This window comes from Azospirillum brasilense (assembly GCF_022023855.1).
Lineage (GTDB): Bacteria > Pseudomonadota > Alphaproteobacteria > Azospirillales > Azospirillaceae > Azospirillum > Azospirillum brasilense_F.
In genome coordinates this window covers 1-111,939 of the sequence record NZ_CP059449.1, presented here as the reverse complement: position 1 = coordinate 111,939, position 111,939 = coordinate 1, and the positions used below count along the sequence as shown (strand labels likewise).

Below are 111,939 nucleotides of genomic sequence, written 5' to 3'. Positions count from 1 at the left end.
TCTCGCCCAGGCACGCCACTGCATCGATGCGGCGCACGAGCTGGCCTGATGCCGGCCTGACGATGGGCGGGAGTGGCCGGTTCCCGTTGCGCGTCAGCCCTTCCTGAGGACCTTGCCGCCCGTGCCGGCCATCTTCGCCCAGTCCTTCGCGAAATAGGCGAAATCGCGGGACGGGCGGCTGTAGAGGTAGCCCTGGGCCAGCGACACCCCCAGCTCCGTCAGGAGTTGCGCGTGTTCCGGTCCCTCCACCTGCTCCCCGATCAGCCCGAGTCCCAACTGGCGGCACACGTCCACCATGGACCGCAGCATGGCCATGTCGCGGCCGCTGTGCACGGCGCCGCGGACGAAGTGACCGTCGATCTTGGCGAAGTCGGCCTGTATCCCGTAGAGCGACTGGAAGGAGGTCGATCCGGCCCCGACATCGTCCAGGCAGATGCGGAATCCGGCGGCGCGGAGCTTCTGCAGGACGTCGTTCAGTTTGGCGATGTCGGTGACGACCACGGTCTCGGTCACCTCGATCAGCAACTTGCGGGCCAGCTCGCCATAGGGCTCGGTCACCGCCAGGAACTGGCGCAGGAAGATCGGGCTCATCAACGTCTTGGCGGACAGGTTGATCGCCACGTCCGGCAGGGTCGGCTCCTTGCGGTGGGCGTGCATGGTGTCCAGCACCGACTGCGTCAGCAGCAGGTCGAAGTCGTAGATCAGCCCGACATCCTCGGCGAAGGTGATGAAGTCCGCCGGTGACAGCGTGCCCTCCACCCGCGTCAGCGCTTCGAGATGATGGACCGTCCGCGTCCCGATATCGACGATGGGCTGGTAGACGACGAAGAAGTCGCGCTTCTCGATGGTCGCGCGCAGCCGGCCAATGCGGTCCACCGCGTCGGACAGCATGCGCTTAGCGCCGTCCTCCAGACTGGAGATGGTGAACTCGCCGCCCTGGGCCGACGCGAAGGCTTGCACCGTGTAGACCAGCGCGCGCGCCGCATCGGCGGGATCCAGCCGCTCGTCCGACACGTCCAGCGACCAAGTGCGGATGCCGCCGGGCAACTCTCCGCCGGCGCTCTGGATGATCTGGGTGATGTGGGCCTGCACCTCCTGCCCGTCGATGTCGGAGGCGTGGACGACGCCGTAGCGGTCGGTGGCCAGTTGCCCGGCGCTGTCGCCGTTGGCGGAGATCGCTCGCAGATAGGCCTCGATCCCCTGCATCACCTCGCTCGCCGCCCCCTCGGGCAGGGCGTCCACCATCGACTGCAGGCCGTCGATCAGCAACAGGGTCAGGGCGTTGTCCAGCCCCTTCTCCCGCGCCTTGATGATGCGGTCCTCCAGGATGTGGCTGAAGGCGTTGCCGTCCAGAAGCTGCCCCGCCGCGGCCAGCGCCTCGTTCGTGTTGCGCGGGCCGGAGGCCAGCAGGACGGTCAGGAACAGCGACCCGGGGCAGGAGTCGAGCCGGCAGCCGCCGAGCAGCGCCGGGAAGCGGTTGCCGTCGCAGCCCTGGAAGACGACGCGGGCCGGCTTGATGCGGCCCTTGTCCTGGATGCGCTTGAACAGGACGTTGACGTACTTGCGGTCGTTCGGCGCCACGACGTCGAGCAGGCTGCTGCCGACCAGGCCGGCCACGTCCCCTTCGGTCAGGCGGCAGCGCGCGCCCGCGCAGAACAGGATATTTCCCCGCGCATCCGTCTCGATCAGCAAATCCGCAGCGGCGAAGGCGAAGCCGACGAAGCGGTCACGCTCGCGGTGCGACGGGCGACGGACCTGCGCGTTGGTCTGCGGCACCGGGCGTCTGATCGAGTCATGCACAAGCTGCATCGGCAATAGCCCGAAATTGAGAAAAAGTTTATCGAATTGCGTCATTCATTAAATGGAGACTAGCCGCGTTCCCGTTCTGAAAAAAGCGGCAAGATTTGCCCCGCCATTCCGAAGGAAAGTTCGAAACTTAGAATTTTCAATGATTTAAAGAGAAATATGGTTGTGAGCCGCGCCGGATTATCGCACCCGCCGCGAGAAAAAAACGACTGCGGGCCGTTTCCGAACAGGAAACGGCCCGCTGCGACGATCGAAAGCGGAGAATCGACCGGAAGGGTCAGGAGCGGTGATGGAGCCGGGTCACATGGCCCATCTTACGGCCCGGACGGGATTCCGCCTTGCCGTAGAGGTGCAGGCGGGCACCGGGCTCGGCCATCAGCGCCGGCCAGCGGCCCGCGTCGGCGCCGATCAGGTTCTCCATCTCGGCGTCGGCCACCCGCTCCACCGAACCGAGCGGCAGACCGCAGACGGCGCGGACGAGCTGCTCGAACTGGCAGGAATGGCAGGCGTCCATGGTCCAGTGGCCGGAATTGTGCGGGCGCGGCGCCATCTCGTTGACCAGCACGCCGCCGTCCGGCGTCACGAACATCTCCACCGCCAGCACGCCGACGAGGTCCAGCGCCTCGGCGATGCGGCGGGCGACCCGCTCAGCCTCGGCCGCCGTCTCCGCCGCAACACGGGCCGGGGCGATGGTCTTGTCGAGGATGCCGTCCTTGTGCCGGTTCTCCACGGCGGGGTAGGCGGCCATGCTGCCGTCCAGCCCGCGGGCGACGATCACCGAGACCTCGCAGGTGAAGGAGACGAAGCCCTCCACGATGCCGGCGTCGGAGCGGATGGCCGCCCAGGCCTCCGCCGGGTCGGTGCCCGGTTCGATGCGCGCCTGGCCCTTGCCGTCATAGCCGAGGCGGGTGGATTTCAGGATGCAGCGCGGGCCGATCTCCGCCACCGCCTTCGCCACCTCGTCGGCGCTGCGCGCGGCGCGCCAGGGGGCGGTGCCGATGCCCAGCGCGTTGACGAAGGACTTTTCCTCCACCCGGTCCTGGGCGACCGACAGAACCTTGCCGCCGGGATGGACGGGGGTGAAGCGGCCGAGATGCTCGACCACGGCGACCGGGACGTTCTCCCACTCCAGCGTCACCACGTCGACGGAGCGGGCGAAGGCCTCCAGCGCGTCGAGGTCGTCCCAGCCGGCGGAAGTGACGGCCGCCGCGACCTGGGCGCCGGGGCTGCCCTCCGATCCCGGCGCGTAGACGTGCGTCTTGTAGCCCAGCCGGGCGGCGGCGAGCGCGGTCATGCGGCCGAGCTGCCCGTCACCCAGCATGCCGATGGTCGAACCGGGCGGAAGGATGCGGTGGGCCATGGTTCAGGCGGGCTCGTCGACGGGGGCTTCGGCGACGGCGGCGGTCTGGCGGGCGCGCCAGGCGTCGAGCGCCTCGGCGACCGCCGGGTCCATCAGGGCGATGACCGAACCGGCGAGCAGGGCCGCGTTGATCGCCCCGGCCTTGCCGATGGCCAGCGTGCCCACCGGAACGCCACCGGGCATCTGGACGATCGACAGCAGGCTGTCCATGCCCTTCAGCGCGTGGCTTTCCACCGGGACGCCGAAGACGGGCAGGGGGGTCATCGAGGCGGCCATGCCCGGCAGGTGGGCGGCGCCGCCGGCCCCGGCGATGACCACCTTCAGGCCACGGTCGCGGGCGGTGGTGGCGTACTCGACCAGACGCTGCGGGGTGCGGTGGGCGGAGACGATCCGGACCTCGTGCGGGACGCCGAGCGCGGTCAGCGTCTCGGCGGCGTGCTTCATGGTGGTCCAGTCCGACTGGCTGCCCATGATGATGCCGACCAGCGGCTTGCGGTCGGTGGTGGCGGCGATGGATGCGGACACGGCGCGCGCTTTCCTCTAGGTCCGGAAAGCGGCGCATTATAGAAAGCGCGCACGCGGAGTCCAGCGCGACGCGATGCGCCGGGCCATGTTCCCCGCCGAAAAGCCGTCTCAGGCGATGATGTCGGGCAGCATGCGGCTTTCCAGGACCATGATCTGGTCCTTGAGCGCGAGTTTGCGCTTCTTCAGACGTTGCATCTGAAGCTGGTCGAACGGCGCACGTTCGTGCAGTCGGGCGATCACGTCGTCGAGGTCGCGATGCTCGCTGCGAAGCGTGGCCAGTTTTTCCTTCAGCATCTCTTGTTCGTTCATACGCGCGGGGCCCGCTGGCTGAGCGGCGGGGACTATACCAGATTTCCGCCGCAACGGCAGTGCGAAACCACGCATTCTTCGCAGGGTTATAATCCGGTCGCCGGAATGTAATATACTCGGAGGACCAGAACCATTGCGGTGGAGCAACGTTCTGGTATGACTACCTTTCGCAGCGGTTCCAGACGACACGGGACAGTCTCCATGACAGCAGGCAAGCGCATCGGCATTCTCACCAGCGGCGGCGACTGCGCCGGGCTGAACGCGGTCATCCGCGCGGTGGTCCACCGGGCCGTCCTGACCTACGGCTGGCAGGTCCTGGGCATCAAGGAAGGCACCCAGGGGTTGCTGCAGCGTCCGGTGCAGTATCAGGTGCTCGACCTGCCGCAGGTCGACGGCAACATGATGCGCATGGGCGGCACGATCCTCGGCACGACCAACCGCGGCGACCCCTTCGCCTACCCGATGGCCGACGGCACGCAGAAGGACCGGTCGGACGAGATCATCGGCGGCTACCGCGAGCTGGGGCTGGACGCGCTGATCGGCATCGGCGGCGACGGCAGCTTCGCCATCCTGAAGAAGCTGGCCGACAAGGGCGGCTTCCAGATGGTCGGCATCCCCAAGACCATCGACAACGATCTCGGCCTGACCGAAGTGTCGGTCGGCTACGACACCGCGGTCGGCGTGGCGGTCGAGGCGCTCGACCGGCTCCAGCCGACCGCGGCCAGCCACGCCCGCGTCATGGTGCTGGAGGTGATGGGCCGCGACGCCGGCCACATCGCTCTGGCCGCGGGCATCGCCGGCGGCGCCGATGTGGTGCTGATCCCCGAGATCGCCTATTCCATCGAGAAGATCGCCCAGAAGATCAAGCAGGTGCGCTCGACGGGCCGCAACTTCGCCCTGGTCGTGGTGTCGGAGGCGGTGAAGACCGTGGACGGCACCGGCGTGCAGAAGCTGTTCCAGGGCGGCCAGAAGCGCTATGGCGGCATCGGCGACTACATCGGCGAGAAGATCGCCGAGGCGACCGGGGCGGAGACCCGCGTCACCGTTCTGGGCCACGTTCAGCGCGGCAGCATGCCCAGCCCGCGCGACCGTCTGGTCGCCTCGGCCTTCGGCGTGCACGCCGTGGATCTGATCGCCGAGGGCAAGTTCGACCGCATGGTCGCCTGGTCGGACCGCGGCGTCATCGACGTGCCGATCACCGAGGCCATCGCCAAGTACGCCTGCGTGGAGTTGGACGGCGCCATGGTCAAGACCGCCCGCGGCCTGGGCATCAGCCTGGGCGACTGAGCGGAGGCTTGTGGGGAGGCAGGCGCGGCGATGTCGGAAAACCCGCTCTGGGACTTCTCGCTCGCCGTCTACGGACGGCCCGGCGTGCCCGCCGCCTGCCTCGACCTTCAGGACCGGCTCGGCCAGGACGTGAACCTTCTGCTGTTCGCCGCCTGGGCGGGCATGGCCTGCAGCGCCGACCTTCTGGCGGACGAGCTGGCGCGGATCGACTCCGCGGTCGCTCCCTGGCGGGACGAGGTGGTTCGCCCGCTGCGCGCCGTCCGCCGCCGGGCGAAGGGGGAGGACGACGCCCTCTACAAGCGCCTGAAGGCGGCGGAGCTGGAGGCGGAGCGCGTCCAGCAGGACCGCCTCTTCGCCCTGTCCGGACTCACCCCCGCGGCGGGGGGCGGCGTCGCTCTGGCCGCGACCAACCTTTACCGGCTGGTGCCGGAGGGGGACCCGGCGCTGCTGGCGCTGCTGGCGGCGCTCGACACGCCGCCCAAGCCCTGACGGAACCGGTGCGATGACGACTCCCGCCATCCTAACCTCGCCCCGGCTGATCCTGCGGCCCTGGCGGGACGGGGATGGTGACGCTTTTCACGCGCTGTCACAGAATCCCGTGGTGATGGAGCATTTGCTGCCGCTTCCCGACCGGGCGGCCAGCGACGCGGTGATCCAGCGCATCGGCGAGCATTTCGACCGGCACGGCTTTGGCTTCTGGGCGGTGGAGCGGCCCGGGCACAGCCCCTTCATCGGCTTCGTCGGCTTGGCCCGGGTGACGTGGGAAGCGCCTTTCGCCCCCGCCGTGGAGGTGGGATGGCGGCTCGACCCCGACCACTGGGGGCAGGGGCTGGCGACCGAGGCCGCCGGTCTGGCGCTGGCCTACGGCTTCGGCAGCCTCGGGCTCGACGGGATCGTGGCCTTCACCGTGCCGGAGAACCGGCGGTCGCGGCGGGTCATGGAGCGGCTGGGAATGGAGCGCGATGCGGCGGGCGACTTCAGCCACCCGCGGGTTCCCGACGGCCACCGCTTGAAGCGGCATGTCCTCTACCGGATCGGGCGCGACCGCTTCCAGGCGAGGATAAAGGCGGGAGTCAGCGGACCAGGATGAGGCTGTTGCGGTCGCCCGTCTCGTCGGACACCTGGAAGGGCTTGCCGACGTAGAAGGCTTGGCAGCGCTTGCCACCGGACAGGCGGGTCAGCCCAGCCTCCCACTCCTGACCGCGCGGGCCGAGGATGCGGAGTTTCAACTGGTCGAGCAGCGGGTAGATCTGATAGCCCTCAAGGTCCAGCGGCTCCCCCTTCGCGGAGAAGGCCTCCTGGTTCAGCGTGAGCGTCTTGCCGTTGAGGTCCAGCTTGACGTCCTGCGCCCACGGGCATCCACCGCCGGCGGGCTTCTCGTTGGCGGCGGCGGGCGCCGCGGTCAGGATCGCCGGGACGAGGGCGCAGGTGAGGGCGAGGGCACAGACGTTCAAGGTGCTTGTCATCGACGGAATGCTTTTCATAAGCGGGACCCGGGCCTCGCGCTGAATACCCCAGTATGCTGCGGGGCATGGGGTGCAGAATAAGTTTTGCAAAAGTGAAATGCAACGCGGGGCTTCTCGTGGGTGGGTTGCGGGAACGGCAGGACTTGTGACCAATCCGTCAGCGGGCCTGTCCATTCCTTCGGCTTCCGATAACCCTTCCACCATCAGGCACGTCCCATGGCGACGATCATCGAGGCCCTTCTGGCCGCCATCGACCATCACCAGTCGGGCCGTCTGGCCGAGGCGGCGACGCTCTACGGGCGGATTCTGGAGGCCGACCCCGAACAACCCGACGCTGCGCAGTTCCTGGGCGTGCTGCACGCGCAGACGGGCCGCCCGGCGGACGGGGCGCGGCTGCTGCGCCGGTCGCTGGCGCTGCGTCCCGACTCGGCGGGCGGTCACTCCAACCTTGCCGGCGCGCGTCAGACCATGGGCGATGCGGCGGCGGCGGAGGCCGGCTACGCCCGCGCCTTGCGGCTGGACCCGCAGCTTGCCGACGCCCACGCCAGCAGGGCCGCCGCCCTGCGCGATTTGAACCGCGTGCCGGAGGCCACCTGTTCGGCGCAAAGGGCCTTGGCCCTGCTCCCGGCCTCGGCGGACGCCCTGGTGAACCTCGCCGAAACGGCCTTGGCCGGAGGGCGGGCGGCGGCGGCGGAGCGCGCGGCTCGCCGCGCCGCCGCGCTGGCGCCGGAATCGCCGGCGGCCCGGATGATGCTCGGCTCCGCCTGTGCCGCGCAGAAGCGCTGGGACGAGGCGGAGGCTGCCTACCGCGCGGCGCTGGACCTCGCCCCCGGCTATGGCGCGGCGTGGGGAAATCTCGGGTCGCTGCTGGCCGGGCAGGGCCGCTTCGACGAGGCGCTGGCGGCCTTCGCCGCGGCGGAGGGATGCGGTTTCTCCGGCCCGTCTTTGTGCGCGGCGCGCGGTGGTGCGCTGCTCGCCATGGCCCGACCGGTGGAGGCTCTTGCCGACTTTGATCGGGTGCTGGAGGCGCGTCCCGGTGACGCCGGGATGCGCTGGAACCGCGGCTTCGCCCGGCTGCTGGCCGGGGACTGCGAGGGCGGCTGGCCGGAGTTCGACTGGCGCCGCCACGACGCGCGGGCGGAACCGCCGTGGCGCCGCTTCGTGCAGCCCACCTGGAGCGGCGGCGACATCGCCGGGCGCACCATTCTGCTCTATGCCGAGCAGGGGTTGGGCGACACCCTGCAGTTCGTCCGCTACGTCCCGCTGGTGGCGGAGCGCGGGGCGCGGGTGATCCTGGAGGTGCAGCCGCCCTTGATGAGCGTGCTGTCCGGCCTGCCGGGGGTGGAGCGGCTGATCGCCCGCGGCGACCCGTTGCCGGACTTCGATCTGGAATGCCCGCTGATGAGCCTGCCGCGCGCCTTCGGGACCAAGCTGGACGACCTGCCCGCCGCCGTGCCCTATCTGCGCCCCGACCCGCAACGCGCCGTTGCCTGGAGCAAGCGGCTGGCGGACGGGCCGGGGCTGCGGGTCGGGCTGGTCTGGGCGGGCAACCCACGCTTTCCCGGCGACGCGCTGCGCTCGCCCCGGCTGGCGGGGCTGCGGCCGGTGCTGGGCGTACCGGGCGTGCGTTTCTTCGGGTTGCAGAAGGGGCCGGGGCGGGAGGATCTGGAAGGGGTGGTGATGCCGCCTTCCTTCACCGACCTCGGGCCGGACATCGCCGATTTCTCCGACACCGCGGCGATCATGGCCAACCTCGACCTCGTGATCTCCTCCTGCACCGGGCCGGCCCATCTGGCCGGGGCGCTGGGGGTGCCGGTCTGGGTGGTGCTGCCCCTGTCGCCGGATTGGCGCTGGCTGCTGGGGCGGGAGGACAGCCCCTGGTATCCCACCGCCCGCCTGTTCCGCCAGACGCGCGTCGGCGACTGGACGGAGGTGGCCGGGCGCGTCGCCGACGCGCTGCGTGCCGCGGCTCTTACGACTTGAGAGTGATCGTCGCCTGGGTCATCTCGTCGGCGGTGGACACCAGCTTGGAGGCGGCGGAGTAGGTGCGCTGCGCCTGGATCAGCGTGGTGAACTGCTCCTCGATCTTGACGTTGGAGCCTTCGACGCTGGCCGTGCTCAGCGACGCCCCGACGGTCTTCGGCGCGCTGGTGCCGGTCTCGTTGGTCAGGTTGCCGAAGGAGTTCAGGCGGATGGCGCCCGAATTGGCGCTGGTCCGGAACATGGTGCCGGACACGCTTTCCAGATCGGTCGGGTTGATCACCGTCGCGTCGGGGATGCGGTAGATGTAGCGCTGCTTACCGCCCTGGAAGTTGGCGGCGACGAAGCCGTCCTCGGTCAGCTCCGCCCCTTGATAGGTGCTGGCGCGGATGCCGTTGTTGCCCTGGACGATCCCCAGATCCATGCCGGCGATGGTGGTGATGGAGTTGGTCATCTTCCCATAGGAACCGAGATCCAACGTCGTCTGGGCGAAATCGCCGCCGGGGTTCAGGGTCAGGGTCGCCGGGCTGCCGGTTGGGCCGCCGGTCAGCGTGCCGTTGCGGGCGAAGTTCAGCGTGCCGAGCGATTGCCAAGTGGTGGGGTCGTTCACGTTGCCGTTGCCCACCGGTTTGCCGTCGGCGCCGACGACTCCGGCGTTGAAGACCTGCCAGGTCGAGGTGCCGTCCTCCGCCTGCCCGGTCTTCACGAACCGCAGGGCCATCGCCCCGTCGGCGCCGTTCCTGTCGACCATGTTCAGAACAACGCCGGTGGTGTTCGCCGTGGTGATCGGACCGGTCACCGGTTGCTGGTCGTAGGGCAGGTTGAGGTTCAGCGATGCCTGGGTCGAGGCTTCACGGTAGTCCTGCAACCCGCTCAGCGAGACCGGAGTCATGCTGCTGAGGCTGCCAAAGGAGCCGGAGCCGCTGGCGGGGTCGAGCTTGAAGCCCATCAGCGCCTTGCCGGCGCCGTTCACCAGACGGCCCTCCTTGTCGGGGGAGAAGTCGCCGGACCGCGTCAGGAAGACCGAATCGTCGCTTGTCCGGGCGGTGGTCGCGGTCGTGCCGGTCTGAGCATCCAGGTCCTGGACGAGGAAGAAGCCGTTGCCGACGATGGCCGCGTTGGTGGTGACGCCGGTCTGTGTGACGGTGCCGCCGCTGTGGTCCAACCGCTCGAAAGCGCGCACACCGTTGCCGGGGTCCTTGTTGCCGGTGCGGTCGCTCAGCACGAAGTCGGAGAACTGCGTCTCCGATGCCTTGAAGCCGGACGTGGAGGCGTTCGCGATGTTGTTCGAAATGGTGCCCAGGGCGCGGTTCTGCGCCGTCAGCCCGAGAACGCCATTGTTGAAGATCGTGGTGATGCCCATGGTCCGGCCGCCTCATTCCCATCGACGCACGTCCGTTGGAACGCGCCGCGCAGAGAACTGCAACCGTCGTGCCAGAAAGCGGGGAGCCGCTGAAACAACCCTCTCCTGTGGCGGGGGAGGGATTTGTTCAGGCCGGGGAAACCCAGGGATGGGCAGAAATTTCCCGGCGGAAGCGGCTCCTCACCCTGCGCTGGGCAGCTTTCGCCCACCCGCCGGCCCCCTCGCCGGTCTCAATCGACCGGTTCGAACATCTTGGTCTGGGAGTTGATGGCCCACAGGTCGCCGCTGTCCAGGTCGAACCACCAGCCGTGCAGTTCCAGTGTCCCGGCCTCCACCCGCTCGCGGACGAAGGGGAAGGTCATCAGATTGTCCACCGACGTGCGGACGGCGGCGCGCTCGATCACGTCGGGCTTCTGCTGAAGGCGCTCGAACTCGGCCTTGCGCCGTTCCTCGTCGGTGTCCCCCTGGGCGGGCGGGATGTAGGGATCGAGCGCCGCGCTGGCGATGGACACCCAGGGCGACACGAAGTCGTTCTGGTCCGGCTCGCCCTTGCGCAGGCGGATCAGCCCCTGGATGCCGCCGCAAAGGGCGTGGCCCAACACGATGACGTGGCTGACCTGAAGCACCCGCACCGCGTATTCGATGGCCGCCGAGGTGCCGTGGTAGCTGCCGTCCGGCTGGTAGGGCGGGACGAGGTTGGCGACGTTGCGGACGACGAACATCTCGCCCGGCTCCGCCTGGGTGAGCAGCGCCGGATCGACGCGGCTGTCGGAGCAGCCGATCATCAGGATCTTGGGCTTCTGCCCCTCCTCGACGAGCTGGCGCATGCTGTCGGGCCGGCGCTCGTAGTAGCGGGCGCGGAAACCTTTCATCCCGGCGAGAAGCTGACGAATCGGAACGTCCTGGTCGCGGGTGTGTGGCATCGTTCTGATACCCCTCTTCGGTCGGGATTTAGCGGATGCGGTATAGCCCAGGCCGGGTCATGTTTCCAGAACCTCCGCAGGCGCCGGCTCGCCCCAGCGGCGGACGATGCCCGCGTCCAGCCCGAACAGGTCGAGCGCCCGCCCAACGGCGTGGTCCACCAGATCGTCGATGGTCTGCGGGCGGTTGTAGAAGGCGGGAACCGGTGGGGCGATCACCGCGCCCATCTCGGCCAGCTGGGTCATGGTGCGCAGGTGCCCCAGATGCAGCGGCGTCTCGCGCACCATCAGCACCAGCGGGCGGCGCTCCTTGAGCGTGACGTCTGCGGCGCGGGTCAGCAGGGTGGAGGTCACGCCCGTGGCGATCTCGCTCATCGTGCGGACGGAGCAGGGGGCGACGATCATGCCCATGGCGCGGAAGCTGCCGCTGGCGATGGCCGCGCCGATGTCGGCGGCGGCGTAGGACACGTCGGCGAGAGCGCGCAGCTCCGCCACCTTCATGTCCGTCTCATGGGCCAGGGTGACCTCGGCGGAGCGGCTGACGACGAGGTGCGATTCGACGCCGATCCGGCGCAGCACGGACAGCAGCCGGATGCCCAGGATCACGCCCGAGGCTCCGCTGATACCGACGACAAGACGGGAGGATGCAGTCATGCCGAAGAAGTAGCGCGCGGGCCGGGTGTCGTCCAGAGCGCGGTCTTATGGACTCCTTCACGGGTCCGGCGCCGGGGGCGGAGGGACGGGCCGCACCCGGCGCTTAAAAGCAAAAAGCCCCCCTCCCGCCGGGGGAGAGGGGCCGGTAAGGCGGCGTCAGCGCGCCTCTTCCCGCTCTGAATAGGGCGACTCGTCGCCGTAGCCGTCCTCGCCGTCCTGGGCCTCGCGCTCCTCCTGCGACAGAGGGACGCCGCCTCGGCGGACGGCCAGGGCCAGGGATTCCTCCAGCTCGCGCTGGGTGCACAGGCCGAGCAGCACCGGGTTGCGCGGCTTGATGTTCGGGGCGTTCCAGTGCGTGCGGTCGCGGACTGCCGCGATGGTCGGCTTGGTCGTGCCGATCAGGCGGCAGAGCTGGGCGTCCGACAGCTCCGGATGGTGCTTCAGCAGCCAGGCGATGGCGTCCGGCTTGTCGCCGCGCTTGGTGATCGGGGTGTAGCGCGGCCCCTTGGACCGTGCTGCCGGCAGCGGCAGGTCGGGGACCAGCAGCTTCAGGCGCAGATCCTGGTTGCGCTCGCAGCGTTCGATCTCGCCCTTGGTCAACTGACCGTTGGCCACCGGGTCCAGCCCGACCATGCCGACCGCCACCTCGCCATCGGCGATGGCCTGGACCTCCAGGGAATGCAGGCCGCAGAAGGCGGCGATCTGCTCGAAGGTCAAGGATGTGTTCTCGACCAGCCAGACGGCCGTCGCTTTCGGCATCAAGGGCAGTGCCATCGTCCCTCCTGACAACTCCAACCCGACCGCACCCGCTGGCGGGTGGCGCGATCGGCCATACTTTACCGGATGGTCCCGAGCTTCGCCCTCCATATAGGGCCGGAACCGGTCGATGTAAGCGTGCTCGGGCAGGCGGCCGGGAAAACCCGGACACCGATCCCTCTGCTAACCGTCTTGGCGCGCTTTAGCAAGCCCACCCGGCTGTCCGGGAACAAGAATGAAGCGAAAAAATTTCTTGAAAGGGAATTCCCGGCTGTGAAACCGGGGAATTCCCTTCGCAATCCAATGGTTCGCCGGTGCGGCAGCGGTCGCGGCTGCGGTCAGCCGCCAACCGTCATGACGATCTTGCCGATGTGCGCGCTGGATTCCATCAGGGCGTGCGCGTCGGCTGCCTGCTCCAGCGTGAAGACCTTGTGGATCACCGGCTTGACCGTGCCGCTCTCCAGGAGCGGCCAGACCTTCTCGCGCAGGGCGGCGGCGATGCGGCCCTTCTCCTCGACCGAGCGGGCGCGCAGGGTGGAGCCGGTGAGGGTCAGGCGCTTGGTCATCACCGGGAACATGTTGATGGAAACCTTCGGCCCCTGGAGGAAGGCGATGGAGACGTGCCGCCCGTCCGGGGCCATGATGCCGATGTCGCGGGCGATGTAGTCGCCGCCGACCATGTCCAGCACCACGTCGACGCCGCGCCCACCGGTCTCCTTCTGGATGACGGCGGCGAAGTCCTCGGTCTTGTAGTCGATGGCGCGATCGGCGCCCAGCTCCTCGCAGGCCCGGCACTTCTCGGCGCTGCCGGCGGTGGTGAAGACCTTGGCGCCGAAGGCCTTGGCGAGCTGGATCGCCGTGGTGCCGATGCCGCTGGAGCCACCATGGACCAGCAGCGTCTCGCCGGGCTTCAGCGCGCCGCGCTCGAACACGTTGGTCCAGACGGTGAAGAAGGTCTCCGGCACGGCGGCGGCCTCGACCATGCCATAGCCCTTCGGCACGGGCAGGAGCTGCGGCGCCGGGACCACGCAATACTGGGCATAGCCGCCGCCGGCGATCAGGGCGCAGACCGCATCGTCGGCGGCCCACTCCGTGACGCCCTCGCCGATGGCGACGACGCGCCCAGCGATCTCCAGGCCGGGCAGGTCGGAGGCGCCCGGTGGCGGGTCGTAGCGGCCCTGGCGCTGCAGCATGTCCGGACGGTTGACGCCCGCCGCCTCCACCGCCACCAGCACCTCGCCGGGGCCGGGCACCGGGGCGGGACGCTGCACGGTGCGCAGGACCTCCGGACCGCCGGGTTGCGAAATCTCGACGCAGGTCATGCTGTCCGGCAGGGCGATGCCCATGGTGTCTTCCCCCATTCCTCGTTGACGCGGTGTCCGCCAATCCGGCTGTCGCCACTCCGGGCGGCCGGGCCGTTTGTGTCCGCAGGCGACCAAAGTTAGAATTCCGCACCGGCGCTGACAAGCACGCCCCGCCGGCCTTTCCGACGGGCGGGAAGCGGACGGCGCGGGGCAGGGATGCGCGAACGCGGGAGGAGCAGCCCAATGGACATCGACGATCTGGAGCCGCGCAAGGCCAAGCCGGCGCTGAAGGACCTGACCGCGCTGGGCGTGGCGGAGCTGAAGGACTACATCGCCGGGCTGGAGGCCGAGATCGCCCGCGCCCGCGCCGCCATCGCCGCAAAGGAGACGCAGAAGAACGCCGCGGAGGCCTTCTTCAAGAAGCCGTCCTGACGAACGGGAAAAGCCCCTCGCCCGGGATGGGAGAGGGGCGTCGGTCCGTGAAATCTCAGTCCGCGCCGACCAGATCGCGGTAGCAATGCCAGGAGGCGTGGCCGATCAGCGGCAGGGCCAGCGCCAGCCCGAGGAAGCCGGTGACCATTCCGGCCGCGGTGAACAGCACGATCAGGAAGGCCCAGCCGGCCATGGTCCGCAGATTCTCGCGAAGCACCGCGACGCTGGTCGCCATGGCGGTGAAGCTGTCGGTCTCGCGGTCGAGCAGCATCGGGATCGACACCACGCTGATGGCGAAGACCGCCGTGGCGATCACACCGCCGACGATGGTGCCGGTCAGCAGGAACGGGATCGTCTGGGCCGAGAAGAAGATGCGGTCGACGAGCTGGTCGAAGGCCGGCGGCTCGGTCGCGAAGAACAGTGCGAACAGCAGGAAGGCGATGCGGATCCAGGCCAGCATGGCCAGCATCAGCGCCAGCCCGATCCCGGCGATCTGCACGCCATTGCGGCGGTAGGCCCCGACGACCTTCATCAGGGTCGGCGTCTCCCCCCGCTCCAGCAGGCGGCTGGTCTCGTAGAGGCCGACGGCGAAAACCGGCCCCAACAGCATGAAGCCCGCCGCCATCGGCAGGACCAGATACTGCATGCCCTGCATCGACAGCACGGCCACCAGCGCGAGGCTGGACAGGACCGCCAGCAGGCCATAGGCGGCGCTGATCATGGGGCTGGCGCACATGTCGCGCCAGCCGGCGCTCAGCCACACCCAGGGGCGGTCGACGTCGACGCTGCGGATTCGCGGAAGATAGGGTGCCGGTTTGTGGAATTCGGAGGGTTCTTTGCGCCGGACCGGCCGATGGAATTGGGACGGACCGCGGTGAGACGACATGTCGACCATGTTGATGGTCCTCCCCTTTGCCCATTGCGCCTCTCGTGAGAGGGGAGTGTAGCAAAGCGGTCCGCTGCGTTCCAGATTGTCTTACGGACGAACTGTTTGAATGCCTAATTGTCACAAAAGCGATACCAAAGCACGAGCTTGACCGTTACTCCTCAGCCTTGTTGCCATCGACCTTCTTGCCGTCGAGATCCGCCTTGCGGCGCTGGGCGTCCTGACAATCGCGCAGCTTCTCGGCCTTGGTGCGCCCGAAGCGGACACGGTTCTCCTCGGCGGTTTTTTCACGCTCTTCCTTCTGGCGCATCTTCCGGAAGCGGTTCAGGTTCACGACATCGGCCATGGGGCGCGTCTCCTGAGGGCGAGGCATATCGTCTTTTGGACAACTCGGCCGTTGGAATGCCCAAATTGCTTGTTTTCTTTCGGGACGATAGTTTAGCGGAACCCCGTGCCACCCGGAAGACCGGAGCGGGCGCCGACGGTTTCCGCGGCTTGTGGCGGACAACTTGTGGCAGGAATACGGCGACTTAACAGCCGAACGGTGGGGAAGGCGGGGCAACCGGTGAAGAAACTCCTGATCGCGGCGCTGATTCTATTTGGCCTGCTGGTGGCAGCGGTGCTGATCGTGCCGAGCGTGGTCGACTGGAATGCCTACAAGGCCCAGATCGCGGACAAGGTGTCCGCCGCCACGGGCCGCAAGGTGGAGCTGAGGGGCGACATCGGTCTGTCCCTGCTGCCAGCCCCGGCGCTGACGGTGCGCGACGCGCGGCTGGCCAACGCGCCCGGCGGGTCCGAGGAGGACATGGCCCGCCTGAAGGAGTTGGACGTCCGCGTGGCCCTCGGTCCGCTGCTCGGCGGTCACATCCAGGTGCAGAGCATCAAGCTGATCGACCCGACCTTCCTGTTCGAGACGCTGCCCGACGGGCGCTTCAACTGGGATCTGTCGGGTGCCGGCGCCGGCCGTGCGACGGGCGGCGGACCGGGCGGATCGGGCGACGGGCTGGCCTCGGCGGTCAGCTTCGATCAGGTGACGGTGCAGAACGGCACCATCCAGTATCGCGACGCCCGCACCGGTCAATCGGAGGTGATCGACCAGATCGACGCGCGGATCGTTGCGGGCAGCTTTACCGGGCCGTTCCAGGGGCAGGGCGGTTTCCGGGCGCGCGGCGTGCCGCTGCGCGGCGAGATGTTCGTCAGCCGCCTGATCGACGGCGCCGCCGTCCAGGTCCGGGCGGCGCTGTCGATGGCCGATACCGACGCCACGCTGCGCTTCGCCGGAATCGTGACCAACCCACCGGGCAGCGGCGGCTCGCGCGCCCAGGGCGATCTGCGCGTCGAAGGAAGCGACCTGTCCCGCGCGCTGGCCCTGGTCCGAAAAGGCTCGGCCACGGGCGAGGACAAGAAGGCGAACGCGTTGCTCGCCCAGTCCTTCGGCATCCGTACGGCGGTCGAGGCGTCCCCGACCGCGGCGAGCTTCACGAATCTGGAGGCGCAGCTCGGCGACACGCGCGCCACCGGCACGGCGACCCTGCGCAGCGGAACGCCGGCCAGGGCGGAACTGACGCTGGCCCTGAACCGGCTCGATCTCGACGCCTGGCTGGACCGCGCGGGCGCCGGCGGTGGTTCGGACGCCGGCGCCCAGCCTGCCGCCCGCAATGGGAACACAGCCAAAAGCGCGCCGCCCAGCGCTCCATCCGGCAGCGCCCCAGCCCCGACCGGCGGCACGACCCCGCCCGGCGGCTTCGCCCTGCCGGACACGTTGGACGCCAAGCTCGACCTCGCGGTGGACGGCATCACTTACAACGGCGGCGTCATCCGCCAGGGGCGGGTGGAGGCCAGCCTGACCGGCGGCACATTGAACATCGACCGTGTCAGCGCGCTGCTGCCCGGCGGCTCCGACATCGTGGCGGCGGGGGAACTGGCGGCGGCCAACGGCCAGCCGAACGTCAATCTGCGGATGGAGGCGAACGCCGACAACCTGCGCGCTGTGCTGGAATGGCTGCGTGTGGACGTCCGCGCCGTTCCGGCGGACCGGCTGCGCCGGGCCTCGGTCGCCGCGCAGTTGCAGGGACGACCCGGGCGGCTGGACGTGAACGGGTTGGACCTGCGGGTGGACGCCAGCCGCCTGACCGGCGCCGTCGCCTATGTGGACCGCGGGCGGCCCGCCTTCGGCGCGCGGCTCGACCTCGACCGGCTGAACCTCGACGCCTATCTGCCCCAACCGGGCGGCGATGCGGCGCCCCAGGCCATCCCTGCCGCCAATGGCGTGGGCAATGGCAACGCTGCGGCTCCCACTTCCGCCAATGGTGCCACCCAGGCCCCCGCGCGCAACGGGCGTTCCTCGATGACACCGGCCCGGCTGCTGGCCGGCGTGGACGCGAACCTGGAATTGTCGGTCGGGCAACTGACCGTGCGCAATACGCCGGTCCAGGGGCTTCGGCTCGACGCCACCGCCGCGGGCGGCGCCCTGTCCATCAAAGAGGCGACGGTGCAGGATGCCGCCGGGGTGAAGCTCCGCCTGGACGGACAGATCGCCGGGCTGGAGCCGCTGCGCGGCGCCCATCTGACGCTGAACGCCGAGGCTGCCAGCCTGGAAGGGGTGGCCCGCGCCGTGCCCTGGCCGGAGGGCGCCCCTGCGCCGGAGCGGCTGGGCGCGGTGAAGGCGCAGGCCCGCCTGTCGGGCGACGCCGAGCGTCTGGCGGTCGAGCTGGGGGCTGAGGCGGCCGAAGGCTCGCTGGAGGCGGGCGGCACGGTGCTGAACGTCGAGAAGAACCCGTCCGTCGATCTGAAGCTGCGCGCCAAGCATCCGGAACTGGCCCGGCTGGCCGGCCTGTTTACCGATAACCCGTCTTCCGGCGGCGCGGTGTCCGGTTCCTACGGCCCGATGGACCTTTACACGGAGCTGGCGGGGACGCGGAAAGCCTTCACGTTGGGCAACATCCAGGGCGTGCTGGCCGGCGTCACCGTCAAGGGCAAGGCCAGCGCCGACCTCAATGGCAGCAAGCCGCGGGTGGAGGCCGATCTGCAGACCGGTGACCTGGAGCTGGACCGGCTGGCGGTGCTTCCCGCCGCGGCGGCCCGCCCCGCCGGCGCGTCCTCTCCGGCGGTGGAGGCGTCGCCGGGCGCGCCCGCCGCCGCGACAGGGGATTTCAGTGGGCTGCGCCGCTTCGACGGGCGCTTCGCGCTGACCTCATCCGCTCTCGCCAAGGGCGGCACGCGGATCGAGAATCCGGCCCTGCGCGCCACCGTGACCAACGGCGTGCTGACGGTGGAGCGGTTCGACGGCACCCTGATGGGTGGCCAGCTCGGCGCCACCGGGCGGCTCGCCGCGCCGGGCAACCAGACGCCGACCGCCGAGGCCACCATCACCCTGTCCAAGGCCAAGCTGGCCGAGGCGGTGGGCGGCGGCCTGGGCGGCGGAGCGCTGGAGATCGCCGGGGGCGTGCTCGACGCCGAGGCCAACCTGACGACCAGCGGGGCCGGCGGCGACGCCATGCTCAAGGCGCTGGCCGGCCAGGGCCGGATCAGTGCCCGTGACGGTCTGCTGCGAGGCTTCGACCTCGGCGCCCTGCGCGACCGGCTGACCAAGCTGGAGCGTCCGCAGGAGCTGCTGGGCGCCGTGATGGGCGGGCTTCAGGGCGGGGAGACCCGCTTCGCCCGGCTGGACGGCAGCTTCGCCATCGACAAGGGCGTGGCGCGCACCGAGGACACGCGCCTGACCTCCGATCTGGGCGAGGCGGTGGCGGTGGGGCAGGTCAACCTTCCGGCGCAGACCATCGACATGCGCGTCCGCCTGACCGTGCAGTCCGACCAGTCGCTGCCCCCGCTGACCGTCCGCATGACCGGCGCGCTCGACAAGCCCACCCGCTCCTTCGAGATGCAGGAGGTGCAGGAGTATTTCGCCCGCCGCGCCGCCGAGGGGCTGCTGAACAAGGTGCTGCCGAAGGATCTGCCGATTCCCGGCGGCGGCAACGCTCCGAAGCCGGACGCGCTGTTGAAGGGGCTGATCGACGGGCTGAAGCGTTGAGAGTGTGGACGCGCGTGACGCTTTGCGTCCAAGCCCCGTGACGCTTTGCGTCCAAGCCCGTTGAAGTTCCGTGGGGCGGGTCCCATAATGCGGCAGACAAGAAGCGGATTTTGAGTCGATGCAGGTGGACAATAAGATTCTGGACGATCTGGCCCGCGTTGCGGGTGGCGCGCTTGGCGCGCTGTCGTCCCTGCGCGAGGAAGCTGAGGCGCAGATGCGCCAGCAGTTCGAGCGCGTTCTGTCGCGGATGGACGTGGTGAGCCGCGAGGAGTACGAGGCCGTCCGCGCCATGGCCGCCAAAGCCCGCGAGGAGCAGGAGGCCATGGCCGAGCGGCTCGCCGCGCTGGAGGCCACGGTCGCGACGCTCAAGGCCGAACACGATCCGAAACCGGCAACGGGCGCCTCCGCTCCCGCCGTCGGCCCCATCGCCGGAGGCGGCAGCGGGCCGGTCTGATCCGGCCTCCGCCACGTCTCCATCCCTTCACGGATGCACCGCTGAAAACCAGTTGCGCCGGCCAGACCCTTTTGGCACGGTGCATTGGGTGGTATTCATCCGCCTGCCAGCCACAACATCTCGGGGCTTCCCCTTCTTGCGCGAAGGCGGACCGGCCCCGGGGCGGTTCCGTCCACCGCGCCTTTACAGGAGGACGCCGACATGTCGGCTGTTGCCGTCGACACTCCCTCATCCGCGCACAATCCCCTGGACATCGTCGAGGAGATCGTCACCGCCAACGAATGGCCCTTCGAGAGGGCCGGCGAGGACGAGCTGATCGTCGAGATCGGCGGGCGCTGGTGCGACTACCGTCTCTATTTCGTCTGGCAGTCCGACGTCAGCGCGATGCAGTTCTCCTGCCAGTTCGACATGAAGGTTCCGGCGGCGCGCCGCTCCTCCGTCAACGACCTGCTGGCGGAGGTCAACGCGCGCATGTGGCTCGGCCATTTCGACGTCTGCGCCGAGGAGCACACCCCGATGTTCCGCCAGACCATGCTGCTGCGCGGTTCGCGCGGCGCGACGGTGGAGCAGCTCGAGGACCTCGTCGAAATCGCCCTCTCGGAGTGCGAGCGCTTCTATCCCGCCTTCCAGTTCGTGATCTGGGGCGGCAAGTCCGCGTCCGAGGCGGTGTCCGCCGCCATCCTCGACACCGCCGGGGAGGCGTGACCGCCATGGCGCAAGCTGGGACGCAGGGCTGCACGTTGCTTTTGGTCGGCTGCGGCAAGATGGGCGGGGCGATGCTCGACGGCTGGCTGAAGGCCGGCATCGCGTCCAGCGTCGCCGTGGTGGAGCCGTCCGGCCTGCCGGAGGCCCTGCGCGGCAACCCCGCGGTCGCCCTGGCGAGTGGTCCGGACGCCTTGCCCGCCGGCTTCGCGCCGGACGTGGTCGTTCTTGCGGTGAAGCCGCAGGTGATGGACTCGGTCCTTCCGGCCTACCGGGCGCTGGTCCGCCCCGGCACGGTGTTCCTGTCCGTCGCCGCCGGCAAGACGATCGCCTCTTTCGAAGCGGCGCTGGGGGAGGGGGCGGCCATCGTCCGCTCCATGCCCAACACGCCCGCCGCCATCGGCCGCGGCATGACCGTCGCCGTCGGCAACCCGGTGGTGACCGAGGCGCAGAAGTCGCTGTGCGATTCTCTGCTGCGCGCGGTCGGCGACGTGGCCTGGGTGGCGGACGAGTCGCTTCTCGATCCGGTGACCGCAGTCTCGGGCAGCGGCCCGGCCTACGTCTTCCTGATGGTCGAGGCCATGGCGAAGGCCGGGGAGGCCGCCGGGCTGCCCGCCGAGCTTGCCATGCGTCTGGCGCGGGCCACCGTTGCGGGGGCGGGCGAGCTGCTCCACCAGTCCCCGACCGCCGCTGCCGACCTGCGCAAGGCCGTGACCAGCCCGAACGGCACCACCCAGGCGGCGCTCGATGTCCTGATGGCCGGGGATGGAATGCAGCCGCTGTTCGACCGCGCCGTGGCTGCCGCCGCGAACCGCTCCCGCGAACTGGCGAAGTAAGGCGCCATGGCGGCCCTCAGCCCCTCCGCCCAACGGGTCCAGGCCTTGCTGGACGGTTTCGGCCACGGCCACAGCGTGGTCGAGCATGAGGGCAGCACCCGCACGTCGGAGGATGCCGCGAACGCCGTCGGCTGCGCCGTGGCACAGATCGCCAAGTCCTTGATCTTCCGCGCGAAGGACAGCGGCCGTCCGGTGCTGGTGGTGGCCAGCGGGGCCAATCGGGTGGACGAGAAGGCGGTCGGGCGGTTGATTGGAGAAAAGATCGAGCGGGCCGATCCGGACTTCGTGCGGGAGACGACCGGCTTCGCCATCGGTGGTATTCCGCCCATCGGCCACGCCGTGCCGCCGCTGGTTCTGATCGACGCCGACCTGATGGACCTCGACGCCATTTGGGCCGCCGCCGGTACCCCCAACGCGGTCTTCCGCCTGACCCCGGCGCAACTCGTCGCCATCACCGGCGGACGGGTCGAAGCCATCCGCAAGGGCTGACCGTCCGGCAACCGAGCCGGTCAACCGGGCAGGATGCCGCAGCGCGGCATGACCGCGCATCGCCGGGCCACCCCTCTTCCAAGCCTCTGGATTCTCTGGCAAGACTCTTCCCAACGAGTTCTTGAACAGAGACGCATCAGGGAGGCCCCCATGACTGACGCCCGGCACAACCCCTACGAGACCGACCTCGACCAGAACGCCGCCAACACGGTGCCGCTGTCGCCGCTCTCGTTCCTGCGCCGCACCGCCGCCGTCTATCCCGAGCGCATCGCCGTGATCCACGGCCCGGTCCGCCGGACCTGGGCGGAGACCTACGAACGCTGCGTGCGCCTCGCCTCGGCCTTGGCAAAGCGCGGCATCGGGCTGGGCGACACGGTCGCGGTGATGGCCCCCAACACCCCGGAATCCTTCGAGGCGCATTTCGGCGTGCCGATGACCGGCGCGGTCCTCAACGCCCTGAACATCCGCCTGGACGCCGAGGCGCTGGCCTTCATCCTGGAGCACGGCGAGGCCAAGGTCCTGCTGACCGACCGGGAATTCTCCGGCGTCATCTCCAAGGCCGTCCACATGCTGGAGCCGAAGCGTCGCCCCATCGTCATCGACATCGACGACCCGCAGGCCAAGGGCGGCGAGCTGATCGGCGAGCAGACCTACGAGCAGTTCCTGGAAACCGGCGACCCGGCCTATGAATGGCCGATGCCGGCCGACGAGTGGCAGGCCATCGCGCTGAACTACACCAGCGGCACCACCGGCAATCCCAAGGGCGTCGTCTACCACCACCGCGGCGCCTACCTGAACGCCATGGGCAACGTGCTGACCTGGGCGATGCCGCACCATCCCGTCTATCTGTGGACTCTGCCGATGTTCCACTGCAACGGCTGGTGCTTCCCCTGGACGGTCACCGCCATGGCCGGCACCAACGTCTGCGTCCGCACCATCACCGCCAAGGGCATCTACGACGCGCTGGCCGACCTCGGCGTCACCCATATGTGCGGCGCGCCCATCATCATGGGCCTGATCGTCAACGCGCCGGAGGACCAGAAGCGGGAGATCCCGACCGGCGTGAAGATGATGACCGCCGGTGCCGCCCCGCCCGCCGCGGTGATCGAGAAGATCGAGCGGCTGGGCTTCGACGTCACCCACGTCTACGGCCTGACCGAGGTCTACGGCCCGGTCACCATCTGCGCCTGGCACGAGCACTGGAACAACCTGCCGCTGGAGGAGCGCGCGGCGCTGAAGGCGCGGCAGGGCGTGAACTACGCCACGCTGGAAGGGCTGATGGTCGCCGACCCCAACACGCTCCAGCCGACCCGCAAGGACGGCGTGACGATGGGCGAGATCTTCATGCGCGGCAACACCGTCATGAAGGGCTATCTGAAGAACCCGCGGGCCACGCAGGAGGCCTTCTCCGGCGGCTGGTTCCACACCGGCGATCTCGGCGTCTGGCATCCGGACGGCTACATCGAGCTGAAGGACCGCTCCAAGGACATCATCATCTCCGGCGGCGAGAACATCTCGACCATCGAGGTCGAATCGGTCCTCTACAAGCATCCGGACATCGTCGAGGCCGCCGTGGTCGCCCGCCCGGACGAAAAGTGGGGCGAGACGCCCTGCGCCTTCGTCACCGTGAAGGAGGGCAAGCAACTGACCGAGGCCGAGGTGATCGCCTATTGCCGCGAGCATCTGGCCCACTTCAAGTGCCCGCGCACCGTCGTCTTCACCGCCCTGCCGAAGACCTCGACCGGCAAGATCCAGAAATACGTGCTGCGCGATCAGGCCCGCGCGCTGAACGGAGCGAAGGTGTGACCGCTGTGACCGGGGGCTTCGGCCCCCTTCTGCCCGAGGAGCGGGCGGACGCCACGGCCCTGGTTCGCCAGGGTTTCGGCATTCCCCGTGAGTATTTCGACCGGTCGGTGGAGCTGTTCGGGCCGGGCGTGATGCGGGGCCTGCGCGCCGGACCGGAGGCGGGTCGCGCCGGGCAGCTCGTTGCCTGCGCCGCCGTCTGGCCGATGGACCAGTGGTTCGGCGGGCGCCCGGTGCCGTCCTGCGGCGTGGCGGCGGTGGCGGTCGATCCGGCGGAGCGCGGGCGCGGCTACGGCACCGCGCTGATGCGCGGTTTGCTGGAGGAGGCGCGGGCCGGGGGCGCCGCGCTGTCGGTGCTCTACCCAGCGACCCTACCGGTCTACACCCGCCTGGGCTTCGGGCGGGGCGGGGCGTCCTTCGACTGGAGCGCGCCGCCGGGCGCCCTGTCCGCCGGGCCGCCGCCGGGGGACGGGTGGATCCGCCGGACCGACGCGAGCGACGCCAGCGAGCTTGCGGCGCTACGTCGCAGCCTGCTCACCACCACCAATGGACTGGTGGAGCGCAATGAAGGCCTGTGGAGCTTCGCCCTCTGCCCGGACGGTGCTCCGTCCGATGTTTACACTTTGGGTGGTCCGAGAGGGGCGGAGGGATACGTGGCAGTGGCGCCGCCGTCGGACCGGAAGCTGGTGGTTGCGGATCTGTGCCTGCTCAGCCCGCGTTCGGTGCGGCTGGCGCAAGGTTTCCTTGCCGGCTACCGGGCGCAGATCGACCGCGTCTCCTGGCGCGGCGGGCCCGACGACCCCTTGGTCCTGATGGCGCCGGATGCCGGTCCGCGTGCCGACGCGCGGGACGAGTGGCTGTTGCGTATTCTCGACCTTCGGCGCGCCTTGGAGGCCCGCGGCTATCCACCTGGGGTTGCCGGCGAGTTGGTGCTGGACGTTTCCGATGCGGTGATTCCGGAGAATTCCGGCACCTTCCGGTTGCGTCTGTCCGATGGAAAGGCCGCCGTGGACCGGGTTCCGGAAAAGACGGGCGGCGGCGGAAAAGCGGCCGGAGCCGGGCTTTCCCTGTCCATCGCGGCCTTGTCCGCCCTCTACAGTGGCCACAAAGGCCCGCAGATTCTCCGCCAGGTTGGCCTTCTGCGTGGCGGCGAAGACGCGATGGCGCTGGCGGCGCTGTTTTTCTCGGGGCCGGCGCCGTGGATGCCGGACCGGTTCTGAAGCGGTGATACCAGTTGCGTTTATCAAACCAGAAATTAACCCTTTCTGATGTATCCCTTAGCGACAAAGGCATGACGACGGCCAAAGCATAAGGCCGTACGATCCGGGGGAGCCCGATTTCATGACGATTGGAACGCGGATTGCGCTCGGTTTTGCGGCGGTCCTTCTGATGACGGTCGCGGTGGCGTTCGTTGGCTGGAACAGCTTGCGCACCTACGCCGGACGTGTCGATCTGGCGGCCCACACCGCCGAACTGGACGCCCGGCTGAAAACCGTGCGGATCGAGGAAGCCCGCTTCCTCACCGAGCGCGACTCCAAGGCCGCCGACAATGTGCCCGGCATGCTGGACCGGCTGCGCGACGAAGCGCAGGGCACGCGGTCCGCGCTTGAGGACGCCGGCAGCATCCGGCTGGTCGACGAGATCCTGGCGGGCATCGCCGGCTATCGCAGCGCCTTCGCCAACTTCGTCGCCCAGGACGCGGAGGCCCGCGCCCGCACCCAGAGCATGGAGACACGCGCCCAGGCCCTGCGGGAGATCGCGGAGAAGATCGGCAAGCAGCAGTCCGACCGCTACGACCAGAACATGGTCAGCCTGAAGGACGCGGAGCACGCCGTGCGGCAGAGCCGCGACACCTCCGACCGCGCCGACCGGCTGATCGAGATGGTGCTGGAGGCGCGCCGCCTGCAGTCCGATTTCGCGCACACCCGCAATCCGGCGACGATGGCCGCCGCCGGGGAGGCTATCGCGGCGCTGCTGGCCAACGCCGAAGCCATCGAGAAGGATCTTCTCGGCACCAACGACGAGGAATTGGCCCAGCGGATCGTCACCATCGCCGGCGCCTACCGCATGGTGTTCGACCAGACCCGCGCCGAAGGCGCCGGCGAACCGGCCAGCGGCCGCGTCCAGGCGCTGGATCGCCATGCCCACGAGATCCAGAACCTCGCCCACGAGATGCAGGAGAACCAGTCGATGGTCTCCAGCGCGCTCCAGGAGGCCGCGAACTTCGCCCAGAGCGAGGTGAACGAGGCCGTCCAACTGCGCGGCATCGCCATGCGCCTGATCCAGGGCGCGCAGTCCGCGATGCTGGGGCAGCGCGATTTCATCCTGATGAACGGGGAGGATGCCCGCGCCCGGGTGCACGGCGCGGTCAAGGAGACGCTGGGGCTCGCCACCCAGGCCGGGGCCGTGCTTGTCGATTCGGAAGGCCGAGCGCTGATCGCCGCCATCACCGAGGCCGCCCAGGCCTTCGATCGGGAGTTCGCCGCCCTCGTCACCACCAGCGAGAACCAGCGCACCGCCTCCAAGACCATGGCCAAGGCCGCGGGCGACGTCAGCGAGCAGGTGGCCCGTCTCGTCTCCATCCAGCGCGACGACCGCGAGAACGGGCGCAGCGGGGCGGAACTGATCATCATCATCGGCGCCGCCGTGGCGCTGGCGCTGGGCATGGTGATGGCCTGGATCATCGACCGCGCCATCACCCACCCGATGCACGCCATGACCAAGGCGATGGGCCGGCTGGCCGAAGGCGACCTGACGGTGGACATTCCCGCCGGCGACCGCAAGGACGAGCTGCGCGCCATGGCCGAGGCGCTCAGCGTCTTCAAGGAGAACGCCCTGGAGATGCAGCGCATGGAGGGTGAGCGGGAGGAGATGCGCCGGCAAATCGACGCCGACCGCCGCCGCACCATGAACGAGTTCGCCAACGGCTTCGAACAGGCGGTGTCGGGCGTCGTCCTGTCGCTGACCGAGTCCGCCGGCAACCTCGGCCGCGACGCGCAGGAGATGTCGTCGGACGCTGCCCTGACCACCGCCAAGTCGAGCGCGGTCGCTGCGGCGTCGGAGCAGGCGTCCAGCAACGTGCAGACCGTCGCTGCGGCGGCGGAGGAACTGTCCTCCTCCATCGCCGAGATTTCCCGCCAGCTCAACAGCAGCTCGCAGGTTGCGGTGGGGGCGGCGGCCAAGGCGACGGAGACCAACGGCATCGTTGAGGGGCTGGCCGAGGCGGCGCAGCGCATCGGGCAGGTGGTGGACCTGATCGGCGAGATCGCCGAGCAGACCAATCTGCTGGCCCTGAACGCGACCATCGAGGCGGCGCGGGCCGGGGAGGCCGGAAAGGGTTTCGCCGTGGTGGCGACGGAGGTCAAGAACCTCGCCGGCCAGACCGCCAAGGCGACCGAGGAGATCTCCAGTCAGGTGGCGCAGATGCAGGCGGCGACGGGCGGGGCGGTGGGCGCCATCCGCACCATCTCCGACGCGGTCGGCACGATTAGCAGCACGGTCACCGAGATCGCCCGCGCCATGGAGCAGCAGGGGCTCGCCACCCGCGAGATCGCCCAGAACGTCAATCAGGCCGCCGAAGGCACGCAGGAGGTGATGCATCACATCGCCGAGGTGACCAACGCCGCCACCAAGACCGGCGGCGCCGCCGATGCGGTGCTGAGCGCCAGCCGCACTCTGGCCCGCCAGGCCGATCATCTGCGCTCCGAGGTGCAGGGCTTCCTCAACAAGGTGCGGACCGCCTGAGCCGTCTGGCGGGGGTTGCCTTTCATCGTGGGACCGCGGGCCGGGGTCGAAAAATCCCCCGGCCCGTTCCCGTTGCTTTCGCACGGGGCATCTGTTAAGCCGCGCCGTGCCTCACGGACGCGAGATCTCATGGCTTTCCCCTTGTCACAGCGCGACTCCGCCCGGGGAATACCCGACGCGATTCTGGCGGGTCTGGCCGGCATCGCGGTGGCGGCGCTCGGCCCGTTGGCCGCCATGGCGCCGCGCGGTTTGCCGGTCTGGGCCATCCTGATCGCGCTGGTCGGGCTGTCCGGCCTGGCCCGCCGCGGCGCCCTGGGGCGGCTGCAGCGGGCAATGCCTGGCACGGCGGTGGTTCTCGCCTTCCTGGTCCTGGCCTCCCTTTCGATCCTGTGGAGCCCATCGCCGCGCGCCGGCCTGACGGTGGTGGAGATCGGCTACATCGGCCTCGGCGCGCTGGCCGGCGGGGCATGGCTGTCATCCCTGCCGGGGGTGGAGGCACGGCGGTTGACCGGCCTGTTCCTGTTGGGCGTGTTCGCCGGCGTCCTGCTGTTCGCCGTGGAGGCCGCGCTGGATTTCCCGTTGCACCGCTGGTGGAATCATGTGCCCGCAGGCGTCGAGATCGCCGAGACCAACGTGCCCAAGCGCACGGCGGTCCTGCTCTGCCTGCTGGTCTGGCCAGCGGCGATGGCGCTCGACCGGGCCGGACGGCGGGGGCTGGCCGTCGCGCTTCCCGCGGTCTTCGCGGCGGCCTGCCTGCTGCTGACCAGCCGATCGGCCATGCTGGGGATCGCCGTCGGCGGGGTGGCCTTCGCGCTGGCCGTCTGGTCGCCGAGCCTTGTCCGCGGAGCGCTGGCGGCGGTGCTGGGGGTGGCCTTTGCCTTCGTGCTGCCGCTGGTGCTGCTGTTCGACCGCGTGCTGAACCTGGACGGTGCCGACTGGCTGTTCCGGTCGGCCCAGCACCGGGTGGAGATCTGGGGAATGGCGGCCAGCCGGGCGCTGGAGACACCCTTCTTCGGGCAGGGCATCGACGCCTCGCGCGCGCTGGAGCCGGACGGAGCGGTGTCCCGCTTCGGTACGCTGACCGACAGCCTGCTGCCGCTGCACCCCCACAACGCCTTCCTTCAGGTCTGGCTGGAGCTTGGCGCTCTCGGCGCCTTGCTGGCTCTGGCGGCGGCATTGCTTCTGCTGCTCGGCACGGGGCAGATGGAGCGGCGGCTGCAACCCTTCGCGCTGGCCCTCTTCGCGTCGGCGCTGGCGATGGCGAGCACGGCCTACGGCATCTGGCAGGCGTGGTGGATGGGCGGCATGCTGGCCGCCGGCCTGATGCTCCGGCTGGCCGCGCGTACCCCGGCGGGGGGCGAATGACGGGCGCGCAAGGCAACGGTCGCCGCCGCGTCCTGGTCATCAAGCTGGGGGCCTTCGGCGACTTCTTCCTGGCCCAGACCGCCTTCTCGGCCATCCGGCGGCACCACGCCGCCGACCATCTGGCGCTGCTGACCCTGCCGTCCCTGGCTCCGCTCGCCCGCCTCAGCGGCCTGTTCGACGAGGTTCTGGAGGACCCGCGGGAGCGGTCGCTCGGGGCCTATCGACGCGTCCGCCGCCTGCTGCGCGCCGGGCGTTTCGACCGGGTCTACGACCTCCAGGCGCAGCGGCGCACTGACCGCTACTTCTGGCTGCTCGCCCCCGGTCCCTGGCCGGAATGGTCGGGCACGGCCTGGGGCGCCTCGCACCGCGATCACTATCCGGGCCGCCGCAAGGTGCCGGTGATCGAGCGCTACACCCGGCAGTTGGCGCCCTTCGGCATCGTGCCGGACGCGGTGCCGGACCTGTCCTGGCTCGACGCCGACACCGGCGGTTTCGGCATCGCCGCGCCCTATGCCCTGCTGATCCCCGGCTCCTCTCCCGGACGTCCCGACAAGCGCTGGCCGGTGGGGCGCTATGGCGAACTGGCGGCGGCGCTGGCGGCGCGCGGCATCACGCCGGTCGTGCTGGGCACGGCCATTGAGGCGGACCTCGCCCGCTCCATCACCGCCGCCTGTCCGCAGGCCGTCGACCTGACCGACCGCACCAGTGTGCCGGAGATCGCCGGGCTGGCCCGCCGGGCCTGGGCAACGGTCGGCAACGACACCGGTCCCACCCATCTGGTCGCCGCCGTCGGGTGCCCGACGCTGGGGCTGTACTGTGACGCCTCCGTTCCCATCCATGCGAACGGGCCGCGCATGGTCATCCACCACCGCCCGTCCTTCGCCGACATGGACGCGGCGGGTGTGCTGGCGGCAATGGACGCTCTTCCGCCGAGCCGGTAGAGTGCCGCCGATCGTTTTGCAGGAGCCATGAAGGATTTGAGCAGCCAGGACGCCAGTACCATGCCCGCCGAAGCGGTCACCATGCCCGCCGGAAGGCCGGGCGAGCGTCTGATGCTGCTCGCCAAGCTGGCGGTGACTCTGGTGGTTCTCGGCGTGCTGGGCGCCAAGGCCGACTGGCCGGCCCTGCTGGCGCGCGTCGCCGGGGCGGACCCCGTCTGGCTGGCGGCCGGCTTCACGACGAAGCTGCTCGCCGTGGGTTGCGCCGGCGAACGCTGGCGCGACGCCCTGCGCGCCGCGGGGCAACGGGTGTCGCACGGGCTGGCGATGCGGCTGATGTTCACCGGTCTGTTCTTCGGGCAGGTGCTGCCGGGGGCGCTGGGCGGCGACGTGGTGCGCGGCTGGCTGACCTGCCGGGGCGGGGCGTCCTCCACCGCCGTGGTGCTGGCCCTGGTGCTGGACCGGCTGCTGGCCCTGGCCGGCTGCATCCTGCTCCTGTTCCTCGGCCTGCCGCACCTCGTCGCGACGGCCCCGCCCTCGGTCGCCTGGGCTGGGCCGGTGGCGGTGGCGCTGCTCGCCATCGCCATGGTCGTGGGGCTCCAGGCGGATCGCATCCCGCTGCCGGGGGTCCTGTTGCGCCCACCGGTCCGGGCGGTGCAGGCTCAGGTCGCGCGTCTGCGCTCGGCGCTGGTCAGCCGGGCGGCGCTGGCCGGGCTGCTGCACAGCGCGGCGGTCCACGCCTGCACCGTCTTCGCGGTGATCGCCTACGCCCACGCGCTGGGCATTCCCTTGCGGGTTCTGGACGCGCTGGCCGTTGTGCCGATGACGATCTTCGCGGCGGCGCTGCCCATCTCGCTGAACGGCTGGGGCGTGCGGGAGGGAGCCTTCGTCGCCGGCTTCGCGCTCTACGGCCTCGACGCCACCGACGCGCTGGCCCTGTCGCTGATGATCGGGCTGTCGGTCACCCTGTCGTCGCTGCCCGGTGGCCTGCTCTGGCTCAGCCTGAAGGGCTCTGCGCGGCCCTGAGCCGGGCCAGCGCCCAGCCCGCGGCGTCCCGCACCACCTCGCTCGGGTCGTCCAGGAGGCGTTCAGCCACCGCAGCGTGGCGGGCGCTGCCGCTGTTTCCCAAAGCCACCAGCACGTTGCGCATGAAGCGGTCGCGGCCGATCCGCTTGATCGGCGAGCCGCTGAAGACCTGCCGGAAGCTTGCGTCGTCCAACTGCGCCAGATCGGCCAGCCGCGGCGCCGTCAGCTCCGCCCGCGGCAGGAAGGCCGCCTCGCGCGAGCGTTGAGCGAATTTATTCCACGGGCAGGCGGCCAGGCAGTCATCGCAGCCGTAGATGCGGTTGCCCATCAGCGGGCGCAGCTCCTCGGGGATCGGTCCCTTGTGCTCGATGGTCAGGTAGGAGATGCAGCGCCGTGCGTCCAACTGGTTGGGAGCGGGGAAGGCCGCGGTGGGGCAGGCGTCCAGGCAGCGCCGGCACTGGCCGCAGCGGTCCACCCCCGGCGGGTCCGGCGGCAGCTCCAGCGTCGTGTAGACCTCGCCCAGGAACAGCCAGGAGCCATGGAAGCGCGACACGAGGTTGGTGTGCTTGCCCTGCCAGCCCAGCCCCGCCTTCTCGGCCAGTGGCTTTTCCATCACCGGGGCGGTGTCGACGAAGACCTTCAGCTCGGCCTTGAAGCGGTGGGCGATCCATTGGCCCAGCGTCTTCAGCCGCCCCTTGGTGAGGTCGTGATAGTCGCGGTTCCTCGCATAGACCGACACGATGCCGCGGTCGGGATGCGCCAGCAGAGCGCGCGGGTCCTCCGCCGGGGCGTAGCTGGTGCCGAGCGCGATGACGGTGCGTGCCTCCGGCCATAGGGACTGGGGGTGAACGCGGCGGTCGGCCTTGTCCTCCATCCAGCCCATGTCGCCGTGCCGGCCCTGGCGCAGGAATTCGGCCAGCCGCGCCTTGGCCTCCTCGCCCAGCTCCGCCCGTGCGAAGCCGACCGCGTCGAAGCCCAGCGACAGGGCGCGGTCGCGGATGGCTTCACGGGTGGAGGTGTCTGGGTCGGGCATGGCGATGTTTTGAGCTGCTTACCCCTCTCCCCAGAGGGGAGAGGGGATTTGGGAGGGTTCTATCCCCAGATCAGCCGCGGCCGCGGTAGTTCTGGACGTCCTGCGACGGAATCCACACGCCCTTCGGCGGTTCGCCGGTGGCGTAGAACACGTCGATGGGAATACCGCCGCGCGGGTACCAGTAGCCGCCGATGCGCAGCCACACCGGCTTCAGCTCGTCCACCAGACGCTTGCCGATGCCGACGGTGCAGGCCTCGTGGAAGGCGCCGTGGTTGCGGAAGCTGGTCAGGAACAGCTTCAGCGACTTGGATTCGACCAGCCACTCGCCCGGTACATAGTCGATGACCAGATGGGCGAAGTCCGGCTGGCCGGTGATTGGGCAGAGCGAGGTGAACTCCGGCGCGGTGAAGCGCACGACGTAGTTTTCACCGGGGTTCGGGTTCGGCACGCGCTCCAGCACCGCCTCTTCCGGCGTCTTCGGCTGGACGGTGGCGCCGCCGAGCTGCGTCAGGCCGGCGTAGATGCTTTCAGACATCGGCGGATTCCTTCTTCGCGGGCTTCGCCGGCTTGGCCGGCTTGGCCTTCAGGGAGGCCAGAGGGTCTTCGGTGGCCGGGACGTCGCCCTCGTTCAGGCGGGCCTCCAGCGCGCTCGCGACCTCTTCGAACCGGCCATCCTCAATGGCCTGCCGAAGCTCGGCCATCAGGTCCTGGTAGTAATGCAGGTTATGCCAAGTCAGCAGCATCGGCCCCAGCATCTCGCCCGCCTTGAACAGGTGATGCAGATAGGCACGGCTGTGGTTGCGGCACGCGGGGCAGCCGCACTCTTCGTCGAGCGGGTGCTCGTCGTGGGCGTGGCGGGCGTTGCGGATGTTGATGGTGCCGCGCCGCACGAAGGCCTGGCCGGTGCGGCCCGAGCGGGTGGGCATCACGCAGTCGAACATGTCGACGCCGCGCCGTACCGCGCCGATCAGGTCGCTGGGGCGGCCGACGCCCATCAGGTAGCGCGGGCGCTCCTTGACCATCAGCGGCTCGGTGAAGTCGAGCACGGTGAACATCGTCTCCTGACCCTCGCCCACGGCCAGCCCGCCGATGGCGTAGCCGTCGAAGCCGATGTCGCTCAGCGCCGCCACGCTCTCCGCCCGCAGGTCTGCGTAGACGCCGCCCTGCACGATGCCGAACAGACCGTAGCCGGTGCGCTCGACGAAGGCGTCCTTGCTGCGCTTGGCCCAGCGCATCGACAGGCGCATGGACGAAGCCGCCTGGGCCTCCGTCGCCGGGAAGGGGGTGCACTCGTCCAGGCACATGGTGATGTTGCTGTCCAGCAGGTGCTGGATCTGGATCGAGCGTTCCGGCGTCAGATGATGCTTGCTGCCATCGAGGTGGGATTTGAAGGTCACCCCCTCCTCGGTCATGGTGCGCAGGTCGGACAGGGACATGACCTGGAAACCGCCGCTGTCCGTCAGGATCGGCTTGTCCCAGTTCATGAAGCGGTGCAGGCCGCCCAACTGCCCGACGCGCTCCGCCGTGGGACGCAGCATCAGGTGGTAGGTGTTGCCCAGCAGGATTTCCGCGCCGGTGGATTTCACCGCGTCGCTGGTCATCGCCTTGACGGTGGCGGCGGTGCCCACGGGCATGAAGGCCGGCGTGTTGATGACGCCGTGCGCGGTGGAAACCCGCCCGCGCCGGGCGCGCCCGTCGGTCTTCAGAAGCTCGAACCCGATCCCGGTCATCAGACCCTCCGGAGCAGCGACGCGTCGCCGTAGCTGAAGAAACGATAGTTCTGGCCGATGGCGTGCGCGTAGGCCGCCTTCATCGTGTCCATGCCCGCGAAGGCGCAGACCAGCATGAACAGGGTGGAGCGGGGCAGATGGAAGTTGGTCACCAGAAGGTCCACGATCTTGAAGCGGTAGCCGGGGGTGATGAAGATGTCGGTGTCGCCGCTGAAGGCCCGGATGCTGCGGTCGTCCAGCCCCGCCGTCTCCAAGATGCGCAGCGCCGTGGTGCCGACCGACACGATCCGCCCGCCCGCGGCGCGGGTGGCGTTGATGGCCTCTGCCGTCTCCGCGGAGATTTCGCCCCACTCGCTGTGCATGCGGTGCTCGGCGATGTCGTCCACCTTGACCGGAAGGAAGGTGCCGGCCCCGACATGCAGCGTCACCGGCACGCGGCGGACGCCGCGCGCGTCGAGCGCCGCCAGAAGCTCCGGTGTGAAGTGCAACCCGGCGGTGGGGGCAGCGACGGCGCCCTCTCGCGCGGCGAAGACGGTCTGGTAGTCCGCCGCATCCTGCTCGTCCGCTTCGCGCCGGATATAGGGGGGCAGGGGCATCCGGCCGTGGCGATGCAGCGCCTCCATCAGCGCCGGTCCGCCCTTGGAAAAGCGCAGGCGCACCTCCATCCCGTCCTTGGCGACGACCTCGGCCGCGAAGTCCTCGGCGATGGCGATCACGTCGCCGGGCTTCAGCCGCTTGCCGGGACGGGCGAAGGTCGCCCACTCCCGCTCGCCCTCGCGCTTGTGGAGGGTGATCTCCACCCTCACCTCGCCGCGCCGGCCGTCCAGCCGGGCGGGGATGACGCGGGTGTCATTGACGACCATCAGGTCGCCCGGCTCCAGCAGGGCGGGCAGGTCGCGCACGGTGCGGTCGTGCAGACGCTCCGCCACGTCGAGCAGACGGGCGGCGTCACGCGGCTTGGCCGGATGCTCGGCGATGCGGTCCGGCGGAAGGTCGAAGTCGAAATCGGCGGTCTTCATGGGAGCCGCTCGTATAGACCAAAGCGGTGGGACGGGGGAAGCATTACGAGTCGGCGCTTATTCGGGCAAAGGGAGGGCCTGTGCGGTCAGGGCGGCGGTCTGGCGGGCGTGCAGGACGTCCACGTCGAAGCCCTGGATCATCTCCTGGAACAGCCGGTACCAGTTCACCTCTGCCTGGAGATGCAGGAAGACGGAGCCGAGACCTATAGCCGCGCGGTCCATGAAGACGAATTCCCGCGGCACCTCCACCCCGCCGACGCGGCGCAGCTCCGCATGGACCTTGGCGGCGGTCTCGCGGCCATAGTGGCCGGAGTTGGTCTCCTCGATGCGGCGGCTGCGGTCGTCCATGATCGGGGCGTAGACGAAGCGCGCCCAGATGTTCAGCACGTCCACCAACTCCTTGGTCGGGTTGCCGAAGCCCCAGGTGCGGTAGGCCTCCACCGCCTTGTCCTGGTTGCCGGTCTGCAGCGCGTCGTAGAGGTCGATCACCCCCTTCACGAAGCGGGCCGGGAAGACACGGACGCAGCCGAAATCCAGCAGGTTGATGGAGCGGTCGGGGCGTACCGTGTAGTTCCCCAGATGCGGGTCGCCGTGGATGATGCCATAGCCATAGAAGGGCACGTACCAGGCCCGGAACATGTTCATCGCCAGCGCATCGCGGGCCTCCGGCTGGTCCTTGACGAACTCCAGAATCTTGCGCCCCTCCACCCATTCCAGGCTCAGCAGGCGCCGGGTGGACAGGTCGGGCACCACCGCCGGGACATGGACGCCGGGCGTGTCGGCCAGCATGGCGCGGTAGAGGCGGGCGTGCTTGGCCTCGCGCTCGTAATCCAGCTCCTCGCGCAGCCGGGCGCCGATCTCGGCCTGGATCTGCTTGGTGGAGATGGCGCTGTCGGTGCGCTCGAAGATGGCGAAGATCAGGCCGAGCTGGCGCAGGTCGGCCTCCACGGCGGACGCCATGTCGGGGTACTGGAGCTTGCAGGCGAGGGTCTGCCCGTCCAGCCCGACGGCGCGGTGCACCTGCCCCAGCGAGGCCGCCGCCGCGGCGGTCTGTTCGAAGTGGCGGAAGCGCTTGTGCCAGGCGGGGCCAAGCTCGCTGGCCATGCGGCGCTTGACGAAGGGCCAGCCCATCGACGGCGCATCGGCCTGAAGCTGCGACAGCTCCTGCACATACTCGCGGGGCAGGGCGTCGGGGATGGTGGACAGCAGTTGCGCCACCTTCATCAGCGGTCCCTTCAGCCCGCCCAGCGCGGCGCGCAGTTCAGCGGCGTGGCGATCCCGCTCCAGGGGGATGCCCAGCACCCGTTCTCCGGCGAAACGGGCCGCAAGGCCCCCCACGGCGGTCCCGACCCGCGCATACCGCGCGATCCGGCCGCCAAGCCTGTTCTCATCCGTGTTCGGCATGCCGAATAGGTGGGTGCGGCGGGGCCGAAAGGCGAGTCCCCTGGTGTTGCCTCAGGCAGCGGGACCGATCCGGACCAGTCCCGGCAATCCGCTTCGGGCGGCGGCTTCCGCCAATTTGCGGTCTGCGGTCACCAGTCCCGCGGTCGTCGACCAAGCGAGAGCCAGATAGAGGCAATCGACCAAGGGATGCCGAAGCGTACCGCTGAGGTCGAGTGCACGTTCCGCCACATCCACCGCCCGAGTCAGCGTCAGCGGGAGTTGGGCGACCAATCCACGCAAGCGGCCCAAGAGCGTGTCGGCATCCGACGTCTCCAAAGTGCCCGTGTGGACTCGCTTGGCCAGCGCCGCAGCCACTTCGATGAGCAGAATATCGGGTGCCAGCAGCGGCTTTTCCTGGGCAAGGAACGCAAGTGCGTCTGAGCTTGCGTCTTCCCTGATGATCCATTTCACGGCGACACTGGCGTCCACCACGACCGCTTGGCTTACCACGCTCACCGGTCGCGCCATTCACGGATCAGCGGCGTGCTGTCGGGAAGCACACCATATTTGCGGGCAAGCTCGTCCTGCTCCCGCTGGAGTTCCTCAATGAGCGCCGCACGGCCGGGGCGTGCGGCCTGCGACAGGATGGCACCCACTTCCTCCTCGACCGAGCGTCCGTTGATCGCGGCGCGTTCGGTCAGAGTCGCGTGCAGCGCTTCGTCGATTTCGAGCCTGACGATCTTGCCCATTTCGCTCTCCTGGGGATCGGTGACACTGTAACCCGCTTGCGCAGGATGGCGCCACCGTTCCGCAGGATCACCGGACTCACCCACCCGGCGCGATGTTCTGGTTCACGCAGAATAGATTGCCGGGGTCGTATTTCGCCTTCAGCGCCCGCAGGCGTTCGTAGTTCGGCCCATAGGCGGCCTGGACGCGCTGTTCGTCGTCGGTGACGAAGTTCACATAGACCCCGCCCGTGGCGTAGCGGGCGGTCCGGTCGGAAACGCCGCGCGCCCATTGGATGCAGGCGCTGTCCTCCGGCGGGGTGTTCCAGCGCGCGTGCACGTTCATGACGAACAGGGCGTCGCGGTGCGGGTAGGCGGTGGCGTCCGCCGGCACGCGGTTGGCCGCCGCGCCGAGCAGGCCGACGAAGATCTCGCATTGGTCGGAGGGCAGCCTCGCGGCCTCCTCGACCAGCAGGTCGATCAGCCCGTCCTCCAGCCCGGTGAAGTTCTGCGATTTCCAGTAGTTCCGCGCGCCCGGCACCAGAAGCGGGTCGAAGGCCGCCTGCCACGCCGCGTAAGGCATGAGGCCGACATGCTCCCCGACCGGCGTGCCCAGCGACAGCACCGGTTCCAGCGCCTTGCGGGCCGCCGCCTCGTCGTTGCCGGCATAGATGACGGGCATGACCAGCACCTCCTTGCCGTGCACGTCCGGCGGCAGGAAGGGCAGGGGCGGCGCCTTGCGCAGCACCATCCAGGCGGTTGCCTCGTCGGGCAGGGCCGCCGTGGCGTCGCGGTAGCGGCGCATCAGGTCGCCGGCCCCCGCGAAGGGGTGGACGACCAGCCCGGCAAAGACCATCGGCCCCACGGGATGCAGGCGGAAGGTGAAGGAGGTGACGATGCCGAAATTGCCGCCGCCGCCGCGGATGGCCCAGAAGAGGTCGGCGTTCTCGTCGGCGCTGGCGCGCAGGAACTTACCTTCGGCGGTGACCACGTCGGCGCCCAGCAGATTGTCCACCGTCAGCCCGTACTTTCGGGTCAGCCAGCCGAACCCGCCGCCCAAAGTCAGCCCGGCGATGCCGGTGGTGGAGTTGATGCCGACCGGCACGGCCAGCCCGAAGGCCTGCGTCTCCCGGTCGAGATCGCCCAGCGTGGCGCCGGGCGCCACCCGCGCCGTCCGGCTGATGGGGTCGACATGGACGAAACGCAACGCGCCGAGGTCGATCAGCAGGCCGCCGTCGCACAGGGAGTTGCCGGCGATGTTATGACCGCCGCCGCGCACGGAGACCAGCAGCCCGTTCTCCCGCGCGAAGCGCACCGCCTGCATGACGTCCGCGGCCCCGGCGCAGCGGGCGATCAGGCCGGGCCGGCGGTCGATCATGGCGTTCCAGATCGTCCGGGCCTCGTCATAGCCCGGCGACTGCGGGGTCAGCAGCGGGCCGCGCAGACGGGCCGCAAGATCGTTGACGGCGTCCTCGGAAAGGGTCGCGTCCCGCCGGTCGGCGGTGCGAAGCGTGAAATCGCCCATCAAGCACCTCCCACGTCAATGCAGCAATTTTCGCGAATATCCGGAGCGGATTGGCGCAACAAGGGTAAAGTTTCGCCCGTGTTCAGGCCATCCGGGAAAGGGCTCCCTCCGGTGTTCTTCCGGACGGAGCCACCCCTCAATTCGGTGTTCGCGCGGCTTTGACGGTGGGAGGCGGTGGATCAGCCGCCCTGGCTGCGGATCCAGGCGGCGGTGGCGCTGTCCATGGTGTTCTTGTGGTTGATGAACCACTCCGGCACGACCTCGGTCAGGTAGCCGCGGACCAGGGCCAGATTGCCGGCGGCCATGCGCTTGGCGATTCCTTCCAGCTCCAGGCGGACGCGGTTGTGCTCGTGCACATGGATGGGCGTCGGCGGGAAGCCGTACTGGTGCATCAACTCCTCCTCGCGGGCCAGATGGTCGCGGAGGTGCTGGGCGAAGGCGGTGAAATGGGCGGGCAGGTCGGCATCCGACGCCTTGGCGGCTTCGGCCAGAAGCTCGACGGTCTCCTTGTGGTCGGCGTCGATGATGGCGTTGCCGACTTCCAGGGACGGGCTCCAGGCGGGAATCGAAAGGGTGGGCATGGTGGTCTCCGAAGGGATCATTGGAGGCCACCATACCCATCCCACGATTAGGGATTCTTGACGTCCGTCAAGAAAACCCGGTCAGGGCTGATTTTCCAGCTCGTCAACAAAGCCGCGGATGACGTTCAGCCCCTTCTGCCAGAAGGCCGGATCGCTGGCGTCCAGCCCGAAGGGAGCCAGAAGCTCCTGATGGCGCAGCGTGCCGCCTGCCGACAGCATCGCCAAGTACTTTTCCGCGAAGCCCTTCTCCGACTCCTGATAGACCGCGTAGAGCGAGTTCACCAGGCAGTCCCCGAACGCGTAGGCGTAGACGTAGAAGGGCGAGTGGATGAAATGCGGGATGTAGGACCAGTAGTTCCGGTAGCCCTCGTCGAAGCGCAGCGCCGGGCCGAGGCTTTCGGTCTGCACCGCCATCCAGATCTCGCCCAGCCGCTCGGCGGTCAGTTCGCCCTCGCGGCGCTCGGTGTGGACGCGGCGCTCGAAGTCGAAGAAGGCGATCTGGCGGACCACCGTGTTCAGCATGTCCTCGACCTTGGAGGCCAGCATGATCTTGCGGCGCTTCGGGTCGGTCTCGCGGTCGAGCAGGGCGCGGAAGGTCAGCATCTCGCCGAACACCGACGCGGTCTCCGCCAGGGTCAGCGGCGTGTCGGACAGCAGGTGCCCCTGTCCGCCGGCCAGGATCTGGTGCACGCCGTGGCCCAGCTCATGCGCGAGCGTCATCACGTCGCGCGTCTTGCCCTGGTAGTTGACCAGCAGGTAGGGGTGGACGCTGGGCACCGTGGGGTGGGCGAAGGCGCCCGGCGCCTTGCCGGGGCGCACCGGCGCATCGATCCAGGCGTTGTCGAAGAAGCGCTTGCCCAGTGAGGCCAGATCCGGCGAGAAGCGGCCATAGGCGCCCAGAACCAGATCGCGCGCCTCGTCCCAGCGGATGCTGCGGTCGGTGTCGTCGGGCAGCGGCGCGTTGCGGTCCCAGTAATCCAGATGGTCCTGCCCGAACCACTTGGCCTTCATTGCGTAGTAGCGGTGGGACAGGGACGGGTAGGCGTCCTTCACCGCCGAGGCCAGCGCGTCCACCACCTCGTCCTCGACGCGGTTGGACAGGTTGCGGGCCGAGGTCGGCGCCTTGTAGTTGCGCCACTTGTCGTCGATCTCCTTGTCCTTGGCCAGCGTGTTGGTCACCAGGGCGAACAGGCGGATGTTGTCGCCCATCACCCGGCCGATCACCGCTCCGGCCTCCTTGCGGACCTCCTGACGGCGGTCGGACAGGCGGTTCAGCGCCTCTGCGCAGGTCAGTTCCTTCCCGCCGATGGGGAAGCGCAAGCTGGCGATGGTCTCGTCGAACAGGCGGTTCCAGGCGGCGCGCCCGACCACATGCTTCTCATGGAGCAGCCGTTCCACCTCGTCGGAGAGCTGGTGCTCGCGGAACAGGCGGACATCGCGCAGCCAGGGGGCGTAGCGGGCGAGGTCCTTCGACGCCGTCAGCTTGGCGTCCAGCACCTTGTCCTCCAGCCGGTTGATCTCCAGCGTGAAGAAGACGAGGTGGGTTGAGATGCCGTTCACCCGCTCCTGCGCCGACTGGTAGAACTTGGCGATGGCCGGGTCGGTCATGTTGCCGTTGTAGACCAGCCCGGCGTAGGACATCACCCGCGACAGCACCTCGTCGATGCGCTCGTACTCGCGGATGGCGGCGGCGAAGGCGTTGCCGTCCAGCCCGGCCAGCTTGGTCGCGTACTTCTCGTAGAAGTCCTTGGACGCGCGCTCCATCCGCTCCAGGTCGGCCTTCAGTTCCGCCGACTCCATGCCCGGATAGAGGTCCGTCAGGTCCCAGGAGGGAAGGGCGCCGAGGTCCGGCGCGTCGCCTGCGGCGGCCAGGGCGGTGTCGGGCATGGTGGTCTGGGGAGCGCCAAGGAAATCGCCAATCGGGTGCCGGGTGGCGCTGCGGGTCATCTGTCCCTCCGTTCTGGGCTTGGGCCATGCTGGGCTTTGGCCGTTCTGTGCTTGGAACGGGATATAAGCGCCGCGCGGGTTCGGGGGAAGGCTGCGTTGCGGCGCCCGCTCAGGGGGCTTGGCTTTCCTGCGCGCGGCGGATCGCCGCCTCCACGCATTGCAGGTGCAGCTTCTTGCGGGCGAGCTGGCGGGTCCGCCGCTCCTCCAGGTCGGTGGTGGGCATCGCTTCGATGGCGCAGCCGCGCCAGCCGTTGGCGTCCAGCGCGCGGGCGACCTCCGCATAACCGAAATAGCCTTTGTCCGGCTGCTCCCACGGCGCGCGGAAATCGGCGCGGCGCAGGACGAAGCGGTTGGACTGGCTGGACCCGCCGAGACTGGTCAGCCGGGCCACGATCAGCCGTTCGCCGTTCGGGTGGACAACGGTCAGGATCGGTCGGATGCCGAAGACGGGCGGGTCGCTGCTCATGGCGACATGCATAGCGTTCCAATCTCCAATAGGCCAGAGACAAGGCCGCCACCGAGGGAACCCGATGACGGACGGGACGTCGCGGCCTGTGTAAAATGAACGCAGCCATACGCAAGTATGCGATCGGGGCGGCCTTTTAAAAATTAGCAGTTCACAAGTGATTGTTGCGCGTCTTCTATGGGAATTGGTGAGGCAATTTGATGCCCTGCGAATCAATTCTCCCGATGCGGGAAGGGGAGGACGGCGATGACATTGTTGGTGCGCTTACGAAAGCCGGTTTTGGCGGCGTTCTTCCTCTTGTCGTGGCTTCTTCCCGTCGCCGCGGCCCAGCCGCAGCAGGCCATGCCCGTCGAACTGCCCGCCGGCAGCTACGACGCGCAGGGCACGGCCCTGTCGGCCCTGGTCTATGTGCCGGACAGCGCGCGGGCGCGCGGCAAGGCGCCGCTGCTGGTCCTGCTGCACGGTTGCGAGCAGGATGCCCGCACCTTCTTCGAGGATTCGGGTTGGAAGGATATGGCCGACGCCCATGGCTTCGTCGCCCTGTTGCCGGCGCAGAAGCACAATCTGCTGTCCATGGTGGGAACCGGGGGCTTCGGGCGTTACGGCAACCCGCTCGGCTGCTTCAACTTCGCCGACCGGCTGAACAGCCCGTTGAAAGGCTTTGTGCCGAGCGAGGCGGCGGCCATCGCCTCGATGGTCGGGGCGGTCGTCTCCGGCAAGGGGCTGGGCGCCAACGGCCCGGCGGTGGACGCGGAGCGGGTTTCCGTTACCGGTCTGTCGGCGGGGGCGGGCATGGCGGCGACCTTGCTGGCCGACTTCCCGCAGGTCTTCGCGGGCGGGGCGCTGTTCGCGGGCGTGCCGGCGCTGTGCGCCCAGAGCATGCAGTCGGCCGCGTCGCTCTGCGGCATCTCAGTGTCGCGCGGCTGCGCCGAGGTGAAGGCGCGCTCCGGCGGCTACGACAGCCGCGAATGGGCGAAGGCGGTCCAGCGCGCCCAGCACCCCGCCGGGCGTCCGCGCGTGCTGATCGTCCAGGGGACGGCCGACTGCACCGTGGACCCGCAGAACGCCCTCTACCTGACCAACCAGTGGACGGCCTTCCACGGCCTGAAGGCGGATGCCCCCGCGGTCATCGGTCAGGAGCCCTCCTGGCCGGAGCGCGCCGTGCGGCAGGGCTACGCCCCGGCGGGCGCCAACGCCCTGTGGGTGGAGACGGTGCTGTTGAAGGACGTCGGCCACGTCATGCCCATCGATACCCACAACCCGCAACGCCCCTGCGGGCGGGTGCGGGTGTCGGAGACGAAGACCTACATCGAGGATGTCGGCTTCTGCGGCGCGGCGCTGGCCGCCGGCTTCCTGCAACTGGAACAGTAACACCCGCCGGAAGGGCGGCGGGCGGGTTCGGCACTCACCAAAGTGGTGCGACAGCCCGCCGCACCTTCCGGAATGCCGTTTGCCAAACGATGCAGATCTGACGCAGATTGGGGCCGCTGCGTGAACGTTCATTGCGCGGCTGCGGAGAAACGCGAACCAAACAAAATATAAGGGACGCCCCCCATGAGCCAAAGCTCGGCCGATCGCTACAACCAGATCCACGCCCGTTCCCTGTCCGATCCCGATGGATTTTGGGGCGAGGCGGCGGAAGACATCACCTGGATCAAGCGCTGGGACAAGGTGCTGGACGACAGCAATGCGCCCTTCTACCGCTGGTTCACCGGCGGCGTCCTGAACACCTGCTACAACGCCGTCGACCGCCATGTGGAGGCCGGACGCGGCGCCCAGGCGGCAATCATCTACGACAGCCCGGTCACCAAGACCGTGCAGACCATCACCTACGCCGAACTCCAGGATCAGGTCGCCCGCTTCGCCGGCGCGTTGCGCGCCCAGGGCGTGGAGAAGGGCGACCGCGTCATCCTCTACATGCCGATGATTCCGCAGTCGCTGGTCGCCATGCTGGCCTGCGCGCGTCTCGGCGCGGTGCATTCGGTGGTGTTCGGCGGCTTCGCCCCGCACGAGCTGGCGACCCGCATCAACGACTCCCGGCCGAAGGCCATCGTCTCGGCCTCCTGCGGCATCGAGCCGAACCGCGTCGTCAAGTACAAGCCGATGCTCGACGCCGCCATCGAGCAGGCGGAGCACAAGCCGTCGAGCGTGATCGTCTTCCAGCGGCCGCAGGAAACCGCGACCCTGGTCGAAGGCCGTGACGTGGACTGGGCGGAGGCCGTCGCCAGGGCCGAACCGGCGGAGTGCGTGCCGGTCGCCGCGACCGACCCGCTCTACATCCTCTACACCTCGGGCACCACGGGCCAGCCGAAGGGCGTGATCCGAGACAACGGCGGCCACGCCGTGGCGCTGAAGTGGACGATGAAGAACATCTACAACGTCGAGCCGGGCGAGGTGTACTGGGCCGCGTCGGACGTGGGCTGGGTCGTCGGCCACTCCTACATCGTCTACGGCCCGCTGCTGCACGGCTGCACCACGGTGGTGTTCGAGGGCAAGCCGGTAGGCACGCCGGACGCCGGCACCTTCTGGCGGGTGATCGAGCAGCACAAGATCGGCACGCTGTTCACCGCCCCGACGGCCTTCCGCGCCATCAAGCGCGAGGACCCCAACGCCGAGCTGCTGAAGAAGTACGACCTGTCGCACTTCCGCGCCTTGTTCCTGGCCGGCGAGCGGTCGGACCCCGACACGCTGCATTGGGCCGAAGACAATCTGAACGTTCCGGTCATCGACCACTGGTGGCAGACCGAAACCGGCTGGGCGATCTCCGGCAACCCGCTGGGCGTGCAGCTCTTCCCGATCAAGTACGGCTCGGCCACCCGCCCGATGCCGGGCTGGGACGTGCAGATCCTGAACGCCGAGAACAAGGAGGTGCCGCGCGGCGACATCGGTGCCATCTGCGTGAAGCTGCCGCTTCCTCCGGGCACGCTGCCGACGCTGTGGAACGCCGACGACCGCTACAGGAAGTCGTACCTGTCCGATTACCCCGGCTATTACCAGACCGGTGACGCGGGCTTCATCGACGACGACGGCTACGTCTACATCATGGCCCGCACCGACGACATCATCAACGTCGCCGGCCACCGCCTGTCCACCGGCGGTATGGAAGAGGTTCTGGCCAGCCACAAGGACGTGGCGGAATGCGCGGTGATCGGCGTGGCCGACGACCTGAAGGGGCAGGTGCCGCTGGGCTTCCTCTGCCTGAAGGCCGGCGTGACCCGCCCGCATGAGGAAATCGTCAAGGAGGTGGTGCAGCTGGTGCGCGAGCAGATCGGCCCGGTCGCCGATTTCAAGCGCGCCGTGGTGGTGGAGCGCCTGCCGAAGACCCGTTCCGGCAAGATCCTGCGCGGCACCATGCAGAAGATCGCCGACAACCAGGACTACAAGACGCCGGCGACCATCGACGATCCGGGCATTCTGCCGGAGATCGCCGAGGCGCTGCAGTCGCTGGGCTACGCCAAGGCGCATCAGGCCGGCTGACCGGTCCTGCATTGGAAGCCCCTCCCCCGGCACGGTCCGGGGGAGGGGCATTCTTTTTCGGCTAAGCCTTGTCCAGAGCGGTCAGGGAATCGTCCAGCTCGTCCAGCCGGGCCTGCTCGGCTTCCAGTTCCGCCAGCGCGCGGCGGGCGTTGGCGATGTCGAGATCGAGTTGGTCGCGCCGCCGCCGGATCAACTCTTCCAGCGGGGTCAGCTCCTCCATGGCCAGTGCCTGGGCGATGGCCGCGTTGCTGCCGCCACCCAGCGCCAGCCGCACCATCCGGGTGCTCGGGCGGATGCCCTGGGCCTCCAGATGGCGGGCGGTGACCAAAATCTCGATGGTGTCGTGATGGCGTGCCATGGCCCCGCCCTTATGACGCAGTGCAATGGATTGTGCCAAGCCGCGCGCCCGAACCGGGGGCTTATCCGCGCGCAGCGGCGATTTGCCACAAGGCTGCGCCCCGAGGGGGCAGTTTTCGGTCCTGCCACCTTTCCGCCGAATTTTTGCTGCACGGGCATCAAAGTCTGGAATAAACGATGAGCGGGGGGCGTTCATCCTGGCGTACCGGGTCCTGAATGGGGCTCGGCCCTGGGAGGCCGCGCCACCCGTTCCTACCTGAAGGAGTGCCATGATCCGCCACCCGGCGGTCCGTGGAGCCTTCGAGGCAACAATCGGGTGCGCGGTTGAGCACGTTCGGGGTCGAGCTGGAAGTCCACATTGCGTCGCTGCGCCGCTACGCGCGCGCGTTGCTGCGCAACCGTTCGGATGCCGAGGATCTGGTGCAGGAGGCGTTGACGCGGGCGGTGGCGCGCGCCGACACCTTCAAGGCGGGGACGAACCTGCGGGCGTGGCTTTTCACCATCCTGCACAACGTCCATGTCAATCAGGTCCGCTCCAAAGCGTCGCGGCCCGACGAGGTCGATGTGGACAGCGTCGAGTCGAAGCTGGTGACGCCGGCCCGGCAGGAGGAACGTGTGGAGTTGCGCGAGATGATGCGCGCGCTCGACGACCTGCCGGAGGAACAGCGCAAGGTGCTGCTCCTCGTCGCGCTGGAGGGCCTGAAATACGAGGAGGTCGCCGAGACGCTCGGCGTGCCGATCGGGACCGTCATGTCGCGCCTCTCGCGGGCGCGCGAGGCGGTCAGGGCGAAGCTGGCGAACGAGGGCTCGGTGGCCCTCAGGCGGGTGAAGTGATGAACGCGCATTGCGTAACGGACGACGAACTGCACGCCTACGTGGATGGGCAACTGGCTCCGGAACGCCGGCTCTTCGTGGAGCGATGGCTGGCCGACGACCCGGATGCCGCCCGCCGGGCGGAGGATTACCGCGCCCAGGCCGCGCTGCTGCACGAACTCTTCGATCCCGTGCTGCGCGAGCCGGTCAGCGGCCCGGTCGAGGAACTGACAGGCAAGCTGCGCGGGCGCATGCCCGGCAACGACAACGCCGGCCCCTGGCACGCCCGCTCCTGGGTGCGCATGGCCGCGGCGGTGATGCTGATCATCGGCGGGGCCGGCGGCGGCTGGCTGGGCCGCGGCGCGGTGGACCAGTCGCCGGTCGTCCAGCAGCGCCAGACGCTCCAGACCTTCGCCGAGGAGGCCACCCAGGCCCACCGCTTCTACACCTCCGACGAGCGCTTCCAGGTCGAGCTCGGCGCCGACAACCAGGACGAGTTGAACAGCTGGCTGTCCAAGCGCGTCGGGCGCGACGTCTTCGGCCCGGACCTGGGCAAGGTCGGCCTGCGGCTGATCGGCGGGCGGTCGCTGCCCACTGAGCTGGGGGCCGGTGCGCAGTACATGTACGTGAACGAGGCGAACAAGCGCGTCACCCTGTTCGTCGGCGCCCCGCGCTCCGGCAACCCGGCCAAGTTCGGCTTCTCGCAGAACGGCGACGTGGCGACCATCTACTGGGTCGAAGGCCCGCTGGCCTACGCGCTGGCCGGGCGGATGTCCAAGGAGGACCTGCTGCGCGTCGCCGAGGCCGTCTACAACGACGTCAAGGCCGGTCCGCGCCGCCCCGAGCCGCAACAGCAGGACCAGCAGAACCCGCAGCCGCAGCAGGAGCAGCAGCCCCAGCCGCAGCAGGACCAGCCGCCCGCCGGCGTCCAGCCGATCAGCGACACGCACAAGCCGAAGGACAGCTGAGGCAGGAAGGGGCGCGCTTTGCGAGGGGCGACCGCCGCCTCTCGCGCTTCCCGCCAAAAGACGGTGTGGCTTCTGAAGTCAATGAGTTGAAATAGGCTTCCCACTCTTCGTTTCCCGGTTTACTCCCACCCCGCCGCCGCTCCACAATGCGCCGGTGGTGGCGTGGATCATGGGGCATGCGGGACTGGTACTTTCTCGGCGACAGCCACGTGCAATCCTTCGAGATCGCCGCGACGATTCGCCTGCTCAACCGGCCGGCGCGCTGTCTGCTGATTCCCGGAGCGACCTCGATCGGCCTGCGCAACCCGGAAAGCCAAACCCACGCGGTCACTCTCTTCAAGGACGCCTTGCTGCCCGCCGATCCGAACGCCATTCCGGTGATCCAGCTCGGCGAGGTCGATTGCGGCTTCGTCATCTGGTGGCGGGCGCAGAGGCATGGCGACTGCGTCGAGCGGCAGTTGGAGGAGTCGGTGGCCGCCTGCGCCACCTTCGTGGACGATCTGCTGGAGGGCGGCTATCCCACGCTGGTGCTGACCGGGGCGGTGCTGCCGACCATCCGGGACGGCGAGACCCAGGGCAAGGTCGCGCGCGCGCGGCACGAGGTCACCGCCACCCTGCGCCAGCGCACCGAACTGACCCACCGCTACAACGCGCGCCTCCGCGACGAGGCGGAGGCGCGCGGGCTGCCCTTCGTCGACATCACGCCGCGCATCACCGACCCGGACACCGGGCTGGTCGCCGAGGCATTCCGCAGCCCGAATCCCGGCGATCACCACCTCCACCCCATCCGCGCCGCCGGGGTCTGGGCGGAGGCTTTGAACGCGCTGGACCTGCCGCCATGATGACGCCCATCATGCTTCGATTATCATCCCAGGAGGCCGCGTGACCGACGCGATGGAGTTTCTCCGCTCGGGCGCCGCCGCGCTCCAGCGGGGAGACCGAGCGGGGGCGGAGCGCCGGGTCGTCCGTACGCTGGCGCTGGTCCCCGGCCACGGCGAAGCCTGGAACGTCCTGGGCGTGCTGGCCGTCTCCGCGGGCGATCCTGCGGGAGGCGAGGCGCGCTTCCGCCGGGCCACCGTCTGCGCGCCGGAGAACCCCGCCTACGCGCGCAGCCAAGCGGAATGCCTGAAGCGCCAGGGGCGGGCGGACCGGGCGGCGGCCCTGCTGGCCGGCGCCGTGCGCCGCGGTGTGCTGTCGCCCGATCTTGCCTGCGACCTTGGCGACCTGCGGCTGGGCACGCGCGATATCGCCGCGGCGGCGGTGCTGTACCGGCTCGCTCTGGTCCTGGCCCCCGGCCACGCCCGCAGCCAGAACAACATGGCGGAGGCGCTGGGCAAGGCGGAGCGGCCGGACGCGGCGGCCGACGCCTTTGTCCGGCTGGCGGTGCTGCGCGGCACGGCCGCCGCCTGGGGTGCGGCGGGTGCGGCGCTGCTGGCGGCGTGGCGGCAGGACGAGGCGCGCACTGCGCTGCGCCGGGCCGTCACGCTCGACCCGTCAACGGCCGAGCACTGGGCCAACCTGGGCTTCGCCGGGCTGGGACGGCACGCGGTTATCCTGGCCGAGGCCGCCTTCGACCGCGCTTTGCGGCTGTCGCCGGAGATGGACACGGCGCGGGCGGGGCGAGGGACGCTGCGGATGCTCGCCGGGCGCCTGCGCGACGGAGCGACGGATTACGAGGCGCGGCTGAGCCTGCCCACTTTCACGCCGCCGCGACCTTACAGCCGGCCTGTCTGGGACGGTCGGGTTCAGCCGGGCCGGACGCTGCTGATCCACGCCGACCGTGGTTATGGCGACGCCATCCAGTTCATCCGCTACGCCCCGCTGCTGCGAGCCCAGGGGATGCGCGTGGTCTTCCACGGGCCGGAGGGTTTGCTCGACCTGTTCCGCGCGTCGGAGCTGGTGGACGACCTGTCCGGCCTCGACGGACCGCCACCGGCCCACGACGTCCAAATCCCCATCATGAGCCTGATCCACCGGATGGGCACCGATCTGGACAGCGTGCCCGCCGCCGTTCCTTATCTGCGGGCGCCCGACGCGGCGTCGCGGCGTTGGGCGGACCGGCTGGCCGGGCTGCGCGGGGTGAAAGCGGGGCTGGTCTGGCACGGTTCGGTCGCCTTTCCCTATCACCGCCAACGCTCGCCGGGGCTGGGGGCGGTGCTGCCGCTGACCGGCGTTCCCGGCTTGACGACGGTGCTGCTCCAGGTCGCCAACGGGCGCGCGGACCTTGAGCGCCACACCCCGCTCGGCCCGTTCCTTGACCTGGGGACGGAGCTTCGCGATTTCGCGGACACCGCCGCGGCGATCCAGGCGCTGGACATCGTGATCAGCCCCTGCACCGCCGTGGCCCACCTTGCCGGGGCGCTGGGGAAGCCGGTGGCGGTGCTGCTCGACCAGGGGGCGGAGTGGCGTTGGATGTGCGGGCGGGTGGATTCGCCCTGGTACCCAACGGCGCGCCTCTATCGCCAATCCCTGTTCGGCGACTGGACGGAGCCGGTGGAACGGCTGCGCCGCGATCTGGCGGCGCTGAAGGACCCCTTGCAGGATCGACCATGAACACACTGTGCGTGACCGGCGCCAACGCGCGCTATTTCATCACCACGCTGGCCTTTCTGGAGGGGCTGACGGGGCGTTTTCCGCTGGAGCGGGTGCGCGTCTGCGATTTCGGCCTGACCGACGGTCAGCGCGATTACCTGCGCGCCGCCGGCCTGCTGCTCGACCGCCCGAAGATCCTGCCGGCGGACGCGCATCCCTATCTGTGCAAGGGGCACCTGTCGGAATATTGCGCGGGCGAGGCGTGGGACAGCCTGCTGTGGCTGGACGCCGACATGATGGCGGGAGCCATCGACCTCGCCGTGGCCGAGCGGCTGGCGGATGACCTCCGGCGCTCCGGCAAGGCGCTCGCCACCACCGACACGGTGGACCGCATGACCTTCGGCGGGATGATGGACGAACTGCACAGCGGCGGCCATTACGTCACGCCGGCGGAACGCCTGATGCGGGACCGTGGGATCGACCCGGACTCGCCGTATCTGATGTCGGCGCTGATGCTGTGGGTGTCGCGCGGGTTGCTGGCGCAATGGGCGGTGATCTGCCGCAGCGTGGCGCAGCACGCGCTGTGGGAACAGAATGTGCTGAACGCGCTGGTCCATCCCGATCCCGCCTGCGTGGAGGTGCTCGACGCGCGCCTGTGGCAGGTCTATGACGCTCCTCTGGCCGACGTGACGATGCCGGACCCGCGGAATCGTCATGGCTTCTTCCTCGGCGGGCATCCGGTGATGGTCGTCCACGCCACCTCCCGGAAGGGGCATCACCTGGACGCCGACCTCTCGTTGAACTTCGGGGAGCATGTGCTGAAGGGCTATCTGCGCACCTTCGCCAATCCGGCCCTTCAGCAGCAGCATTTGCGCCATCTGGCCGCCGCCGTCACCCGTAACCGCGCGGCATTGGCGGAGATCGGCGTCCTGCAGCCGCGCTGAGGGTGCGGGAGGCAGGCCGCCCCCCGCACCCGGTCGCTTCGGTCAAAAACCTTGCGGTCACTCCGCGGCCATCGGTTGCGGGGCGGCGGGCTGGCGGAAGCCGTCGAGCAGGGCGGCCTCCTTCGCCTTGGCCGCTTCGACGTTGCGGGCCTTCACCGGGCCATAGCCGCGCATCTCCTGCGGCAGGCGGGCGATCTCCACCGCGGTGGCGTGGTTGTCGCGGGTCAGGCCGTGCAGGATCTCGCCCATGATAGCCTCGTAGTCCGCGATCAGGCGGCGCTCCATGCGGCGCTCGGCCAGCCAGCCGAAGGGGTCGAGCGGGCTGCCGCGCAGGCGCTTGCCTTTGGCGAGCAGGCGCAGGGCCTTAAGCATCCACGGGCCGAAGCGCTTCTTCTTCGGCTCGCCGCCATCCTCGCCGCTCTCGCCCATCACCGGCGGGGCCATGTGGAAGACCAGCTTGTAGTCGCCTTCGAACATCCGCCCGACCTGCTCGACGAAGCCGGTGTCGGTGTAGAGCCGCGCCACCTCATACTCGTCCTTGTAGGCGAGCAGCTTGAAGTAGCCCTTGGCCACGGCCTCGGTCAGGGCGGTGGAGCCGGGGATCTTCTGCCCCTCGACGCGCCGCGTCCAGTCGACCAGCGCGTGGTATCGGCTGGCGTAGGCCGCATCCTGATAGTCGGTCAGGAAGGCGGTGCGGCGGGCGATGGCCTCGTCCAGGCTGGCGGACGGGCGGCGCTGGTCGAGGATGAACAGGTCGTGGGCTGCGGCCTGCTCCTGCGGCGGGTTGGCGGCTGCCTCCACCGCGGCCAGATCGACGGCGGCGCGGCGGCCCCAGTTGAAGGCGTCGGTGTTCATTTTCACGGCCACGCCGTTCAGCTCGATCGCTTTCAGGATGGCTTCGGCGGTGATCGGGATCAGCCCCTTCTGCCACGCGTAGCCCATCAGGAAGGGGTTGGTGGCGATGCTGTCGCCCATCAGCGCGGTCGCCAGCTTGGTCGCGTCGAAGGCGTTCACCGCCCCTTCGCCGCAGGCCTTGCGGATGTCGGCCACCAGATCGCGGACCGGAACCGTGAAGTCCGGCTTCTTCAGGAAGTCCACGGTGATGGTGTCGTGGGTGTTGATGACCGCGCGGGTGTGGCCGTGCGCCATCTTCGACAGGGCGTCGCCCGCCCCGGCGACGATCAGGTCGCAGCCCACCACCGCGTCGGCCCCGCCCGCCGCGATGCGGACGGAATGGATGTCCTCCGGCGTGGCGGCGATGCGGATGTGGCTGGTCACCGCACCGCCCTTCTGGGCGAGGCCGGTCATGTCGAGCACGCCGACGCCCTTGCCCTCGATGTGGGCGGCCATGCCGAGCAGGGCGCCGATGGTCACCACGCCGGTGCCGCCGACGCCGGTGACGTAGATGCCCCAGGGCCGGTCGAGCGTGGGCAGGGTGGGGGTGCGCAGGTCGGACGGGTCGGCACCGGCGGCGGCGCCCGCCTTCGCTTCGACCGGCTTGGGCTTGCGGAGCTGCCCACCCTCCACCGTCACGAAGCTCGGGCAGAAGCCCTTGGTGCAGGAATAGTCCTTGTTGCAGCTCGACTGGTCGATCTGGCGCTTGCGCCCGAACTCCGTCTCCAGCGGCACCACCGACACGCAGGAGGATTTCACGGAACAGTCGCCGCAGCCCTCGCAGACCAGCTCGTTGATGATCACGCGCTTGGCCGGGTCGACCATCTTGCCACGCTTGCGGCGGCGGCGCTTCTCGGTGGCGCAGGTCTGGTCGTAGATCAGGGCGGTGACGCCGGACACCTCGCGCATCTCCTTCTGCACGCGCTCCAGGTCATCGCGGTGCTCGACGCTGGTGTATTGCGGCAGGCCGTCGCCGATGCCGTACTTCTCCGGCTCGTCGGAGACGACGACGATGCGGCCCACACCCTCGGCGCGGAGCTGGTTGGCGAGCGACTGGACGGTCAGCGTGCCGTCCACCGGCTGGCCGCCGGTCATCGCCACGGCGTCGTTGAACAGGATCTTGTAGGTGATGTTGGCCTTCGCCGCGATGGCCTGCCGGATGGCCAGGATGCCGGAGTGGTAGTAGGTGCCGTCGCCGAGGTTGGCGAAGATGTGCTTCTCCTCGGTGAAGGGGGCCTGGCCGACCCAGGGCACGCCCTCGCCCCCCATCTGGGTGAAGGTGTTGGTCTTGCGGTCGAGCCAAGTCGCCATGTAGTGGCAGCCGATGCCGCCCAGCGCGCGGCTGCCCTCCGGCACATGGGTGGAGGTGTTGTGCGGGCAGCCGGAGCAGAAGGTCGGCTTGCGGATGACGCGGGCCTGATGGGCCTTCTGCTTCTCCTGGGCGTCGAGGAAGGCGACGCGGCGCTTCAGGTTCTCGTTGTCGACGAAGCGCTCCAGCCGGCGCCCGATGACCACGGCGATCTGCGCGGGCGACAGCTCGCCGGCGGAGGGGAGTATCCACTCGCCATGCTCGTCGAACTTGCCGACCACCTTCGGGCGGACGTCGGGGTGCCAGTTGTAGAGCTGCTCCTTGAGCTGGTTCTCGATGACAGCGCGCTTTTCCTCGACCACGACGATCTCGTCGAGCCCCTCGGCGAAGTGGCGCACGCCGTCGCGCTCCAGCGGCCAGGGCATGCCGACCTTGTAGACGGTAAGGCCCCAGTCGGCGGCCATCTCCTCGGTGATGCCCAGCTCGTCGAAGGCCTGCCGGACGTCCAGATAGCTCTTGCCGGTGGTGACGATGCCGAAGCGCGGGCGTGGCGAGGCCATCATCACCTTGTCCAGCCGGTTGGCACGCGCGAACGCCAGGGCGGCGTACAGCTTGTGCTTCATCAGCCGGTATTCCTGCTCCAGCGGCGGGTCGGGCCAGCGGATGTTCAGGCCGCCCGGCGGCATCGGGAAGTCGGCGGGGACGATCGGGCTGACGCGGTGCGGGTCGATGTACACGGACGCCGAGGTATCCACCGTCTCGGCGATCGTCTTCATGGCGATCCAGCAGCCGGACCAGCGGCTCATCGCCCAGCCGATCAGGCCGTAATCCAGGATCTCCTGCACGCCCGACGGGTTCAGCACGGGGATCATCGCGTGCATGAAGGCGTGTTCGGACTGGTGCGGGAAGGTGGAGGACTTGGCGTTGTGGTCGTCGCCGGTCAGAACCAGCACGCCGCCGTTGCGCGACGTGCCGGCGGCGTTGGCGTGCTTGAACACGTCGCCCGACCGGTCGACGCCCGGACCCTTGCCGTACCACATGGAATAGACGCCGTCGTACTTGGCGCCGGGGAACATGCCGACCTGCTGGCTGCCCCAGACAGCGGTGGCGCCCAGCTCCTCGTTCACGCCGGGCTGGAATTGGATGTGGTTCTTCTCCAGGAACTTGCGCGCGTTCCACAAATTCTGGTCGAAGCCGCCCAATGGAGATCCACGGTAACCCGAAATGAAACAGGCGGTGTTCAACCCTGCGGCAAGATCGCGCTGGCGCTGCATCATCGGAAGGCGCACCAGCGCCTGGGTTCCCGTCAGGTACACGCGCCCTTGTTCAAGCGCGTACTTGTCGTCAAGGGTCACGGTTGCGAGAGCCATTGTTCCATCCCCTTTGTGGCGCCCTGAAAAGCGCTGTTCGGGGCGCGTTCGCCGCGCCGCTTGTTGTGTTTGTTCGACAAGCAAAAAGGTAATGGAGGCTGTCTTATTCGGCAACCGGCGCGGGGCCTCCTTCCGCAAAAAGCAAGGAACGGTCCGGCGCTCGCAGCGCTGTGAAACGGACGGGCGGGAATCGCCCTTCGGCGGGACATTCCCGCTCGCCTTCCAATGCGTTTGACCACTCCCCCCTCCCTAACCCTCCCCCTCTTCGAGGTGGAGGGGACTGCCGCCGCTTCGCAGAAGGCACCCTCTCCCGCGAAACGGGGGAAGGTTGGGGTGGGGCTTCTTACCCGATATGGGAAGTCTTCAGGCGGGCGGCAGGGGAGAATGACTGGATGAATGACCCGCGTCGCCGCCGTGATCCGGCGCGCCGAAGGCGCCGTCCGGCCACAGGTTGGGGCCGTTGCCGTCGCGTAGGCTGAGGCTGCGCACCATGGCGCGCAGGGCGCCGATCATCACCCGCAGGGCGGCGGAGGAATCTGCCCCGCCACCGATGCTGATGGTCCAGCGCAGGGCGTCCATATGGGCCTGCACCGCCTCCTGGAAGCTCTCCCCGTCGTGGTCCACCCAGGTGACGCAGATGGACAGCGACGCGACGATGGCGGTGGCCGCGGCGTTTCCGGCGGCGGCCAGTTGCAGGTCGGACACCGCGCGGCGCAGCCGCGTGCCCAACGCGTCGGGGCAGGCCACCGCCCTTTCCAGCCGGTCGAGCGCCAGCACCAGACGGACCATCTTCGGGTCGGCCGAGCGCAGCGGACCCGTTCCCGTTGTGGACGGGCCGGGCAGGCGCGGCGGCGGGGGCGGCAGGCGCAGGGGAGCCGGAGCGGAGGAGATCGCCGGACAGGCCGGCGCCGGGCGGGAGGAGGGAGGCGTATTGTTGTTCGTCGGCTTCGCCTTGGCCGCCTCGGCCTGGGAACGTCCACCCCTGCGGGGATTGTTCAGCACGGTTTCGATCCGCCGGGCGATGGTGGCGGCCGAGGCCGGCTTGGCGAGCACGGTATCCGCCCCGGCGTCCCAGGCGGCGCGCACGGTGGCGACGTCGGCGTTGGCGGTCAGAACGATGATCGGCAGATCGGGGCTGAGGCAACTGACCGAGCTGCGCACCCACCGGACGAGTTGCCCGCCGCCCACCGGTTCCATCACCCAGTCGGTGACCATCAGGTCGTAGGGCTCCCGGCGCAGCAGCTCCATCGCCTCCTGCCCGTTGGCGGCGGGGGCGACCTGACCGACCCCCCAATGCTCCAGCATGTCCCGGAGAGCCCGCAGCAGCAGCGGGTTGTTCTCGACAACCAGGATTTTCAGATGGGTCGGGTAGCGGCGGGGCATGTCGGGTCCGAAGGTTCGGGAACGAAGCGTTACCGAATATCCGAACGCCGCCCTGGGATTTCAGGACACGGAGACGTGTTAGCGCCAATCGGCGCACGACCGGGGGAGCCTTTTCGCCTCATGGAGTGCGCTTGGTCTTCGGCTCCCCCGTCCGGGAACTTGATCAAGGTCCGGGGTGCCTCTAGCGGACCAATGCGAGATCCTTCAGGACGGCCACCTCGTGGGCCTGCTCGTCCAACCGGGCCTTCACGGCGTCGCCGATGGAGATCACGCCGGCGAGGTCGCCTGCCTCGTTGCAGACCGGCACATGGCGGTGGCGGCGCAGCGTCATCATCTGCATCAGGTCCTTGATCGTGTCCTCCGGCCGGCAGGTCTTGACCTGACGGGTCATCAGATCCTCCACCGGCATATCCAGCGCGTCGGCGCCATGCATCGCTACGGCGCGGACGACGTCGCGCTCCGACAGGATGCCGGCCAGCCGGCCCCGGCGGTCGCACACCACCAGGGCGCCGATGCGCCGGTCGGTCAGCGTGCGGGCGGCGGTCCGGATGGACTCGGACGGCAGGATCGATGCGACGTTATGGCCTTTGCGGTTCAAAACCTCGGAAACGACGGTCATGTCCACCCTCCCTCTTTGGGGTTGGCGAATCGGCGGGGTCCGATTCGGAATGAGCCTGGAGCGGCCGGCGGTTCCGGCAAGGGCTTGGCGGTCCGGATTGGAAAATCGGTTTTGCCGCCTCGATGGGGCCGCTATGCATGAATGCATGGCAACCGCTGAGTTGCGGGGGGAAAGGGAGAGCGCGCATGACCACCGAGCAGAAGGTTCTTCGCCTGTCCATCGCCGTCACGGTGCTGCTGGCGGGGGCCGGCATCCTGTTCGGCCTGCTGTCGGGTTCCTTCGCCATCGTCTTCGACGGCATCTACTCGCTGGTGGACGCCAGCATGACGATGGTGACGCTGTTGGTGTCGAACCTGATCGCCGCCTCGACCAGTGCCGGCCCGCGCCGGGGCAAGCTGGCCGAGCGCTTCACCATGGGCTTCTGGCATCTCGAACCCATGGTCCTCGGGCTGAATGCCACGCTGCTGATGGGGGCGGCGATCTATGCGCTCATCAACGCCGTGGGCAGCCTGATGACGGGGGGCCGCAATCTGGCCTTCGACCATGCGATCGTCTATGCGGCGGTGACCCTTCTCGTGGCCGCCGGCATGGCGGTCTTCGCGACGCGGGCGAACCGGACGGTCCATTCCGATTTTTTGGCGCTCGACGCGAAGTCCTGGGTCATGGCAGCGGCGCTCACCGCGGCGCTGCTCGTCGCCTTCGTCTTCGGATACCTGATCGAGGGCACCCAGCTTCAGTGGATGTCGCCCTACATCGACCCGGCGGTGCTGGCCCTGGTCTGTCTGGTGGTCATTCCGATCCCAGTCGGCACGATGCGGCAGGCGCTGGCCGATGTCCTGCTGGTCACACCCGCCGACCTCAAGCGGCACGTCGATGCCGTCGCGTCGGACACCGTGCGGCGCCATGGCTTCGCCTCCTACCGCGCCTATGTCGCGCGGGTGGGCCGGGGGCGGCAGATCGAGCTGTTCTTCATCGCTCCGATCGGCTGGCCGCCGCGCAGGTTGGAGGAGTGGGACAGGATCCGCGACGAGGTCGGTGCGGCCATCGGCGGCGAAGGTCCGGACCGCTGGCTCACCATCGTTTTCACCAGCGACCCGGAATGGGCGGAATGACGGCCTGCCCTATGGACGGGCCGGAGCGCGTACATTAGCTTTCCATGAGAAACGGAGCACGTGGAGCGGGCGGAGGGTGACGGGATGGCGGGCAATTGCTGTGGAGGCTCTTGTGGGAGCGGTGGTCGTTCAAACAGCGGACGGCAGGCCGACTACCGTCGCACCCTGCGCATGGCGCTGATCGTCAACGGGCTGATGGCCGCCGTCGCCCTGGCCGCGGGGCTGGAGACGCAGTCCATGGCCCTGCGGGCGAGCGCGCTGGATTTCCTGGCGGCCGCGCTGACCCATGGCGTCGGCCTGTGGATGATGGGGCGGGGGCTGGAGTCCCGCGGCTGGGCCACGCTGGCGAGAGGGCTGACGCTGACCGTCCTCGGGCTGGGGGTGGTGGCCGCCACGGCGTGGAGCGCCTACGCCGGAACCGTTCCCGACGCGCCGGTGATGAGCCTCGTCGCTCTTCTCGGGATGGGGGCGAGCCTGTCGGTGGCGGTCCTGCTGTTTGCCGGACGGCGCGGCGGATTGACGCTGCGCGCGGTCTGGCTGTGCGCCCGCAACGGCGTGCTGACCAACGCCGCGGTGATGATGGCGGCGGCGGGCGCCTGGACGATGGGGCAGGGCTGGCCGGATCATCTGGTCGCCGCGGTCATCGCCGCCACGGTGCTGTCCGCCGCGGTGACGGCGCTGCGGCAGGCGGTGGGGGAACGGCGCGCGTGGCACGCGCCCGCCGACCCGACCGGGCTGGGCAAGGGGGCTTGACAGGCCCGCATCCCTGTGGCGAACTCGGTGTCATGATTTTCGCTGCGCCCTCCCTGTCGTGTCGTTGGTGGTGGCCCGTCTAACCGGGCCGGCCAGCCGACGCGCGTGAGCGCACACACTATCGAAAGGCCGCCCGGAGCTTCCGGGCGGCCTTTTTCCTGACCAGGGAATCCAGGCGTCGAGCAAGGGAACTCCGGGTGTCCGTCCGCCAACGGATCGACCATCGGAGACCCCACCATGTATCCCGCCGATCTCCTCGCTTCGCCCAACCTCCTCGAACCGCAGCGTTTCCGGACGCGCGGCGGCGTGACCGTGACCCGGAGCGCCACGGCGCTCGACCCGCGGAACGCCCTCGATCCGGTGATCGACGCGCTGGACCGCCGCCGCGGCCTGCTGCTGTCCAGCGGGGTGGAAGCGCCGGGCCGCTACCGCCGCCACGCGCTGGGCTTCACCGATCCGCCGCTGGCCGTCACGGCGCGCGGGCGGACGCTGCGCCTCGACGCGCTGAACGCGCGGGGCCGGGTGCTGCTGCCGGCCATTGCCGAGGCTCTGCGTGGCCTGGAGGCGCTGGCCGGTCTTGAGGAGGCGCCGTCGCGCGTCTCCGCCCTGGTCCGCAAGCCCCACCATCCCTTCCCGGAGGAGGAGCGGAGCCGCCAGCCCTCCGTCTTTTCGGTCCTGCGCGCGGTGCTGGAGCTGTTCGCCGCCCCCGACGACCCGCTGCTCGGGCTGTACGGGGCCTTCGCCTACGACCTCGCCTTCCAGTTCGAGCCGATCCGCCTGCGGCTGGAGCGGCCCGACGACCAGCGCGATCTGGTGCTCTACCTGCCGGACCGCCTCGTCGCCCTGGACCCCGGGACGGGCGTCGCGCGGCTCGTCGCGTACGAGTTCGCCACGGCGGCGGGGAGTACGGAGGGGCTGGAGCGCGGCGGGCGTGACCACCCTTACCGCCCCGACACCAACGCCGAAGGCGGATGCGACCACGCGCCCAGCGAGTATCAGCGCGTCGTCGAGACCGCCAAGGCCGCCTTTCGCCGCGGCGACCTGTTCGAGGTGGTGCCCGGCCAGACCTTCGCCGAGCCCTGCGCTGACGCGCCTTCGGCGGTGTTCCGGCGGCTGCGCGCCGCCAACCCCGCGCCCTACGAGGCCTTCGTCAACCTCGGGCGGGGCGAGTTCCTGGTCGCCGCCAGCCCGGAAATGTATGTGCGGGTGTCCGACGGGCGGGTGGAGACCTGCCCGATCTCCGGCACCGTGGCGCGCGGGGCCGACGCGCTGGGCGACTCCTCGCAGATACTCCGCCTGCTGACCTCGGCCAAGGACGCGGCCGAGCTGACCATGTGCACCGACGTGGACCGCAACGACAAGGCGCGGGTGTGCGAGCCGGGGTCCGTCCGGGTGATCGGGCGGCGGATGATCGAGCTGTACTCCCGCCTGATCCACACGGTGGACCATGTGGAGGGACGGTTGCGGCCCGGCCTGGACGCGCTGGACGCCTTCCTCACCCACACCTGGGCGGTGACGGTGACCGGGGCGCCCAAGCGCTGGGCCATGCAGTTCCTGGAGGACACGGAGCAATCGCCGCGGCGGTGGTACGGCGGGGCCTTCGGCCGGCTGGGCTTCGACGGCGGGATGGATACCGGCCTGACCCTGCGGACCATCCGCATGGCCGAGGGCGTCGCTTACGTGCGGGCCGGGGCGACCCTGCTGTCCGACAGCGACCCGGACGCGGAGGACGCGGAGTGCCGCCTGAAGGCCGCCGCCTTCCGCGACGCCATCCGCGGGACGACGGCGGGTGCGGCGTCCGCTCTTCCGGCGGCTCCCAACGGCGGGCGGGGACGACGGGTGTTGCTGGTGGATCACGACGACAGCTTCGTCCACACGCTGGCCGACTATCTGCGCCAGACCGGCGCGTCGGTGACGACGCTGCGTCACAACCACGTGCGGGCGGTGCTGGCGGAGCGGAGGCCGGATCTGGTCGTGCTGTCCCCCGGTCCGGGGCGCCCGGCGGATTTCGACGTGGCGGGCACCATCGACGCGGCGCTGGCGCTCGGCCTGCCGGTCTTCGGCGTCTGCCTGGGCTTGCAGGGGATGGTTGAGCGGTTCGGCGGCGTGCTCGACGTGCTGCCGGAGCCGGTCCACGGCAAGGCGACCCAAGTCCGGGTGCTGGGAGGCGCGCTGTTCGCCGGCCTGCCGGAGCGGCTGACGGTCGGGCGCTACCACTCGCTGGTGGCGCGGCGCGACCGGCTGCCGGCGGACCTCACGGTGACCGCGGAGACCGCCGACGGTCTGGTGATGGCGGTCGAGCACCGGCGGCTTCCGCTCGCCGCCGTGCAGTTCCACCCCGAGTCGATCCTGTCGCTCGACGGTGGGGCCGGTCTCGCCCTGCTGGGCAACGTGATGGACCGGCTGGCCGCCGGCGCCCTCGCGGACGCTGCGGCTTGATCGGGGTGGCGTGACGGGGAAGGGGTTGGGGGTGGTTACTCCACCATCCCCAGCGCTTCCTTGTAGAGCTCCAGGATGGCTTCCTGCTCCTGGCGGTCGGCCTTGTCCATTTTGCGCAGCCGGATGATCTGGCGGATGATCTTGGTGTCGAAACCGGTGCCCTTGGCCTCGGAGTAGACCTCCTTGATGTCCTCCTGCAGGCCGCGCTTCTCTTCTTCCAGGCGCTCGATGCGCTCCACGAAGGATTTCAGGCGATCCGCCGCAATGCCGCCGACGTCGGACATGATAAGGGTAACCTCAAATTGGGTGCTTCCGGGGAATCCGGCGCGGACGATATCGGCGGGCGCCGTCGATGGCAAGCGACTCCCGGCGTCATCGGCGCGGATGCCACAGACCGCGGCAAACCGCGCCAATACCTCGACCGGGTGTGCCCGGATAGTGGGATGCGCCCGTGGCGACGACCGCCGCCTCGGATGGACGCCTGATGCGAAAGACCGATGGCGGGAGCGTGCGAAAGCGGCGACCTTGCACTTTCCGTTGCACGCGGGCGTGCCAAGCCTCTCCGGGCTGTTGCGCCGCACCCATCACCGCTGGTAATACCATCGACGCTCTTGAGCTTCACAAAGTCACATAAATCCGGCATTGATGCCGACGGTCTAGGCCGATTGCACGCAAATCGGCCACTTGCGGCAGGGGAGATAAAGAACCATGAAAATCGCCATACCCAGGGAACGGCGCGCGGGGGAGAATCGCGTCGCGGCTTCTCCGGAGACGGTCAAGAAACTCAAAGCCCTCAGCCTGGAAGTGGTCGTGGAGACCGGCGCCGGTCTGGGCTCGAACCTGCCGGACCGGGTCTATCAGGACGCCGGCGCGGAGATCGCGCCGGACGCCGCGTCGGCGCTGGCCGACGCCGACATCGTGCTGAAGGTGCAGCGCCCGCTGCTGGCCGGGGAGGGGGACCTCGACGAGCTGGCGCTGATCAAGCGCGGCGCGCTGCTGTTTGCCATCCTCAACCCCTACAACAGCCGCGACCACGTGGCGGCCTACGCCGCGGCCGGGGTGAACGCCTTCGCCATGGAGTTCATGCCGCGCATCACCCGCGCCCAGGTCATGGACGTGCTCTCCTCGCAGGCCAACCTCGCCGGCTACAAGGCGGTGGTGGATGCGGCCAGCGAGTACGGCCGCGCCTACCCGATGATGATGACCGCGGCGGGCACGGTGCCGCCGGCCCGCGCCTTCATCATGGGCGTCGGCGTCGCCGGGCTGCAGGCCATCGCCACGGCCAAGCGGCTGGGCGCCATCGTCTCGGCGACCGACGTGCGCCCGGCGGTCAAGGAGCAGGTGCAGTCGCTGGGCGGCAGCTTCGTCGCGGTGGAGAACGACGAGTTCAAACAGGCCGAGACCGCGGGCGGCTACGCCAAGGAGATGTCCGACGACTACAAGCGCCAGCAGGCGGCGCTGGTGGCCGAGCACATCAAGAAGCAGGACATCGTCATCACCACGGCGCTGATCCCCGGGCGCAAGGCGCCGATCCTGGTGACGCGCGAGCATGTCGCTTCGATGAAGCCGGGCTCGGTGCTGATCGATCTGGCGGTGGAGCAGGGCGGCAACGTCGAGGGCTCGGAGCTGGGTAAGGTCGTCACCACGGAGAACGGGGTGAAGATCGTTGGCCACGCCAACTACCCCAGCCGCATCGCCGAGAGCGCCTCGCTGCTCTACGCCAAGAACCTGCTCGCTCTGCTGCAGTCGCTGCACGACAAGGAGAAGGGCGTCACGCTCAACTGGGACGACGAGATCGTGAAGGCCATCGCGCTCACCCGCGATGGGCAGGTCGTCCATCCCGCCTTCGCCGGCCAGACGGTCTAAAGGCCGGACGGAATTAGGGAGAGACACATGGATCAGACTCAATTGTCCAACCGCGTCGCTGAGCTGAAGGCCCAGCTCGCCGCGGCCAGCCAGCAGATCGACGCGCTCGCCGCCCAGGCCGCAGCACTCGGCCACGCTGCCCCCGTCGCGGACGCGGCGAGCCACGGCAACTTCTTCATCACCGGCCTGACGGTGTTCGTGCTGGCCTGCTTCGTGGGCTACTACGTGGTGTGGCGGGTGACGCCGGCGCTGCACTCGCCGCTGATGGCGGTGACCAACGCGGTGTCCTCGGTGATCATCGTCGGCGCCCTGATCGCCGCCGGCCCGGCCGGCTTCGGCTTCTCCAAGATCATGGGCTTCCTCGCGGTCATCCTGGCCAGCGTCAACATCTTCGGCGGCTTCCTGGTCACCCAGCGCATGCTGTCGATGTTCAAGAAGAAGGGCAAGTAACCATGGAAACCCTGTCCGCCCTTCTCTATCTGGTCGCCTCGGTCTGCTTCATCATGGCGCTGCGCGGCCTGTCCAGCCCGGAGACCTCCCGCCAGGGCAACTTCTTCGGCATGGCCGGCATGACCATCGCCGTGCTGACCACGCTGGCCCTGCCCATCGTCCAGTCCTACTGGATGATCGTGCTCGGCATCGCGATCGGCGGCGGCATCGGCTACGTCATCGCCAAGAAGATCGAGATGACCGCCCTGCCGCAGCTCGTCGCCGCCTTCCACTCGCTTGTCGGTCTGGCCGCGGTGTTCGTGGCGCTGTCGGCCTTCTACTCGCCCGAGGCCTACGGCATCGGCGTCCCCGGCGCCATCGCCAAGGGCTCGCTGGTCGAGATGGCGCTCGGCACGGCCATCGGCGCCATCACCTTCACCGGCTCGATCGTCGCGTTTGCCAAGCTGCAGGGGCTGGTCACCGGCAAGCCGCTGGTCTTCCCCTTCCAGCACCATCTCAACGCCGCCCTCGGCGTGCTGACCATCCTCCTCATCGTCTGGCTGGTGCAGAGCAACTCCGGCGTGGCGATGTGGATCATCGTTCTGGTCGCGCTGGCGCTCGGCTTCCTGCTGATCCTGCCGATCGGCGGCGCCGACATGCCGGTGGTGATCTCGATGCTGAACAGCTACTCGGGCTGGGCGGCGGCGGGCATCGGCTTCACGCTGCAGAACAACCTGCTGATCGTCACGGGCGCGCTGGTCGGCTCGTCGGGCGCCATCCTGTCCTACATCATGTGCAAGGGCATGAACCGCTCGATCTTCAACGTCATCCTGGGCGGCTTCGGCGGCGACAGCGGGGCGGCATCGGCGGCGGCCGGCGGCGGTGAGCGCGGCACGGTCAAGGCCGGCTCGCCGGAGGACGCGGCCTACATCATGAAGAACGCCCAGTCGGTGATCATCGTCCCCGGCTACGGCATGGCGGTGGCCCAGGCGCAGCACGCGCTGCGCGAGATGGCCGACCTGCTGAAGAAGGAAGGCGTCGAGGTCAAGTACGCCATCCATCCGGTGGCGGGGCGCATGCCGGGGCACATGAACGTGCTGCTGGCCGAGGCCAACGTGCCCTACGACGAGGTGTTCGAGCTGGAGGACATCAACCGCGACTTCGGCACGGCGGACGTGGCCTTCGTGATCGGCGCCAACGACGTGACCAACCCGGCGGCCAAGACCGACCCGCAGTCGCCGATCTACGGCATGCCGATCCTCGACGTCGAGAAGGCCAAGACGGTGTTCTTCATCAAGCGCGGCATGGCCGCCGGCTACGCCGGTGTCGAGAACGAGCTGTTCTTCCGCCCCAACACCATGATGCTGTTCGGCGACGCCAAGAAGGTCACCGAAGAGGTCGTGAAGTCGATGGAGTAACCCGCACCCTTACCGGTGTGGCGTAAGATGAACCCCCGGGGCCGGCGCGCCCCGGGGGTTTCTTTTTGTCATCGCAAGAAACGGAGAGAGGACGCCATGCCCGCCTACATCATCGCCGACGTGAACGTGACGAATCCCGCGGCCTATGAAAACTACAAGAAGCTGACCCCGAACGCGGTCGCCAAGAATGGCGGGCGCTTCATCGCCCGCGGCGGGCAGGCGGAGGAGCTGGAAGGCGGCTGGCAGCCCAACCGCGTGGTCATCCTGGAGTTCCCGGATTACGACGCCGCCAAGGCCTTCTACGACAGCCCCGAATACCGTGAAGCGCGCGAGGCCCGGAAGGACGCCGCCGACTTCCGCATGATTGTGGTGGACGGCGCCTGACGTTCCCCGGAACAAGAAAAAAAGCCGTGCGGAGCCGCACGGCTTTTTCTCCTGGGAAGGGAAGGGGCCCTTACGCCTTCTTGACGCCGAAGCAATGCTCCGGACCGGGGAAGCTGCGGGCCTTCACCTCGGCGGCGTAGGTCGCGGCGGCTTCGCCGATGGCGGTGCCGAGCTGGGCGTAGCGCTTGACGAACTTGGGCTGGAACTCGCCGAACAGGCCGAACATGTCGTCGGACACCAGGACCTGCCCGTCGCAGGCGGGGGAGGCGCCGATGCCGATGGTCGGGATGGTCACATCCTCGGTGATCTGGCGCGCCAGCGACTCCATGGTGCCCTCGATGACCAGGGAGAAGGCGCCGGCCTCGGCGATGGCGCGGGCGTCGGCGCGGATGCGCTCCGCTGCTTCCGGATCGCGGCCCACCGCCTTGTAGCCGCCGAGCGCGTTGACCGACTGCGGCAGAAGCCCGACATGGCCCATCACCGGCACGCCGCGGGTGGTCAGGTAGGCCACCGTCTCGGCCATCTCCAGCCCGCCTTCCACCTTCACCGCCTGGGCGCCGCTCTCCGCCATGACGCGGGCGGCGTTGCGGAAGGCCACCTGCGGGCTCTCCTGGTAGCTGCCGAAGGGCAGGTCGACGACCACGCAGGCGTGGCGCGAGCCGCGCACCACAGCCGCGCCGTGGGCGATCATCATGTCGAGGGTGACGGGAAGCGTGCTGTCGAACCCGTAGACCACCATGCCCAGCGAGTCGCCGACCAGAAGCAGGTCGACATGCGGGTCCAGCAGGCGGGCGACCGGAGTCGTGTAGGCCGTCAGGCAGACGATCGGCTCTCCGCCCTTGCGCGCGCGCAGCGCCGGCACGGAGACGCGCGGAGTGTCCTTGGATGCGCTCATTGGCGACCCTCCCCATTCTTTTCTTGGCAAATATTCTTTTGGCAGGCGTTCTTGTGCGGCGAAGCGGACCGCAGATGCACCAAAACCGCCCACGCGCAGACGCGGGGCGGCAGGTGCAAGACACAAGAGGGGCAAGCGCGCGAACGCGCATGGATGCCCGGCGCGCCGAAGCGCGCCTGTCAATCCGGCGCGAAACGCGCCTGAGGATTAATAGCCCTCGCGCTCCATACGCTTGCGGAGCAGCTTGCGGGTGCGACGCACCGCCTCAGCCTTCTCACGCGCGCGCTTCTCCGAGGGCTTCTCGTAGTTCCGGCGCAGCTTCATTTCCCGGAAAATGCCCTCGCGCTGCATCTTCTTCTTCAGCGCGCGGAGGGCCTGATCGACGTTGTTGTCTCGGACCAGAACTTGCACGTTAACCGTCACCTTTATCAAGTGAGCCGAGTTGCCATGAAGCAACAAACAGGCATGCGACAGGCATGCGCTTTCGGGCGCACCCCTTGTGTGGACCTTTATGTAGCACGGACGGGGCCGCCTGTGAAGCGGAGTCTTCCAACCCTGCGTGTTCCGCTGCGATAATGCGTGGGCAAAACGGTTGCCCGGCGGCCCGCGGCGCCCAGATAATAGGGCATGGCCCTGTTGAAGATTGCCCGCATGGGGCACCCGGTGCTGCGCAAGGTCGCATCCCCGGTGCCCGACCCGACGGCCCCGGAGATCCGGCGGCTGGCTTCCGACATGATCGACACCATGCTGGACGCGCCCGGAGTCGGGCTGGCGGCCCCGCAGGTGCACGAATCGCTGCGCATGATCGTCTTCCGCGTTCCCGCCATGCGCTCCGGTGGCGAGTCGGTGGAGCCGACCGTCCTCATCAACCCGGTGATCGAGCCGCTGGACGATGGGATGGAGCACGGGATGGAGGGCTGCCTGTCGATTCCCGAGCTGCGCGGCGTCGTTCCGCGATTCGCGCGCATCCGCTACCGCGGAGTCGGGCTGGACGGCGAACCCATCGTGCGCGAAGCGGCGGGGTTCCACGCCCGTGTCATCCAGCACGAGTGCGATCACCTGGACGGCGTGCTTTACATCGACCGGATGACCGATCTGCGCTATCTGGCCTTCACCGACGAGGCGCATCACGTGACCGAGGCGCTGGAACAGCAGGAGGGGAGAGACTGATATGGACGCTGCGCTGGATATGGACGCGGTGCGGGACGACATCCTGCTGTCCACGCTTCCCAACATCGTGTTTGACGGCTGGAGCCTCCAGGCGCTGCGCGACGGCGCGCAGATGGCCGGCTACGACACGGCGACCATGCACCGCGCCTTCCCCGGCGGCGTGCCGGAACTGGTCGAGCATTTCGGGGCCTGGACCGACCGCCGCATGCTGGCCGAGCTGGACAAGCACCCGCTCGACGAGATGAGGGTGGGCGAGAAGATCGCGCTCGCCATCCGCACCCATTTCGAGGTGCTGGAACCGCACATGGAGGCCAAGCGCCGCCTGCTCGCCTATCTCGCCATGCCGCAGAATCTCGGCATGGGCCTGACCATGCTCTACCGCACGGTGGACGCCATGTGGTTCGCGGCGGGCGACACGGCCACCGACTTCAACCACTACACCAAGCGCGCCACGCTGGCTGCGGTGCTCAGCTCCGCGACCTTCTACTGGCTGGACGACCGGTCGGAGGGGCATGCCGAGACCTGGGCCTTCGTGGACCGCCGGCTCGGCGACGTCATGAGCATGGGCAAGGCGATGTCGGCCATGGGCCGCGCCGGGCGCCTCCTCAGCCATCTGCCGAGTCCCGCGCGCTTCGCCCGTCAGATCCGCCAGCGTGCCGGCACCGCTCCGGTGGACACCGCCTCCGCCCACATGGCGGAGAACATCTGACGGCTCAGGCCTGGGCCTTCTTAAGGACAGCTTTCTTGCGGGACGGCTTCTTGACGGCGGCGGTGCGGATCGCCGCTGCCAGGGCCGGGCGGGCCCAGAACAAAAGCTCGTCCGGATCGTCCAGCGCCGAGTCGGGCGGCGGGAAGTAGGGCAGGACCGTCGGCTTGTCGTCGAAGGGCTTGAACGGGCGCAGGCCCAGAGCCTCGTATTCCGGCCGGTTGCCGTCGTCGGTCTTGAAATACAGGATGTTGCGGGCGACCAGCGCGAAGACGACGCCGTCGCAATAGACCGCATAGCCGCCGAACATGCGGCGGGCGGTGATGGCCCCCAATGGCGTCAGCGACTCGCACAGGAAACGGACGAGTTCGCTGACCGTGGCCATGGTGGACAGCCTATTTTTTGCGGAAGGCGTCGAGCGCCACGACCTCGCCGCGCTTCGGCTCCTCGCCGGAACGGTCAGAGTCGGGCTTGCCGGCGTCGGCCTTGGCCGCGTCGGACTTGGCGAGCTTCGCGATGGACGGCTTAGCCCCGTCCGCAGCCTTCTTCTCCGGCGTCTCGCGCGCGGGGATGGTGGCGATTTCCGCCGATTCGGCGGGCTCCACGGGCTGGAACTGGAGGGCGAAATTCTCCGACGGATCGGCGAAGGTGGTGATGGCGGCGTAGGGAATGACCAGCCGCTCATGCACGTTGTTGAAGCTCAGCGTCACCTCGAAATGATCGTCCAACGCCTCCAGCCCATAGAATTGGTACTGGATGACGATGGTCATCTCGTTGGGATACTGGGACGACAGATATTCGGGGATGTCGACGCCCGGGTAACCCGTCCGGAAGGTCAGGTAGAAGTGATGATCGCCGGGGAGCCCGCGGTCCGTCACCTGGCGGAGCGCGTCACGGACGACACCACGCAAGGCGGCCTCGACCATGCGGTCATAACGCAACTGCTCTCTCGGCATTCTTGGGCGGGTCCTTAACGCCAGACGGGTAAGTGTGGGCCTTCTGTTGCTAGGCGGCCCACGGCCCCACCCTCAGGTGCTACCCATCGGGGATTGATTTCGGTCAGTCACCGCCGTTAGGCGGCAACGGCGACCGGAGCAACGTTGTCGTTGGCAACTATTGCAATGGCCCGATAACGGCGGAACCATGCCGGGCGAAGACCATGCCTTTACCACGCGTGTCGATCCTATTTCGCCCCCAACGAACCCGCTCCCTACGGCAACGCCCGAGAGACCGGTGGTTTGTTTGGTGGAGGCGCCGGGTACCGCCCCCGGGTCCACAACGCTTATTCCGCAAGGCGTTTATCGCCATAGTCGGCTGCTGCCGACGGACCCAATATAGGCCCTTCGCCCGAAGATGGAAAGGGGGTGCCGCGGATTCTGACCCGACGCCCTTGCGAAGGGGGTGACTGTCCGGGTTCGCGGACGTAGAGTGCCGCCCGAATTTCAGTCCCCGGAGTACCCATGCCGATCACGCCCGAGCAGCGCGCCGAGATCGACCGCCTGCGCGCCGTCACCGCCACCACCCGCCGCGCCACCGTTCCGGCCCTGGAGGAGATCCTCTATGAGCCGCTGGAGGTCCTGGACCACGGCTTCGTGCGCGTCGTCGACTACATGGGCGACGATTCGGCCGTCGTCCAGGCGGCGCGCGTGTCCTACGGCAAGGGCACCAAGAAGGTCACCGAGGACGCCGGTCTCATCAAGTATCTGATGCGCCATCGCCACTCGACGCCGTTCGAGATGTGCGAAATCAAGTTCCACGTCAAGCTGCCGATCTTCGTCGCCCGCCAGTGGATTCGCCACCGCACGGCGAACGTCAACGAATACTCCGCGCGCTACTCCATCCTCGACCGCGAGTTCTACATCCCGACACCTGAGAACCTGGGCGCCCAGGCCGTTGTCAACCGGCAGGGCCGCGGCGACGTTCTCCAGGGCGACGAGGCGGCGGCGGTGATGAAGCTGCTGCGCGACGATTCGGAGGCGGTCTACGCGCACTACGAGGAGATGCTGAACCAGCGCGAGGACGGCACCACCATCGAGGAGGGGCGCCAGGGACTGGCGCGCGAACTGGCGCGCATGAACCTGACGCTGAACTATTACACCCAGTGGTACTGGAAGGTCGATCTCCACAACCTCCTGCATTTCCTCAGCCTGCGCGCCGACCCGCACGCCCAGTACGAGATCCGCGTCTACGCGGAAGCCATGCTGGACGTGGTGAAGCGCTGGGTGCCCGCCGTGTTCGACGCCTTCAGCGAGTACCGGCTGGGCGGCACCCACATGTCGAAGACCGGCCTGGAAGTTGTGAAGCGCCTGCTCTCCGGCGAGGCTGTGACCCAGGAGGCCAGTGGCCTGTCCAAGCGCGAATGGCGCGAACTGATGGACCAACTCGGCCGCGCCGAGTAACGCCCGCTCCAACTGTGTAAGGACCAACCGTCATGACGCCGCCCCCGATGACGCCGCACGAGGCCGATGGATTGCACCGCCAGGGCCTCGTCGCGGCGCAGGCCGGGCGGTTCGACGAGGCCTTGGACATGATCGGGCGGGCCATCGCCGCCTATCCCTCGGTCCCCGTCTGGTGGGCCAATTACGGGCTGGTGATGGAAAGCCTGGGCGACGTCGCCGGGGCGGCCAACGCCTATGCCGGGGCGCTGAACCTCGATCCGTCGCTGGAGATGGCGATGGACGGGCTGCTCACCATGGGCGGAGGCGGTGCGCCGGGCCGGCGATTCGGCCCGCGCGGAGGCCTTCTTCCGCCGCGCCATCGCGCTAAACCCGAAGACGCTGGCGGCCGTCGCCAATCTGGGCGTGCTGTTGCGCGCCCAGGCGCGGCGGGCGGAGGCGGTGACGCTCTACGGGCGCGCCGGGCGGCTCGATCCGGCCAACTGGGCGCACCCCTACAACCTCGGCAACGCTTTGGCCGAAATGAACCGGCTGGGCGAGGCCGACGACGCCTATCGGGCGGCGCTCGCCCTGGCGCCGGGCCGGGCGGAGGTGCGGGCCAACCGCGCCACCCGCGTGCTCGCCATGCAGGGGCGGGCGGACGAGGCCCTGGCGGAAATCGACGCCGTGGTGGCGCAGCACGGCAACGTCGATTCGCTGCACGCCTCGCGCCTCTACCTGATGCAGTTCGTGCCGGGGCTGACCATGCCGGCCATCGCCCAGGCCCACGCGGACTGGGGCGCCCGCTACCCCGACCGCCCGGCGCCCGCGGTGGCCGCTCCGGCGCCGAAGATCCGCATCGGTTATGTCTCGCCAGACTTCCGCGCGCACCCCGTGGGCTTCTTCCTGGAGCCGGTGCTGGCGAATCACGACCGCACCGCCTTCGAGGTCGTCTGCTACGCCAACACCGCCAACCCGGACTGGAAGACGGAGCGGCTGATGGCCCACGCCGACCACTGGGTCTGGACCACGGGCATGGACGACGAGGCGCTGACCCAGCGCATCCAGGCGGACGGCATCCACATCCTGGTCGATCTGGCGGGCCAGACCTTCGGCAACCGCCTGCCGGTCTTCGCGCGGCGCGCGGCGCCGGTGCAGGCGACCTGGGCGGGCTATGTCGGCACCACCGGCCTGCCGGCCATGGACTATCTGATTTCCGATTCGCGGCAGAGCCCGCCAGGGTCGGACGGCTGGTGCATCGAGGGAGTCGTGCGCATGCCCGACGCCTACGTCCCCTGGGCGCCGCCCGAGGACGCGCCGGCCGTGGCTCCGCTGCCGCTGGCGACGCGCGGTCACGCGACCTTCGGCTCCTTCAACGCGCTGCCCAAGCTGAACGCGGAGGTCGCGGCGCTGTGGGCGCGTGTGCTGGGCGCCGTCCCCGGCTCCCGCCTGCTGCTGCGCACGCCGGGGCTGGACGACGCCGGCACCGCGGCGCGCACGCTGGCGTTGTTCGAGCGGTCCGGGCTCGACCCGGCGCGGGTGGATCTGTGGGGCGGAGCGCCGCACCGGGAGTTCCTGGCCGGCTACGGGGAGGTCGACGTGGCGCTCGACCCCTTCCCCTATTCCGGCGGTCTGACGACCCTGGAGGCGCTGTGGATGGGGGTGCCGGTGGTGACGCTGGGCGGCGACCGCTTCTGCGCCCGCCATTCGGTGACGCACCTCGCCTCGGCGGGGCTGTCCAATCTGGTGGCCGACGGGCCGGACGGCTACGTCGCCAAGGTGGCGGCTCTGGTCGCCGACCCGGCCGGGCTGGCGGCGCTGCGCGGCGGCCTGCGGGACCGGCTGGTGGCGTCCCCGGCATTGAATGGCGTGCGCTTCACCCGCGCGCTGGAGGCCGCCTTCGGCGTGATGTGGCAGCGCCTCCAGGCCGGGCAGGGGCGGGCGAGCTTCGCGCTCAGTTTCGACTGAAGTGGATCAGGCGCGTTCGGACCCCGGCGCCCCGGTGCTCCACAGCAGCCCCAACACCACGCCCTTGCAGCGCGGCAGCAGCAGACCGGTCAGCAGCAGCGTCAGCAGCGGCCAGATGGTGAGATGCACCCAGGTCGCCGGCTCGTAGCTCTGCTCGACCGACAGGACCGCCGGGATGATGATGTGGCCGACGATCAGGATGGTCATCCAGGGCGGGGCGTCGTCGGCGCGCAGATGGCCGAACGCCTCGCCGCAATGGGTGCAGTGGTCCACCGGTTTCAGGTAGTTCCGCAGCAGGCGCCCGCGTCCGCAGGCTGGGCATTGCCCCATCAGCCCGCGCAACGCCGCCGTCGTCTTCGACCGCGCGCCGTCCTGAGTGTCGTCTTCCACCGCCCTGTTTTCCGCCGTCATGGCCGTACCCCTGCGATCCGCTCCCCGAAGGGCCTCATATGGGGAGGGAGCGACCGATCGTCACGCCGTTCCGTCCTTCGCACTCCGGGGTTGCGCCGCGCGCAGGGCCTCGACGCGGCGGGCGATGTTCTCCAGCCGCATCTGAAGCTCATGGGCGCACAGCGCGTGCGCGGCGGCGCGGGCCTCCGCCTCGATGTCGGTGATGGCGGATTCGAGGGCTTGGAGTCGGGCGTCGCGCGGGTCTTCGCTCATCGGATTCCTGCTCCGGCAGTTGACGGACCGGCCCCTAGGCGTCTACGGGATGCACAAACCCCCTCCGGGAGCCTGGAGCCATGACGATCACCCGCCTGTTTCTCGCCGCAGCCACGGCCGCCGTCGCGCTGACCAGCGCCACCGCCTTCGCCCAGACCAAGACCGTCGCAATCACCGCCATCGTCGAGCATCCGGCGCTGGACGCCACGCGCGACGGCGTGATCGAGGCGTTGAAGGCCGCGGGCTACACGCCGGGTGACACCCTGAAGGTCGAGTATCAGAGCGCCCAGGGCAACCCCGCAACCGCCGCGCAGATCGCGCGCCAGTTCGCCGGCGCCCGTCCGGACGTGATCGTTCCGATCTCCACCCCCTCCGCCCAGGCGGTCGTGGCGTCGACCCGCGACATTCCGGTGGTCTTCACCGCGGTGACCGACCCGGTCGGCGCGCAGCTCGTCCGCAGCCTGGACAAGCCAGGCGCCAACGTGACCGGCGTGTCGGATATGGCCCCGGTGGCCGAGCATGTGGCGCTGATCCGCGAGATCGTGCCGTCGGTCAAGCGTTTGGGCGTCCTCTACAACGCCGGCGAGCCGAACTCCGTCTCGCTGGTCAAGGCGCTGAAGGACGAGGCGCAGAAGGCCGGGCTGACCGTGGTCGAGGCGACCGCCACCAAGTCCGCCGACGCCCAGCCCGCCGCCCGCAGCCTCGTCGGCAAGGCCGACGCGATCTACGTGCCGCTGGACAACACGGTCGTCTCGGCGCTGGAGAGCGTCGTCGCGGTGGGCCAGCAGGCCAAGCTGCCGGTCTTCTCCGCGGACACCGACAGCGTGGCGCGCGGCACGGTGGCCTCGATCGGCTTCGATTACCGGCAGGTCGGCCGCCAGACCGGTGAGGCCGTGGTCCGCATCCTGAAGGGCGAGAAGCCGGGCGACGTTCCGGTGACCTTCGCCAAGGGCACCGACCTGTTCGTGAACCCGAAATCCGCGGCGGCGATGGGCGTGACCATCCCCGAGGCGGTGACCCAGCGCGCGACCAAGGTGGTCGGGCAGTAAGTTGTTTCGCAGTAAGTTGTTTCATTGAGGGGGAGTGGTTGAGACGGGCCCCCACCCAACCCTCCCCCGCTTTGCAGGGGAGGGCTTTTCTCCTCCCCCTGCGCAGCGGGGGGAGGCCGGGAGGGGGGCTCGACGCGACACTCCCCAAGGACCAATCATGAGTGAAATCGCCTTCTTCGGGGCCGTCGAGATCGGGCTGGTGTACGCGCTGGTCGCCCTTGGCGTGTACCTGTCCTTCCGGGTGCTCGATTTCCCGGACCTGACGGTGGACGGCAGCTTCCCGCTGGGCGCGGCGGTCTGCGCCACGCTTCTGGTCGCCGGGGTCAACCCGTGGATCGCCAGCCTCGTCGCGGCGCTGGCCGGGTCGATGGCCGGGCTGGTCACGGCGACGCTGAACGTCCGCTTCAAGATCCTGCACCTGCTGGCCAGCATCCTGACCATGATCGCGCTGTTCTCGGTGAACCTGCGCGTGATGGGCCGCCCGAACGTGGCGCTGCTGATGCAGGACACGGTGCTGACGCCCTTTTACGGGCTGGGGCTCCCCGACCATGTGGTGCGGCCGCTCGTCGTTCTGGTCGTCGTCGTCGTGATCGTCCTGCTGCTGTCCCGCTTCCTGAACAGCGAGTTCGGCCTCGCCATGCGGGCGACCGGCGTCAACGCCCGGATGGCCCGCGCGCAGGGGGTGCAGACGGACTTCCACATCTACGCCGGCATGGCGCTGTCGAACGGTCTGTGCGCCCTGGCCGGCGCGCTGTTCGCCCAGACCAACGGCTTCGCCGACGTGACCACCGGCATCGGCACCATCGTGGTCGGTCTGGCCGCGGTGATTGTCGGCGAGACGGTGCTGCCGGCCCGCGCGATGCTGTGGGCGCTGGTCGGCTGCGTCGTCGGCTCCATCCTCTACCGTCTGGCGGTCCAACTGGCTCTGTCGGCGGACGCCATCGGGCTCCAGGCCTCCGACCTCAATCTTGTTACCGCCGTCCTGGTCGCGGTGGCGCTGATCCTGCCGCGGATGCGGCTGAAAGCCGCATCGAAGAAGAGGGAGGCCGCCCGATGATCACGGTCAACGGCATCCACGTCACCTTCGGGCGTGGCACCCCGCTGGAGAAGCACGCCCTGCGCGGCGTCGACCTGACGATCCCGGAAGGGCAGTTCGTCACCGTCATCGGCTCCAACGGCGCCGGCAAGTCCACCTTCCTGGGCGCGCTGGCCGGCGACGTGATCGCCGAGGAGGGCAGCATCGCCATCGACGGGGTTGACGTCACCCGCTGGGCGACGCCGAAGCGCGCCTCGCTGGTCGCCCGCGTCTTTCAGGACCCGATGGTCGGAAGCTGCACCGCCCTGACCATCGAGGAGAACATGGCGCTGGCCGCCGCCCGCGGGCGCCGCCGCGGCCTGGGCTTCGCCCTGCGCGGCGACCGCCGCCGGCATTTCCGCGAGCGCATCGCGGAGCTGGGACTGGGGCTGGAGAACCGGCTGCACGACCGCATGGGCCTGCTGTCCGGCGGGCAGCGGCAGGCGGTCAGCCTGCTGATGGCGACGCTCGCCGGGTCGAAGATCCTGCTGCTTGACGAACACACAGCGGCGCTCGACCCCGGAACGGCGGAGTTCGTTCTGGGCCTGACCCGCCGCATTGTCGAGGAGAACCGGTTGACCACGCTGATGGTCACCCACTCCATGCGGCAGGCGCTGGACTACGGCGACCGCACGGTGATGCTGCACGAAGGGCGGATCGTGCTCGACGTGTCGGGGGAGCAGCGCGCCGGGCTGGACGTGCCGCATCTGCTGGCGCTGTTCGCCAAGCAGCGCGGCGGCGAGGACATCACCGACGACAGCCTGCTGATCGGCTGAGGCGGGGGAGGGGCGTCAGACGGCCTTGCGGTCGCGCTCCTTCACCGGTTCCTCGCGGTCGGCCTCGAACAGGGCCTGAAGCTCGGCGGCGGCTTGGCGGGAGGTCTGGATCAGGCGGTTCTCGTCGTGATGGACCGCGTGCTGCCGGATCAGCGTGCGCTCGTCATGCTCGCGGAAGGTGTCCAGCGTGTGGCGGGTCTCCTCCGGCGGCAGGCCCAGCGATTCCAGCACGCCGCCGGTCAGGCGCAGACTGGAGTCGAAGGTCTCGCGCACGAAATGCGTGACCCCGCGGTCCATCAGGAAATGGGCGTGGCGGCGGTTGCGGGCGCGGGCGTGGATGACGAGGTGCGGGAAATGGCGCGTCGCCAGTTCCACCACGCGCAGCGACTGCTCCATGTCCTCCAGAGCCACCACCAGCACCTTCGCCTTGTCCGCTCCGGCGGCGCGCAGCAGGTCGAGCCGCGACGGGTCGCCATAATACACCTTGTTGCCGAATCGCCGCACGACGTCGACCTGCTCGGCGCTCTGCTCCAGCGCCGTGAAGGGGATGCCGCGCAGCCGCAGCACGCGGCCGACGATCTGCCCGACCCGGCCGAAGCCGCAGATCAGCACCGGCGGCTCCCCGTCCGGCGCGATGGTGTCGTAGGGGCGGACGGGCTTCACGATCAGCCGCGGCGCCAGCCAGCGCTCCTCCGCCGCGAAGACGAAGGGGGTGGCGATCATCGACAGCGTGACCACCAGCATGGCCGTCGCCGCCTGTCCTCCGCTCATCGCCCCGACGCCGACGGCCAGCCCGAACAGCACGAAGCCGAACTCGCCGCCCTGGCTCAGCACGGTGGACAGCCGCACCGATCCGCCCGGACGCAGGCCGGACAGGCGGGCCAGCCCGAACAGCGCCGCCGCCTTCAGAGCCATCAGCCCGAGCGCCAGCGACAGGTAGCGCACCGGCTCGGCCATCAGCGCCGCCACGTCGGCCCCCATGCCCACCGACACGAAGAACAGGCCGAGCAGCAGCCCCTCGAACGGCGCGATGTCGGCCTGCACCTCGTGCCGGTATTCCGAATCGGACAGCAGCACCCCGGCCATGAAGGCGCCGAGCGACATGGACAGCCCCGCCCAGGCGGCGAACAGCGCGGTGCCCAGCACGATCAGCAGGGCGGTGGCGGTGAAGATCTCCGGCGTCCGGGCGCCGTCCACGATGCGCAGCACCGGGCGCAGCAGGTAGCGCCCGCCGGTCAGGATGGCCGCAACCGCTCCGCCGGCCTTCAGCACGGCCAGCCACGCCGTTCCGGCATCGGGCACCTCTCCGGCGCCATGACCGAGCAGGGGCAGCAGCGCCACCGCGGGGATGATGGCGAGGTCCTGGAACAGCAGGATCGAGAAGGCGCTGCGCCCGGCGTTGGTGGTCAGCAGTTCCCGCTCCGCCAGCATGGGCAGCACCATGGCGGTGGAGGACAGGGAGAGACCGAATCCGGTCACCGCGGCGGCGGCGGGGGTGAATCCCAGCAGGAGAATGGTGGCGGCGGCGATCACGACGGCGGTCACCGCGACCTGCGCGCCGCCGAGCCCCAGGACCGATCGTCGCATCACCCACAGGCGGGCGGGGCGCAACTCCAGCCCGATCAGGAACAGCAGCATGATGACGCCGAGTTCGGAGACGTGCCGGATCGCCTCGACGTCCGTCACCAGCCCGAGCCCGCCCGGTCCGATGGCCAGCCCCGCCGCGAGATAGCCGAGCGGCCCGCCGAAGCCGATCCGCTTGGCCACCGGGACCGCCAGGACCACCGCGGCCAGCAGCACCACCAACGTCACGAAATCCGGCATCGGCCCCACCCTCTAAAGGCTTTGCCCCCACCCTAACCCTCCCCCGCTTCGCAGGGGAGGGAACTTAGGCCCTCCCCTGCGAAGCGGGGGAGGGAGGGGACCCACGAAGTGGGGAGGGTGGGGGCAAGCACGCCCCCTTACGACACCACGATCCGCGGCGCCGCGCGCGCCGGGCCCTGCTCGCCGGCGATCTTCTCCCACACGCGCTTGGCAATTCCGCGGTACACCTTCGCGTGCTCCGACTCGGGCTGCGACACCACGATGGGCTGGCCTTGGTCGGAAGTCTCGCGGATGTCGAGGTGCAGCGGGACCTCGCCGAGGAACTCCATGCCGAGGTCCGTGGCTTCCTTGCGGGCGCCGCCGTGGCTGAAGATGTCCGTGCGGTGGCCGCAGTTGGGGCAGCAGAAATAGCTCATGTTCTCGATGATGCCGAGGACGGGCACGTCCACGCGGCGGAACATGTTCAGCCCCTTGCGGGCGTCGAGCAGGGCGATGTCCTGCGGGGTCGAGACGATGATCGCCCCGGCCAGCGGCACCTGCTGCGCCATGGTGAGCTGGGCGTCGCCGGTGCCCGGCGGCATGTCCACCACCAGAACGTCGAGCGTGCCCCAGTTCACGTCGCGCAGCATCTGCTGGAGCGCGCTCATCACCATCGGGCCGCGCCAGATCATCGGCGTGTCCTCGGCGACCAGGAAGCCCATCGACATCACCTTGATGCCGTAGTTCTCCATCGGCTCCAGGATTTTGCCGTCGCGGCTGGTCGGCCGGCCGGAGATGCCCAGCATGCGCGGCATGGACGGGCCGTAGATGTCGGCGTCCAGAAGCCCGACCTTCAACCCGTTCGCCGCCATGGCGAGGGCGAGGTTGCTGGCCGTGGTGGACTTGCCGACGCCGCCCTTGCCCGATGCGACGGCGACGATGGCCTTCACGCCCGGCACCAGCGGCTTCTGCTCCGCGGGCTGCCCATGGGAATGGCCGCCATGGGAATGGCCATGCCCGCCATGGGAATGCCCGTGGCTCTGCTGCGGGGCGGCACCCTGCCCGGCGGGGCGGTGCGCCGTCAGGACCGCGGTGACCGACAGGACGCCCGGCAGGGCTTCCACCGCTTTCTCGGCGGCGTGGCGCACCGGCTCGGCCTGGGCGCCGCGCTTGGGGTCCACTTCGATCGAAAAGGCGACGTGCCCGTCACGCACGACAAGGCCGGAAAGCATGCCGAGGCTGACGACGTCCTTGCCCCGTTCCGGATCGACAACCGTCCTCAGAGCTTCAAGGACTTGAGCTTCGCTGACCTGCGCCATGGTTGAAAACTCCGCTTCCTTCCCGATATTGGCGGATATCCGTCGGTGAAATCCTTCCCCGAATGGGATGGGCACTATAGGGCCGGCGGACAATAATGGTAAAGGGATCGGACGGTCCGGAAACGATTTGTTTTCCGGAATTTCCGTCCCAAGAATTGAGAGAGCGCGAAGGGGAACGAACGGAATGCCGTGGAGCAATCAGGGAGGGGGCGGCGGTGGCGGCCCCTGGGGTCCTCCGCCGGGTGGTGGCGGTCAGAATCCGTGGGGCCGTCCGCCGGGTGGCGGTGGAGGCGGCGGTGGCGGCGGCGGCGGAGGGCCGCAGCCGCCGGACCTGGAGGATCTGCTGCGCCGCGGCCAGGACCGCCTGAAGCGGGTGATGCCGGGCGGCGTCGGCAGCGGCCGGGGCATCGCGCTCGTCGTCGGCCTGTTGGCCGTGGTCTGGCTGGCCAGCGGCATCTACCGCGTCGAGGCGGACGAGCAGGGCGTCGTGCTGCGCTTCGGCCAGTGGGTGCGCACCGAACAGCCCGGCCTGCGCTACCACCTGCCGTCGCCCATCGAAACGGTGCTGATGCCCAAGGTGACGCGCGTCAACCGCATCGAGGTCGGCTACCGCTCGGCCGGCGACGGGCGTCGCGGCGACCGTGACGTTCCCGACGAGTCGCTGATGCTGACCGGTGACGAGAACATCATCGACATCGACTTCACCGTCTTCTGGGTCATCAAGGACGCGGGCGAGTATCTGTTCAAGATCCGCGACCCCGAGGCCACCGTGAAGAAGGCGGCGGAAAGCGCGATGCGCGAGGTCATCGGCCGCACCGACCTGCAGCCGGCCTTGACCGAGGCCCGCCAGCAGATCGAAACCTCCACCCGCCAGCTCCTCCAGGCCATGCTGGACGACTATGAGGGCGGCATCGAGGTGACGCAGGTGCAGTTGCAGAAGGCCGACCCGCCGTCGCCCGTCATCGACGCCTTCAACGACGTGCAGCGCGCCCGGGCCGACCGCGAGCGCGCCCGCAACGAGGCCGAGGCCTACCGGAACGACGTGATCCCGCGCGCCCGAGGCGACGCGGAACGGCTGATCCAGGAGGCTTCCGCCTACCGCGAGCAGGTCGTGAACCTGGCCCAGGGTGACGCCGACCGCTTCCGCAAGGTGTTCGACGCCTACTCGACCGCCAAGGACGTGACCGCCAAGCGCATGTATCTGGAGACCATGGAAGAGATCCTGAGCGGCGCCAACAAGGTCATCATCGACGGCAACGCGCAGGGTGCCCAGGGCGTGGTTCCCTACCTGCCGCTCAACCAGCTTCAGCCTGCTCCGGCGCGGCCCGCCGGCCAGCAGCCGGCCCGTTGAGGAGGGATGCCATGAACCGCACATTGTTGGTCGCCGGCATCGGCATCCTCGCCGCGGGCGTGCTCGCCTCGGCCTCGCTGTTCACGGTGAACGAGGCGCAGCAGGCGCTCGTCCTCCAGTTCGGCGAGCCGATGCGCGTCATCCGCGAACCCGGCCTGAAGGCCAAGATCCCCTTCATCCAGGAAGTCCGCATCCTCGACCGTCGCGTGCTCGATCTCGACCCGCCGGTGGAGCAGGTCATCCTGGCCGACCAGAAGCGCCTGGACGTGGACGCCTTCGCGCGTTACCGCATTCTGGACCCGCTGCGCTTCTACCAGACCGCCGGCAACGAGGCGGTGGCCGAGACGCGGATGAACGCCATCGTGAACTCGGCGCTCCGCCGCGTTCTCGGCAGCGTGACGCTGCTCGCCATCCTGTCGGACGAACGTCCGCGCGTGATGAACGACATCCGCGGGCAGGTGAACGACGAGGCGAAGCGCTTCGGCATCGAGATCGTCGATGTCCGCATCCGCCGCGCCGACCTGCCGGAGGAGACCAGCCAGTCGATCTTCGCCCGCATGCGGTCGGAACGTGAGCGCGAAGCCGCGGAGGCCCGCGCCCAGGGTCAGGAGCAGTCGCAGCAGATCCGCTCCCGCGCGGATCGCGAGCGCACCGTCATCCTGGCCGAAGCGCAGCGCGATTCGCAGATCCTGCGCGGTGAAGGCGACAACCAGGCGCTGAAGATGATCGCCGAGGCGACGTCGCAGGACCCGCAGTTCTACAGCTTCTACCGGACGCTCGAAGCCTACCGGAAGTCGCTGAACAAGGACGACACCACCATGGTGCTGTCCCCGACCGGCGAGTTCTTCCGCTACTTCGGCGACATCACCGGCGGCGGCAACGGCCAGCCGGCTCCGGCTTCGGGCAGCGGCCCGGCGCAGCAGCGGGCCCCGGCCCCGGCGACCGCCCAGCAGCAGTAAGTCGTTGCGCTCGCTTCCCCTTCCCCCTTCTCCCGGGGGAGGGGCTGGGGTGGGGGCTCCCGTTCTCCCACCCCAATTTTGTCTTTCCGCCCTGAAATCCTCCTCTGAAATGCCGCCCGACCGATGACGGATTTCCTCACCGCGCTGGCCCTGGTCCTGGTGATCGAAGGCGTGCTCTACGCGCTGTTCCCGTCCGCGATGCGGCGGCTGGTCGTCGAAGCGCTGACGATGCCGGAGAACCGGCTGCGCACCGTCGGGCTGGTGACGGCGATGGCCGGCGTCGGATTCGTCTGGCTTCTGCGGGGCGCCTGACACCCTTTTGCCGCGCGCGCGTCGCTGGACCGCGCCGCCATTTTCCGGCCATACTCCGACTTCTATACTCGCGCGTCCTCCGTGGCGGATGGGACCCGTGCGCCTTTGCTTGAAGCAGTGACGCGCGGGGATTACATCCGGCACACGGATCGGTGAAGCGCCCCCTCGGACCGCAATTCGCATGAAGCCGCGGGCCGATTGGAACAGATGGCCGATTGGAACAAGAAGGTGCCGGATGTCCGGCAGGGAGAGCTGAGTTGAACCCGAACCACCCCATCCACCGCGCCGAATCCGGCCGCCGTCTGCGCGTCGTGCCGCTGATCGCCGCTCTCCTGTTGGGGCTGTCCGCCGCCGTCGGCACCCCCGCCATGGCCCAGTCGCGCCCGGCGCCGACCAGCTTCGCCGACCTGTCGGAAAAGCTGCTGCCCGCCGTGGTCAACATCTCCACCAGCCAGGCGGTGCCGCAGCGCCAGCAGGGCGCCCGTCCCGAGATGCCGCAGTTCCCGCCGGGCTCGCCGTTCGAGGAGTTCTTCCGCGACTTCTTCGACCGTCAGCAGCAGGACCAGCCGCAGCAGCCGCGCAAGTCGACTTCGCTCGGGTCCGGCTTCATCATCGACGCCAAGAACGGCTACGTGGTCACCAACAACCACGTCATCCAGGACGCCGACGAGATCACCGTCATCCTGCAGGACGACACCAACATCAAGGCGGAGCTGATCGGCAAGGACCCGAAGACCGACGTCGCCCTGCTGAAGATCAACACCAGCCACCCGCTGGTCGCCGTGCCCTTCGGTGATTCGGACGCCATGCGCGTGGGCGACTGGGTGCTGGCCATCGGCAACCCGTTCGGCCTGGGTGGTTCGGTCACCGCCGGCATCATCTCGGCCCGTCAGCGCGACATCAACGCCGGCCCCTACGACGACTTCCTGCAGACCGACGCCTCGATCAACCGCGGCAACTCCGGCGGCCCGATGTTCAACCTGAACGGCGAGGTCATCGGCATCAACACGGCGATCTTCTCGCCGTCGGGTGGTTCGGTCGGCATCGGCTTCGCCATCCCGTCCAACCTCGCCAAGCAGGTGGTCGCGCAGCTCCGCGAGTACGGCAAGACGCGGCGCGGCTGGCTGGGCGTGCGCATCCAGGGCGTGACCCCGGAGATCGCCGAGAGCCTGGGCCTGCAGGGCCACAAGGGCGCGCTGGTCGCCTCGATCACCCCAAACGGCCCGGCGGCCAAGGCCGGCATCCAGGCGGGCGACGTGGTGACCAAGTTCGATGGCAAGGAAATCAACGAGATGCGCCGCCTGCCGCGCGTCGTTGCCGAGACGCCGATCGACAAGGCCGTCCCGATCGAGGTGTGGCGCAAGGGCAAGTCGCAGCAGCTTCAGGTGAAGGTGGGCGAGCTTGAGGCCGCAGAAGAGTCGGGCCTTCTCGCCGCCAATCCGGAGGAGCAGCGCCGCCAGCCTCAGCAGGCCCCGGCCCAGAAGCCGACCGAGACGCTGGGCCTGAAGCTGACCAACATCACGCCCGAGCTGCGCCAGCAGTTCGAGATCAAGCCCGAGCTGAAAGGCGTCGTGGTGACCGAGGTGGCCGGCAACTCCACCGCGTCGGAGAAGGGTATCCGCGCCGGCGACGTCATCATCGAGGTCGGCCAGGAGGAGGTCCGCAAGCCGGAGGACGTGACGTCCAAGATCCAGAAGGCCAAGGAGCAGGGCAAAAAGTCCATCCTGCTGCTGGTGGACCGTCACGGCGACCTGCGCTTCGTCGCCATCCCGCTCAGCCAGGGCTGATCCGGGGGCTATCCCGAAAGGAAAAGGGCACCGGCGGGAGACCGCCGGTGCCCTTTCGCTTTGTGAGGTTGCGGAGGCGTGCCCGTAATGGGTGGGCGGTCAGCCCTCCACGAACTCCCCGATCCGGTAGCCCTGGGCGAACAGCAGGGCGGTCAGGTCGCCATGGTCCACGCGGGCGCGGGCCTGGGCGGCCACCGTCGGCTTGGCGTGGAAGGCGACGCCAAGCCCGGCGGCCAGCAGCATCGGCAGGTCGTTGGCGCCGTCGCCGACGGCCATGGTCTCGACGGTCGGGACGTGGCGCTCCCCGGCGTAGGCGAGCAGGGCCTCCAGCTTGCTGTCCTTATCGAGGATCGGCTCGACCACCGCGCCGGTCATGAGGCCGTCGACCACCTCCAGCACGTTGCCGCGGTCGTCGTCGAAGCCGACCCACTGGCGCACCCGCTCCGTGAAGCAGCGGAAGCCGCCGGAGACCAGCACGCAGGTCGCCCCGTTGGCGCGCATGGTGGAGATCAGTGTCCTGGCACCCGGCATCAGCGTGGCGCGCTGCCACACCTCGTCGACGACGCTCTCGTTCAGGCCCTTCAGCAGGGCGACCCGCTCGCGCACCGCGCCCTTGAAGTCGATCTCGCCGTTCATGGCGCGGGCGGTGATCGCGGCGATGTGGTCCTTCAGCCCGACGTAATCGCCCAACTCGTCCAGCATCTCCTGCTCGATGATCGTCGATTCCATGTCGGCGACCAGCAGGCGCTTTTTCCGGTTGCCCGGCTTCTGGGCGATGACGTCGATGGCGAGGCCGTCTTGAGCAAGATTGGCCAGAGCGCGGCGCACGGCGGCTTCGGCCTGCTCGGGGACCAGCCCTTCCTCGACGATGTCGCAGGCGCGGTCCGGCGCCAGCCAGTCCGGCTTGGCGGTGTCGGCCCCCAGCGCGGTCAGGGACGCGCGGGCGGCCTGCACGGCCTGCTCGTCGAGTACGGCGGAGGCGGCGGCGATCAGCGTAACGACAGCGCTCATGGCGGGGCGATCCTGGAAGAGCCGTGGGGAAAGGGCGCGCGCGCTCCCTAGCACAGCCGGGAGTTTGCGCCAACCCACTCCGCCAAGCGTCATAGACATTCCGCGCCGGGGACCCGGAAGCCTCCGGCCGCGTTTCCGCTCAAATCGCCGGAGGGCTCGTCCATGATCCAGCGGCCTGCCACCCTTCTTACCCCGTCCATTCTCGCACTCACCTTGTTCCTCCTGACCGGATGCGGCGCCGGGACCGATCTGGCGCAGCGCCCGCCGCCCGGCTATGTCGGCGACGTGGCGGCGCGCGTCTCGGCGGTGGATTGGGCGCAGGCCCGCCCCGTGACCGTGCAGTTGGACGAATTCCGGTTCCAGCCCGACCGTCTGACCTTCGAGCGGGGAACGCCCTACCGGCTGACGCTGGAGAACCGCGGGACCGTCGCGCACACCTTCACCTCCGAAGGCTTCTTCAAGGCCATCGCGGTGTGGCGGGTCACCACCGCGCAGGGTGCCGTCGAGACGCCGGCCCTGGTGAATCTGGAGATCCCCGCCGGCCAGACCGACGTGGTGGACTTCATCCCGGTCCAGGCCGGCACCTATGACCTGGCCTGCCACGAACCGCTGCACAGCAGCCTCGGCATGACCGGGACGATCACGGTTCGCTGAGGCCCCACACCGGTCGTCCTTGCCAAGCCGAGCCTTCCCCTGCCATACGCTGTAGCCGGAGGAACGTCAGGCAAGGCGACATGGCAGAGGACAGCCCGCGCAACCGGGATGTGCAGCACCGGCATGTGGTGGTGATCGGCGGCCCGACGGCGTCGGGCAAGTCGGGCATGGCGCTCGACATCGCCCTGGCGCGCAACGGCACGGTCATCAACGCCGACAGCATGCAGCTCTACGCCGAGTTGGACGTGCTGACCGCCCGTCCGGGGGCAGAGGATCTGGCGCTGGCCCCGCACCGGCTCTACGGCGTGCTGCCGGCGGCGGAGCGCGGCTCCGCAGCGCGCTGGCGCGACATGGCGCTGGCCGAGATCGCCGCGGCGCACGCCGCCGGGCGCCTGCCCATCATCGTCGGCGGCACCGGCCTCTACCTGCGCACGCTGATGGAAGGCTTGAGCGCCGTTCCCGCCGTCCCGGATGAGGTCCGCAAGGCCGCCCACGCCCGCTTGCGGGACCTGGGCGGCGAGGCGTTCCGCGAGGAACTGCTGCGTCGCGACCCGGCCTCGGCCAAGCTGAACCCCGGCGACACCACCCGCCTGACCCGCGCCTGGGAGGTGCTGGAGGCCACCGGCCATCCGCTGACCCACTGGCAGACCCAGCGCGCCGAGGGCGCGCCGGAGGGGCTGGCCTTTTCCGTGCTGGTGATCGACCCGCCGCGCGACGCGCTCTACGCCAACTGCGACCGCCGCTTCCGCGTGATGATGGGGCAGGGGGCGCTGGAGGAGGTGCGGCGGCTCGACGCGCTCGGCCTCGACCCCGACCTGCCGGCGATGAAGGCGCTGGGCGTGCCGGAACTGCGCGACCATCTGCGCGGCGCGCTGACGCTCGACGAAGCCATTGCGCTGGCTCAGCAATCGACGCGCCGCTACGCGAAGCGGCAGGTCACATGGTTCCGCCACCAGCTCGCGGCGCGGCCTCCGGCTTCCGCTCTGCATGGCTGCCATACGATCAATTCGCTCTACACAAGACCACTTAGTGAAGCAATACTGACCTATCTTGAAACGACGTTGCGTCGTTGACCCTCAGGAGGATTGAAAGTGACGGTCGATTGGGGAAACGTGTTTGCCGGTCGCGTCGCCGGTATGGGAGCCTCGGAAATCCGGGAGCTGCTGAAGCTGCTCGAACGGCCGGAAATCATCTCCTTCGCCGGGGGCATCCCGGACCCCGATTTCTTCCCGACCGCGGCCATCGCCCGCGCCTATGAGAAGATCTTCCAGTCCAACAGCGGGGCCGGCGGCGCGCTTCAATACACCATCAGCGAGGGCTTCACGCCGCTGCGCGAGTGGATCTGCGCCTATCTGGGCCGCCGCGGCATCCAGGCCGGGCTGGACGAGGTGCTGGTGACCAGCGGGTCGCAGCAGGCGCTGGAGTTCGTCGGCAAGCTGCTGATCGGGCCGGGCGAGAAGATCTTGGTGACCCGCCCGACCTATCTCGGCGCGCTCCAGGCCTTTTCGCCCTACGAGCCGCAGTATCTTTCCGTTCCCGGCGACGCCGAGGGGCCGGACCTCGCCGCCGTTGAGGCGGCGCTGGAGCAGAAGCCGAAGTTCTTCTACCTCGTCCCCGACTTCCAGAACCCCAACGGCACGACGATCTCGCTGGCCCGCCGCGAAGCGCTGCTCGACCTCTGCGCCAAGCACGGCGTGCCGATCGTCGAGGACGCCGCCTACACCGAGCTGCGCTACGAGGGTGAGCCGATCCCGTCCATCGTCGCGCTGGACGCCGCCCGCAACGGCGGCAAGATCACCAACGTGCTTTTCTGCGGCTCCTTCTCCAAGACGATGGTGCCGGCGCTGCGCGTGGGCTGGATCAACGGCCCGGCCGAGGTCATCAACCGGCTGGTTCTGATGAAGCAGGCCGGCGACCTGCACACCAGCACCATCAACCAGATCGTGCTGCACGACGTGGTGTCGCAGAACTTCGACAGCCACATCCGCCGCCTGCGCGCCGCCTACAAGGAGCGCCGCGACGCCATGCTGACCGCGCTGGACGAGTTCGCCCCGGCCGGGGTGACCTGGACCAAGCCGGAAGGCGGCATGTTCGTCTGGATCGAGCTGCCGGAGGGCACCGACGGGGTGGACCTGCTGGCCCGCGCCATCAAGGACGCCAACGTCGCCTTCGTCCCCGGCTCGGCCTTCCACGCCGACCGCTCGGGCAAGAACACGCTGCGCCTCAGCTTCTCCAACAACAACCCGGAGCGCATCCGCGAAGGCATCCGCCGCCTCTGCGGTCTGCTTCAGACCGTCGCGGCTTAACTTCGCCAGTCCTCGCGCAACGGCCTGCCTCCGCACCCGCGGGGCAGGCCGTTCGCGTTTGCGGGCGGCTTTGCGGGGAGGGCGGTCTTTCCAGCTTGCGAAATATTTGGAAAAACTGCGGCAAAAAATCTTTTCGATCATTCGCAAAATGGGTTGACCAAGGACTGGCGGATTGTCTAGTTTGCCGGTCCCGGCCTTCGCCTTTGGGGATAACCCCTTGTTTTCCCAGCAGGCCATCGCCGGGGTTTGAGAAGGAACAGGGCCGCCCGTGAAAAGAGGGGCCCCCATTGGAAGGTCGTGAGCTATGCCCGAACAGAAGCTGACCGGCGCGCAGATCGTCATCAAGGCCCTGAAGGATCAGGGCGTCGACATCATCTTCGGTTATCCGGGCGGCGCGGTACTTCCGATCTACGACGCCATCTTCCAGCAGAACGACATCAAGCACATTCTCGTCCGGCACGAGCAGGCCGCCGTGCACGCCGCGGAAGGCTACGCCCGCTCCACCGGCAAGGTGGGCTGCGTGCTGGTGACCTCCGGCCCCGGCGCCACCAACGCCGTGACGGGCCTGCTCGACGCACTGTGCGACAGCATTCCGCTGGTCTGCCTGTCCGGGCAGGTGCCGACCCACCTGATCGGCAACGACGCCTTCCAGGAGGCCGACACCACCGGCATCACGCGCCCCTGCACCAAGCACAATTATCTGGTGAAGGACGTCAACCAGCTGGCCCGCACCATGCACGAGGCCTTCTACGTGGCGCGCAGCGGCCGTCCCGGCCCGGTGCTGGTCGACATTCCGAAGGACGTGCAGTTCGCCGACGGCACCTACGTCCCGCCGACCGAGGTGAAGCACAAGACCTACCGCCCGCAGGTGAAGCCCGAGATCGCCCGCGTGGAGGAGGCCATCGAGCTGATCGCCACCGCCAAGCGCCCGATCTTCTACACCGGCGGCGGCGTGGTGAACGCCGGCCCGATCGCGGCGAAGCTGCTGACCCAGTTCGTGAAGATGACCGGTTTTCCGATCACCTCGACCCTGATGGGGCTGGGCGCCTTCCCGGCGTCGGACCCGCAGTGGCTGGGCATGCTGGGCATGCATGGGACGTACGAGGCGAACCTCGCCATGTACAACTGCGACGTCATGATCAACATCGGCGCCCGCTTCGACGACCGCGTGACCGGCAAGCTGTCGGAATTCGCGCCGGGCTCGAAGAAGATCCACGTCGACATCGACCCCAGCTCGATCAACAAGAACGTCGCGGTGGACATCCCCATCGTCGGTGACGCCGGCGCCGTTCTGGAGGACATGATCCGCATCTGGAAGGCCCGCCAGAAGCGCGCCGACCAGACCGCGCTGAAGGAGTGGTGGGGTCAGGTCGAGGGCTGGCGCGCCCGCAACTGCCTGAACTACAACCGCACCGAGGCGGTCATCAAGCCGCAGTACGCGCTGGAGCGGCTGCGCGAGGCGCTGCGCGGCAAGAACCATTACGTGACGACCGAGGTCGGCCAGCACCAGATGTGGGCCGCCCAGTTCCTGCCCTTCGACGAGCCGAACCGCTGGATGACCTCCGGCGGCCTGGGCACCATGGGCTACGGCCTGCCGGCGGCCATCGGCGCCCAGCTCGCCCACCCCGACGCCATCGTGGTGGACGTGTCGGGCGAGGCGTCCTTCCTGATGAACATGCAGGAGATCGGCACGGCGGTGCAGTACCGCGCCCCGGTCAAGATCTTCATCCTGAACAACAAGTACATGGGCATGGTGCGCCAGTGGCAGGAGCTGCTGCACGGCTCCCGCTACTCCAACAGCTACTCCGAGGCGCTGCCCGACTTCGTGAAGCTGGCGGAAAGCTGGGGCTGCGTCGGCCTGCGCGCGACCACGGTGGCCGAGGTGGACGAGGTCATCGAGAAGATGCTGGCCGTCACCGACCGCCCCTGCATCATCGACATCGCCGTGGACCCGAAGGAGAACTGCTTCCCGATGATTCCCGGCGGCAAGGCCCACAACGAAATCCTGTTCGGTCCGGAGGACAGCCCGTCCGACGCCACGCCGGAAGACGGCATGGTGCTGGTCTGATCGCGGCGACCAAGACGAACGGTTGAAGGCCCTCTGGCGGAGTACGGATCGTGGAAGAGAAGATCGAGAAGCACACCATCGCCGTGCTGGTGGACAACGAGCCGGGCGTGCTGGCCCGCGTCATCGGCCTGTTCTCGGGCCGCGGCTACAACATCGAAAGCCTGACGGTGGCGGAGGTGAACAACGCCGACCACCTGTCGCGCATCACCCTGGTCACCTCCGGCACCCGCATGGTGGTGGAGCAGATCAAGGCCCAGCTCGACCGGCTCGTGCCGGTGCACAAGGTGCACGACCTGACGGACGAGGGGCCGTCGGTGGAGCGCGAGCTGGCGCTGGTCAAGGTCGCTGGCACCGGGGAGCGCCGCATCGAGGCGCTGCGCCTGGCCGACATCTTCAAGGCGAAGGTCGTGGACGCCACCCTGACCTCCTTCGTGTTCGAACTGACCGGCACGACGGCGGAGGTCGACGATTTCGTCGGGCTGATGGCCCAGCTCGGCCTCGTCGAGGCCAGCCGCACCGGCGTCGTCGCCATGTCGAAGGGAGCTACCGGGTTCTGATCCCGGCCCTTAACGGCGGGCCATGAGGCTACCCATGACAGGGAGACGACCCAGCCCGCCGTCCTTTTGCAGGTCTGCCGAACAGTCTTGTGCTTGACGCGGCCCTTTCGCCGGTGGAGTAATTCCGCTGCGCAAAACTCGCACCACCAGATCGAAAAATCCAAGGAAGACCACCATGCGCGTCTATTATGATCGTGATGCCGACGTGAACCTGATCAAGGGGAAGAAGGTCGTCATCGTCGGCTACGGCAGCCAGGGCCACGCCCACGCCAACAACCTGCGTGACAGCGGCGTGAAGGACGTGCGCATCGCCCTCCGCCCGGGTTCGGCCACCATCAAGAAGGCTGAGGCCGCCGGCTTCACGGTCATGGCTCCGGGCGAGGCCGCCGCCTGGGCCGACGTGGTGATGATCCTCACCCCCGACGAGCTGCAGGCCGACCTGTACCGCGACGACCTCGCCAAGAACCTGAAGGAAGGCGCCGCCCTGGCCTTCGCGCACGGCCTGAACGTGCACTTCAACCTGATCGAGCCGCGCGCCGACCTCGACGTGTTCATGATCGCGCCGAAGGGCCCCGGCCACACCGTCCGCGGCGAATACCAGCGCGGCGGCGGCGTGCCCTGCCTCGTGGCCGTTCACCAGAACGCCTCGGGCAACGGGCTGGACATCGCCCTGTCCTACGCCTCGGCCATCGGCGGCGGCCGCGCCGGCATCATCGAGACCACCTTCAAGGAAGAGTGCGAGACCGACCTGTTCGGCGAGCAGGCCGTGCTCTGCGGCGGCCTGACCGAGCTGATCAAGGCTGGCTACGAGACGCTGACCGAGGCCGGCTACGCCCCGGAGATGGCCTATTTCGAGTGCCTGCACGAGGTGAAGCTGATCGTCGACCTCATGTATGAGGGCGGCATGGCCAACATGCGCTACTCGATCTCCAACACCGCCGAGTACGGCGACTACAAGACCGGCCCGCGCATCATCACCCCGGAGACCAAGGCCGAGATGAAGCGCGTTCTGGAGGACATCCAGACCGGCCGCTTCGTCCGCGACTGGATGCTGGAGTGCAAGGCCGGCCAGCCGTCCTTCAAGGCGACCCGCCGCCGCAACGCCGAGCATTCGATCGAGCAGGTCGGTGAGAAGCTGCGCGCCATGATGCCCTGGATCGCCGAGCGCCGTCTGGTGGACAAGTCCAAGAACTGATCGGTTCCTGGACTGGAAATGGAAAAGCGCGCCGTAAGGCGCGCTTTTTCGTTTTTTGGAGAGTTCTGCATTGGATTGCCCCCCTCCCGGCCTCCCCCCGCTTCGCAGGGGGAGGAGAAAATTCCCTCCCCTGCGAAGCGGAGGAGGGTCAGGGTGGGGGCAAGCGTCGCAGCAACCTCACACATCCCCCCGCGACCGGTCCGCCTTGGGCCGCTCGTCGAGCAGCGGCCGGCCGGTGTGCACGAAATGCACCACCTCCGCGATGTTGGTCGCGTGGTCGCCGATGCGCTCCAGGCTCTTGGCGATGAACAGCAGGTGCATGTGGGCGGTGAACATCTCCGGCAGGCGGGCCGCCGACTGGTTGATGCTCTCGCACAGGCTGGTGTAGAGCGCGTCCACCTCGTCGTCGGTGCGCCAGACGCGCAGCGCCAGCTCGACGTCGCCGTCCACATAGGCGTCCACCGCGGTGGTCAGGCGCTGGCGCACCAGGCGGCCCAGGTTGGGCAGGGTGCTCATCGCCGGGGACTCGGGGAACTCCGCCACGGCGACGGCGCGGCGGGCGGTGTTGGCGGCGTGGTCGCCCACGCGCTCCAGATTGCCGGCGATCTTCAGGGCGGCGATCACCTCGCGCAAGTCGTCGGCCACGGGCTGGCGCAGCACCAACATGCGCATGCAGTTCGCCTCGATTTCATGCTCGTAGCTGTCGAGGCGCGCGTCGGACTCCACGATGGCGCGGGCCTGCTCCGGGTTGCGCTGGGTCAGGCAGGTCAACGCGCCGTCGAGCTGGGTTTCCGCCGCCCCGGCCATCTGCACGATGCTGGCCTTCAGCCGCTTCATGGCGTCTTCGAACGCGGTGACGATGTGCGGGGCGGGGTTCTTCATGGGGGCGGGCCTTATCGGTGCGGCGGACGGCCGGGACGTTACCGTTTCGTGGCGTCGCGAACCAGCTTTCTTCCAACAATCCCGTGTGGCGGACGCGGCATGGGAACGGTTGATTTCGCATCTGCGAAATGGCAAGAGTCCGGCGCTGCTACCCCTTATGACCAATCACGGACGCCGACCGTCATGATCGAACGCCGTTTCGAACAGATCATTTTCGCCAGCCGCTGGCTGCTTGCCCCCTTCTATCTGGGGCTCGTCGTGTCGCTGGTGCTTCTGCTGGCGAAGTTCACGCAGGAGATTTTCCACATCGTTCCGCATGTGCTGGAAATGCAGGAAAAGGACGTGCTGCTGGCCGTGCTGACGCTGATCGACCTGTCGCTGGCCGGCAACCTGCTGCTGATGGTGATCTTTTCGGGATACGAGAACTTCGTGTCCAAAATCGACGTTGCCGACCACAAGGACCGCCCGGACTGGATGGGCAAGGTCGATTTCGGCGGACTGAAGCTGAAGCTGATCGCCTCCATCGTGGCGATCTCCGGCATCCATCTGCTGAAGGGCTTCATGAACATCGACAACACCGGCAAGGAGAACCTGATGTGGATGGTCATCGTCCACATGACCTTCGTGGTGTCGGGCGTCCTGCTCGCCCTGATGGACCGGCTGGAAGGCGATCATCACGGGGCCAAGATGAAGGCCGCGGAAGCGGCGAAATCCGACCATCATTGAGGCCGCCGGAGAGGGCCGGCACCAGGGCGCCGGAGCGGTTTCAAACCCGACACAAAGCCGTTGCGGCGGGTTGGGAATCAGCCTAAGGATACCCCCGCCGCGAGCGGGGCGGTTTGGCCGGACGCCGGAGGTTTCCGCCTCCTGTTGACGGAAAATTAACCCTGACGCGGCAGTGTGGCGGGCACCGGAGGACGGCGTTCCGCCAGCACTTCGGGGACTGGACATTCCGCCGGGACGGGCCTTGCCTCAAGGACCGCCTCCCATCGACCAGAGCGCCGGACCGGCGCCGGCGACCGCCCCACGGGCGCCGGCAACAGGGCTCGGCAAGGCGTGCCGGTTGCACTCTCCGCTTGAGCGCGAAGGGGCATTCGTCTATGGAACCGTTGGCGGGCGTGGCCCTCCGCACCGGAGCGGGCACATCGCCGGCAAGGCCGTCTCAACCGCATTGAAGAGTTAGTCGGGTCCATGCTTTCCAAACTCCTCGGCGTGCTTTCCGCCGACATGGCGATCGATTTGGGGACGGCCAACACCCTGGTCTATGTCAAGGGCCGCGGCATCGTTCTGAACGAACCCTCGGTCGTGGCCATCGCCAACGTCCGCGGCAAGAAGCAGGTGCTGGCCGTCGGCGACGAGGCGAAGATGATGCTGGGCCGCACGCCCGGCAACATCCAGGCCATCCGCCCCCTCCGCGACGGCGTCATCGCCGACTTCGAAGTCGCCGAGGAGATGATCAAGCACTTCATCCGCAAGGTGCACAACCGGCGTAGCTTCGCCAGCCCGCAGGTCATCATCTGCGTGCCGTCGGGCTCCACCGCCGTTGAGCGCCGCGCGATCCAGGAATCGGCGGAGGCCGCCGGCGCTCGCCGCGTCTTCCTGATCGAGGAGCCGATGGCCGCCGCGATCGGCGCCGGACTCCCGGTGACGGAGCCGACCGGTTCCATGGTCGTGGACATCGGCGGCGGCACCACCGAGGTGGCCGTGCTGTCGCTGGGCGGCATCGTCTATTCCCGCTCCGTCCGCGTGGGCGGCGACAAGATGGACGAGGCCATCATCGGCTACATCCGCCGCACCCACAACCTGCTGGTCGGCGAAGGCTCGGCGGAGCGGATCAAGAAGGAAATCGGGTCGGCCTGCCCGCCGGAAGACGGCGAGGGCCGCATCCTGGAGATCAAGGGCCGCGACCTGATGAACGGCGTGCCCAAGGAACTCATCATCTCCGAGCGGCAGATCGCCGAGTCCCTGGCGGAACCGGTGTCGGCCATCGTCGAGGCGGTGAAGGTCGCGCTGGAGCACACGGCGCCGGAACTGGCCGCGGACATCGTGGACAAGGGCATCGTGCTGACCGGCGGCGGCGCCCTGCTGGGCAACCTGGACTTCGTCCTGCGCCACGCCACCGGCCTGCCGGTGTCGATCGCCGACGACCCGCTGTCCTGCGTCGCGCTGGGCACCGGGCGGGCGCTGGAAGAGATGAAGACGCTGCGAAACGTCTTGGTCAGCGCCTACTGATTGGTGTATTGCTCGCTTGGGTTCCCCCGGTGGTACGTCCATTCGCCGGCGTAGCCGGGGGCGGATCGCGTACCTGGACGGGATGATCCTGTGAAGCCTCGCAATTCCGGTTCCGTCGTGCGCCTCGCCGCCCCCTTGCGGGCGCTCGCCCAGCGCTTCTCCTTCCTGTTGCTGGTGCTCGCCTCCGTCGCCCTGATGATGGTGGGCCGGATCGACGCGTTGTCGGTGGACAGCGCGCGCGCCCGGGTGACCGACGCCTTCGCCCCGATCCTCGACGCGATCTCCCGCCCCGCCGCCACCGCCGCCCATGTCGTGGAGTCGGTGGTCGAGGTGCAGAACGCCTTCGAAGAGAACCAGCGGCTGAAAGCGGAGAACGCGCGGCTGCTGCAGTGGAAGCAGGCGGCGCTGCGGCTGGAGGCGGAGAACATCAGCCTGCGTTCCCTTCTCAAGGCGACGCCAGAACCGTCGTCCTCCTTCATCACGGCGCGGGTCATCGCCGCTCCGGGCAGCTCCTTCCTGCGCACGCTGGTGGTCACCGCCGGCCGCCGCGACGGGGTGCGCAAGGGGCAGGCGGCCATCGCCGGCAGCGGGCTGGTCGGCCGGGTGATCGAGGTCGGGGAATGGTCGGCCCGCGTCCTCCTGCTGACCGACATCAACACGCGCATTCCCGTGGTTCTGGAGCGCTCGCGCCAGCGGGCGGTGATGGCGGGCGACAACTCCGACCAGACCAGGCTCCTCTACCTGCCGCCGGAAGCGCCGGTGCAGGTTGGCGAGCGGGTGGTCACCTCCGGTCACGGCGGGCAGTTCCCGCCGGGCCTGCCGGTGGGCGTGGTGTCCTCGGCCGGTGAACGTGGCGTCCGGGTGCAGCCGAACGTCGATCTGTCGCGGGTCGAGCACCTGCAACTGGTCGAGTTCAGCCTGCCGGGAAGCGAGGCGGAACCGTCGTCCGAGTCGAAATGACTCTGACCTTGTGGCAGCGGTTGGACAAGACGGGACGGAATCTCGCCCCGTTCGCGGTGACGGTCATGCTGGCGCTGGCCGGGATGATTCCGGTGCCGCTGCCCGGCTATGCGTCGGTGGCGCCTTTCCTGACCGCCATCGCCGTCTATTATTGGGCGATCCACCGGCCCGACCTGATGGGGCCGGGCACCGCCTTCCTGATCGGCTTGCTGCAGGACCTGCTGACCGGCGGGCCGCTGGGGGTGAACGCGCTGGTGCTGGTGCTGGTCCATTGGGCGGTGTCCAGCCAGCGGCGTGTGCTGGCGTCGAGCACCTTCGCCCTGATGTGGTTCGGCTTCGGGCTGGTCATGATGGGCGTGGCCTGCATTCAATGGCTGGCCTTTTCGGCGCTCCAGGCGACGGTGCTGCCGTTCCGGCCGGCGCTGTTCCAGGCGCTGCTGACCATGGCCTTCTTCCCGGCCATCGCCTGGATGCTGATCCGCGTGCACCGCGCGTTTCTTCAGGGATGATGGGCAGGGATAGCCGGCAGGGATGATCTGGCAGGGGATGTGAGCCTTTGACTGCGATGGACCGCGACACCGACCGCTACCGCCTGCTGACCCGCCGCGCCGCCGTGCTGGGCGGGCTGAAGCTCGCCGGTCTGTCCGCTCTGGTCGGGCGGCTCTATTACCTGCAGGTGGTGGAATCCGCGCGCTTCACCATGCTGGCCGAGGAGAACCGCATCAGCCTCCGGCTGGTCGCCCCGTCGCGCGGCACCATCGTCGACCGGTTCGGCGCACCGCTGGCGGTGAACCAGCAGAACTACCGTGTCGTCGTGGTGTCGGAGCGCACGCGCAACATCCAGGACACGCTGGACAAGATATCCAAGATCGTCCCGCTGACCGACGGCGACCGCCGCCGCGTGATGCGCGAGCTGCACCGCAAGCGCCGCTTCGTGCCGGTTACCGTGCGTGAGAACCTGACCTGGGAACAGGTCGCCACCATCGAGATGAACACACCGGACCTGCCGGGCGTCGCCATCGAGGTCGGCGAGATCCGCCACTACCCGGAGGCGGAGGCGACCGCGCACATCCTGGGCTATGTCGGCGCCGTGTCGGAGGCGGAGCTGAACGGCGACCCTGTGCTGTCGCTGCCTGGCTTCCGCATCGGCAAGGCCGGGATGGAGAAGTATCACGAGAAGGCGCTGCGCGGCACGGCGGGGACCAGCCAGCTTGAGGTCAACGCGGTCGGGCGCGTCATCCGCGAGCTGTCGCGCGACGAGGGGCAGCCGGGCCGCGAGGTCCAGCTGACCATCGACATCGGCCTTCAGAAATTCGTGCAGCAGCGGCTGGCGCAGGAGGTCAGCGCCTCCTGTGTGGTGATGGACGTGCACACCGGCGGCATCTACGCCCTGTGCTCCCACCCCAGCTACGACCCCAACCAGTTCACCATGGGCATCAGCGCCGAGTTGTGGGAGGAACTGCTGTCCAATCAGGCAACCCCGCTGAACAACAAGGCCGTGGCCGGGCAATACCCGCCGGGCTCGACCTTCAAGCCGGTGGTGGCCCTGGCGGCGCTGGAGTCCGGGTTGATCAGCCGCAACCACTCAGTGTTCTGTCCGGGCCACATGGACCTCGGCGACCACCGCTTCCACTGCTGGAAGAAGGGCGGGCACGGCACGGTGGACGTGGTCGGCGCGCTGCGCCATTCCTGCGACGTGTGGTTCTACGACGTGTCGCGGCGCATCGGCATCGACCGCATCGCCGAGATGGCCAACCGCTTCGACATGGGGCAGCTGACCGGACTGGACCTGCCGCACGAGCGGCCGGGCCTGATCCCGTCCATCGACTGGAAGAAGGGCGCCCTGGGCAAGCCCTGGGCGCAGGGCGAGACGCTGATCGCGGCGATCGGGCAGGGCTATGTGCTGTCCACCCCGATGCAGCTCGTCGCCATGACCGCGCGGCTGGCCAACGGCGGCTTTGCGGTGAAACCCCATCTGACCAAGCAGATCAAGGCGCTGTCGGGCGAGCAGACGAGCTGGCCGCCGATCGGGGTGAAGAAGGAGAATCTCGACCTCGTCCTGCGCGGCCTCTACGAGGTGACCAACGCGCCGAACGGCACCGCCTACAAGTCGCGCATCACCGAGCCCGGCTATGAGATGGCCGGCAAGACCGGCTCCGCCCAGGTCCGCCGCATCACCATGGCGGAGCGCAGCACCGGCGTGAAGAAGAACGAGGACCTGCCCTGGCGGGAGCGCGACCACGCGCTGTTCATCTCCTACGCGCCGGTCAGCTCCCCGCGCTACGCCTGCGCGGTGTTCGTTGAGCATGGCGGCGGCGGGTCCACCGCGGCGGCGCCAATCGCGCGCGACATCCTGCTGGAATGCCAGAAACGCGATCCGGGCCGCGCCGCCGTGGCGGAAAGCGCCCCGCCGCCCCCGCCGCCGGGAGGCACCCGGGGCTGAGGGGCGTTCCGAACGCGCGGCTGTCTATGCCGCGCGCACCTCGGCCAGGAACTGGTCCACCTCGCGCTTCAGGCCGGCCGCACGTTCGGCCAACTGGTCGGCGGCTCCCTTCACGCTGTGGGTGGCGGTGCTGGTCTCCGCCTCCGCCTGCTGGATGCCGACGACATTGCGGGAGACTTCCGCGGTGCCGTTGGCCGCTTGCTGGGCGTTGCGGCTGATCTCGCCCGTCGCCGCGCTCTGCTGCTCGACGGAGGCGGCCATCTCCGCGGTGGAACGGTCGATGTCCTCGACCTGGGTGATGATCGCGCGCATGGCGTCCACCGTCCTGTTGGAGGCGCTCTTCACCGCGGCGATCTGGTTGCCGATCTGCTCCGTCATCGCGTGGGTCTGGTTGGCCAGGTTTTTGACCTCGCTCGCCACCACGGCGAAGCCCTTGCCGGCCTCGCCCGCGCGGGCGGCCTCGATGGTCGCGTTCAGAGCCAGCAGGTTGGTCTGGGAGGCGACGGAGTTGATGGCGGCGACGATCTGGTCCACCTGCTCGATGGCTCCGGACAGGGAATCGAGCTGGGTCTGCGCCAGATCGGCTCCCTCCGCCGCAGCCTTGGAGCGGGCGGCGGCGCGGGACACGCGCTCTGCCAGTTCGTGAATGGAGGCGGACATTTCCTCCGACGCCGCGGCGACGGTCTGCACGTTGGCGCTGGCCTCTTCCGACGCACCGGCCACGGCGCCGCACTGGGCGCTGACTTCCTCGACCGCGGCAGAGAGCTGGGAGGCGGTGGCCTGAAGCTCCGTCGCGGCGCCGCCGACGTCGTTGACGATGACCCCCACCCGCGCTTCGAACCGGCCCGCGAGGTCGAGCATCGCCGCGCGCTTCTCCGCCTGGGAACTGGCTGCGGCCTCCTTGGCCTCGCGCTCCATCGCGCGGTTGCGGATCAGGTTGGTCTTGAACACCTCCGCTGTGGCGGCGATCTCCCCGACCTCGTCCTTGCGTCCGGTGCCGTACAGCAGAGTATCCAGGTTGCCGTCGGCAAGGCCGCGCAGGCAGGCGACGATGGCTTTCACGGGTCGGACGATGCCGAACTGGGACACCGTCCAGCCGAGCAGAAGCCCTGCCAGGATGCCGATGGCGGCGGCGGTGACGAGCTGGACCGACCGGGATTCCGCCAGGGCGGACGCATCCTGCGACAGCCGCGACGCCTTTTCGTCGGTGTAGCTGGTGTAGGCGATGGTCAGATTCTGAAGTGCCCGCGCAGCGGTCGCGCTTGCATCCACCGATGCCAGGATGTCGCGCTGATTTTGGGTCAGATCGCTGCCGCCCCTGATCCGGCGAGCAACGGCGATCGTGTCTTCAAGTTCCTTGTAATAGAGCGCCAGGGCGCTCTCGAACGAGGACAGCATACGGCTCTGCTCCGCGTCGCTGGTTCCCTTGACCTTGGCAAGCAGCCCGCTCACGGCCTCGCGCGTCTTGCCGATGGACGGGAGAACCTGCTCCAGATCGCCGGGATTGGCGGCCAGCCGGTACTCGTCGCGGTTCAGTTCGACAACCATCCGGTTGATGCGCGCGCCCAACTTCATTTCTTCGCCGGCCAACTGGATTTCGTCGGTGGCGCGGCTCAGCGCGTCCAGACCGGCGATCGATGTGGCGGTGATGCCTGCGCAGATCGCAGCCAGGAAAACGATGATGGAGAGGATCTTGGTGGAAATCTTCAGATTGCCAAGCTGCATTTGGAAATTCCGCCATAAAAGCCCGGGTGACCCCGCACAGGACGGGGCCTGCAAGGGGGCAGGTATGGAAGGGATTCTTATAAAATTCAGGGCGTCTGCGCTTTGATGTCGGTCAAGCAGGTACGGGAAAGGTGGTAATCCTCTCTTTCGCCCCATTGGCGGGCCAGGAACCGTCTGCCGTTGAACCCTGTTCCAGAGAGACAAAATATTGGATGGGCTGAAATGGCGGACGGGCTGACCAATTGGCTGGTGGATGTGATGCACACGATGAATTACGTGGGCATCTTCCTGCTCCTGGTCCTGGCGCGGGTGATTCCGCCAGTTCCGGCCGAGTCGGTCATTCCATTGGCCGGCATCGCGGCGGCGCAGGGCGAGTACAATCTACTCGGCGTCGCCCTGGCCGGTGGGTTGGGCTCGCTGGCCGGGCAACTGGTCTGGTTCCTGCCCAGTCGGCTGATGGGACGCGACCGGCTGGAAGCCTTTTTAAAGCGCTACGGCCACTGGCTGACGATCCACCCCAAGAAGGTCCGACGAAGCACGGAGTGGTTTGGAAAGCATGGCGGCATCGCCGTCTTCCTGACCCAGCCGGTGCCGGGCGTGCGGACGCTGATCTCGATCCCGGCGGGGGCCTGCCGGATGTCGATCCCGCTCTACTGCCTCTATTCCGGGGCCGGGTCGATCCTGTGGACCCTGCTGCTCGCCTGGACCGGCTACATGCTGTCCCGCTGGCCCTTCGCGCACAGCCTCCTTGGCTATTTCACCGTGGGGCTGCTGGTGGTCCTGGTCGGGCTGTACCTGTACCGGCTGGTCAGCCATTTCCACGGCATCCGCCGCGCCCAGAAGGCGCCGCGTGGGCCGGACGGCGATCCGCCGGTGGCGGGGGCGCCGCTTAGCCCTTAAGGGCTTACCCCATGGCCCAGCCGGCCATGCCGGTGACAGCCATGCCGAGCGCCCAAATGCCGAAGGCCGCCAGCGCCACCCCCGTGCAATGGTTCAATCGGGTCAGCCCGCGGTCGGAGATGCGGTGGCGCACGGCGGCGACCCCCATGGACAGGGTGAACCACCACAAGGACGCGCCGATGAAGACGCCGGCCACCAGCGTGGAGGCGTCCACCCGACCCAGATTGCCGCCCAGACCGAAGCCGGCGAAGATGGCGATGAAGGCCATGATGGTCGCCGGATTGGTCAGGGTCAGTGACAGGCCGGTCATGAAGCCGCCGAGGAAGGACGGCGTGTCGGGCGCGCTGGCGGCCTCGCGCTCCTCGTCCTCCGGCTTCTGGCGGAAGGTGCGGATGGCGACGACGATCAGGAAGATGCCGCCGACGAGCTGGAAGGCGATCTCGTGCCCTTGCAGGAAGTCCAGCGCGGCGGACACGCCGAAGGCCGCGATGGCGCCGTAGATGGTGTCGGCCACGGCGGCGCCGAAGCCGGTGAAGAAGCCCATCAGCGGCCCGTGCTGGAGCGTGCGGCGGATGCAGAGCAGGCCAATGGGACCGACGGGGGCGGCGATGGCGATTCCAAGGACGATGCCCTGCAGCAGCACCACCAGACCATGCACGCCGATCACCTCGTCCAATCTGCGATTCCCTCCTCCGGGACCCTCCTTCGGGCAATGGCGGGCGTGATAGCGGGCCACCGCCCTTCCGTCAACCGGCGTTGCGGGAGGAGGTCCCATACGGGCTGTGACCTGCGGCGGAATTCCCCACGCCATGTGCCCCCTGTCACCGGGCGGGAGGAGCCGCTATCCTGGCCGCCACGACCCGGCAAGCGGGCGAACCGGAACGGGGAAGCAGAACGATGACGATGACGCGCATTCTGACCATTCTGGCCCTGTCGCTGACGGCGGCGACCGTTCCCGCCGCGGGCTCCGCCCTGGCGGCGGACGAGTTCATGCCGGCGGTGGTGTTCGACCAGGGCGGCAAGTTCGACAAGTCCTTCAACGAGGCGGCCTACAACGGGGCGGAGCGCTTCAAGAAGGAAACCGGGATCGTCTACCGCGAGTTCGAGGTCACCAGCGAGGGCCAGCGCGAGCAGGCGCTGCGCAACATGGCGCGGCGCGGCGCCACCGTCATCACGGCGGTCGGCTTCTCCCAGTCCGCCGCCGTGGACAAGGTGTCGCGGGAGTATCCCAACACCAAGTTCTGCCTGATCGACGACAAGCTGGACCTGCCCAACGTCCAGTCGGTGACCTTCAAGGAGCATGAGGGCTCCTTCCTCGTCGGCATTCTGGCGGCGATGGCCTCGCAGAGCGGCAAGGTCGGCTTCATCGGGGGCATGGACATCCCGTTGATCCGCAACTTCCTGACCGGCTACGAGCAGGGCGTGAAACATGTTAAGGCGGACGGCGAGGTCTTCACCAACATGACCGGCACCACCCCCGCCGCCTGGAACGACCCCACCCGCGGGGCGGAGCTGGCCAAGAGCCAGTTCGGGCGCGGCGCCGACGTGGTCTTCGCGGCGGCCGGGGCGACCGGGCTGGGCGTTCTCCAGGCCGCGGCGGACGCCGGCAAGCTGGGGGTCGGGGTGGACAGCAACCAGAACTGGATTCACCCGGGCAAGATCCTGACCTCGATGGTCAAGCGGGTGGACGTGACCGTCTACGACTGCATGAAGTCGGCCAAGGACGGCAGCTGGACGGCGGGCCACCGGGTCGTCGGGCTGAAGGAGGAGGGCGTCGGCTACGCGCTCGACGAGAGCAACCGCAAGCTCGTCACGGCGGAGATGGAGAAGGCCGTCGAGGACGCCAAGCGGAAGATCATCGCGGGTGAGCTGGTGGTGAAGCCGTATCAGCCGTGAGCTGAGCTTCTGCGTCGTCGAGCATTGCCCCCACCCTGACCCTCCCCCGCTGGGCGGGGGAGGGAAATCGGCCCTCTCCCGCCCAGCGGGGGAGGGAGGGGACCCGCGAAGCGGGGAGGGTAGGGGCAAGAACCTCTCCATAAAGATACCCCATGCCCCAACACCCTCCCGCCCTGGAAACCCGCGGCGTCAACAAGTGGTTCGGCGCCAACCACGCCAACCGTGACGTGTCGCTGGTCGTGCCGAAAGGCACCATCCACGGCGTGATCGGTGAGAACGGCGCCGGCAAATCGACGATCATGAGCATCGTCTACGGCTATCTGCCCGCCGACGGCGGGACGATCCTGGTGGACGGCCGTCCGGTGGCGGTGCGCAGCCCGCGCGACGCGCTGGCCGCCGGGATCGGCATGGTCCACCAGCATTTCATGCTCGTCGATCCCTTCACCGTGCTGGAGAATGTCCTACTGGGGGCGGAGGGTGGCGTCACCCTGGCCGCCGGGATGGCGCGGGCACGGACGGAGCTGACCCGGCTCGCCCGCGACTACGGGCTGGAGGTGGACCTCGACCGCCCGGTCGGCGAGCTGCCGGTGGGGGCGCAGCAGCGGGTGGAAATCCTGAAGGCGCTCTACCGCGGCGCCGACATCCTGATCCTCGACGAGCCGACCGGCGTCCTCACCCCGCAGGAGACCGACCACCTCTTCCGCATCCTCCGCGCGCTGCGCGAGCAGGGGAAGACGGTCGTCATCATCACCCACAAGCTGCGCGAGATCATGGAGCTGACCGACAACGTGACGGTCATGCGCCGCGGGCAGGTGGTGGCGAACGTCGCCACCGCCGACACCAGCCGCGAGGCGCTGGCGGAGCTGATGGTCGGGCGCAAGGTGCTGCTGCGGGTGGAGAAGGCGCCAGCCACGCCCGGCCCGGCGGTGCTGGAGGTCTCCGGCCTGCGCGTGCGCGACGGCGCCGGGGTGGAGCGGGTGAAGGGTGTCGGCCTGACCGTGCGCGCCGGGGAGATCGTCGGCATCGCCGGTGTCTCCGGCAACGGCCAGTCCGAACTGCTGGAGGCGCTGGCCGGCATGCGCCCGCCGGCGGGGGGCTCCGTCCGCCTGCGCGGGGGGGAACTGGCCGACAAGCCCGACCGCTTCACCGCGCGGGGGCTGCGGGCGCTCGGCGTCGGCCATGTGCCGGAGGATCGGCAGCGGGTCGGCCTCGTCACTGCTTTCGAGGCGCAGGAGTGCGCGATTCTCGGCCATCAGGGCGATCCGGCCTTCAACGGGCGGCTCCTGATGGACCGCCGTGCGCTGTTCGACCGCTGCGCGGCGGAGATGGACGCCTACGACGTGCGCCCGCGCGACCCGCGCCTGCCCGCCGCCAACTTTTCCGGCGGCAACCAGCAGAAGATCGTGCTGGCCCGCGAGATGGAGCGGAACCCCGACCTGCTGCTGGTCGGCCAGCCCACCCGCGGCGTGGACATTGGCGCCATCGAGTTCATCCACCGCCGTCTGGTGGCTCTGCGCGACCAGGGCAAGGCGATTCTGCTGGTGTCGGTGGAGCTGGACGAGATCCGCGCCCTGTCCGACCGCATCCTGGTCATGTTCGACGGCCGTCTGGTGGGCGAGGTCGCCCCGGACGAGGCGGACGAGCGGCGTCTCGGCCTGATGATGGCCGGGGTGGCGGAAGCAGCGTAAGGTTGACCCCGAACGCTCCCGCTTGCGCTGGCCCCGTGCGCGGGGCACTTTCCTGTGGGCAGGGACGTTCGAGCCGTCCGGCTTGTGAACGGGCGTGACCACGGATGGAGCCGGGATGGCGCAGGACGCGGCGCAGGGGATGACGGGCCGGGGCTTCGGCCGGCCGGGGGACGTGCCCGGCTGGGTCGGCTACGCGCTTCTGCCGCTGCTGAACCTGCTCGCCGCCCTCGTCCTGTCCGGGCTGGTCATCCTGGTGATTGGCGAGAAGCCGTTGGACGTGCTGGCGCTGCTGGTGACCGAGGCGGTCGGCTATCCCGAGGCGATCGGCTACACCCTCTATTACACGACCAGCTACATCTTCACCGGGCTGGCGGTCGCCATCGCCTTCCATTGCGGGCTGTTCAACATCGGCGGGGAGGGGCAGGCCTACCTCGGCGGGCTGGGGGCCGGGCTGGTCGGGCTGGCGCTGACCGGCTGGCCCTGGCCGGTGGCGGCGCTCGGCGCGGTGGCCGTGTCGGCGCTGTTCGGAGCGGTGTGGGCAGCGGTTCCCGGCTGGCTCCAGGCCAAGCGCGGCAGCCACATCGTCATCACGACGATCATGTTCAACTTCATCGCCGCCGCGATCATGACCTATCTGCTGGTGGACGTACTGATCCGCCCCGGATCGCAGTCGCCGGAAACGCGGGAGTTCGATCCGGGTGTCTGGCTGCCGGCCATGGACCGGGCGCTCGGCTGGATCGGCGTCGCCATCCCGGCCTCGCCGCTGAACCTGTCCTTCCTGTGGGCGCTGGCCTGCTGCGCGCTGTTTTACCTGTTCCTATGGCGGACCCGCTGGGGCTACGAGATCCGCACGGTCGGGCGGAACGAGCGGGCGGCGGTCTACGCCGGCATCTCCCCGGCGCGGAACATCATCCTCGCCATGGCCATCTCCGGGGCGCTTGCCGGTTTCGTCGGGGTGAACGAGATCATGGGGGTGCAGCACCGCATCCTGTTGAACTTCACCGGCGGGGTGGGCTTCGTCGGCATCGCCGTGGCGCTGATGGGGCGCAACCATCCGGTGGGGATCATCCTGGCGGCGCTGCTGTTCGGCGTGCTGGCGCAGGGGGGCGGGCAGGTGTCCTTCGAATACCCCACCGTGAACCGGGAACTGGTGATGGTCATCCAAGGGCTCGTCATCCTGTTCGCCGGGGCGCTGGAGAACCTCTTCAAGCCGCGGGTCGAGGCGCTGTTCCGCCGTCGCGACGGGAGGACGGCACATGGATGACGCCCTGCTCGTCGTCCTGCTGCTGGCCGACGCCACCGTCCGCGTGGCGACCCCGCTGGTGCTCGCGGCCTTCGCGGCGCTGTACAGCGAGCGGGCGGGGGTGGTGGACATCGGGCTGGAGGGCAAGATGCTGGCCGGCGCCTTCTTCGCCGCCGCCGTCGCCTCCTCCACCGGCAGCCCCTGGCTGGGCTTGGGCGCCGCTGTCGCGGCCTCGGTGGCGCTGGCGCTGGTCCATGGCTTCGCCTGCATCATCCACAAGGGCAACCAGGTGGTGTCGGGCATGGCGATCAACATCCTGGTCGCCGGACTGGCGCCGACCCTGGCCTACGCCTGGTTCCGCCAGGGCGGTCAGACTCCGCTGCTGCCGGGGGAGGCGCGCCTGCCGCAAGTCCACCTGCCGGGGGTGGAAGCGCTGTCCGGGATTCCGGTCCTCGGCCCCGTCTATCGAGAGTTGATCGACGACGCCAACGTGCTGATCTGGCTGACCGTCCTTCTGGTGGTGGCGACCCACTGGGTGTTCACCCGTTCGCGATTCGGTCTGCGGCTGCGCGCGGTGGGGGAGAACCCGTCGGCGGTCGACACGGCGGGCCTGTCCGTCACGCGGCTGCGCTATCAGGCGGTGGTCATCACCGGGGTGCTGACCGGCATCGCCGGCGCCTATCTGTCCACCGCCCACGGCGCCGGCTTCGTGCGCGACATGACGGCGGGCAAGGGTTATCTGGCACTGGCCGCATTGATCTTTGGAAAGTGGCGGCCCTGGCCGACGCTGTTCGCCTGTCTGCTGTTCGCCTTCACCGACGCGGTGCAGGTCCGCCTGCAGGGCGTGCCGCTGCCGGTGGTGGGGGTGATCCCGGTGCAGTTCATCCAGATGCTGCCCTATGTGCTGACCGTGCTCCTGCTGGCCGGCTTCGTCGGACGGGCGGTGGCGCCCAGGGCCAGCGGCGTCCCCTACGTGAAGGAACGGTGATGAGCGACCCCCAGGATTCCCTGATCGCCGACTCCCTGATTGCTGCTGCCCGCGACGCGATGGCGCAGGCCTACGCGCCCTATTCTCATTTTTCGGTCGGTGCGGCCATTTTGGGCGAATCCGGGCGCATCCACGCCGGGGCGAATGTGGAGAACGCCGCCTATCCGCAGGGGCAGTGCGCCGAGGCCTCGGCCATCGGGGCGATGATCCTGGCCGGGGACCGAAGCATCCGGGCGATCGTCGTGATGGGCGGCCAGACCGGCGACGGCCGGCTGTGCACGCCCTGCGGCGGCTGCCGCCAGCGCCTGCGCGAGTTCGCCAAACCCGACACGCCGATTCATGTCTGTGGACCGGAAGGGCTTCGCCAAACGTTTCGGCTGGACGAGTTGCTGCCGCACTCCTTCGGCCCCGACAATCTCGACTTCTAAGGGGAACAGACCGCCATGACCGCCGCACGCGCCGCCGCGGAAATCCTGCACCGGGTCCCCGGCTTCCGCCCGCGGGTGGGGATCGTGCTCGGCTCCGGCCTGGGCGGGGTCGCCGACCGGATCGAGGGGGCGACCGTCATGCCCTACGGTGACCTGCCCGGCTTCCCGCTGCCCAGCGTGGAGGGGCACATGGGCCGGCTGGTGCTGGGCCGTCTCGGCGGCCAGCCCGTCGCCTGCATGCAGGGGCGCGTCCACGCCTATGAGGGCAACGGCTTCGACGCGCTGAAGACGGCGGTCCGCGCGCTGAAGCTGGCCGGCTGCGACACGCTGGTGCTGACCTGCGCCGCCGGCTCGCTGCGGGTGGAGGTCGGGCCGGGGCGGTTGATGGCGATTTCCGACCACATCAACATGCTGGGCGCCAACCCGCTGACCGGTCCCAACGAGGACAGCTTTGGCCCGCGCTTTCCCAGCATGACCGATGCCTGGGACCCCACGCTGCGCGCGCTGATGCGGCGCCGGGCGCTGGAGTTGAACATCGATCTGGTCGAGGGCGTGTACGCCGCCTATCCCGGCCCCTCCTTCGAGACGCCGGCCGAGGTCCGGATGTTGAAGGTCCTGGGGGCGGACGCGGTCGGCATGTCCACGGTGCCCGAATGCATCGTCGCGCGGCATTGCGGCCTTCGGGTCGTGGGCTGCGCGGTCATCACCAACCTGGGGGTGGGACTCGGCGACGGGCCGGTGGACCATGACCAGACCCTGCGCGCCGCCTCGGCCGCCGCCTCCGACCTGGAGCGGCTGCTGACCGGCTTTCTCGACGGGCTGAACGTAGACGAAGGACGCCGGTCATGAAACTTCCCGCCGATCTGCAACGGGCGCTCGACACCGCGACCACCGCCAAGGCCGACGCCAAGGGGGCCGGCCGGGCCATCGGTCTGCTCGACCTGACCAGCCTGAACGACGACGACACCGACCAGACGGTGGAGGCGCTGTGCAAGCGCGCCGTCACCCCCGCCGGCAAGGTCGCCGCGGTGTGCGTCTGGCCGCGCTTTGTCAAGACCGCGCGCAAGGCGCTGAAGGGCAGCGGCGTGAAGATCGCCACCGTCGTCAACTTCCCCTCAGGCGAGGCCGACGCGGCGACGGTGGCGTCGGAGACCAAGGCGGCCATCAAGGACGGCGCGAACGAGATCGACGTGGTGCTTCCCTACCGCGCGTTCATCGACGGCGCCCGCACCCAGCCGATGAACGTGATCCGCGCCTGCCGCGAGGCCTGCGGGAGCGACGTGACGATGAAGGTGATCCTGGAATCCGGCTGCTTTCCCGACCCGGAACTGCTGGCCTGGGCCGCCCGCGACTCCATCGCCGCCGGGGCGGATTTCCTGAAGACCTCCACCGGCAAGGTGCAGCCGGCCGCGACGCTGGAGGCGGCGGCGCTGCTGCTGCACGTCATCCACGAGTCGGGCAAGCCGGTGGGCTTCAAGGCGGCGGGCGGCATCCGCGACGCCGATGGGGCGGCGGCCTTCCTGGCGCTCGCCACCGCGATCCAGGGCAAGGGCTGGGCCAAGCCGGAGACCTTCCGCTTCGGTGCGTCGGCGCTGCTGGACTCGCTGCTCGCCACCGCCGGCCATGGCGGCAAGGGCGAGGGCAAGGGCGAGGGCAAGGACGGCAAAGACGGCAAGGGCGACGGCAAGGGCGGTGGGGCAGTTGCCCAGCCGGCCACCGCCGGCTATTGATCCGCGCGACAGACTCGACCACGGAACGGACGCACGGATGCTTCCCCAGGAACTGATTCGCAAGAAGCGCGACGGCGCACGCCTGGACGCGGCGGAGATCGGCGCCTTCGTGCGCGGCATCACCGACAGCTCCGTCACCGAAGGGCAGGCGGCGGCCTTCGCCATGGCCGTCTTTTTCCGCGGCATGACGCTGGAGGAGCGGGTGGCCCTGACGCTGGCCATGCGGGATTCCGGGACGGTGATGCGCTGGGACCATCTGGACCTGCCCGGTCCGGTGGTCGACAAGCATTCGACCGGCGGCGTCGGCGACAAGGTCAGCCTGATCCTCGCCCCGGTGCTGGCCGCCTGCGGCGGCTTCGTGCCGATGGTGTCGGGGCGCGGGCTGGGCCACACCGGCGGCACGCTCGACAAGTTCGAGAGCATCCCCGGCTACCGCGCCAAGCCCGACCGGGCGACGCTGGAGCGGGTGGTGAAGGAGGTCGGCTGCGCGGTGATCGGCGCCACCGACGACATCGCCCCCGCCGACCGCCGGCTCTACGCCATCCGTGACGTGACGGCGACGGTGGAGACCATCGACCTGCTGACCTCCTCGATCCTGTCGAAGAAGCTGGCGGCCGGGCTGGACGCGCTGGTGATGGACGTGAAGTTCGGCTCCGGCGCCTTCCTGCCCGACATCGCCAAGGCGCGTGAGCTGGCCGACAGCCTCGTCACCGTGGCCGAGGGCGCCGGGCTGCCCACCGTCGCTCTGCTGACCGACATGAACGAGGTGCTGGGCCTGACCGCCGGCAACGCGCTGGAGATGCGGGAGTGCATCGACATCCTGCGCGGCGGCGCGGCCGACTCCCGGCTCTACGAGGTCACCGCGGCCCAGGCCGCCGAGCTGCTGGTGCTGGCCGGGCTGGTTCCCGATGCCGCCGCCGGCCGCGCCCGCTTCGACCAGGCGATGGCGAGCGGGCAGGCGGCCGAGCGCTTCGCCCGGATGGTCCACGCGCTGGGCGGCCCGGCGGACCTGCTGGACGCGCCGGACCGCCATCTGGACGCCGCCCCCGTCGTCCAGCCGGTCTTCGCCGAGCGGGCGGGCGTGGTGGCGGCCATCGATGTGCGGGCGGTCGGCATTGCCGTGGTGGCCCTGGGCGGCGGGCGGACCAAGACGACCGATCCCATCGACTTCGCGGTCGGGCTGGCCGACGTCGCCGGGCTGGGTGCTTCGGTGGGGCCGGCGGAGCGTCCGCTCGCCGTCGTCCACGCCCGCAGCGCGGCGCAGGCGGAGGACGCGGCGGCGCTGCTCCGCCGCGCCTTCACCGTGGCCGACACTGCCCCGCCGGCCGGGCCGCTGATCGCCGACCGCATCCGGCTGTAAAAGGCGGCTTTACGCGGCGCGGCACTGGTCCTCGGCCTGCCGCAACCGCACCGGCCCCAGCAGAGCCTCCGCGGCGAGGCGACCCGAGATGACGCAGGCCTCCACCCCCGGGCCGGGGAAGACCCCGCCGCCGGCCAGCAGCAGGCCGGGCACCGGCGACTTGGCGGGAAGCGCCGGATCGGTGCCGTAGATCGCCCCCTCCGTGGTGTGGGCGTAGCGGGCGAAGGTGGCGGCGCTGGCCTCCTGCCGGTGCAGGATGTGGCGCTCCAGATCCGCGATCACGGCGGCGGCCGCGGCGATCATCGCGTCGCCCTCCCGCGTCTTCCGCGCGCGGTAGTCGGGGGTGGAGCGGTCCCAGGCGTCGCCAGCCGGGTCCAGCCGCATCAGCGTCAACGCCGCGCAACCCGGCGGCGCCAGGGTGGCGTCATGGGCAGAGGGCAGGGCCAGCGCCATCCCTGCATCCGTCAGAAAGGTCATGGCCGGCAGGTCCGGGCGGACGTCCAGCGCCAACGTGACCAGGAAGGCGGAGGTCGTGGGACGCAACGCCCGGTATCGCTCCACGCTCCCGGCGGGCAGATGCTCCTCCCCCACCAGGCCCAGCAGGGTCCGCCGGGCGTCAGCGTTGGAAATCACCGCGGCGGCGGCGATGCGTTCCCCGTCCGTGGTTTCGAGCCCGGCGGCCCGGCCGTCCTCGACCAGGATGCGGCGGACGGGGGTGCGCAGCCGGACCTCGCCGCCCTTGGCGCGGATGGCCTCGACCAGCGCATCGGCCAGCCGCTGCGATCCGCCCTCCGGATAGGCGCCTCCGTCGAAGACATAGCCGAAGATCGGCGCCATCTGGGTGGCGCCCAGCCGCTCCGGCCGGTCGGACAGATAGCCCGTCAGGATGGACAGCAGGGCGCGGGCTCCGGCGTCGGGCACGTAATGCTCCAGCATCTCCAGAAAGCCGCGGTCCTGCCAGCGGAAGGCCTGCGGGCACTCGAGCGGATAGGCGCGCATCGCCGCGACGCTGTGCGGGATGTGGGGAAGGCCGGATTCGGCGCAGCCGCGGTAGAGGTCGCGGTAAACCCCGCGCATCTCCTCCAGAAAGGCGGCGGCCCCGCCGGCGCTGCCGGGATGCTCCCGCGCGATCAGGGCGGCCAGCCCCGCGGCGTCGCCGGGCAGCGGCTGAAGGGCGCCGTCCCGGACGATGGCGCGGTTCACCGGGTGCCAGCGCAGGCGGTCCGCCACGCCGACCGTGCGCAGCAGATGCCCGACCGGCCCGTCCGGACGGGTGCCGCTGACGTCATGCACGCCGGCGTCGAAGATGAAGCGCCCCATCGCCCCGTCGCGCAGCCGCACCCTGCGGTCCCAGGAGGAGCAGTAGCCGCCCGGACGGTCGTGCGCCTCCAGGACGGTGACGCGAACCCCGGCCTCCGCCAGCAGGGCCGCCGCGGTCAGCCCGCCGATGCCGGCGCCCACAACGACGACACCGTCCGTTCGTCCGAGGACGGCGGGCGCGGGCCAGCGGTGAGGCTCCCGTTCGGCCAGACGGCGGGCGACGGCCCGGTTGACCAGCCAATCCGGCAATCGGCGGTTCCCCAGCAGGCCGGCCAGGGTGGCGAGGGCGGAGGCGACGACGCCGACCTCCGTCGCGACGGCGAAGCCGGCGGCGCCGGCCAGAAAGACCACGCCCCACAGCGCGGTGACCGCCTTGTTGACGGCGACGAACTGCGGCATGTCCCAAAGGCCGGGCGGCGTCGTCTCGCGGGCGTAGGGCAGGGTGAAGGGACGGCCCAGCGCGAGCGAGGCGAAGGCCATGCCGGCCAGGGCGAGATGGACGGTCACCCCCATGCGCTCCAGCGGTCCGATGAGGAGCAGCACGGCGAAGAAGACGGCGGTCACCAGTTCCGGCGCCTTCGGCGATCCGCCCCGCCAATCATGGGCGCAGAGCGTCAGGCTGAGCAGCAGCGCCGCCAGCACGGCCGCCGCATGGCCCGCCGGCTGCAGAACGCCGAAGGCGATCCAGGGCGAGAAGCCGACGAGGACGCGGATCGATTGGGGGATCGGCTTGGACAGGAGCATGGCGGACCTTTGCGGTGGTGACGCCCGCCAGACTGTCCACCGCGTCGGCCGGGGCCAGCGCCGATCCGCGAAAGGCCGGGTTCGCTTCGCCAAACGCCCAAACGTCGATTCACGAAGCGTGAAACGCCGGCACCCCTCCGGGCGGCGGCGCGCGGGCCAGACCTGCGGTTGCGGCATTGGGCAGCGTCATGGTTGCTCAGATACTGTGCAATCATGACCCAAGCCGCCGCCCTGCCTGCCGCTGCCAGCGACGACACACGCCGCGCCATCGGCTGCTTCCTGCTGGCCATCTTCCTGTTCGCGGGCATGGACACGCTCATCAAATACTTGAGCAGCGGCTACCCGGTGGCGCAGCTCATGTTTGCCCGCTCGGTGGTGGCGGTGGTCCTGGTCGGCGGCATTTCGGTGGCGCGCGGCGGCTGGGGGGGGATGCGCACGCGGCGTCCGGTCGCTCATGTCTTCCGCTCGCTGGCCGGGCTGCTGTCGATGGGCTGTTTCTTCTACGCCTTCAAGCATCTGCCGCTGGCCGAAGTCTATGTGCTGAGCTTCGCCGGGCCGCTGTTCATCACGGCGCTGTCGATGCCGCTGCTCGGCGAGCCGGTGGGCTGGCGGCGCTGGGATGGCGGTGCTGGTCGGGTTCGGCGGCGTGGTGGTGATGGCCCGCCCGGAGGCCGATGCGCCGCTCCTGCCGATTTTTGTCGGCGTGGCCGCGGCCTTCTTCTACGCGCTGGCGATGATCGCGGTGCGCGGCCTGTCGCGGACGGAGAGCAACACGGCCATCGTCGTCTATCTGCTGCTGACCACCACGGTGGTGAGCGGCGTGGCGGCGATCCCCGACTGGGTGCAGCCGGGCGGGTTCGATCTCGGGCTGATGCTTCTGGTCGGCACGCTGGGCGGGGCGGCGCAGGTGCTGATGACCCAGGCTTTCCGGCTGGGCCGCGCCGCGGTGGTGGCGCCCTTCGAGTATACGGGGATGATCTGGGCGACCCTGCTTGGTTTCCTGGTCTTCGGCGACGTGCCGACCCCCACCGTGCTGGCCGGGGCGGGGATCATCATCGCCAGCGGGCTCTACATCCTCTATCGGGAAACGCTGCGCCGCGGCGACTGATGGGTCAGGCGGCGGCGGGAAGAGCCAAGCAATCATCCGGGGAAAGCGGCGGGGCGGTCAGCGCGATGATCCGGCTGCGTTCCAGCACGCGCCGGATCTGCGGCGGATGATTCTCGAAGGCGATGGCGCCGCCACGGTCGAGCACCGCGTTGCGCAGCGCCAGCAGAATGCCGATGCCGCAGGAATCGAGGAACTCCACCCGTCCCAGATCGACGCGCAGGGTCAGGGCTTGCGCGTCCGCAGCGCGGCGGAGCAGGGGCGTCAACCCCGGCAGGGCGGCGTGGTCGATGCGCCCCGACAGGACGGCCCGCAGCCCGCATCCGCCCTGTGCCGTGGCGAAGGGGTGCAGGGTGACGGTGCTGTGCGACGGGGTGGGCCGCAT

104 protein-coding genes, 1 other RNA gene and 2 pseudogenes (1 of these 107 only partly in view) are annotated in these 111,939 nt (G+C 69.1%); 64 read left to right on the top strand and 43 right to left on the bottom strand.

What is annotated here, in order from left to right; translation table 11 throughout:
- A protein-coding gene (locus tag H1Q64_RS00535) for a hypothetical protein (protein WP_170295983.1) crosses the window boundary here: on the top strand, positions 1-49 show its 3' end. It extends 128 nt beyond the left edge of the window; only the last 49 of its 177 coding nucleotides appear in the window; its start codon lies beyond the left edge, outside the window; its stop codon occupies positions 47-49.
- 44 nt (positions 50-93) lie between these two features.
- Here the strand turns inward: H1Q64_RS00535 and H1Q64_RS00530 are convergent, their stop codons facing one another.
- The 4 genes from H1Q64_RS00530 to H1Q64_RS00515 form a co-directional block, all read right to left on the bottom strand.
- A complete protein-coding gene (locus tag H1Q64_RS00530) occupies positions 94-1,809 on the bottom strand; it encodes an EAL domain-containing protein (protein ID WP_237903954.1) in 1,716 nt (571 codons plus the stop codon).
- A 274-nt stretch (positions 1,810-2,083) separates the two neighbouring features.
- Positions 2,084-3,166 carry a 5-(carboxyamino)imidazole ribonucleotide synthase gene (locus tag H1Q64_RS00525; RefSeq protein WP_237903953.1) on the bottom strand — a complete coding sequence of 361 codons (1,083 nt, stop codon included), beginning with the start codon at positions 3,164-3,166 and terminating at the stop codon, positions 2,084-2,086.
- Positions 3,167-3,169: 3 nt separating this feature from the next.
- A complete protein-coding gene (gene purE, locus H1Q64_RS00520) occupies positions 3,170-3,637 on the bottom strand; it encodes a 5-(carboxyamino)imidazole ribonucleotide mutase (protein WP_109068080.1) in 468 nt (155 codons plus the stop codon).
- Between the two features lie 162 nt (positions 3,638-3,799).
- Positions 3,800-3,985: a YdcH family protein gene (locus tag H1Q64_RS00515; RefSeq protein ID WP_014239909.1), complete on the bottom strand. Its 186-nt coding sequence runs from the start codon at positions 3,983-3,985 to the stop codon at positions 3,800-3,802.
- A gap of 216 nt (positions 3,986-4,201) precedes the next feature.
- Between H1Q64_RS00515 and H1Q64_RS00510 the strand changes: the two genes are divergently transcribed.
- The 3 genes from H1Q64_RS00510 to H1Q64_RS00500 are packed head-to-tail and all read left to right on the top strand — an operon-like array spanning position 4,202 to position 6,377.
- The gene (locus H1Q64_RS00510) at positions 4,202-5,287 is read left to right on the top strand and encodes an ATP-dependent 6-phosphofructokinase (protein WP_014239910.1); all 1,086 of its coding nucleotides are present in this window, start codon (positions 4,202-4,204) and stop codon (positions 5,285-5,287) included.
- Between the two features lie 30 nt (positions 5,288-5,317).
- Positions 5,318-5,776 (top strand): TIGR02444 family protein, encoded by a 459-nt coding sequence (locus H1Q64_RS00505; protein ID WP_237903952.1) that lies wholly within the window; start codon positions 5,318-5,320, stop codon positions 5,774-5,776.
- A gap of 13 nt (positions 5,777-5,789) precedes the next feature.
- Positions 5,790-6,377, top strand: a complete 588-nt coding sequence (locus H1Q64_RS00500) for a GNAT family N-acetyltransferase (protein WP_237903951.1) — start codon at positions 5,790-5,792, stop codon at positions 6,375-6,377.
- Here the strand turns inward: H1Q64_RS00500 and H1Q64_RS00495 are convergent.
- On the bottom strand, positions 6,361-6,753 hold the full coding sequence (locus tag H1Q64_RS00495) for a hypothetical protein (RefSeq protein ID WP_237903950.1): 393 nt from the start codon (positions 6,751-6,753) through the stop codon (positions 6,361-6,363). The genes H1Q64_RS00500 and H1Q64_RS00495 overlap by 17 nt on opposite strands.
- A gap of 216 nt (positions 6,754-6,969) precedes the next feature.
- Here H1Q64_RS00495 and H1Q64_RS00490 point away from each other — a divergent pair, with 216 nt between their 5' ends.
- Positions 6,970-8,736, top strand: coding sequence for a tetratricopeptide repeat protein (locus H1Q64_RS00490; protein ID WP_237903949.1), 1,767 nt, complete (start codon positions 6,970-6,972; stop codon positions 8,734-8,736).
- Here H1Q64_RS00490 and H1Q64_RS00485 read toward each other — a convergent pair.
- The 5 genes from H1Q64_RS00485 to H1Q64_RS00465 form a co-directional block, all read right to left on the bottom strand.
- Positions 8,726-10,096, bottom strand: coding sequence for a flagellar hook-basal body complex protein (locus tag H1Q64_RS00485; protein ID WP_237903948.1), 1,371 nt, complete (start codon positions 10,094-10,096; stop codon positions 8,726-8,728). The genes H1Q64_RS00490 and H1Q64_RS00485 overlap by 11 nt on opposite strands.
- A gap of 230 nt (positions 10,097-10,326) precedes the next feature.
- Positions 10,327-11,019, bottom strand: coding sequence for a carbonic anhydrase (locus H1Q64_RS00480; RefSeq protein WP_014239916.1), 693 nt, complete (start codon positions 11,017-11,019; stop codon positions 10,327-10,329).
- A gap of 57 nt (positions 11,020-11,076) precedes the next feature.
- Positions 11,077-11,670: a UbiX family flavin prenyltransferase gene (locus H1Q64_RS00475; protein ID WP_237903947.1), complete on the bottom strand. Its 594-nt coding sequence runs from the start codon at positions 11,668-11,670 to the stop codon at positions 11,077-11,079.
- 156 nt (positions 11,671-11,826) lie between these two features.
- The gene (locus H1Q64_RS00470) at positions 11,827-12,444 is read right to left on the bottom strand and encodes a DUF1013 domain-containing protein (protein WP_237903946.1); all 618 of its coding nucleotides are present in this window, start codon (positions 12,442-12,444) and stop codon (positions 11,827-11,829) included.
- A 320-nt stretch (positions 12,445-12,764) separates the two neighbouring features.
- Positions 12,765-13,772: an NAD(P)H-quinone oxidoreductase gene (locus H1Q64_RS00465; RefSeq protein WP_237903945.1), complete on the bottom strand. Its 1,008-nt coding sequence runs from the start codon at positions 13,770-13,772 to the stop codon at positions 12,765-12,767.
- A 201-nt stretch (positions 13,773-13,973) separates the two neighbouring features.
- Here H1Q64_RS00465 and H1Q64_RS00460 point away from each other — a divergent pair, with 201 nt between their 5' ends.
- Entirely contained in the window at positions 13,974-14,162 is a 189-nt protein-coding gene (locus H1Q64_RS00460) for a DUF1192 domain-containing protein (RefSeq protein WP_237903944.1), read from the top strand.
- Positions 14,163-14,217: 55 nt separating this feature from the next.
- Here H1Q64_RS00460 and H1Q64_RS00455 read toward each other — a convergent pair whose 3' ends face one another.
- Both H1Q64_RS00455 and H1Q64_RS00450 read right to left on the bottom strand, forming a co-directional pair.
- On the bottom strand, positions 14,218-15,057 hold the full coding sequence (locus H1Q64_RS00455; protein ID WP_237903943.1) for a DUF2189 domain-containing protein: 840 nt from the start codon (positions 15,055-15,057) through the stop codon (positions 14,218-14,220).
- A gap of 145 nt (positions 15,058-15,202) precedes the next feature.
- Positions 15,203-15,394, bottom strand: coding sequence for a DUF4169 family protein (locus H1Q64_RS00450; protein WP_237903942.1), 192 nt, complete (start codon positions 15,392-15,394; stop codon positions 15,203-15,205).
- A gap of 219 nt (positions 15,395-15,613) precedes the next feature.
- Between H1Q64_RS00450 and H1Q64_RS00445 the strand changes: the two genes are divergently transcribed.
- From H1Q64_RS00445 to H1Q64_RS00395, 11 genes are all read left to right on the top strand, one after another.
- Positions 15,614-19,078, top strand: a complete 3,465-nt coding sequence (locus tag H1Q64_RS00445) for an AsmA family protein (RefSeq protein WP_237903941.1) — start codon at positions 15,614-15,616, stop codon at positions 19,076-19,078.
- 118 nt (positions 19,079-19,196) lie between these two features.
- On the top strand, positions 19,197-19,532 hold the full coding sequence (locus H1Q64_RS00440; protein ID WP_237903940.1) for an accessory factor UbiK family protein: 336 nt from the start codon (positions 19,197-19,199) through the stop codon (positions 19,530-19,532).
- Positions 19,533-19,733: 201 nt separating this feature from the next.
- Positions 19,734-20,237 (top strand): YbjN domain-containing protein, encoded by a 504-nt coding sequence (locus H1Q64_RS00435; RefSeq protein WP_014239927.1) that lies wholly within the window; start codon positions 19,734-19,736, stop codon positions 20,235-20,237.
- 5 nt (positions 20,238-20,242) lie between these two features.
- A complete protein-coding gene (proC, locus tag H1Q64_RS00430; RefSeq protein ID WP_237903939.1) occupies positions 20,243-21,070 on the top strand; it encodes a pyrroline-5-carboxylate reductase in 828 nt (275 codons plus the stop codon).
- A gap of 6 nt (positions 21,071-21,076) precedes the next feature.
- Positions 21,077-21,559 carry a YbaK/EbsC family protein gene (locus H1Q64_RS00425; RefSeq protein WP_237903938.1) on the top strand — a complete coding sequence of 161 codons (483 nt, stop codon included), beginning with the start codon at positions 21,077-21,079 and terminating at the stop codon, positions 21,557-21,559.
- Between the two features lie 150 nt (positions 21,560-21,709).
- Positions 21,710-23,365 (top strand): acyl-CoA synthetase, encoded by a 1,656-nt coding sequence (locus H1Q64_RS00420; RefSeq protein WP_237903937.1) that lies wholly within the window; start codon positions 21,710-21,712, stop codon positions 23,363-23,365.
- Positions 23,362-24,582, top strand: coding sequence for a GNAT family N-acetyltransferase (locus tag H1Q64_RS00415; protein WP_237903936.1), 1,221 nt, complete (start codon positions 23,362-23,364; stop codon positions 24,580-24,582). Before H1Q64_RS00420 ends, H1Q64_RS00415 begins: the two co-directional genes overlap by 4 nt.
- Before the next feature lie 121 nt (positions 24,583-24,703).
- Entirely contained in the window at positions 24,704-27,106 is a 2,403-nt protein-coding gene (locus tag H1Q64_RS00410; protein ID WP_237903935.1) for a methyl-accepting chemotaxis protein, read from the top strand.
- A 129-nt stretch (positions 27,107-27,235) separates the two neighbouring features.
- Positions 27,236-28,471 carry an O-antigen ligase family protein gene (locus H1Q64_RS00405; RefSeq protein WP_237903934.1) on the top strand — a complete coding sequence of 412 codons (1,236 nt, stop codon included), beginning with the start codon at positions 27,236-27,238 and terminating at the stop codon, positions 28,469-28,471.
- Positions 28,468-29,412, top strand: a complete 945-nt coding sequence (locus H1Q64_RS00400; RefSeq protein WP_237903933.1) for a glycosyltransferase family 9 protein — start codon at positions 28,468-28,470, stop codon at positions 29,410-29,412. Before H1Q64_RS00405 ends, H1Q64_RS00400 begins: the two co-directional genes overlap by 4 nt.
- Positions 29,413-29,472: 60 nt before the next feature.
- Complete coding sequence (locus H1Q64_RS00395; RefSeq protein WP_237903932.1) at positions 29,473-30,435, top strand: lysylphosphatidylglycerol synthase transmembrane domain-containing protein; 963 nt, start codon at positions 29,473-29,475, stop codon at positions 30,433-30,435.
- On the opposite strand, the gene queG is transcribed toward H1Q64_RS00395, so the two are convergent.
- The 11 genes from queG to H1Q64_RS00340 all read right to left on the bottom strand — a co-directional run bounded on the left by queG (position 30,407) and on the right by H1Q64_RS00340 (position 40,844).
- The gene (gene queG / locus H1Q64_RS00390; protein WP_237903931.1) at positions 30,407-31,468 is read right to left on the bottom strand and encodes a tRNA epoxyqueuosine(34) reductase QueG; all 1,062 of its coding nucleotides are present in this window, start codon (positions 31,466-31,468) and stop codon (positions 30,407-30,409) included. The genes H1Q64_RS00395 and queG overlap by 29 nt on opposite strands.
- 70 nt (positions 31,469-31,538) lie before the next feature.
- A complete protein-coding gene (gene queF / locus H1Q64_RS00385) occupies positions 31,539-32,003 on the bottom strand; it encodes a preQ(1) synthase (protein ID WP_237903930.1) in 465 nt (154 codons plus the stop codon).
- Positions 31,996-33,198, bottom strand: coding sequence for a tRNA guanosine(34) transglycosylase Tgt (gene tgt, locus H1Q64_RS00380; protein ID WP_237903929.1), 1,203 nt, complete (start codon positions 33,196-33,198; stop codon positions 31,996-31,998). Before tgt ends, queF begins: the two co-directional genes overlap by 8 nt.
- Positions 33,198-34,217: a tRNA preQ1(34) S-adenosylmethionine ribosyltransferase-isomerase QueA gene (queA, locus tag H1Q64_RS00375; RefSeq protein ID WP_237903928.1), complete on the bottom strand. Its 1,020-nt coding sequence runs from the start codon at positions 34,215-34,217 to the stop codon at positions 33,198-33,200. Before queA ends, tgt begins: the two co-directional genes overlap by 1 nt.
- 57 nt (positions 34,218-34,274) lie before the next feature.
- Positions 34,275-35,621, bottom strand: coding sequence for an ABC1 kinase family protein (locus tag H1Q64_RS00370; RefSeq protein WP_237903927.1), 1,347 nt, complete (start codon positions 35,619-35,621; stop codon positions 34,275-34,277).
- A 51-nt stretch (positions 35,622-35,672) separates the two neighbouring features.
- Entirely contained in the window at positions 35,673-36,116 is a 444-nt protein-coding gene (locus H1Q64_RS00365) for a type II toxin-antitoxin system VapC family toxin (RefSeq protein ID WP_237903926.1), read from the bottom strand.
- Positions 36,113-36,349, bottom strand: coding sequence for a FitA-like ribbon-helix-helix domain-containing protein (locus H1Q64_RS00360; RefSeq protein WP_145679522.1), 237 nt, complete (start codon positions 36,347-36,349; stop codon positions 36,113-36,115). Before H1Q64_RS00360 ends, H1Q64_RS00365 begins: the two co-directional genes overlap by 4 nt.
- 76 nt (positions 36,350-36,425) lie before the next feature.
- Positions 36,426-37,850 carry an FAD-binding oxidoreductase gene (locus H1Q64_RS00355; protein WP_237903925.1) on the bottom strand — a complete coding sequence of 475 codons (1,425 nt, stop codon included), beginning with the start codon at positions 37,848-37,850 and terminating at the stop codon, positions 36,426-36,428.
- Between the two features lie 179 nt (positions 37,851-38,029).
- A complete protein-coding gene (locus tag H1Q64_RS00350; protein ID WP_237903924.1) occupies positions 38,030-38,431 on the bottom strand; it encodes a bacteriohemerythrin in 402 nt (133 codons plus the stop codon).
- An 81-nt stretch (positions 38,432-38,512) separates the two neighbouring features.
- On the bottom strand, positions 38,513-40,318 hold the full coding sequence (locus tag H1Q64_RS00345; RefSeq protein WP_237904892.1) for a M3 family oligoendopeptidase: 1,806 nt from the start codon (positions 40,316-40,318) through the stop codon (positions 38,513-38,515).
- A 169-nt stretch (positions 40,319-40,487) separates the two neighbouring features.
- Positions 40,488-40,844, bottom strand: coding sequence for a hypothetical protein (locus H1Q64_RS00340; protein WP_114860556.1), 357 nt, complete (start codon positions 40,842-40,844; stop codon positions 40,488-40,490).
- A gap of 297 nt (positions 40,845-41,141) precedes the next feature.
- On the opposite strand from H1Q64_RS00340, the gene H1Q64_RS00335 reads away from it, so the two are divergent.
- Together H1Q64_RS00335 and H1Q64_RS00330 are read left to right on the top strand one after the other, a co-directional pair.
- Positions 41,142-42,215, top strand: coding sequence for an alpha/beta hydrolase family esterase (locus H1Q64_RS00335; RefSeq protein WP_237903923.1), 1,074 nt, complete (start codon positions 41,142-41,144; stop codon positions 42,213-42,215).
- 183 nt (positions 42,216-42,398) lie between these two features.
- Positions 42,399-44,321, top strand: coding sequence for a propionyl-CoA synthetase (locus tag H1Q64_RS00330; protein ID WP_237903922.1), 1,923 nt, complete (start codon positions 42,399-42,401; stop codon positions 44,319-44,321).
- Positions 44,322-44,382: 61 nt separating this feature from the next.
- Here the strand turns inward: H1Q64_RS00330 and H1Q64_RS00325 are convergent, their stop codons facing one another.
- The gene (locus tag H1Q64_RS00325) at positions 44,383-44,679 is read right to left on the bottom strand and encodes a DNA-binding protein (protein WP_145628603.1); all 297 of its coding nucleotides are present in this window, start codon (positions 44,677-44,679) and stop codon (positions 44,383-44,385) included.
- Positions 44,680-45,002: 323 nt separating this feature from the next.
- On the opposite strand from H1Q64_RS00325, the gene H1Q64_RS00320 reads away from it, so the two are divergent.
- The 5 genes from H1Q64_RS00320 (at position 45,003) to H1Q64_RS00300 (ending at position 49,935) form a co-directional block, all read left to right on the top strand.
- The gene (locus H1Q64_RS00320; protein WP_014239953.1) at positions 45,003-45,512 is read left to right on the top strand and encodes a sigma-70 family RNA polymerase sigma factor; all 510 of its coding nucleotides are present in this window, start codon (positions 45,003-45,005) and stop codon (positions 45,510-45,512) included.
- Positions 45,512-46,459: an anti-sigma factor family protein gene (locus tag H1Q64_RS00315; RefSeq protein ID WP_237903921.1), complete on the top strand. Its 948-nt coding sequence runs from the start codon at positions 45,512-45,514 to the stop codon at positions 46,457-46,459. The genes H1Q64_RS00320 and H1Q64_RS00315 overlap by 1 nt, the downstream gene beginning before the upstream one ends.
- Before the next feature lie 176 nt (positions 46,460-46,635).
- Entirely contained in the window at positions 46,636-47,301 is a 666-nt protein-coding gene (locus tag H1Q64_RS00310) for an SGNH/GDSL hydrolase family protein (protein ID WP_237903920.1), read from the top strand.
- Between the two features lie 40 nt (positions 47,302-47,341).
- On the top strand, positions 47,342-49,012 hold the full coding sequence (locus tag H1Q64_RS00305; RefSeq protein WP_237903919.1) for a tetratricopeptide repeat protein: 1,671 nt from the start codon (positions 47,342-47,344) through the stop codon (positions 49,010-49,012).
- Positions 49,009-49,935 (top strand): hypothetical protein, encoded by a 927-nt coding sequence (locus tag H1Q64_RS00300; RefSeq protein WP_237903918.1) that lies wholly within the window; start codon positions 49,009-49,011, stop codon positions 49,933-49,935. The genes H1Q64_RS00305 and H1Q64_RS00300 overlap by 4 nt, the downstream gene beginning before the upstream one ends.
- A gap of 57 nt (positions 49,936-49,992) precedes the next feature.
- Here the strand turns inward: H1Q64_RS00300 and H1Q64_RS00295 are convergent.
- The 3 genes and pseudogenes from H1Q64_RS00295 to H1Q64_RS00285 form a co-directional block, all read right to left on the bottom strand.
- Positions 49,993-53,511 (bottom strand): annotated as a pseudogene (locus tag H1Q64_RS00295) (indolepyruvate ferredoxin oxidoreductase family protein); the annotation flags it as partial.
- Positions 53,512-53,871: 360 nt separating this feature from the next.
- Complete coding sequence (locus H1Q64_RS00290; RefSeq protein ID WP_237903916.1) at positions 53,872-54,891, bottom strand: response regulator; 1,020 nt, start codon at positions 54,889-54,891, stop codon at positions 53,872-53,874.
- 181 nt (positions 54,892-55,072) lie between these two features.
- Positions 55,073-55,510: a CBS domain-containing protein gene (locus H1Q64_RS00285; protein WP_237903915.1), complete on the bottom strand. Its 438-nt coding sequence runs from the start codon at positions 55,508-55,510 to the stop codon at positions 55,073-55,075.
- A gap of 185 nt (positions 55,511-55,695) precedes the next feature.
- Here H1Q64_RS00285 and H1Q64_RS00280 point away from each other — a divergent pair, with 185 nt between their 5' ends.
- From H1Q64_RS00280 to H1Q64_RS00270, 3 genes are all read left to right on the top strand, one after another.
- A complete protein-coding gene (locus H1Q64_RS00280; RefSeq protein ID WP_237903914.1) occupies positions 55,696-56,622 on the top strand; it encodes a cation diffusion facilitator family transporter in 927 nt (308 codons plus the stop codon).
- 171 nt (positions 56,623-56,793) lie between these two features.
- A complete protein-coding gene (locus H1Q64_RS00275) occupies positions 56,794-57,375 on the top strand; it encodes a cation transporter (protein WP_237903913.1) in 582 nt (193 codons plus the stop codon).
- A 237-nt stretch (positions 57,376-57,612) separates the two neighbouring features.
- Entirely contained in the window at positions 57,613-59,814 is a 2,202-nt protein-coding gene (locus H1Q64_RS00270; protein WP_237903912.1) for an anthranilate synthase, read from the top strand.
- Between the two features lie 35 nt (positions 59,815-59,849).
- Here H1Q64_RS00270 and H1Q64_RS00265 read toward each other — a convergent pair whose 3' ends face one another.
- Positions 59,850-60,098, bottom strand: a complete 249-nt coding sequence (locus tag H1Q64_RS00265; protein ID WP_014239966.1) for a DUF2312 domain-containing protein — start codon at positions 60,096-60,098, stop codon at positions 59,850-59,852.
- A 424-nt stretch (positions 60,099-60,522) separates the two neighbouring features.
- Between H1Q64_RS00265 and H1Q64_RS00260 the strand changes: the two genes are divergently transcribed.
- From H1Q64_RS00260 to H1Q64_RS00245, 4 genes are all read left to right on the top strand, one after another.
- Positions 60,523-61,680: a Re/Si-specific NAD(P)(+) transhydrogenase subunit alpha gene (locus H1Q64_RS00260; protein ID WP_149650494.1), complete on the top strand. Its 1,158-nt coding sequence runs from the start codon at positions 60,523-60,525 to the stop codon at positions 61,678-61,680.
- A 27-nt stretch (positions 61,681-61,707) separates the two neighbouring features.
- Entirely contained in the window at positions 61,708-62,130 is a 423-nt protein-coding gene (locus H1Q64_RS00255) for an NAD(P) transhydrogenase subunit alpha (protein ID WP_014239968.1), read from the top strand.
- A gap of 2 nt (positions 62,131-62,132) precedes the next feature.
- A complete protein-coding gene (locus H1Q64_RS00250) occupies positions 62,133-63,527 on the top strand; it encodes an NAD(P)(+) transhydrogenase (Re/Si-specific) subunit beta (protein ID WP_014239969.1) in 1,395 nt (464 codons plus the stop codon).
- A 96-nt stretch (positions 63,528-63,623) separates the two neighbouring features.
- Positions 63,624-63,911: a DUF1330 domain-containing protein gene (locus H1Q64_RS00245; protein ID WP_237903911.1), complete on the top strand. Its 288-nt coding sequence runs from the start codon at positions 63,624-63,626 to the stop codon at positions 63,909-63,911.
- A gap of 70 nt (positions 63,912-63,981) precedes the next feature.
- Here H1Q64_RS00245 and panB read toward each other — a convergent pair whose 3' ends face one another.
- Positions 63,982-64,806: a 3-methyl-2-oxobutanoate hydroxymethyltransferase gene (panB, locus tag H1Q64_RS00240; RefSeq protein WP_237903910.1), complete on the bottom strand. Its 825-nt coding sequence runs from the start codon at positions 64,804-64,806 to the stop codon at positions 63,982-63,984.
- 207 nt (positions 64,807-65,013) lie between these two features.
- On the bottom strand, positions 65,014-65,217 hold the full coding sequence (gene rpsU / locus H1Q64_RS00235; protein ID WP_012974546.1) for a 30S ribosomal protein S21: 204 nt from the start codon (positions 65,215-65,217) through the stop codon (positions 65,014-65,016).
- A gap of 216 nt (positions 65,218-65,433) precedes the next feature.
- Between rpsU and def the strand changes: the two genes are divergently transcribed.
- Both def and H1Q64_RS00225 read left to right on the top strand, forming a co-directional pair.
- Positions 65,434-65,976 (top strand): peptide deformylase, encoded by a 543-nt coding sequence (def, locus tag H1Q64_RS00230; RefSeq protein WP_237903909.1) that lies wholly within the window; start codon positions 65,434-65,436, stop codon positions 65,974-65,976.
- A 1-nt stretch (position 65,977) separates the two neighbouring features.
- Positions 65,978-66,685, top strand: a complete 708-nt coding sequence (locus H1Q64_RS00225; RefSeq protein WP_237903908.1) for a COQ9 family protein — start codon at positions 65,978-65,980, stop codon at positions 66,683-66,685.
- 4 nt (positions 66,686-66,689) lie between these two features.
- On the opposite strand, the gene H1Q64_RS00220 is transcribed toward H1Q64_RS00225, so the two are convergent.
- The 3 genes from H1Q64_RS00220 to ssrA form a co-directional block, all read right to left on the bottom strand.
- Complete coding sequence (locus H1Q64_RS00220) at positions 66,690-67,067, bottom strand: TfoX/Sxy family protein (protein ID WP_237903907.1); 378 nt, start codon at positions 67,065-67,067, stop codon at positions 66,690-66,692.
- A 10-nt stretch (positions 67,068-67,077) separates the two neighbouring features.
- Complete coding sequence (locus H1Q64_RS00215) at positions 67,078-67,638, bottom strand: SspB family protein (protein ID WP_237903906.1); 561 nt, start codon at positions 67,636-67,638, stop codon at positions 67,078-67,080.
- Between the two features lie 31 nt (positions 67,639-67,669).
- Positions 67,670-68,046: a transfer-messenger RNA gene (gene ssrA, locus H1Q64_RS00210) on the bottom strand.
- Positions 68,047-68,142: 96 nt separating this feature from the next.
- Here ssrA and thyX point away from each other — a divergent pair.
- Entirely contained in the window at positions 68,143-69,081 is a 939-nt protein-coding gene (gene thyX / locus H1Q64_RS00205; protein WP_145678343.1) for an FAD-dependent thymidylate synthase, read from the top strand.
- Positions 69,082-69,387: 306 nt separating this feature from the next.
- Positions 69,388-71,025: a glycosyltransferase family 41 protein gene (locus H1Q64_RS00200; RefSeq protein WP_237903905.1), complete on the top strand. Its 1,638-nt coding sequence runs from the start codon at positions 69,388-69,390 to the stop codon at positions 71,023-71,025.
- Positions 71,026-71,031: 6 nt separating this feature from the next.
- On the opposite strand, the gene H1Q64_RS00195 is transcribed toward H1Q64_RS00200, so the two are convergent.
- On the bottom strand, positions 71,032-71,436 hold the full coding sequence (locus H1Q64_RS00195; RefSeq protein ID WP_237903904.1) for a DUF983 domain-containing protein: 405 nt from the start codon (positions 71,434-71,436) through the stop codon (positions 71,032-71,034).
- 60 nt (positions 71,437-71,496) lie between these two features.
- A complete protein-coding gene (locus H1Q64_RS00190) occupies positions 71,497-71,688 on the bottom strand; it encodes a hypothetical protein (RefSeq protein ID WP_237903903.1) in 192 nt (63 codons plus the stop codon).
- 80 nt (positions 71,689-71,768) lie between these two features.
- Between H1Q64_RS00190 and H1Q64_RS00185 the strand changes: the two genes are divergently transcribed.
- The 3 genes from H1Q64_RS00185 to H1Q64_RS00175 all read left to right on the top strand — a co-directional run bounded on the left by H1Q64_RS00185 (position 71,769) and on the right by H1Q64_RS00175 (position 74,588).
- Entirely contained in the window at positions 71,769-72,737 is a 969-nt protein-coding gene (locus H1Q64_RS00185; RefSeq protein ID WP_237903902.1) for an ABC transporter substrate-binding protein, read from the top strand.
- 157 nt (positions 72,738-72,894) lie between these two features.
- On the top strand, positions 72,895-73,794 hold the full coding sequence (locus tag H1Q64_RS00180) for an ABC transporter permease (protein WP_200777016.1): 900 nt from the start codon (positions 72,895-72,897) through the stop codon (positions 73,792-73,794).
- Positions 73,791-74,588, top strand: a complete 798-nt coding sequence (locus tag H1Q64_RS00175) for an ABC transporter ATP-binding protein (RefSeq protein WP_237903901.1) — start codon at positions 73,791-73,793, stop codon at positions 74,586-74,588. Before H1Q64_RS00180 ends, H1Q64_RS00175 begins: the two co-directional genes overlap by 4 nt.
- A gap of 15 nt (positions 74,589-74,603) precedes the next feature.
- On the opposite strand, the gene H1Q64_RS00170 is transcribed toward H1Q64_RS00175, so the two are convergent.
- Together H1Q64_RS00170 and apbC are read right to left on the bottom strand one after the other, a co-directional pair.
- On the bottom strand, positions 74,604-76,412 hold the full coding sequence (locus tag H1Q64_RS00170) for a monovalent cation:proton antiporter-2 (CPA2) family protein (protein WP_237903900.1): 1,809 nt from the start codon (positions 76,410-76,412) through the stop codon (positions 74,604-74,606).
- A 137-nt stretch (positions 76,413-76,549) separates the two neighbouring features.
- Complete coding sequence (gene apbC / locus H1Q64_RS00165) at positions 76,550-77,710, bottom strand: iron-sulfur cluster carrier protein ApbC (RefSeq protein WP_237903899.1); 1,161 nt, start codon at positions 77,708-77,710, stop codon at positions 76,550-76,552.
- A gap of 184 nt (positions 77,711-77,894) precedes the next feature.
- On the opposite strand from apbC, the gene hflK reads away from it, so the two are divergent.
- The 4 genes from hflK to H1Q64_RS00145 all read left to right on the top strand — a co-directional run bounded on the left by hflK (position 77,895) and on the right by H1Q64_RS00145 (position 82,119).
- Positions 77,895-79,061: an FtsH protease activity modulator HflK gene (gene hflK / locus H1Q64_RS00160; RefSeq protein WP_038528604.1), complete on the top strand. Its 1,167-nt coding sequence runs from the start codon at positions 77,895-77,897 to the stop codon at positions 79,059-79,061.
- A gap of 11 nt (positions 79,062-79,072) precedes the next feature.
- Entirely contained in the window at positions 79,073-80,020 is a 948-nt protein-coding gene (gene hflC / locus H1Q64_RS00155; protein ID WP_237903898.1) for a protease modulator HflC, read from the top strand.
- Positions 80,021-80,143: 123 nt separating this feature from the next.
- Positions 80,144-80,332, top strand: a complete 189-nt coding sequence (locus H1Q64_RS00150) for a DUF2065 domain-containing protein (RefSeq protein ID WP_237903897.1) — start codon at positions 80,144-80,146, stop codon at positions 80,330-80,332.
- A 257-nt stretch (positions 80,333-80,589) separates the two neighbouring features.
- Positions 80,590-82,119, top strand: a complete 1,530-nt coding sequence (locus H1Q64_RS00145) for a DegQ family serine endoprotease (protein ID WP_038528601.1) — start codon at positions 80,590-80,592, stop codon at positions 82,117-82,119.
- Between the two features lie 99 nt (positions 82,120-82,218).
- Here the strand turns inward: H1Q64_RS00145 and serB are convergent, their stop codons facing one another.
- Positions 82,219-83,130 (bottom strand): phosphoserine phosphatase SerB, encoded by a 912-nt coding sequence (gene serB, locus H1Q64_RS00140; RefSeq protein WP_237903896.1) that lies wholly within the window; start codon positions 83,128-83,130, stop codon positions 82,219-82,221.
- A gap of 162 nt (positions 83,131-83,292) precedes the next feature.
- Between serB and H1Q64_RS00135 the strand changes: the two genes are divergently transcribed.
- The 6 genes from H1Q64_RS00135 (at position 83,293) to ilvC (ending at position 89,910) form a co-directional block, all read left to right on the top strand.
- Positions 83,293-83,784: a cupredoxin domain-containing protein gene (locus H1Q64_RS00135; protein WP_237903895.1), complete on the top strand. Its 492-nt coding sequence runs from the start codon at positions 83,293-83,295 to the stop codon at positions 83,782-83,784.
- A gap of 80 nt (positions 83,785-83,864) precedes the next feature.
- Positions 83,865-84,857 carry a tRNA (adenosine(37)-N6)-dimethylallyltransferase MiaA gene (miaA, locus tag H1Q64_RS00130; protein WP_237903894.1) on the top strand — a complete coding sequence of 331 codons (993 nt, stop codon included), beginning with the start codon at positions 83,865-83,867 and terminating at the stop codon, positions 84,855-84,857.
- Between the two features lie 18 nt (positions 84,858-84,875).
- Positions 84,876-86,090, top strand: coding sequence for a PLP-dependent aminotransferase family protein (locus H1Q64_RS00125; protein ID WP_237903893.1), 1,215 nt, complete (start codon positions 84,876-84,878; stop codon positions 86,088-86,090).
- Positions 86,091-86,394: 304 nt separating this feature from the next.
- Positions 86,395-88,158 carry an acetolactate synthase 3 large subunit gene (locus H1Q64_RS00120; protein ID WP_237903892.1) on the top strand — a complete coding sequence of 588 codons (1,764 nt, stop codon included), beginning with the start codon at positions 86,395-86,397 and terminating at the stop codon, positions 88,156-88,158.
- A gap of 50 nt (positions 88,159-88,208) precedes the next feature.
- Positions 88,209-88,715: an acetolactate synthase small subunit gene (gene ilvN / locus H1Q64_RS00115; protein WP_014239995.1), complete on the top strand. Its 507-nt coding sequence runs from the start codon at positions 88,209-88,211 to the stop codon at positions 88,713-88,715.
- Between the two features lie 175 nt (positions 88,716-88,890).
- Positions 88,891-89,910 carry a ketol-acid reductoisomerase gene (gene ilvC / locus H1Q64_RS00110; RefSeq protein ID WP_014239996.1) on the top strand — a complete coding sequence of 340 codons (1,020 nt, stop codon included), beginning with the start codon at positions 88,891-88,893 and terminating at the stop codon, positions 89,908-89,910.
- A 177-nt stretch (positions 89,911-90,087) separates the two neighbouring features.
- On the opposite strand, the gene phoU is transcribed toward ilvC, so the two are convergent.
- Positions 90,088-90,792: a phosphate signaling complex protein PhoU gene (gene phoU / locus H1Q64_RS00105; RefSeq protein ID WP_188261270.1), complete on the bottom strand. Its 705-nt coding sequence runs from the start codon at positions 90,790-90,792 to the stop codon at positions 90,088-90,090.
- Positions 90,793-90,978: 186 nt separating this feature from the next.
- On the opposite strand from phoU, the gene H1Q64_RS00100 reads away from it, so the two are divergent.
- From H1Q64_RS00100 to mrdA, 5 genes are all read left to right on the top strand, one after another.
- Positions 90,979-91,518, top strand: coding sequence for a TIGR00645 family protein (locus tag H1Q64_RS00100; RefSeq protein ID WP_419468832.1), 540 nt, complete (start codon positions 90,979-90,981; stop codon positions 91,516-91,518).
- 465 nt (positions 91,519-91,983) lie between these two features.
- Entirely contained in the window at positions 91,984-93,024 is a 1,041-nt protein-coding gene (locus tag H1Q64_RS00095; protein WP_014240000.1) for a rod shape-determining protein, read from the top strand.
- A 90-nt stretch (positions 93,025-93,114) separates the two neighbouring features.
- A complete protein-coding gene (gene mreC / locus H1Q64_RS00090) occupies positions 93,115-93,984 on the top strand; it encodes a rod shape-determining protein MreC (RefSeq protein ID WP_038528588.1) in 870 nt (289 codons plus the stop codon).
- Positions 93,981-94,493, top strand: coding sequence for a rod shape-determining protein MreD (gene mreD / locus H1Q64_RS00085; RefSeq protein ID WP_035672710.1), 513 nt, complete (start codon positions 93,981-93,983; stop codon positions 94,491-94,493). The genes mreC and mreD overlap by 4 nt, the downstream gene beginning before the upstream one ends.
- A 56-nt stretch (positions 94,494-94,549) precedes the next feature.
- Positions 94,550-96,427 carry a penicillin-binding protein 2 gene (gene mrdA, locus H1Q64_RS00080; RefSeq protein ID WP_014240003.1) on the top strand — a complete coding sequence of 626 codons (1,878 nt, stop codon included), beginning with the start codon at positions 94,550-94,552 and terminating at the stop codon, positions 96,425-96,427.
- 24 nt (positions 96,428-96,451) lie between these two features.
- On the opposite strand, the gene H1Q64_RS00075 is transcribed toward mrdA, so the two are convergent.
- Positions 96,452-98,152 carry a methyl-accepting chemotaxis protein gene (locus tag H1Q64_RS00075; RefSeq protein WP_237903890.1) on the bottom strand — a complete coding sequence of 567 codons (1,701 nt, stop codon included), beginning with the start codon at positions 98,150-98,152 and terminating at the stop codon, positions 96,452-96,454.
- Between the two features lie 222 nt (positions 98,153-98,374).
- Between H1Q64_RS00075 and H1Q64_RS00070 the strand changes: the two genes are divergently transcribed.
- On the top strand, positions 98,375-99,052 hold the full coding sequence (locus H1Q64_RS00070; RefSeq protein WP_237903889.1) for a DedA family protein: 678 nt from the start codon (positions 98,375-98,377) through the stop codon (positions 99,050-99,052).
- Positions 99,053-99,056: 4 nt separating this feature from the next.
- Here the strand turns inward: H1Q64_RS00070 and H1Q64_RS00065 are convergent, their stop codons facing one another.
- A complete protein-coding gene (locus tag H1Q64_RS00065) occupies positions 99,057-99,719 on the bottom strand; it encodes a LysE family translocator (protein ID WP_237904943.1) in 663 nt (220 codons plus the stop codon).
- A gap of 230 nt (positions 99,720-99,949) precedes the next feature.
- Between H1Q64_RS00065 and H1Q64_RS00060 the strand changes: the two genes are divergently transcribed.
- From H1Q64_RS00060 to deoA, 8 genes are all read left to right on the top strand, one after another.
- Positions 99,950-100,948: a BMP family lipoprotein gene (locus H1Q64_RS00060; protein WP_237903888.1), complete on the top strand. Its 999-nt coding sequence runs from the start codon at positions 99,950-99,952 to the stop codon at positions 100,946-100,948.
- A gap of 152 nt (positions 100,949-101,100) precedes the next feature.
- Positions 101,101-102,636, top strand: coding sequence for an ABC transporter ATP-binding protein (locus H1Q64_RS00055; protein WP_237903887.1), 1,536 nt, complete (start codon positions 101,101-101,103; stop codon positions 102,634-102,636).
- 115 nt (positions 102,637-102,751) lie between these two features.
- Positions 102,752-103,900 carry an ABC transporter permease gene (locus tag H1Q64_RS00050; RefSeq protein WP_237903886.1) on the top strand — a complete coding sequence of 383 codons (1,149 nt, stop codon included), beginning with the start codon at positions 102,752-102,754 and terminating at the stop codon, positions 103,898-103,900.
- A complete protein-coding gene (locus tag H1Q64_RS00045) occupies positions 103,893-104,867 on the top strand; it encodes an ABC transporter permease (protein WP_237903885.1) in 975 nt (324 codons plus the stop codon). Before H1Q64_RS00050 ends, H1Q64_RS00045 begins: the two co-directional genes overlap by 8 nt.
- Positions 104,867-105,295, top strand: a complete 429-nt coding sequence (gene cdd, locus H1Q64_RS00040) for a cytidine deaminase (protein WP_237903884.1) — start codon at positions 104,867-104,869, stop codon at positions 105,293-105,295. Before H1Q64_RS00045 ends, cdd begins: the two co-directional genes overlap by 1 nt.
- Positions 105,296-105,310: 15 nt before the next feature.
- Complete coding sequence (locus H1Q64_RS00035; protein WP_237903883.1) at positions 105,311-106,144, top strand: purine-nucleoside phosphorylase; 834 nt, start codon at positions 105,311-105,313, stop codon at positions 106,142-106,144.
- On the top strand, positions 106,141-107,025 hold the full coding sequence (gene deoC, locus H1Q64_RS00030) for a deoxyribose-phosphate aldolase (RefSeq protein WP_237903882.1): 885 nt from the start codon (positions 106,141-106,143) through the stop codon (positions 107,023-107,025). Before H1Q64_RS00035 ends, deoC begins: the two co-directional genes overlap by 4 nt.
- Positions 107,026-107,062: 37 nt before the next feature.
- Complete coding sequence (gene deoA / locus H1Q64_RS00025) at positions 107,063-108,385, top strand: thymidine phosphorylase (protein WP_237903881.1); 1,323 nt, start codon at positions 107,063-107,065, stop codon at positions 108,383-108,385.
- Positions 108,386-108,394: 9 nt separating this feature from the next.
- Here the strand turns inward: deoA and H1Q64_RS00020 are convergent, their stop codons facing one another.
- Positions 108,395-110,449, bottom strand: coding sequence for a phytoene desaturase family protein (locus H1Q64_RS00020; RefSeq protein ID WP_237903880.1), 2,055 nt, complete (start codon positions 110,447-110,449; stop codon positions 108,395-108,397).
- A gap of 213 nt (positions 110,450-110,662) precedes the next feature.
- Between H1Q64_RS00020 and H1Q64_RS00015 the strand changes: the two are divergent.
- Both H1Q64_RS00015 and H1Q64_RS00010 read left to right on the top strand, forming a co-directional pair.
- Positions 110,663-111,007 (top strand): annotated as a pseudogene (locus H1Q64_RS00015) (EamA family transporter); the annotation flags it as partial.
- Between the two features lie 61 nt (positions 111,008-111,068).
- Complete coding sequence (locus tag H1Q64_RS00010; RefSeq protein ID WP_237903879.1) at positions 111,069-111,557, top strand: DMT family transporter; 489 nt, start codon at positions 111,069-111,071, stop codon at positions 111,555-111,557.
- A gap of 4 nt (positions 111,558-111,561) precedes the next feature.
- On the opposite strand, the gene H1Q64_RS00005 is transcribed toward H1Q64_RS00010, so the two are convergent.
- Entirely contained in the window at positions 111,562-111,939 is a 378-nt protein-coding gene (locus tag H1Q64_RS00005; protein ID WP_237903878.1) for an STAS domain-containing protein, read from the bottom strand.

Bases quoted from the DNA above. Each gene is read 5' to 3' on its own strand.
- proC (WP_237903939.1), top strand. From the start codon at position 20,243: ATGGCGCAAGCTGGGACGCAGGGCTGCACGTTGCTTTTGGTCGGCTGC.
- H1Q64_RS00470 (WP_237903946.1), bottom strand. From the start codon at position 12,444: ATGGCACTGCCCTTGATGCCGAAAGCGACGGCCGTCTGGCTGGTCGAG.
- H1Q64_RS00350 (WP_237903924.1), bottom strand. From the start codon at position 38,431: ATGCCCACCCTTTCGATTCCCGCCTGGAGCCCGTCCCTGGAAGTCGGC.
- H1Q64_RS00510 (WP_014239910.1), top strand. From the start codon at position 4,202: ATGACAGCAGGCAAGCGCATCGGCATTCTCACCAGCGGCGGCGACTGC.
- H1Q64_RS00355 (WP_237903925.1), bottom strand. From the start codon at position 37,850: ATGGGCGATTTCACGCTTCGCACCGCCGACCGGCGGGACGCGACCCTT.
- H1Q64_RS00300 (WP_237903918.1), top strand. From the start codon at position 49,009: ATGAACACACTGTGCGTGACCGGCGCCAACGCGCGCTATTTCATCACC.
- H1Q64_RS00185 (WP_237903902.1), top strand. From the start codon at position 71,769: ATGACGATCACCCGCCTGTTTCTCGCCGCAGCCACGGCCGCCGTCGCG.
- panB (WP_237903910.1), bottom strand. From the start codon at position 64,806: ATGAGCGCATCCAAGGACACTCCGCGCGTCTCCGTGCCGGCGCTGCGC.
- H1Q64_RS00405 (WP_237903934.1), top strand. From the start codon at position 27,236: ATGGCTTTCCCCTTGTCACAGCGCGACTCCGCCCGGGGAATACCCGAC.
- ilvC (WP_014239996.1), top strand. From the start codon at position 88,891: ATGCGCGTCTATTATGATCGTGATGCCGACGTGAACCTGATCAAGGGG.
- H1Q64_RS00485 (WP_237903948.1), bottom strand. From the start codon at position 10,096: ATGGGCATCACCACGATCTTCAACAATGGCGTTCTCGGGCTGACGGCG.
- H1Q64_RS00455 (WP_237903943.1), bottom strand. From the start codon at position 15,057: ATGGTCGACATGTCGTCTCACCGCGGTCCGTCCCAATTCCATCGGCCG.
- H1Q64_RS00490 (WP_237903949.1), top strand. From the start codon at position 6,970: ATGGCGACGATCATCGAGGCCCTTCTGGCCGCCATCGACCATCACCAG.
- H1Q64_RS00420 (WP_237903937.1), top strand. From the start codon at position 21,710: ATGACTGACGCCCGGCACAACCCCTACGAGACCGACCTCGACCAGAAC.
- H1Q64_RS00275 (WP_237903913.1), top strand. From the start codon at position 56,794: ATGGCGCTGATCGTCAACGGGCTGATGGCCGCCGTCGCCCTGGCCGCG.
- H1Q64_RS00525 (WP_237903953.1), bottom strand. From the start codon at position 3,166: ATGGCCCACCGCATCCTTCCGCCCGGTTCGACCATCGGCATGCTGGGT.
- H1Q64_RS00450 (WP_237903942.1), bottom strand. From the start codon at position 15,394: ATGGCCGATGTCGTGAACCTGAACCGCTTCCGGAAGATGCGCCAGAAG.
- H1Q64_RS00500 (WP_237903951.1), top strand. From the start codon at position 5,790: ATGACGACTCCCGCCATCCTAACCTCGCCCCGGCTGATCCTGCGGCCC.
- H1Q64_RS00260 (WP_149650494.1), top strand. From the start codon at position 60,523: ATGAAAATCGCCATACCCAGGGAACGGCGCGCGGGGGAGAATCGCGTC.
- H1Q64_RS00250 (WP_014239969.1), top strand. From the start codon at position 62,133: ATGGAAACCCTGTCCGCCCTTCTCTATCTGGTCGCCTCGGTCTGCTTC.
- H1Q64_RS00190 (WP_237903903.1), bottom strand. From the start codon at position 71,688: ATGAGCGAAGACCCGCGCGACGCCCGACTCCAAGCCCTCGAATCCGCC.
- tgt (WP_237903929.1), bottom strand. From the start codon at position 33,198: ATGACCGGGATCGGGTTCGAGCTTCTGAAGACCGACGGGCGCGCCCGG.
- H1Q64_RS00055 (WP_237903887.1), top strand. From the start codon at position 101,101: ATGCCCCAACACCCTCCCGCCCTGGAAACCCGCGGCGTCAACAAGTGG.
- H1Q64_RS00220 (WP_237903907.1), bottom strand. From the start codon at position 67,067: ATGGCCACGGTCAGCGAACTCGTCCGTTTCCTGTGCGAGTCGCTGACG.
- hflK (WP_038528604.1), top strand. From the start codon at position 77,895: ATGCCGTGGAGCAATCAGGGAGGGGGCGGCGGTGGCGGCCCCTGGGGT.
- mreD (WP_035672710.1), top strand. From the start codon at position 93,981: ATGACTCTGACCTTGTGGCAGCGGTTGGACAAGACGGGACGGAATCTC.
- def (WP_237903909.1), top strand. From the start codon at position 65,434: ATGGCCCTGTTGAAGATTGCCCGCATGGGGCACCCGGTGCTGCGCAAG.
- H1Q64_RS00325 (WP_145628603.1), bottom strand. From the start codon at position 44,679: ATGGCACGCCATCACGACACCATCGAGATTTTGGTCACCGCCCGCCAT.
- H1Q64_RS00290 (WP_237903916.1), bottom strand. From the start codon at position 54,891: ATGCCCCGCCGCTACCCGACCCATCTGAAAATCCTGGTTGTCGAGAAC.
- H1Q64_RS00225 (WP_237903908.1), top strand. From the start codon at position 65,978: ATGGACGCTGCGCTGGATATGGACGCGGTGCGGGACGACATCCTGCTG.
- H1Q64_RS00360 (WP_145679522.1), bottom strand. From the start codon at position 36,349: ATGGGCAAGATCGTCAGGCTCGAAATCGACGAAGCGCTGCACGCGACT.
- H1Q64_RS00400 (WP_237903933.1), top strand. From the start codon at position 28,468: ATGACGGGCGCGCAAGGCAACGGTCGCCGCCGCGTCCTGGTCATCAAG.
- H1Q64_RS00195 (WP_237903904.1), bottom strand. From the start codon at position 71,436: ATGACGGCGGAAAACAGGGCGGTGGAAGACGACACTCAGGACGGCGCG.
- H1Q64_RS00180 (WP_200777016.1), top strand. From the start codon at position 72,895: ATGAGTGAAATCGCCTTCTTCGGGGCCGTCGAGATCGGGCTGGTGTAC.
- H1Q64_RS00475 (WP_237903947.1), bottom strand. From the start codon at position 11,670: ATGACTGCATCCTCCCGTCTTGTCGTCGGTATCAGCGGAGCCTCGGGC.
- H1Q64_RS00245 (WP_237903911.1), top strand. From the start codon at position 63,624: ATGCCCGCCTACATCATCGCCGACGTGAACGTGACGAATCCCGCGGCC.
- H1Q64_RS00480 (WP_014239916.1), bottom strand. From the start codon at position 11,019: ATGCCACACACCCGCGACCAGGACGTTCCGATTCGTCAGCTTCTCGCC.
- H1Q64_RS00050 (WP_237903886.1), top strand. From the start codon at position 102,752: ATGGCGCAGGACGCGGCGCAGGGGATGACGGGCCGGGGCTTCGGCCGG.
- mrdA (WP_014240003.1), top strand. From the start codon at position 94,550: ATGGACCGCGACACCGACCGCTACCGCCTGCTGACCCGCCGCGCCGCC.
- H1Q64_RS00410 (WP_237903935.1), top strand. From the start codon at position 24,704: ATGACGATTGGAACGCGGATTGCGCTCGGTTTTGCGGCGGTCCTTCTG.
- H1Q64_RS00070 (WP_237903889.1), top strand. From the start codon at position 98,375: ATGGCGGACGGGCTGACCAATTGGCTGGTGGATGTGATGCACACGATG.
- H1Q64_RS00255 (WP_014239968.1), top strand. From the start codon at position 61,708: ATGGATCAGACTCAATTGTCCAACCGCGTCGCTGAGCTGAAGGCCCAG.
- H1Q64_RS00005 (WP_237903878.1), bottom strand. From the start codon at position 111,939: ATGCGGCCCACCCCGTCGCACAGCACCGTCACCCTGCACCCCTTCGCC.
- H1Q64_RS00035 (WP_237903883.1), top strand. From the start codon at position 105,311: ATGACCGCCGCACGCGCCGCCGCGGAAATCCTGCACCGGGTCCCCGGC.
- H1Q64_RS00045 (WP_237903885.1), top strand. From the start codon at position 103,893: ATGGATGACGCCCTGCTCGTCGTCCTGCTGCTGGCCGACGCCACCGTC.
- deoA (WP_237903881.1), top strand. From the start codon at position 107,063: ATGCTTCCCCAGGAACTGATTCGCAAGAAGCGCGACGGCGCACGCCTG.
- purE (WP_109068080.1), bottom strand. From the start codon at position 3,637: ATGGGCAGCCAGTCGGACTGGACCACCATGAAGCACGCCGCCGAGACG.
- thyX (WP_145678343.1), top strand. From the start codon at position 68,143: ATGCCGATCACGCCCGAGCAGCGCGCCGAGATCGACCGCCTGCGCGCC.
- H1Q64_RS00075 (WP_237903890.1), bottom strand. From the start codon at position 98,152: ATGCAGCTTGGCAATCTGAAGATTTCCACCAAGATCCTCTCCATCATC.
- cdd (WP_237903884.1), top strand. From the start codon at position 104,867: ATGAGCGACCCCCAGGATTCCCTGATCGCCGACTCCCTGATTGCTGCT.
- H1Q64_RS00465 (WP_237903945.1), bottom strand. From the start codon at position 13,772: ATGGGCATCGCCCTGCCGGACAGCATGACCTGCGTCGAGATTTCGCAA.
- H1Q64_RS00395 (WP_237903932.1), top strand. From the start codon at position 29,473: ATGCCCGCCGAAGCGGTCACCATGCCCGCCGGAAGGCCGGGCGAGCGT.
- queG (WP_237903931.1), bottom strand. From the start codon at position 31,468: ATGCCCGACCCAGACACCTCCACCCGTGAAGCCATCCGCGACCGCGCC.
- phoU (WP_188261270.1), bottom strand. From the start codon at position 90,792: ATGAAGAACCCCGCCCCGCACATCGTCACCGCGTTCGAAGACGCCATG.
- H1Q64_RS00135 (WP_237903895.1), top strand. From the start codon at position 83,293: ATGATCCAGCGGCCTGCCACCCTTCTTACCCCGTCCATTCTCGCACTC.
- H1Q64_RS00280 (WP_237903914.1), top strand. From the start codon at position 55,696: ATGACCACCGAGCAGAAGGTTCTTCGCCTGTCCATCGCCGTCACGGTG.
- H1Q64_RS00330 (WP_237903922.1), top strand. From the start codon at position 42,399: ATGAGCCAAAGCTCGGCCGATCGCTACAACCAGATCCACGCCCGTTCC.
- deoC (WP_237903882.1), top strand. From the start codon at position 106,141: ATGAAACTTCCCGCCGATCTGCAACGGGCGCTCGACACCGCGACCACC.
- miaA (WP_237903894.1), top strand. From the start codon at position 83,865: ATGGCAGAGGACAGCCCGCGCAACCGGGATGTGCAGCACCGGCATGTG.
- H1Q64_RS00060 (WP_237903888.1), top strand. From the start codon at position 99,950: ATGACGATGACGCGCATTCTGACCATTCTGGCCCTGTCGCTGACGGCG.
- H1Q64_RS00265 (WP_014239966.1), bottom strand. From the start codon at position 60,098: ATGTCCGACGTCGGCGGCATTGCGGCGGATCGCCTGAAATCCTTCGTG.
- queF (WP_237903930.1), bottom strand. From the start codon at position 32,003: ATGTCTGAAAGCATCTACGCCGGCCTGACGCAGCTCGGCGGCGCCACC.
- serB (WP_237903896.1), bottom strand. From the start codon at position 83,130: ATGAGCGCTGTCGTTACGCTGATCGCCGCCGCCTCCGCCGTACTCGAC.
- H1Q64_RS00370 (WP_237903927.1), bottom strand. From the start codon at position 35,621: ATGCCGAACACGGATGAGAACAGGCTTGGCGGCCGGATCGCGCGGTAT.
- H1Q64_RS00505 (WP_237903952.1), top strand. From the start codon at position 5,318: ATGTCGGAAAACCCGCTCTGGGACTTCTCGCTCGCCGTCTACGGACGG.
- queA (WP_237903928.1), bottom strand. From the start codon at position 34,217: ATGAAGACCGCCGATTTCGACTTCGACCTTCCGCCGGACCGCATCGCC.
- H1Q64_RS00095 (WP_014240000.1), top strand. From the start codon at position 91,984: ATGCTTTCCAAACTCCTCGGCGTGCTTTCCGCCGACATGGCGATCGAT.
- H1Q64_RS00270 (WP_237903912.1), top strand. From the start codon at position 57,613: ATGTATCCCGCCGATCTCCTCGCTTCGCCCAACCTCCTCGAACCGCAG.
- H1Q64_RS00440 (WP_237903940.1), top strand. From the start codon at position 19,197: ATGCAGGTGGACAATAAGATTCTGGACGATCTGGCCCGCGTTGCGGGT.
- H1Q64_RS00495 (WP_237903950.1), bottom strand. From the start codon at position 6,753: ATGACAAGCACCTTGAACGTCTGTGCCCTCGCCCTCACCTGCGCCCTC.
- H1Q64_RS00530 (WP_237903954.1), bottom strand. From the start codon at position 1,809: ATGCAGCTTGTGCATGACTCGATCAGACGCCCGGTGCCGCAGACCAAC.
- H1Q64_RS00425 (WP_237903938.1), top strand. From the start codon at position 21,077: ATGGCGGCCCTCAGCCCCTCCGCCCAACGGGTCCAGGCCTTGCTGGAC.
- apbC (WP_237903899.1), bottom strand. From the start codon at position 77,710: ATGGCGCAGGTCAGCGAAGCTCAAGTCCTTGAAGCTCTGAGGACGGTT.
- H1Q64_RS00175 (WP_237903901.1), top strand. From the start codon at position 73,791: ATGATCACGGTCAACGGCATCCACGTCACCTTCGGGCGTGGCACCCCG.
- H1Q64_RS00215 (WP_237903906.1), bottom strand. From the start codon at position 67,638: ATGCCGAGAGAGCAGTTGCGTTATGACCGCATGGTCGAGGCCGCCTTG.
- H1Q64_RS00460 (WP_237903944.1), top strand. From the start codon at position 13,974: ATGGACATCGACGATCTGGAGCCGCGCAAGGCCAAGCCGGCGCTGAAG.
- hflC (WP_237903898.1), top strand. From the start codon at position 79,073: ATGAACCGCACATTGTTGGTCGCCGGCATCGGCATCCTCGCCGCGGGC.
- H1Q64_RS00285 (WP_237903915.1), bottom strand. From the start codon at position 55,510: ATGACCGTCGTTTCCGAGGTTTTGAACCGCAAAGGCCATAACGTCGCA.
- H1Q64_RS00010 (WP_237903879.1), top strand. From the start codon at position 111,069: ATGGCGGTGCTGGTCGGGTTCGGCGGCGTGGTGGTGATGGCCCGCCCG.
- H1Q64_RS00345 (WP_237904892.1), bottom strand. From the start codon at position 40,318: ATGCCCGACACCGCCCTGGCCGCCGCAGGCGACGCGCCGGACCTCGGC.
- H1Q64_RS00340 (WP_114860556.1), bottom strand. From the start codon at position 40,844: ATGAGCAGCGACCCGCCCGTCTTCGGCATCCGACCGATCCTGACCGTT.
- H1Q64_RS00120 (WP_237903892.1), top strand. From the start codon at position 86,395: ATGCCCGAACAGAAGCTGACCGGCGCGCAGATCGTCATCAAGGCCCTG.
- H1Q64_RS00310 (WP_237903920.1), top strand. From the start codon at position 46,636: ATGCGGGACTGGTACTTTCTCGGCGACAGCCACGTGCAATCCTTCGAG.
- H1Q64_RS00150 (WP_237903897.1), top strand. From the start codon at position 80,144: ATGACGGATTTCCTCACCGCGCTGGCCCTGGTCCTGGTGATCGAAGGC.
- H1Q64_RS00315 (WP_237903921.1), top strand. From the start codon at position 45,512: ATGAACGCGCATTGCGTAACGGACGACGAACTGCACGCCTACGTGGAT.
- H1Q64_RS00515 (WP_014239909.1), bottom strand. From the start codon at position 3,985: ATGCTGAAGGAAAAACTGGCCACGCTTCGCAGCGAGCATCGCGACCTC.
- H1Q64_RS00435 (WP_014239927.1), top strand. From the start codon at position 19,734: ATGTCGGCTGTTGCCGTCGACACTCCCTCATCCGCGCACAATCCCCTG.
- H1Q64_RS00020 (WP_237903880.1), bottom strand. From the start codon at position 110,449: ATGCTCCTGTCCAAGCCGATCCCCCAATCGATCCGCGTCCTCGTCGGC.
- H1Q64_RS00170 (WP_237903900.1), bottom strand. From the start codon at position 76,412: ATGCCGGATTTCGTGACGTTGGTGGTGCTGCTGGCCGCGGTGGTCCTG.